Below are 115,343 nucleotides of genomic sequence, written 5' to 3' on the forward strand. Positions count from 1 at the left end.
GGGTAAAGCGCACCACACCACCATGCTCTGTAATCAGACGAGTTTCAGCCAGTACGCCATCGAGTTCGATGCGATCGCCATTTTTAACGACAGGCTCAGCCCCAGGAGGAAGGTTATAGACTTCTCCGCCCAGCACCCAGATTCTACCGCGTTCACCTCTAGCGATGTAGTTGGTGTTGCCTTGGCGATCTTTTTTCTCTTCAATCGTTAGTTCTGAGAAGAAGACCTCACCAGCAAGGTCGGTATTGAGGGCTTTTGTGGCTTTTTCTGTAGTCTTACGAGAAGTACGACCTGCTGCCGCTACTTCGGCGAGAAGTTGATTTTGGGTGACCTTTTGCCCATCTTTGACTAACAGCGTAGAGCCCTGTGTGATTGCGAAAGATTCTTTTTTGCCATCGGTGTACTCAACAGTAAACTCACCATTAGATTCCACAATGAATGCATCTTCGCCGTGACGCGTGCGCATGGGTCTAGCTTTAAGCTTTTTGTGCCATTTCACACTACCGTCAAAGGGGGCGCGTTGTTGCTGCGCAATTTCGCCTGTAAATACACCACCCGTATGGAAGGTACGCATGGTTAACTGCGTACCAGGCTCACCAATGGACTGTGCCGCGATGATTCCCACAGCTTCACCAATGTCAACTACCTTGGCATGGGCTAGACTCCAACCGTAGCAGGTTTGGCAAACAGAACGGGTAGATTCGCAAGTCAGCGTAGAGCGCACGAGCACTTCTTCAACGCCAGCTTTCGCAACAGCTTTGGATAGTTCGTCAGAGATGGATTGATTGCGTTCTACAATTACCTCTCCCGTCTTGGGATCGATAATATCTTCAGCAGATACGCGCCCAAATAGTCGATCTTCTAGTTTGATTAGGGTGCGATCGCCGTCTTTCATCGCCCGCAAACTAATCCCGCGTGTTGTGCCGCAGTCAACTTCACGAATAATCACATCCTGAGATACGTCCACAAGACGACGGGTGAGATATCCCGAATCGGCTGTACGTAGAGCAGTATCAACAAGTCCTTTACGCGCACCGTAAGACGAAATAATATACTCAGTAACCGTTAAGCCTTCGCGAAAATTTGTCTTAATCGGTAAGTCAATAATTTCCCCTTGAGGATTAGCCATCAGACCGCGCATTCCCACTAACTGACGGACTTGGGAGATATTTCCTCTAGCTCCAGAGAACGCCATCATGTAGACAGAGTTGAGTGGATTATTATTACGGAAGTTCTGAACCACTGCATCTTTGAGCGTTTCATTGGTCTGATTCCAAGTATCAATCACTTTTTGGAATCGTTCAACTTCCGTGATCTCACCACGGGTATAGCGATCCTCAGTTAACTCAATTTCTTCTTCTGCCTCAGCCAACAGTTCTTTTTTGGTAGGAGGAATTTGTAAGTCATCAACACTGATAGAAATGCCTGCTTGGGTAGCATATCGAAATCCCAAGGTTTTGAGCTCGTCAGCCAGATTGGCCGCACTAGAAGTCCCATAGTGGGTAAACGCCCAAGCAATTAACTTTTTTAACTGTCCTTTGTCAACTTGGCGATTGATGAATCTCCGAGGTTTCGTGGCTTCTGCGTTGTTAACGGTTTGATCTGCCATAGTTCTTAGCTGTTCGTTATCAATGGTGTTTATCAATAGTTGACAGTTCTGAATGAAACCTAGAACCTAGAACTACTAGCTCTTGGGTTCTAAATTTCAATTTCTGGAACTGATCTCGTTCGACCTTCTAGACTTTTTAGCTGACAAGCGAGTTATAGATAGCTTGGTTAAAAATGACACGACCTGGCGTGGTTTTGATGTATTGGTAGATGACATTGCCATCGGCATCTTCTCTGACCCTTCGAGAGTTATAGAGCTTGAGCTTAAAGCCAAACTCATCGGTAGTCTCTTCGTTGATTTCTTCATTCTCGCCTTCGCCCTCAAGCACTCCATCAAAGCGTACCCATATGGGCGAATGCAGGGTAAGCTCATGCTCTCCATAGGCCATGACAACATCGTTGAAACTAGCAAAGAAACGTTTTTCGTCCGCTTGCTGCTTGGCATCGACCGTGAGGTAATAACATCCCAAAACCATGTCTTGACTAGGTGCGACGATCGGACGCCCCGTTGCAGGGGAGAGAATGTTGTTTGATGCCAACATCAAGAGCCGCGCTTCCGCCTGTGCTTCTAAAGACAAAGGCACATGCACTGCCATTTGGTCACCGTCAAAGTCAGCGTTAAACGCAGGACATACCAGTGGATGTAATTGGATTGCCCGTCCATCGACTAAAATCGGCTCAAATGCTTGAATCCCCAATCGGTGCAACGTCGGTGCGCGGTTCAGCATCACAGGGTGATCTCGAATGACATCTTGCAAAACATCCCAAATGGCTGGGTCGTTACGCTGGATTAGCTTTTTCGCAGCTTTAATGTTATTTACCAAACCAGCGCGGATCAGGCGATTGATCACAAAGGGTTGGAATAACTCGATCGCCATTTCCTTGGGCAAGCCACATTGGTGGATCTTGAGATTAGGTCCAACCACAATTACCGAACGACCTGAGTAGTCAACCCGTTTACCCAAAAGGTTCTGACGGAAACGCCCCTGTTTGCCCTCAATAATGTCAGATAGCGATTTAAGCGGACGATTATTTGCCCCGACAACCGTGCGACCGCGCCGACCGTTGTCGATTAAGGCATCGACAGCTTCCTGCAACATCCGCTTTTCATTACGGACAATAATTTCAGGGGCAAGAATTTCTTGCAGACGTGCCAGGCGATTGTTGCGGTTGATAACGCGACGATATAAGTCATTCAGGTCACTGGTAGCAAAGCGACCGCCATCTAGTTGTACCATCGGGCGCAGATCGGGTGGAATCACAGGAATGACTTCTAACACCATCCAATCAGGTTTAGAGCCAGTTGCCACAAAGTTATCAACCACGCGCAAACGCTTGATTAACTTGGCACGCTTTTGACCTTTAGAGGTGTCAATTTCTCGGCGCAGATATTCTGCTTGTTTTTCTAGGTTAATTTTTGCCAATAACTGTTGAACGGCTTCGGCACCAATCCCTACTTCTACGCCTTCAATGGGTGGATCTTCAGCGTAGATCTGATCTTCTAGACTTAACCACTGATCTTCAGTAAGTAGCTGTTTGTAGGAAAGATCGTAGGCCGATGCGATCGCTTGACCGACTTCGATAACATCGCCCCTCGAAACGATCGCCTTATGCTTGGGGTGCAGATCGTAGGTCTTGTCCGATCCATCGGTGACACGAATGCGAATCTTGTCGCTTAATACTTCCGTAACTTCACCATCGACTTCCGACTCAATTCCAGGATTTAACACCACATAGGCATTGAAATAGACGATCTGCTCTACATCCCGTAGAGGCATATCTAAAAGCGTCGCCATGTAGCTGGGAATCCCCTTGAGGTACCAGACATGGGTAACTGGAGCAGCTAGTTTGATATAGCCCATACGATGACGGCGCACGCGCGACTCGGTCACCTCAACACCGCAGCGTTCGCAAACAATGCCACGATGGCGTACGCGTTTGTACTTGCCACAGTGACATTCCCAATCTTTGGCAGGACCAAAGATCCGTTCGCAGAATAACCCATCCATTTCAGGCTTGAGCGTACGGTAGTTGATTGTTTCGGGTTTGGTTACCTCACCAACCACCTGCATATTTGGTAGAGTACGTTCTCCCCATTTACGAACACGCTCGGGTGATGCCAAACCAATTTTGACATAATCAAACCGTTGTTCCACTTTCGCCATAAGTAAAACGTCCTTTATAAATAAATCAAAAGATCAGTAGTCAGTTGCTAGAAATTGATTGAAAGGGCAATTTTATGAATTGCCCGCGATCGCGCAGCAGCGATCGCCCTTAAACTGAAGCCTTTTCAAGCCCTAGAGTTTAAGACTTGTCTTTAAAAGTTCATTTAAAGCACAGAATCTCAAACCCCAGATTTGAAGCTATTCTTCATCCTCATCGAACTCATCATCTCGGTAGATCGACTCATAGGTTGGACGACTAGGGGTACGACGAGCACTCACATCCACCATTAGATCTACCTCGGTGTCTTGGTTGTTGCCATCATCAGACAACTTGTGTACAGAGACATCTAGACAGAGAGATTGCAATTCCCGCACCAGAACTTTAAAGGACTCAGGCGTGCCGGGGCGAGGAATAGACTGTCCCTTGACGATCGCATTGAGGGATTCGTTCCGTCCAGTCATATCGTCAGACTTGACTGTGAGCAACTCTTGCAGCGTATAGGCAGCACCAAACGCTTCCAATGCCCAGACTTCCATCTCTCCAAATCGCTGACCACCCTGTTGCGCTTTACCACCGAGGGGTTGCTGCGTTACCAACGAGTAGGGACCCGTAGAACGAGCGTGGATCTTGTCATCGACAAGGTGAACCAGTTTGAGCATGTATGCCTTGCCCACCGTGATCGGTTGATCGAAAGGTTCGCCCGTGCGTCCATCAAAGACTTGCAGTTTGCCAGGATGCTCGGGATCGAACAGCCATTCTTCACCCGTGGCATTTTGTGCTTCCTTCAGCTTTTCATGCACAGTGACGCGGGATGCCTCTTCACCATACATTTCATCAAAAGGAACCACCTTAAATCTGACATCTAGGTTTTCCCCCGCCCAAGCCAGCAAGCATTCAAACACTTGACCGACGTTCATCCGAGAAGGCACACCTAGAGGGTTGAGTACGATATCAATCGGCGTACCATCAGGGAGGAAAGGCATATCCTCTTTAGGCAAAATGCGGGAAATAATCCCCTTGTTACCATGGCGACCAGCCATTTTGTCCCCTACTTGAATCTTACGTTTTTGGGCAACGTAGACGCGGACAACCATATTTGCCCCTGGTGGCAACTCATCGCCTTGTTCGCGGGTAAAGACGCGGACGTCTACCACACGACCTTTTTCACCATTGGGCACGCGCAGAGAATTATCCCGAACATCTCTGGCTTTTTCACCAAAAATCGCGCGCAGAAGTTTCTCTTCAGGGGGCTGATCGGATTCACCCTTGGGCGTTACCTTACCCACGAGAATGTCTCCTGACGATACCCATGCCCCAATCCGAATAATGCCCTGTTCGTCTAACTGGCGTAGCGAATCTTCGCCGACGTTAGGAATTTCACGGGTAATTTCTTCGGGACCTAGTTTGGTCTGACGGGCTTCAATCTCATATTTTTCAATGTGAATTGAAGTGTAAACATCGTCGTAAACCAGACGCTCGTTGATTAAAATCGCATCCTCGTAGTTGTAGCCTTCCCAAGGCATGTAGGCAACCAGAATATTCTGACCTAGTGCCAACTCGCCGCCTTCGGTGGCGGAGCCATCTGCCATGACTTGCCCTGTAACCACGCGATCGCCGACAAACATAATCGGGCGTTGGTTTAAACAGGTATCTTGGTTTGACCGCTGATATTTTTGCAAATAATAGCGAATCTCATGCCCATCATCAGAGCGAACCCGAATCTCATCGGCAGAAACATAGCTCACTTCGCCATCGCTGCGAGACACGATCACCATCCCTGAGTCTCTCGCTGCTTGAGACTCTAAGCCCGTGCCCACTAAAGGACGTTCGGGTCTGAGTAAAGGGACAGCCTGACGTTGCATGTTTGAGCCCATCAGAGCGCGGTTAGCATCATCGTGCTCCAAGAAAGGAATCAGCGATGTGGCAACAGAAATAATCTGCACGGGCGAAACGGCTACGTAGTCAACTTCGTGGGGTGTCGCTGTACCGAACTCTTGGCGATAACGCACGGGTACAAGATCGCTGGTGATTTTCCCAGATTCATCGTTGGGAATGTCCCCAGGAGCCACGCGAAACTCATCTTCCTCATCCGCAGTCATGTACACAGGCGCTAAATCTCGGCGCACTCGTCCATCTTCAACAGGATAGTAAGGAGTTTCAATAAAGCCATAGGGGTTGACACGCGCGTGGGTAGCCAACGAACCAATCAGTCCAGCATTAGGACCTTCAGGCGTTTCAATCGGGCAGATGCGACCGTAGTGACTAGGGTGAATGTCACGTACGGCAAAGCCTGCGCGTTCGCGGGTCAGACCACCAGGACCAAGGGCACTAAGACGGCGTTTGTGGGTTAGCTCTGCCAAAGGATTGGTTTGATCCATAAACTGAGACAGTTGGCTGGAACCAAAAAATTCTTTGATGGCAGCAACGAGGGGCTTAGGGTTAACCAAGGAAGCTGGTGTTAAGGCATCAACATCAGAAACAGTCATGCGTTCGCGAATGATCCGTTCTAGACGATTAAGACCCACACGCACTTGGTTTTGCAACAGTTCGCCTACAGATCTAACGCGACGATTGCCCAAGTGGTCAATATCATCGGTTTGACCGACATCAAACTTGAGGTTGATCAAGTAGTTGATCGCGGTCAAAATGTCTTTTTCGGTTAATACCCTTGTGGTGTCAGGGGTGTTGAGACGAAGCTTTTTGTTTAACTTATAACGACCTACGCGCCCTAAATCGTAACGCTTAGGATCGAAAAAGCGTGATTTCAGAAGTTCGCGGCCGCCTGATTCAGTCGGTGGTTCGCCAGGACGCAACTTGCGGTAAAGCTCTTTTAGGGCTTCATCTTCGTCAAATTGACCTTCTTTATCGATGGTTTTTTGGAAATACTCTCGATGAGTCAGGGAATCCAAAATTTCAGCATCAGTAAGCCCGATCGCTTTGAGCAAGACCTGCGCCGATAATTTGCGGGTTTTATCAATGCGTACCCACACCAGATCGTTTTTATCTGTCTCAAATTTTAGCCAAGCACCACGGTTGGGGATAAGGCTAGCGTTGTAAGTCCGACGACCGTTCTTGTCAATTTCTTCTTTGTAGTAAACCCCGGGGCTACGCACAATTTGGTTGACGATTACACGCTCGGCACCGTTGATGATAAATGTGCCGCGATCGGTCATCAATGGTAGATCGCCAATGAAAACTTCTTGTTCTTTAATTTCACCTGTTTCTTTATTGATGAGGCGCGTTGGCACATACATTTGCACGGCGTAAGTCGCATCACGGCGCTTCGCTTCATCAACATCGTATTTGGGTCGTTTGAGCTTGTAGTCCTTAGCGACAAAATGTAATTCCATTTTGCCTGTATAGTCGGTGATGGGAGAGAAGCTATCGAGCTCTTCAATCAGTCCTTCTTCTAGAAACCATCGGAAACTCTCCCGCTGAATTTCTACAAGATCTGGTAGAGCAAAAGCAGGAGTTATAAGTGTTGGCTTGTTCATGCACTAATGACTGCAGTTTAGTGAGCGTAGAATGTGTCTCGCCTGATCAAGGCATAAGCATTTTAAGATAACCTATCAAACAGTGTTTGTCAATACATTTTCTTAATAGAAAAAGACATATTGAACTTTTTGTGTCTACAAGTCAGTAAAGCCTATACTTAATGGGGCTAAATAATATAAATTTAAGTCTTAGTTGGGGCTGTGGCTCAGTTGGATAGAGCAAGCGCCTCCTAAGCGCTAGGTCGGCGGTTCAAATCCGCCCAGTCCCGTTGTTTTTCTCAATAATTCCTTTACTATTGAACATAGTAGTTTTTAGTTGAGTCACACTGAATAAGTACAACCATGCCACTGATTACAAGCAATAAAATTGTCAAAGACATCGAGAAAGCTGGTGCTTTAGCTATGTATGTGCCACCCGAAGGTGGCTATGAGGGGCGTTACCAACGCAAACTCCGAAGCTCAGGGTATGACGTCCTGTTTATTACCGCACGCGGTCTAGGGGATGTATCTAGTTACTTAACTGGAGTGCATGGCATTAGACCCTCTCACTTGGGCAAGACTCAGATTAGAACCTACTTTATTCCACCTCAGATTCAGTATCGTCTAGCAAGCCTACCCGAAAAATCAAAAGGCTTGGTCGTCTGGCTAACCGAGGGTAAGTATTTATCTCGGCAAGAACTTGAGGTGATCAGCCAAATCCCAGCTAAAGACTCAAGGGTCAAGATTGTGATTGAGGTTGCTAGTGGACGCGAAGTTACTTGGCAACCGCTGACGCAAGCGATCGCTGCCTAAAAGCATTTAGCTGTTAGTTATACTTCAGATCCCCGACTTTTTCTAAAAAGTCGGGGATCTGAAGTATTTGGGACTATTCTAAGCAATCCGTGAGTTGCCGTAGCAATTCGTCGCGATCGAGATTGCGCCCAATTAGAACTAACTGGTTGTTTAAAGGCTTAGCGCGATCGTCAGTTTTCAGTTCGTAACGCTTGCCGCTCAGTTGAAAAATATAGCGATTGTCGATGCCAGCAAAATTGAGAACGCCCTTGGCACGAAACACATCAACAGGCAGGTGTTTGTCTAGGAAATCTTGAAATTTATCTAAGCTTAGGGGGCGATCGCTTTGAAATGAGATCGAAACAAAACCATCATTGGCTAGGTGCTCGGAGTGATGGTGGTCGTGGCGATCGTGACCGCAGTCGTGGGAATGCTCGTGATGATCGTGATCATGATCGTGAGCGTGATGGTCGTGATGGTCGTGCTCCTGTTCTTTTGGGTTAAGCCCAGACTGATCGACTTGGATATCTAAAATTAAAGGCAGGGGGACAACACCATGTTGAGACTCGATCACTCTCGCCTTATTTTTGGTTTTAGCAATATAGCCCTCTAATTCCACGATCTTTTCTGGAGTCGCCAGATCGGTCTTGTTGAGAATAATAATATCGCCATACATCAACTGGCTGAAAGCAGCTTCGCTATTGAAATGCTCGGGTGTAAATGCCTCAGCATCAATCACAGTCAAAATTGAATCGAGACGGGTGAGGTGCTTTAACTCTGTGCCTAAAAACGTCAGCGCGATCGGCAAAGGATCGGCAACCCCTGTGGTTTCTACAATCATGTAATCGATGCGATCGCTTTTTTCTAAAACGTCATAGACCGCCTCGACCAAACCATCATTAATCGTGCAGCAAATACAGCCGTTACTGAGTTCCATCATGTTTTCATCGATAGAAATGAGCAACTGGCTATCAATGTTAATATCGCCAAATTCATTCACCAAAACTGCAACTTTTAAGTCCTGTTGATTTTGCAGAATATGGTTGAGTAGGGTGGTCTTTCCGCTTCCCAAAAAACCCGTAATAATGGTAACAGGCATCCCTTGCTTGGGGATGTCAATGGTTTGTGTGTCTTGTACCGAAACAACTTGAGAATCAGTGGTTGGCATTGTGACTACTTTTTCCTTCCGTAATTGTGTAGAGCTATTCACTATTCTATTGGCAATCGATCTGGGATTTTGCGATCGATAAGCTTAAGAGAAATAATGCATCGATGCCCCAATTGAAACTGCCTTGTATAATTAATCACATCCCCCTCCGAGTAAAAATTTTCAACCTAGTCGTTTAGCCAGCATCAAGAAAGTATGCTCACAAAGTCCTGTAGCCTCAAAGAAGTTGTAGAAACGTTAGAATCTGTATCCTTCACAAACCCAGAAACCGACCTAGAAAATCAAAAAGAATCCCCCTCTTTAAGTGCAGCTCTAGAAAAACTGGCAGAATTTGCCCAGGCTCATCATTTAGTCGCCTTGGAGCAATTCGCCCTTAACGAACTACGGGGGTACACGGACAGCCAACAAAGCAGTTCAGCATCGTACCCTAGCTATCGCGTGGTTGCCCTAGATTATTTTGATACGGGCGGTCAGGCTATGCCTAGCTTAAGCGCGCAGTACGGCAGTTATCCCTTACTGAATGGGTTACATAAATTGGAGCTACACCTCAAAAATGGTTTGGCTTTAAACTTACCTTCACCCGTTTTAAACTTTTTGTCTCAGGCAGCCAATCGTGAAGTACGCGGCGGTCATGTTGCCCCCTCAAGACTACAAACCCTACTTGAAAGCATTCGTTATGAAGCGATCGGCAAACTCAAACATGTGGATAGCTCGCTCCTCTAAACTTTAAGACGGTGAAATTTGAGGCATGTAAATCGCTTTAATTTCGGGAATCAAGCAAGAAACCCAATAGTTTGTAACTTTTACAACAGTTTTTTGTTAACTTTTGGTTGCGATCGCTCCTCCAGTCTCAGTGTAAAATTAGGTTGAATTTGCCTAAGCATCAACCCAAAAGTTTTTATGCTATCGACAGAATTGATTAAACCTCAACCGAGTTTTTCCCTAGGATGCGTGCTGGTTGTGGAAGATGAAGCGGTAATTCGGGATACGATCGCGCTAGCATTGCGCGATGAAGGCTATGAAGTATTACTGGCAGAAGATGGTCATACCGCCCTCAGTACTGCCCGCAAAACCGAAAATCTCGACCTGATCGTTCTGGATGTGATGCTGCCCTACGTCAATGGGCTGGATCTCTGTCGGATGATCCGCCATGAGGGCAATGGTATTCCTGTGTTAATGCTCAGTGCCAAAGGTAGCGAGTCCGATCGCATCGTAGGTTTAGAAGTTGGCGCTGACGACTACTTGAGCAAACCCTTTGGCATGCGCGAATTGGTGGCGCGTTGTCGCGCTTTAATGCGTCGCAGTCGTAACGATTTTCAATCTACAGGCACAACCCTAAAGTTTGGAGACATCACCATGCACCCCCAAGAGTGCCGTGTCATGGTACGAGGAGATGAAGTGAACCTTTCACCCAAAGAATTTCGGATTTTAGAATTATTTATGAGTCACCCTCGCCGCGTTTGGTCGCGAGAACAGCTACTAGAGAAAATCTGGGGGGCTGACTTTGTCGGTGATAGCAAAACGGTCGATGTGCATATTCGTTGGTTGCGCGAAAAGCTAGAAACCGATCCTAGCGATCCAAAACACTTGGTAACCGTAAGAGGTTTTGGGTACCGTCTGGGATAAGCAGGCTTGGAATTGTCAGATTCGGTAAGCAGGTATAACGCCCGTTGGTCTCTACTGTCCTAGAATGGTGGTTAGGATTACCTAAACACCTTCTTTGGTAATGGCTAATTGCTAACAGCCACCTGCTAAATCGCTGAGGAATATCCTATGGAATTGCTTTGGGTCTTATTAGGGATGGGGATCGCATTCAGCCTATTAAGTATTTATTGGGCGATCTTAAATTTTCGACTCAAAAAGCAACTCAAACGGCAAAGTCCCCATCAAGAGGGTAATTTTCAAACGGATGGTCTACCTAGATTAGCCTTACCTGTCTCAGCCCTGAGCGCCAATTTTAGTCAGGCTTCACAGACTGATAGTGACGAACGATTGCAAAGCCTGAGCCAGCTAGAACAAAAGGTCAGCGATTGGCAACAAGTCATGCAAGTTGCCCCGATTGGATATATTCAAGTTGATGAAGAAAACCGACTTTACTGGTCTAATGCTCAAGCTTTAAAGCTTTTGGGAATTCCGATCTACGATGAAAAGATAACAAGACAGCAGTTTCTTTTACAGTTGGTACGATCTTACGATCTCGATCAGTTGATCGAGCAGACGCGATCGCAGCAACAGCCCATGCAAAAAGCTTGGGTATTTCATCAGGTGATACCCGATCCGTTACATCCCGTGCAACAGCAAGGTCGTCCCCTCTGTGGCTATAGCATTCCTCTCGAAGATGGCAAAGTAGGAATTTTTATTGAAGATCGCTTAGAGAAAGTAACTCTCACACAACAACGCGATCGCTGGGCATCGGATGTCGCCCACGAGCTTAAAACACCCCTGACATCGATTCGCCTAATTGCCGAAACCCTTCAACCTCGTGTTGAATCGACAGTGCGCACTTGGATAGATCGCTTGATCGACGAAGTCATGCGGCTGACCAATTTGGTCGAAGATTTGCTCGATCTAGGACAGCTAGACACCAGTTTGACTCCTAAGCTATTGCTTAAGCCCGTCGATTTGCCTCAATTGATCCATGCAGCTTGGAGGGGTCTGGAACCCCTAGCGATGCGAAAACAAGTGAGCCTGACCTACAGTGGGCTAGAGAATTTAACCATTCAAGCTGATGAGTCGCGCCTATATCGTTTGTTTCTCAACTTGCTAGACAACAGCATTAAACATAGTCCCGAGCTGCAAACTGTGCTTGTACAAGTGAATATCGTCAAGCCTATAAATCCGTTACCCATCATTCAGGATCCTGCAATGAAGAATCTGGAGACGAACGATCTAGAAAACCAGGCTGGGGGGATTCAGGAACAACCCCAGTTTGAACGGGTCGAAATCGATGTGATTGACGCAGGATCGGGATTTCCAGAGGAAGCCATTCCCCATGTATTTGAGCGGTTTTATCGCATTGATCAATCGCGATCGCGATCGGTGGTCACAGATCGAGGGGGTAGTGGCTTAGGACTCGCGATCGCCCATCAAATTGTGCAGCTCCACCAAGGTACAATTCATGTGAGCAATCATCCCGAAACAGGTGGTGCTTGGATCAAGGTAGCGCTTCCCCTACCGACTGCTGCTGCAATATCATGGCAGCCTTCTAGTGGTTTGTAAGTTCTGAAGTAGTTGGGCGAACAAATATGAGTGCTGAACAAATTCTCAAAGGTTACGCATCAGGCAAGCGAGACTTTGCAGGGACAAACCTTGCAGGTATAAACCTATTTAATGCTGACTTAATCGGAATCAACTTGAGTAAAGCCGATCTCAGACGTTCCAATCTGGTCTTTGCCTATCTCAATAAAGCCACTTTAAATAGCGCCAACCTGAGTTCGGCAAAGCTAGGGGGAGCTACGCTCAACCAGGCTGTAATGATGAATATTAATCTCAGCGAAGCCGATCTTCAGGGTGCCTTGTTACAGCGCGTCAATCTATTTGGCGCAAACATGCTTTGGGCAAATTTAATGGATGCCAACCTCAGCGAAGCCGACCTACGAAGCGTGAATTTAAAAGGTGCCAACTTGCGAGGGGCAATCTTACGCGCTGCCTTAGTGCGTGAAGAGCGTGGCTATCCTAATACCAGTATGCAGGGAGCCAATCTGCGTAAGGCCGATCTTCGAGGCGCAAATCTCAGCGGTACCGATCTGAGCGGAGCCGATCTCACAGATGCCGATCTCAGCGAAGCCACCCTCAGCCGCGTAGACTTACGCGGCGCAAATCTCAGTGGAGCGTTAATGGTTGACACCATTCTTGCTGAAGCAAACGTCAGTGGTGCAAATCTATCTGGCGTTAATATGAAACGAGCTAACTTAACCAGAGCCGACCTCAGTCAGGCCAATTTGCAAGCAGTGCTTTTAGATGGTGCCATGCTCTCTAAAGCAAACCTAGCCGCAGCCGATCTCAGCGATGCCAGTTTAGTGCAAGCAATTCTGACAGGATGCGATCTCAGTCGTGCTAATTTAAGTGGGGCAAGGCTAATTCAAGCCAGTTTGGTAGATGCCTATCTTGTCCGTTCTAATCTTGATGGTGCAGATTTGACCGATGCCGTACTCGAACGCGCCGAATTAAGTGGTGCCAGCATGATTGGAGTAAACCTGCACGGTACAACGATGCCAGATGGTAAAGTTAACCATTAAATTAAGTAAACACAAGCAATTTAAAAAAGCTTATGCTTATTGCATAGTGGGCAAAACCTTGGGAATCGATCGGGAGACTTTATGGAAGATTTGAATCTTCTAGATGAAATTGTTGCAGACATAGAGCAAAGTGAAAATCTCCTTCGCATTAAGCGATTGATTTTATTTACTAGTAGTGATTTTTGGTCAAATGACGCTGAGGAAATTAAGCATCTAGATTTACGTCAGCTGATTCAAACTTTGCTCGTCAATGTGCCTAATCTAGACGATCTCAAACATAAGCTCAACAATCAGGTAAAACGTCTAACCAAGCAAACAGACTATCTCCTTGCTGCGGACACAATTATTGACACGATTGGACTACTGTATTCTTTTCTACCCAAAAAGTCTGGCGCAGCCGAGCCAATAACGCAAGGTAGAACGTATGCCCAAGTAACTCCTGAGACTGCTTCTGATTCTTCGGGGTTTAGCAATCAACAAGCTTATCAACAAGTATATGCCCCACCCACCAAACAAAAGCTCACCTATATTCCCAACCCGTTTGAGCTAAGACTAGAAGTATCGAGAAATATCAGTCCTCTCCATGCCAAAATCGTGCTTTTTTCGGCACTGAACTATCGATTTAGCCCCTTAGAAAAAGACTGGTCACCGCTCAGCACCTACGACCTTAACGATCTACTTGACACGATCTTTCACACCTGTGAAACGGTAGAAGATTTAGAATCCAAGCTATACGCAACAGCAAAGACCCTAGATCAAGCCGAAGACGGACGTAGAGCCGCAGGTGTGATCGTCCAAGCCCTCAAACCTCTTTATGAGTGGGAAGGGTAATGCACTCTATATTTCGCATCAAAAGTCTTATCCAAAATTCACATTAAATACTCAAAAAACTAGATTTTGTTAACAAAGAGCTATTTCAACTGTTCGGCTTCGGCGAGGATGGGGTTGAGTCCGAACCATGTGCCAAGTTCGTCGAGATATTCAAACACAAAGAGACTACGGAGGAGGGTTTGATAGCCTTCTTCACCAACGACGGCTTTTTGGGCTTTAACTTGCTGTAAGAGTTCCCATTCATTGGCGGTGATGGCACGCACGAGGGAGTCGCGCTGGGTGGCGATCGCTTCTTCGAGGGTGTCGCGATCGATCGGTGGGTCTTGTTTTTGCAGGCAGCCGTAGAGAAGCACGAGCAGGTTACGGACGTGACCGCCGCTGACGGTGCAAAGCCGATCGCTAGTTTCAGCATTGTCAAATACTCGATCGAGATATTGGGCGCGTTCCTCAGAGGGTAGATCGGGAAAAGCACGGGCGAGAACCATGTCGCGTAAGAGGTAGATGCCTTCTGCATGGAGTTGATTGTCGCGATTTTTGACGCGCACCATTGGCAGGACTTTGGGTGCGCCGCCGAAGCGATCGCTTAAGGGTGCGATCGAGTTAGAGAAGTTGAGGACGAGGGGGGTGGTATAGACGATGTGGCAATGGAATTGACGGAGTTTTTCGCCGCGCGTGACGAAGATATATTCGGCTTGGTTGCGTTCTTTGGTGTTTTCGAGGCGATCGAGGCTATCAACGATCGCAACTATGCCTTTTTGTCCGCGTTCTTGGAGGGCTTTGTTGGCGGGTTCGAGAAGCTCTTTGTTGATGAGTTCGAGGAGGTTATCGGTTTGGGGTTCGAGGTGTTGGCGCAGTCGGGCGCGTGCGTCGGGATTACCTTTGAGTTTGGCGCTAAATTTGCCGATGCCGAGGAGGTCGGCGGTGACTTCGCCTGTGGTGCTGGCGGAGACTTTGCCGACGAGGGGAATTGTACTTTCGCCTGAGACACTGACATCGCTTTGGAGGACACTCCAAGTTTTTTGCAGCAGTCCTTGAAAGCCTTTGGGATCGAGTTTGATTTTGGCGGCGGCGAGGCTTTTGCTGACTTGTCGGGCGACGGTGAGCAGGATGTCGGATATATCTACGTCGGTCATAACCAGATCTTCGCTAGAGTCGAGATAGACGACGTGAAAGCCTTCGCGTTCGAGGTCGTATTGCAGCTTACGCAATTCGGTGGATTTGCCGCAGCCGATATGTCCTGTAAAGAGTTGATAGCTGCGATCGTCGCTACGGGTAATGGTGCGATAGAGTTCGTCGATGAGGCTGACGGTTTTGCGTTTGCCGCTTCTGGCGGCAGTGAAGTCGATGTAGTAGCTGCGGTCTGTTTCGTTGGAGACGATGAGGGTTTTGCTGGGGTTGCAAGCCTTAAAAAATTTGACGGGATCGAGTGTCATAGGTTTGTGGATTGGTAAGCAAAAGCAATCTATAAAATGTCTAGATCCCCGACTTTTTGGGTGACTAGCAAAATCGATCTGTGGTTGCAAAGAAAAAGTCGGGGATCTTAATCTCTCTTACCGATAAAAATGGAGGAGAGAAGGGTTAGGTTTCCATTTTTTAGGAAGTTGAAGGAAGTCTTGGGTGGGGGGATGCCTTCACAGGCGGTTTTGGCACGTTGGCGGAGTTTGCGATCCTCTTCGAGGATGTTGGGATCGTTGCTGAGGGAGGCGAAATCATGTAAATGGTTACACATAGCGGCGAGGGAATGCTCTAGATTGAGATCCCACAACTTCACAGTACCATCCTTATTTCCTGTAAGGATGCTCTTGCCATCAGGGGCAAAGGCGACGCTATTGATTATGGAATTCTCATTTTGGAGAGTTGCTAGCAATCGTCCGTCGAGGTTCCACAACTTTAGCGTATCACCCCCCCCTATCAGTACGCTCTTACCATCAGGTGCAAAAGCAACACTAGTAATCTTCTCTTCATGCCCCCTAAAAGTGTTTATTAACCGCCCGTCGAGGCTCCATAACTTTACTGTTATCCCCTCCAGCACCATTACGCACTTACCATCAGGGGCAAAGACCACGCCAGTGATATCATCTTTTTTACCCAAAGTGAAAGTGTGCAGTAGTTGCCCATTGAGACTCCACAACTTCGCTGTGTTATTCCCGTCGACCACTAGGATACTTTTGTTGTTAGGGGCAAGGACGACATCTCCACGGAAAGTTTGAAATGGTTCCCTGTCGAGGTTCCACTTCCACAATGTAACCCTGCCATCATTACTCCAAATCAGCACCCACTGTCTATCGGAGGTAATGGCGACGCTAGTGACGTAAGCCCCCACATCGAAAGGACGCAGCATTTGCCCCTCAGGACTCCACAACTTTGCCGTAGTATTATTTCTATAGCCTATGAGAATGCTAATTTCATCAGGGGCAAAGGCGATGCTAGAGACATAACCCTCATTTTCCTCATTTTTGAAAGTATGTAGCAATTGTCCGTTGAGACTAAGAATACCGTAGTTAGTGATGATGTACTTGCCATAGATAAAGCCTTGGAAGGAACGCATCAGTCGTTTGTTGAGGCTCCAAAGAGTCGCTGTGGGATATCTGCTGCCGATAGAGATAAGGATACTCTTGCCATCAAGGGCAAAGACTGCGTCATTGATATAATCCTCGTGTTGCAGGGTTTGTAGTAGGTACCCGTCAAGGCTCCACAACTTTATTCTTCTCCCACTCCCCGTCATTATGCTCTTGCCATCAGGGGCAAAGGCGACGCTATTGACAAAATCCTCATGTTGGAAGGTTTGCAGCAGGTGTCCGTCGAGGCTCCATAACTTTGCCGTTTTACCCCCCCCTGTCATTATGCTCTTGCCATCAGGGGCAAAGGCGACGCTAGCGACGGAATTCTCACTATTCACAGAATCCTCACTATTCACAGAATCATTATGTGGGAAGGTTTGTAGCAATCGTCCATCAAGGCTCCACAACTTCGCCTTTCCCTCACTTCCTGGTATGCTACTAATGTCCCTTGTTATACTACTCCCCGTTATTACACTCTTGCCATCGGGGGCAAAGGCGACGCTATCGACGAAATTCCCTACCTTGAAGGTTTGCAGCAGGTGTCCGTCGAGGTTCCACAACTTTGCCGTTTTACCACCCCCCATCAGCACGCTTTTGCCATCGGGGGCAAAGGCAACTCTTGTGATGGAGTCCTCTACCTTGTCATTTACCTTGAAGGTTTGCAGCAATCGTCCGTCGAGGCTCAACAATTTCACTCTTCCATTGGCATTGACGGTGAGGACACTCTTCCCATTGGGAACAAAAGCCATGCTTCTACCGTTAGAAAGATCTCCAAAACGGTTTTTCTCTGTAAGTGTGTTCGTGATTCGATACACAGCAGATAGTAACTCCAAATAGTTGTCTTGACGCAAATCAACGAGGTTGTTCCTCCATGCTTTGGCAGTCTCTAGGATCGCAACGTTATCTTCAAGGTTAAATATGTTTGTGTCCATTAACTCTTTCCAATAGAGGCTGTCAGCAACTGCCCGCGTGTTAATAGCATCTAACCTATTTGTCTCAGCTAGGTTTTTTGCCTGTGCTTCTGCTCGACGCGCAATTTCTGCCTTCTGCTCCGCAATCTGTCGTTGTGTTAACTCATTTTTTTTCGCCTGTTCCGCCTCCTTACGCCGCTCCTCCTCCTTTTCCCTTGCTGTTTTTTCTGAGTCCCTCGCCTTATTCGCTGCTAGTTTTTGATCGTTAGCAATTCCTTCCTGAGCCTTAGCAAGTTTCGTCTGTTTCTCAGCCTCATCTTTCTGTTGTTTAGCAATTTCTGTCTGTTTATCTGCCTTTTCTTTTTCCTGCTTAGCAATACTTTCTTGATGTCTCGATTCCAACGCAAAACTAACCGCCACTAAACTTAACCCAGCCAGTACCAAGGTAGCAACCAAACTCCCTTGCAACAACCACTTATTCCGCTTCTGCAAACTTGCTTCTGCTTCCTTCCGTTTATGTCGTTCCTCCTCCAACTGCTGCGTCAACTTCACCCCAAACTGCTGACGAATCGGCGGCACAAGATAATCATGAATCAACTGATAACAAACTTCTGGATTAGAAGGAATCTCAAACGCCAACCCCGCCCCAATCGGCACACTCAACACAAAATCCAAATCACCACGCACCGCCAATTCCCTTTCTTCAGGCGACAGCGAAGGAGTCAACAACCGCACATCCCTCTGCAACTCCGTCCTAGTCTTCGCAGGACGCTTCTCTGGCTCCTCCGTCAACGCAAACAATACCCGTTGTGCCAACTCCTCATTCTCCTGCCCACAATCCCGCACCACCTGCATCAACCACCCCTCCACCAGCGCCCGTTTCGGATTTTTCCCCAATCCCTCATACGCCGCTAAAGTTGTAATCTTCGCATCCCCATGCAACATCTGCGCCCCCACCACCTGCAACTCAATCGGACGAACCTCCCCCAACTCCGCCGCCAGATCCGTCACCAACCGATCCACCAGCGCCTCCTCCAACCGATAGGGCGATCGCTCCGTCAACTCCTTGATTACCGCCTTTGCCCTCTCCTTCGAGAAATTACCAAGGTAATAGCGCACATTCTTATTGAGAATGTCATTATTAATCAGTTCAAGATTGGCAAGGCGATCGCACTCCAGCAAATAGTGAATGTAATCTTCCCGCAACGACAAAATCACCCATACATAAGGCACAGCCAGACATTCGCGCAAAAAATCATATAACTTACGGCGATCGGGTACTTCCGTATGCTTAAAAAAGAACTCCTCAAACTGATCGAAGATGAGAACAGTAATTAGATTTTGGCGATCGCGATCGTGCAGTTCATCAAGCAGCCTATCTGTAAGTCCATTTTCTGGATCTAGCCCCCTAAATCCCCCAGTATTTGGGGACTTTGAATGTTCTAAATTATCTGATTCCCCCCAATTCTTCTGGGGGGCTAGGGGGGCTAAATCCAACTTACTCGCTAATTCCCCTTGCCAATCTTCATAATGCTCGATAACCACAGGCTTAATCGATCGCGACTGATGCATAATTTTCCGCAAGGCTGGCACTAACCCCGACTGCAACAGCGAACTCTTACCTACCCCTGATGGCCCATGCACCACCGTTAACCGACAATCGCTCCGCTTAACCCGATCCACCAATGCCTCAATGTCCGCCTGTCGTCCCGAAGCCGCAATCTCCTCCGTCGCATCCTCACCGATCGCCCCCACCCGACGCTGCGGTTGTAACCTTCCCGCCCCAATAAATGCCCGAAAACCATAACTCGTTTCCACCGACTCGCGATAGCATTTCACCGTAAACGCATCGCGATAATTTCCCACCACCGTATAAGCCTGATGCAACGCTTGTAAAATCCGAATATGCAAATCGGGATCGACCTCTGGCAATACCAAAGCTTTCGCCCGTTCTAAGGTTGCGATCGCCTCCTTGGCACGATCCATACCCATTAGCGATCTTCCCAAGGAAAACAAATTAAAACCTTGGCGCTCCTGTCCCTGTAAAGCTTTCTCCGCTTCATTCTTTGCAACTTGCCAATCTTGACGAGCGATCGCCTCCTCGGCGCGTAACCCCGCCACCCAGTCAGGAAGAATTGCCAACTCATTCGCAAAATTTGCTAATGCTTGCCATCTAATTTGAGACCCAGTTTGAGATTGAGTTGCATTCCCAGTTTCAGACAAGGCTAGGGCTAACAAAATCTCGCCTAAAGCCAAGGCTACCGATGCTTGTTTACCCTCAGGCTCCTGCCAAGCCATCTGTAACTGCTCGCGGGCGCGATCGCAATTCACCAAAAAATTGACTCGCTCCTGTTTGCCCCGCAGTTGCCACCACAACCCCAACCGATAACGCGCCGCAGCCGCCAAACTCCCCGTACTCACCTGTGCCAGACAATTCTCAAAATGCTCCCGTGCTACCTCACTACTCCCCGCCTCAATCCCAAACGCCAATGCAACCCTTGCCGCTAACTCAGGCGATCGGTTTTCCTCAAGGCGCTGCCATTCCTGCCATGCCCACTGCAACTCTTGCCCAATGCCGCGTTTGCCCTCCCGCGCAAAAGCCCATGCCAAAACATCCGCAGTCTCGCGCTCCAGCATCGCTTGCAACTCAGAATGCTCCAGCGCAAAGTCAAAGGACGGTGCAGCCCAACTTGCTAGATCGGGCGATCGCCTACGCAGTTGCGCCTCCACATCATCCGTTACCCATAGCACCAAGGGAAATTTGAAACGCCTCCGAAATTCCTCTCTCGCATTATTCGCCAGCGCCAAAATATCATTCAAGTGCGGCGAAGCTTCTAACCCTGTGACACTAATTACCTGCGTCCCCTCACCCACCTCATCCAAAATATCTACAAGATTCACCACCCCATCCGCATCCGTGACATGGCGCTCGTAAAGCCCATCACCCAATTGCGCTTTCAAATCTGCCACAAGGCGATCGCGCACCTCGGTCGAATTGCACCGTGCCAGTAACAGCACAAACTCACCCTCTGACAAAGCGATCGATCGTAATAGCTGTTTCAGAGTAGCCCGTCTATCTGTACTCATCTCTATTCACATCAGCAGCTTTAAAATTAAGACTTGTGAGTGATTTTCCTAGAATCAAAAAACTCAGAAGATGCTCAAAGTATAAATGCTATTTCTCAATATTTCGATAGTCGATCGTTTAGAAATATTTCTTAAAAATGTTTCCCTTCTATTTCAAATCTTGCTGCACTAATCTCTTCCGATGAGTGGCAATATTCACACAAAAAAGCTGCTCTCTGCCTTACTAGCAGCTTTACTGAACCTGAAATTGCCATACAACCTTACGATTCGCTAATAATTTTGGCATTCAGCAAGGTAAAAATACGATCTAGCTCCAAAATTCCCGCTAGCTCTGCTTTCTCATCTTCATTTAAACCATTCTCCTTAAGATGCTCATTTAGATCGTCTAGCCGATTTTGTAATGTCTCAGAGAACTTAAACAAAAAGCGATCGCGCACCTTTGCCATAACGATCCCTGTCGATACCCATGAAGAAGGCTTCACCATCATTTGAGCAATCATTTGCTTAACGTGAATTCGGGATAAGGTATTGAGAACGAAACATAGGGTGTACAAGCGTTCAGGGCGAGCACGGGGGCATCGCCCCTACCACAATTCGTAGGGGCATCGGATGGTGCGTGCCTGCCCTGATTTGCTGGATAAATGGTATTTTTGGGGGAGAATTTGGCATTTACGGCATCAATAGCTCAGATAAAGGGTTTCAGCTTTTCTTATCTCGAACTGAGGTTTGCTTAGCTCACTTTTTCTTATATCGTTCTTATCGACAATACAGATGTCACAGAAGCGCGGCTACTGTGACATCGACCCTCAGAAATGCTAGCAAGATTAGCTATTCACAACCGATCGCTGTTTGCCAACTGCTAGATTTGCCAAGATGCGATCGCTGATTTGTCCGCTGGTGAGACCGAGTTCGGCAAAAGACTGCTCGGGCGAGGCATGATCGACCAGAATATCTGGGACGCCGATCCGCTGTACGGGCACGACAACACCACAATCCATTAAAGCTTCCATCACGGCGCTACCAAAACCACCCATGATGCAGCCTTCTTCGAGGGTGACGACTTTACCAATGCGTTTGGCAAGAGGGGCGATCAGTTCGATATCCAGAGGTTTGACAAATCTGGCATTGACTACTGTTGCTTGTACGCCATGCTCCATGAGCAATTCCGCCGCTTGCATCGCTGGGTAAACCATCGAGCCATAGGCAACCATCAGCACATCGTCGCCTTGGCGCAGCACTTCGCCTTTACCAATGGGTAAAGCTTCCCAACCTTCTGACTTGAGGGGTACACCATAGCCATTACCGCGTGGATAACGCATGGCGATCGCGCCGTTATGTTGAATGCCCGTCACAATCATCTGCTGCATTTCGGCTTCATCTTTAGGAGCCATCAACACAATATTGGGAATGCAACGCAGATAGGCAATGTCATACATGCCTTGATGGGTGGGGCCATCTGCGCCCACAATCCCAGCCCGATCTAAACAGAAAAACACAGGCAAGCTTTGAATACAAACATCATGGACGATTTGGTCGTAGCCGCGCTGTAAGAAGGTGGAATAAATCGCAGCAACGGGGCGCATTCCTTCGCAGGCTAACCCAGCAGCGACAGCGATCGCATGTTGTTCCGCAATCCCAACATCGACAAATTGATGGGGCAATTCAGCTTGAAACTTGTCTAATCCAGTCCCAGTGGACATCGCCGCCGTAATCGCTACAATCCGTTTGTCTTGCTTAGCAAGTTTAATCAGCGTATCTGCAAAGACCTTAGAATAGCTAGGAGGCTTGGGTTTACTAGCTGTAGTCGAAGTCTTGGCTTTACCCGTTGACAGGTCAAAGGAGTTTTGGGCATGATAGCCAACGCGATCGGCTTCTGCGTAGCTATAACCCTTGCCCTTGGTGGTTGCAACGTGAACCATAACAGGACCAACGAGTGTATGCGCCATTTTGAAAGTGTCAATCAGGTCGCGCAAATTATGCCCATCGATGGGACCAATGTAAGTAAAACCAAGTTCTTCAAATACTGCGCCAACCTTGTTTTGCACCATTGTGACAATCTTGAGATTGTCTTTGATGCGCTCAATCTCTGGACCGATCTGTTCGCCCACAAAAGGAATATTCCGAATTTGATCCTCGAGATTATTCGTAATAAATTTCATCGGTGGGCTGAGACGCATCTTATTGAGATAGCGAGGAATTGCGCCCACATTCTGAGAAATTGACATTTCGTTGTCATTTAGCACCACCAGCAGGTTTGTTTTTGGTAAATGGCCTGCATGATTAATTGCTTCAAGAGCCATTCCACCTGTGAGTGCGCCATCACCAATGATGGCAACGCACTTATGGTTTTCACCTTTGGCATCCCGCGCTAATGCCATACCGAGGGCAGCAGAAATACTGGTAGAGGCATGACCTGCACCAAAGTGGTCAAATTTGCTTTCGCTGCGTTTGAGATAGCCAGCAACTCCATGTTGTTGGCGCAATGTATGAAAGCGGCTATAACGACCTGTGATCAATTTGTGAGGATAGGCTTGATGTCCCACATCCCAGATGACTTTGTCGCGATCGAGGTCTAGGGTTTGATATAAGCCTAAGGTGAGTTCTACCACTCCTAAACCAGGTCCTAGGTGTCCGCCTGTGGCAGCGATCGTTTCTAAATGTTTTTGGCGGATCTCTTGAGCAATGGTTTCCAGTTGTGAAATAGAAAGACCGTGCAACTGGTTGGGATGGACAATTTCACTCAGACGCATAGCGACTCATTTTTAACGTTGATATTAAATCTAGTCTACCTGAATCCTGTTAATGCCATGTTCATCACGATTTTTAACAAGCTGCATTTATGCCGATTGTTCCAAGACTCCAGAAGCCATAGCTGCTACTGTGGCGATTGCACTGATTTATTTGGCTCAAGGCTGATTAAACTGGCACGAGATCGGGGTGACAGGTTATGCTGGGTATCCAGACTCTAGTTTTTAATAAGAAGTAACCTCGTCTATGTTTTGGGCTGATAAGATTGCGGCAGATGCGCAGGGTGATTTGATTGTAGTCAATGACTCTAAAACGCCCTCTGGCAGGGTACATGTAGGGTCTTTGCGGGGCGTAGTGATCCATGATGCGATCTACCGCGCGCTCAAACATGCGGGGAAGCCTGTCAAATTTTTATACGGCGTCGATGACTATGATGCGCTCGACACTGTTCCTAAGTATCTAGACCAAGACAAATTTGCCCCCTATCTCGGCTACCCTCTGTGTAACACCCCCTCACCTGACGATAGGGCTAGTGACTACGCCAAATATTTCATGGGTGAATTTCTAGAGGTATTTGACTATCTGGGGGTAAAGCCAGAGATTTATTATTTACGCGATTTGTATCGCACGGGCAAGCTCGATCGCTACATCGATCTATTCTTAAACAACGCGCATTTGGTCAGAGAAGCCTACAAAGAAGTTAGTAAAGCCGATCGCCCTGACAACTGGTATCCCTTTCATCCGATTTGCGAGAACTGCGGCAAGATCGCCACAACTGTGACGACGGCTTATCAAGACGGTAAGGTTTTCTACACCTGCGAACCCAATGCCACCAACTATGTGAATGGCTGCGGTCATTCGGGCTGGGTGTCTCCCTTTGGCGGCAATGGCAAACTGCCTTGGAAAGTAGAATGGGTGGCGAAGTGGGATGCAATCGGGGTGAGCATCGAAATGGCAGGGAAGGATCACTCCCAAAAAGGCGGATCGAGAGATGTTGCCAATTCTATCTGCCGTAAAGTTCTGAATAAGCAGCCACCGTTCCATTCCCCCTATGAGTTTATCTTGGTGAATGGCACAAAGATGAGTTCGTCGAAAGGGGTTGGCTCCAGTGCCAAAGAAATTGCGGAACTGATGCCACCCGAACTATTACGGTTCTTGATGTTGCGCACGCAACCCCGAAGTGTGATTAATTTCTCACCGAACTACGAAACGATTACACGCCTGTTTCGAGATTACGATACATTGATTGGCAAGTATAAAGCTTATGCTGAATCTACGGTTCCCGAACAGGAAATTACCGAAGATTTAATTCCATTGCTGTATGCGCAGCTCAATGAAAAGTTGAGTGAAAAGTCAGGTACGGATGGGGAAAACACCAAGATTCCAACCTATGAGGCGATCGATATCAGTACCTTGATTTCGCTCCTACAGGTTCCTCACCTCGATATCGAAGTGGAAGTAGAAAAGCGTAGCCCCAAGACTCTCAGTGAATACGACTGGCAGATTGTCAGACAAAGAATTTCTGTCGCGAAGAAGTGGTTACAGGATTATGCCGATGAAGAAGAGAAATTGGTGCTCTATTTAGATCGAGTGCCTGACAAAGCAAAGAATTTAGATTCCGAGCAACTTACCTATCTGGCGCAGTTGATCGCCAACTTAGAAGCAGAAACCAATTGGGATGGTGAAGAACTACAAACGACCCTATTTCGGACTGCAAAGGAATTAGAGATTTCCCAAAAAGTCGCCTTTGCGTCAGTTTATTTTACATTTTTAGGGAAAGAAAGAGGTCCAAAAGCAGGAAGTTTGTTGTCTTATTTAGATAAATCTTTTGTGATTGCCAGATTACAAGAGGTGTTAAAACTGAATGAGATTGCTACGGTGGGATAATTTACATGGCAACCATTCTGAGGGATTGGAGCTATCGCTATCAGTGGCTTTATGACACGGTATCTGCACTTGCAGCTTTGAGTGTAGGCGGCGAAGGAAGGTTCCGTCAGTTGTTTCTGCGCGATTTAACGATCGATCCCACAGCGAAGGTATTGGATCTCTGTTGTGGCAGCGGTCAGGCAACAGAGGTATTAGTCAAACACTTTCAAGATGTGACTGGGTTGGATGCTTCTCCCTTTGCGATCGCGCGATCGCGTCGGAATGTCCCAACTGCCAATTATGTCGAAGCCTTTGCTGAAGCGATGCCCTTTGGCGATCGACAGTTCGATTTGGTGCTGACTAGTACAGCCATGCATGAAATGGAACCTCAGCAATTACGGCAGATTATCCAAGAAGTATTTCGAGTACTCAAGCCTGATGGTCGCTTTATAATTGTTGACTTCCACAAACCCACCAATCCTCTGTACTGGTTGCCAGTATCGACTTTTCTCTGGCTGTTTGAAACGGAAACCGCATGGCAATTATTAGACACAGACTTAAACTCAATATTGGGCGAAGTTGGATTCATCATAGAATCTCAACGCCTCTATGCGGGGGGTAGTCTGCAAGTTTTGCAAGCTAAGAGTGGGGCTAAAGCCTAAACTTGGACAAATAACTAACTGCTAGTCCTGTGTTAGTTCCTACGAAGCGATGCCTTACAGGATAAGTACCACACAAAATCTTGATATGAGTCTTAAGGATTTACAATCGATTCCCACCAACTGAGCAAAGGGTGGTTTTTGTTAGGCAAATATCTACCTTTGATCCGAATTGCACTCAAGGCTGTTTTCAGTTTTGTCACATCAAGTTTTGCATCCTCCGACCAGTGTTTAACTATCTCTAAAGTAGATAGAATCTGACAATGGGGGGCTTCTTTTTGAAAAAATGAGATCGCTTTCTTATCATCCGTTGCAACTGCCCATCCTCGATGAAATGCGATCGCAAAAGTAGCAGATTCGCCATCATCCCCAAGCTCAAAAACATAGTTTACAAAGGTTTCTTCCTCTAATTCAGATTCAAAGTCCACAACGAATAGAAGACCTTGCTGAATTGCTTGTTCTAATTGGATTGCTCCTTCATTATCGACATTTTCAAGCTTTTGAAGAGTTTTTAATTCCTGTGTCCTCACAACTTCGGAAACAACAACCTGAGCAGGGATAGATTTCAAAATTGCCAGAAAATCGCCAGAAGCACTAAAGTTGAGAATACAGCAGGCATCAAGAATGACATGGGAATGTTTTATCTGCATAGTTAAGTTTCCAATCCCTTTAAGCCAAACGCAGATCTAAACGAGCAACTTCCTCAATGATTCCACTTGAATGTTCGCGCAACACTTCGGCAATGCGGCGGGCTTCTAGGCGATCGACATCAAGGAGTTTAGCAAAGCGCCCTTCAGTAATTAGTCCCTGATCCAGTGCTTCGATCGCTAGATGCTGATAGTGAATGGGAGCCATATCTGTTCGCTGTACGATTGCTTCTAACCCCATTTCTTGTTGCACTTTTCTCACTTTTAGCCCGCGATCGCGCAAGCGATCCCAAGTTCCTACTGGTAGTAATTTCATATCCTCTAGGCGATAAATGAGCGCCTGCACAGACACGCCGTAGTAATGAGCTAAGGTAAATAGATTGGTGGGGGTGAATTTGCCATGAGAACGATGCATATCGTTAAATTGCTTTAATAAGCTACTCGTTGGCATCAGAAAATATTTGGGGAAAGCTTCTGCTAAACGTTCGCTTTCAGGATATCTCTGGTATTGACCGTCAAAGTCAAATACTGGATTTCTGCGATGGGCAAGAAAGTGAAGATATTCATGGGCTAACGACCAGCGGCGGCGTTCTTCAGGATGACCGGCGTTAATTGCCATGTAACCACCAAGTTTCTCATCGTAACTATATACTCCAGAATATTTGGATGGCATTTTGAGATAGAAGATACGAAGACCGACACTTTGTTCTAAAACATCTCTTAGATTTGTAATCGGGGCATCACCAAGTCCTAAACGTTGGCGTTCGGCGATTGCAATGCTCTCGGCGGCTGCCTCAATTGGCATATTGGATACTTCGTACTCGTGAGGATAGTTCCGAGGAAGCGGAGCATCCACAATCTCTTCAAGCTCTAGGTAATTTCGACATAACTCTTCTAAATGCGAAACACTTGGAGCGATCTGTAACTCTTCGTCTTCGTTACGCTTATAGGCAGCACGAAACTGTTCCTTAAAAGGTTGTATGGCAGGGCGTTGTTGCACAAAGTCACTGACAGATCGTCCATAGGCACGGGCGAGTTTGATCAGCTCGTGGGGCTTGAGCCGGCGCTCTCCTTTTTCGATCGCAACAATGGTTGTCCGTGCAGCATCAAGGATCTCGGCTGCCTCGGCTTGAGTCACGCCACATTTTTTGCGAGCTTGCTGAAGGAGTTCCCCCAACTTGCTTAAGTCAATGTCATCTAATATATTGCCAGCCATTGCATTTCTCTCTATGAACTTTCTTAAGCGATCGACCAGTTTTGACCTGAGAGTTCTATGTCGATTGCAAGTCGGATCCCTTAATCATCTGGCATGTCTTATTAATCTAGATCCAAAATTTGACATTGTCAATATTTAAGCTCGCCTTTTATACGTAAATGTCAGGTTTTGTGAGTGAATTTAAAATTGCAACTTCCAAGCTCTCAGCGCGATCGAATTTGATTATTGTAAAGATGTGTATTAGACAGATTTGTATGGCTATGATGCAAGGGGGCGATCGCGCGTTGTGAAAGTCTCAATTTTGTACTTTGATTAGCTGCCAGTTACGAATATTACCCAGAGATTGTTCGCGTTGAGTAATTGGCACATCGGGAGAAATCCAAGCATAACTTGCTGGCGGAAGTTCAGCCACTGTCTTGATATTCTTACCTAGATGAGGCGTGTAGAAGCTCAAAAGCACCCAAGTTTTATGGATTTCACCATCAGTAACATTTTGCGTGACGAAGTTAATCGGCTGAGTTTGTAAAATCGAAGCGATCGCAGGTTGTTGCAAATAAGACTTCAGATCTTGGCTATAGTTTCCCCATAGTCCCGCCAGCCCCGCTGTAGCAAAGGTAAGCCAGGGCGTAATTAAAAAAACTGCCAACAAGATCGATAACCCTTGCGATCGAAATGGAATGAAAGATTCATGCTTTAAGTGCTTTTGATATTCATTTTTGTATTGATGCCAAAGGAATGGTAAGGTCAACCAGCCGATTCCTAAAACGGGAACAATGACTAAATGTTTGCGAACGTCATCAGAAACTGCGATCGCACCCAAAGCGATCGCGGCAAAAGCGACCAGCAAAATTGCTGCCAATCCTCCAAACAGATAGCTAATAACTTGCGGTGCGCGTGCTTGCGGTCTATGGGCTAGCCAGTCTAGTGCAACCGCAGCTAACAAACCAATAAACGGATAAAGCTGAATTGAATAGTAGGCTGTACGAGTTGAGAAATTGGTTAAAAAAACAAACAGGAGAACAGGATAGAAAATGAGGATTGAGATGGAAGTTCTCTGTTGCCATCGTTCTTCTCTGGTTAATCCGCGATCGAATTCTTCTTGATAGTTTCTTACTTCAAGTTCAGGTGAACCTTCAGCTTGATTTAAAGATTTACCTTTAACATCCCCTCTTAACTGAGACCAAAGAATCCCCGCACCCAAAATAGCAAAAAATGTCCAAGGGAAAGAATTGAGGGGAATATTCCAGAAATAATAGAGAATTCCGCCATCGCTGTGATATTGCTTAGCACCAAGAGCGAAAAGCTTGCCAAACATCTCCTGAAAGGGAGCCATGCCATAGTGTTGATAGGTTAGCCCAACCCAGACTGCTGGAGGGATTAAACCGAGAATCACTCCTAAATAGAGAAAGGGATTGGTCAGATGATGATGACGGCGATGTTGCCAAATCAAATAGGGAAATAATGCGGCGATCGGTAGGAAAATCATGATGCTTTTAATCATGAACCCAAGACCAAAAGTACTTCCTGCTAGTACTCTCCACTGCCAACGAGTTTTAGGTTGTGCTTCCGCTTTCAGCAACGCCCAAATTCCCAAGAGTTCAAGAAAGACAAGTGGTACATCTTGGGTTGCCATGCGTGCGTACTGTATCCAAAGCGAACAGAGACTAAGAATGGCAGCCCCCAACCATGCCACGCGTCGGTTGAGTAAGAGAGCGCCAATCTCATAGGTGAGAAGAGTCGCAATCACACAGGCAATTAAATTGGGTAAGCGGGCAACCCCATCGGTCATGCCAAATAGACTGTAACAAGCCGCGATCGCCCAATGAATGCCAATCGTGCGATCGTAGACAGGCTCTCCCCACCATTTGGGTGTAAGCCAGTCACCTGTTTCAAACATCCAGCGCGATTGGGTAGCATACCAGCCCTCATCATGAGCCATCAGGCTCTGTTGACCGTTTGTCGCAACCAACAACAGCCCAATCCATAGAGTCAAGGTGATGTGAGGTAGCCAAGCCTTTAGATGGGGATACTTTTGCTCAAGTATAGGGATTAAATTCATTGCAGGATTTGAGATCTGGGGCTCTTTCAATCAACAGGATAACGCGATCGCGCCTGTCTAAACAGACCTAACCCACTCAAGGTCAATCTCAGGAAGCTAACGCGATCGCACTAAGAAAGCAGGTAACTCTACTAGAGATCTACCAACAACTGCTAAAGGTTTCTCCTGTGAGAGGTGGTGCGTTTCTGGTCGTTGCGATGTCTCATCAGTGCCATGCGCAACTTTGGAATTCTGTTTACCTTCTAAGAGTCGTTCGATCGCGGCACTCAGTTGCAGGGCATGATGTTGATGTCTCACCGACTGTTCTTTCCAATGTTGCACGGCAGCTTCGTACTCAGAGGCTTGACCCGCTTGTTTGAGAACCTGTTCTTGCAGTTCTCTGACCTGTTGCTCTAGCTCTTGGGCGCGCGAGGCAGCGATCGCCTGTTCCGACTCGTTACTATGCAAGGACTGTTGTAAGAGCGCTTGTATGCCCACATGTCTGACCAGTTGCGATTCCAGTTCTTCTTTTTGTCTTTGGGTTTCGCTGAGTTGGATATGCAAGCTTTGCAGATTTTTGGTGCATTCGGACAAACTCACACGAGTTGTCTCTAGAACCTCTTGCAGATTTTGTTCTCTTGCAGTCAAGCGATCGACCTCTAGCTGCAATTGTTCGATTTTCTCGACTGCTCCAGAATTTGCTTGTGAAGCTGCAAGCTGCACTGCATGCTCTGCTTGCGAGATCCTTGCCAGCATTTCTTGTTGTTGCTGAGAATTTTGCTCGAGTTGAGTCGCGAGACTAGTTTGTAAGGTTTGGGCAGTAGACTCAGCCTGCTCTAGCTGTGATGTGAGAATACCCATGGCATGTGTATGTCTCGATTGGGTTTGCTGAATCTCGGCTTCGAGTTGCTGAATGTATTCCTGCTTAAAAGCATCTTGCGATTCCATATGGGAGACATTCTGCCGCAAGTCTGCGATCTCTTGTTTTAATGCTTCTAGCTCAATCTCTAGCAACTCAGCTTTGAAATTGACTTCAGATTCTGAGTCTGATTGCGAATTTAATGGTAGATCGAGCGTTAATTCCGCCGTAACGTCAATTAGTAAGTCATCAACTGGCAAATCATTAACTGGCGCGATCGCCACAGATTCTATGGGAATTTCGCTTACAGTTCTTTTTGCAACTGCTTTTACAGGTTCTTTTACGGTTTCCAGTTGAGTATTCGGTGTTGCTCGATCTTGTGCAATCGCAGTCTCCACTTCCACTTCAGTCGATGGTGGCGTTTGGGGATCTGGAGCGTTGTTTCGCACGATCTTTTTACGGGGCGCTGCCGATGCCGTACTAGAAAAAAGACTCCTCGCTAGGTTTGATTCAGCCACTGAGTACCTCACAATTAACTAATTCTTGAATTCTTTTTGCCGCAATTTCTCCTGGTTTGTATTCGATCACGGTTAACCCTCGATCGAATGCCGTCCGAATATCAGCGCTATCAGGAATCGTGACAGGGCAGAGTACATCAGCAAAGATTTGTTGTGCTTGGCTATAGAGTTCGCCTGTATGAGAACTTGCCCAAATTCCACCAGGTAAATAGCGATCGTCCAGCATATTGATAATGACTCTAACTTTACGATTGCCGATAAAGTCTTCAGCTTCTTTGATAAAGCGCACTGTCGTTTCTGTACACTGAAAATCTGTACGATTCAGTCGAGTCGGAATAAATACTGTATCAGCAGGAACGAGAGCATTTGCAGTGAGTTCGTTTAAGTCTCCTGGACTATCGATAAAAATATAGTCATATTGATCGATGACGCGATCGATCTCGCGCTTTAAAACTCCCTCTTTGCCCATTTGCATTCCAGAGAGCTGTGCTACGGCTTCAGCCATCGAAACATGGGAAGGTACAATATCTAAGCCCTTGGGGGACTCAAAAATAATCTCTTCGATATGTTTGTCTGGTCGTTTTTTTAAAAATGCCAATACAGTATCAGACTCATTTAACATGCTCGTTTCTCCCAGAAACAATGTACTGGAAGTAGTTTGAGATGTCATATCAATCACCAGCACTTTCGCGCCAGTTTGAGCCATTTGATGGGCTGTATTTGCACATAACGTTGACTTGCCCGTGCCACCTTTGTTATTGGTAAAAGCTAAAACTCTGGTCATCAAAGTTCCTGAGACTAGTCAAGCAATTTGTACAGCACAGGTTAGCAGAATTCTTTCAATTTGGCAGCATTTTACTGAGATTTTTAGACCAATAAATCCAAGGGAAAGCAGGAGTTAACAAAAGAGCAGCGATCGAGTAACTAGAAATTGACATTAATTACAATATTTCCCCAAAACTTAATAGACTTCGTAAGTGATAATTTACGATCGCTCTAAACATCTCTAAATATTCAGTTGCTTTTGGGGCTACTCGGATGAAACATTAACAATTAGCTTTCAACAAAAAACTAAAAATATGCTTACAGCCGAACCTAATAATTGCATCAAACTCTTACAAACATTTTCGCTACGACCAATCAAATCAAAAAAGGATTTAATTGCAGTTCAAAAACTAGCTAATTTTTTTAAGCTCTTACCTTCAGTATTTTTTGAGAAATAGAGCGATCGCACTCCTCAAAGAACGCCCCTCTGCCGTGATTACCGCAGAAGTTACAGAAAAAATTAGCCTAAAAGAACGTCAGTTCTGGATAAGAAAACCTGAAACGCTATACATCCCAAGGATCCTCCCTAGCCCCCCTTGAAAAAAGGGGGGAGAATTCACTTGTCCCCCTTTTTCAAGGGGGATGCCCGATAGGGCAGGGGGATCAAACCTCTCGGTTCCAGCAAGTCGGCTTGATTTGTTCCGAAATCCTTAACCCGAACTCAGGTTAAATACTGATTTCTGGGAATAGGCGAAATGCTCGAACTTAGTCAAATAAGCGTAAATATTCATCAAAAACATACATCTTGCCTCTTTTTCCCCCTGTTACTTCATTGAGGATTGCAAATTTTTCTAAATCAGCAATTAACTTGTAAGCAGAGGATGGTGATAAGGAAGTTAATTCCACAACTTCAGAAGCATCGATCACGGGTCTTTGATATAGATAATTCAATACTTTTTGAGCGTTGGCACTGCGGCTGCGTAAAGTCTGAATTTTTTGATCGACTTGCTTTTGTAACTTTAAAATATTGTCAAAAGTCGTAACGCTATTTTTAGCTGTTTCGATCGCACCGACCAAAAAGAACTTGAACCATTGCGATAAATCATTGTGTTCTCTAACGCGCATCAAATTATCGTAGTAAAGCGATCGGTTACGTTCAAAAAAATCTGACAAGTACAATATCGGTTTTTTGAGAATACCTTGGCTAACTAAGTACAGGGTAATCATTAATCTACCGACTCGACCATTTCCATCTAAAAATGGGTGAATTGTCTCAAATTGATAATGGACTAAGGCGATTTTTAGCAATTCAGGAAAATATTGCTCTTGGTTATGGACAAAGAGTTCCAGATCGCCCATTAACTCGTCTATGGAGGTATGTACTGGCGGCACAAATCTAGCATCGTCAATGCTGGCTCCGCCGATCCAGTTTTGGCTTTTTCTAAATTCCCCTGGTTGTTTGTGTTTGCCTCTAACGCCCTGTAGCAATATTTGATGGGTTTCTCGGATTAGTCGTGATGAGAAGGGCAAGTCATGCAATTTGGCGATCGCTTGATTCATTGCTTGTACATAGTTTTGGACTTCTTCCCAGTCGTTTCTCTTGTCGAGGGGTACATCTTCAATATTGAGCAGGGCTTCTTCGATGTTGGTTTGTGTGCCTTCGATTTTGCTAGACTGGGTGGCTTCTTTGAGGACGTGCATACTAATAAACAAGTCAACATTTGGGATGTACTCAGAGTACATATCCAGCCTGCCGATTTCTCGATTAGCTTGCTCTAGTAGCTTCTGGATTTCCATGTTTTCCAGTGTCCAGAGCCGATTAATCGGGTTGGGCTGAAAGCTTTTGTAATAGCCTTGTTGTACGTATGTGCCAGCTTTAAAATTTTTCACGAGCTCAAAAAACTAAAATAGCTACGGTGCTTATTTTAGATTTTAGCAAAAAACTAAAATAGTATCTTTCCTTATTCTAGATTTTACTAAATTTTGACATCCTCACCCTTGTAGTCAATTTCGCAATTTCCTAAGATATCATGTATGCACATCATCACGAGATCGCGCTGAATACGAAGAAAAGTATGTATCCATCACCGATCTAAGCGGCGTTGGGTTACTCAAGGCACTAATCCATGAATTTGACCTTCAACAAAAAGACCTAGTTCCAATTTTCAAAACAGAATCCATTGTGTCAGCAATCCTCAACAGAAAGCGTAAATTCACAGTAGAACATATCGAAAAACTAGCTAACTTTTTTAACCTCTCCCCTTCAGTATTTTTCAAGGGATAATCATAGATTGCCATGAATAGAACCTCTGAACAAGCCTTTGAACATGCGATCGCCGATGTTCCATTAGCATCTGGATTTCAGCGACATTTCTCACAGGAATTTGACCGCGAAAATGCAATTTCCCCTAACGAGGCAATCGTGTTTATCCAATTCATTAGCTTCACCTAGTTGGAAGCTAATGAATTTTCGATCGCAGGAATTTTTAGCTAGATTTTTCTAGGGCTAGGTCAATCAAGCGATCGCATAGGTCAGCAAAAGGAATGCCTGAATATTCCCACAGTTTCGGGTACATACTGAGGGCGGTGAATCCGGGAAGCGTGTTGATTTCGTTGATCAGTACTGTGGCAGTTGATTCGACATAGAAAAAGTCAACTCTGGCCAGTCCAGAGCCTGCCAGCGTTTGAAATGCCTTAACAGACATCGCTTGCACTGCCTCGATAACTTCGGGAGGCAAATTTGCAGGAATAATTAGCTCTGCCATGCCTGCGGTGTATTTGGTTTCGTAGTCGTAAAAATCACTTTTGTAGGTAATTTCACCGACAATCGAAGCTTGGGGTTGGTCGTTGCCTAAAACCGCACACTCGATTTCCCTAGCCGTCACACCCTGCTCGACGATGATGCGAGCGTCGTACCCGATCGCACTGGCGATCGCAACTTCTAACTGAGCGCGTTCGCGCACTTTAGAGATCCCCACCGACGAACCCAGATTGGAAGGCTTTACAAAACAGGGATAGCCCAGCTCGGTCTCAATATATTCGCCCCAAGATTCTGGCTCCTGTTGCCACTGCCAGCGACTTAAAGCCACATATTTCACCTGCGCCAAACCTGCTTGCGCGAATAAAGACTTCATCAAAATCTTATCCATGCCCACAGCGGAGGCAAGTACGCCATTGCCGACATAGGGCTTTTGCATCAGTTGCAGTAAACCTTGTACTGTGCCATCTTCACCATTGGGCCCATGCAATACGGGGAACCAGACATCGATCTGATTGGCTTCAATGGGTAATTGCCATTGGATGGCTTGGGAATTTGAGCTTGCAGAGGGTTCCACTTGGGTTTGTTGAAGTACGGCTTGGGAATTGGTCGGATTGCACCACAAGCCATCTTTTTGAATGTAAAACGGCTGCAAGTCATAGAGAGAGTTTTGACTGAGTGCAGAGGCGATCGCTTTGGCTGAGGTAATTGACACTTCGTGTTCACCCGATTGCCCGCCAAACAGCAGTCCTACCCGTAATTTTTTAGATTCCATGGGATGTGATTGAGAATTTCTACAGCACTGTAACCGATTGAGGCAGCAAAACCTCAGCAGGACTGTTTCGATCGCTAATGGGATCGCTAAACACTTTATTGCAGAGTACCAAGGTCGTACTGGCGTTTAGCTCAAACCCGATGTGCTGATAAAAGCTTTGCTGATGGGTTGTCATCAAATAAACCCGTTCGACATTACAGACTTTGGGGTGAGCGAGAACCGTTTGCACGAGTTTGCGCCCTAAGCCCGTACCGCGATAGTCTGGATGAATTACGACATCCCAGATCGTGGCGCGATAGACAACATCGCTGGTGGCTCTGGCATGACCGATCAGGCGATCGTTATCCCAAACGGTTACAACGGGATCAGAGTTCGCGATCGCCACCGCAAGGCTATCCAAATTGCGCTCGTTTGCCCAGAATGCCCCTATTTTAAATAATGCTAATAACTGGTTCAGATCGACTTGATCGGCGCGATCGCAAAACCGAATATGACGATTGTCCATATTCATGCAGCTCTTAAGTTTTATTCAATCTTTACACAGCTAAAAACTAATATAGCAGGAGGCATCATGCCCCCTGCTGTAATTGCGATTTCTCCCACAAGATCTGACGATGAGAGACTTACTTCTCGGTTACAGGTTGCCAAGGCTCAGGCAAATAGACCTTTTGCGCTAGACCCAAGGTCTTTAAAAGGCTAATTGCAGCCCAAGTGACATCGACTTCCCACCAATGCAAACCAGCGCGAGCAGATTTAGGATAAGCGTGATGGTTGTTGTGCCAGCCTTCGCCATAGGTAAGTAATGCTGCCCACCAAAGATTGACTGATTTATCGTTGCTGTCGTCAAAGTTACGATAGCCCCATTTATGGCAAGCAGAGTTAATCAACCAAGTACTGTGAGAAACCAAGATCACCCGTACAAATATGCCGTAAAGTACAAAACCGATTCCCTGACCTATGGTAGAACCGATAAAGTAAAGCAGAATACCTAGAGGGATCTGTAAAGATAGAAAGTACTTATCTAAAAACTGGTAGTAGCGATCGCTAGCCAAGTCTGGAGCAAAGTTGCGATAATTTTTTAGGTCAAAATGCTCTGGTTTGGAATACAAAATCCAAGCCATGTGACTCCACCACAACCCCTTTGTCGCCGAATATGGATCTTTGTCATTATCTTCGGTAAAACCATGGTGTTGGCGATGACCGCCCACCCAAAAAATTGGGCCGCCCTGCATAGCCATAGCCCCGATTGTGGCGAAAACATACTCAAGCCACTTGGGGACGTAAAAACTGCGATGGCTTAACATGCGGTGATAGCCAAGACAGATACCAATGCTGCCAAATAGCCAATGGAGAAAAATGGTTAAAACTAAGGTTTGCCAAGAGAAATAGCCGATCCCTAGCAAAGCGATCGCGTGGATGACAATATAGAAAATCGTGGTCGTCCAATTCAGTTGAAGTGGCTGTGAGGAGGTCGTTGATGTCATGGAATCTCAGGGAGAAATTGGTAAGATGCAAGTAGTACTTGCACCTATATAGATTAACCTGTTTATAGGAAAGAATGCAAGTAGTACTTGCAAAAAAAATTTAACATGACCGCATCTCGTATTCCTACTCGCCAACGTATCGTCAACACTGCATTACAGCTTTTTGCGCGTCAAGGGATTACCGAAACAACAACAAGACAAATTGCCGACCAAGCCGAGATTAATGAGGTAACGCTATTTCGCCATTTTGGCAATAAACATGGTCTTTTACTCGCTGTACTGCAGGAATGTTTGCAACAATATCTACTGCTGACTCAGGTTGGGGAATCAATCATCATCACAGAGATGTCAAACCAAGGTGATTTAAGTAGATTTTTACGCTACTACATGCAAAATTCCCTACGCTTGCTTGAGAGTGTACCAGAACTACTGCGATCGCTGGTGGGAGAAGCAGGACAATATCCTAGCGAAAGTCGTCAAGCGCTAGCACAGGGGATCGCACAGATCAATCAGTCGATCGCCACTGTCCTCGAAGATGTGATGGCACAAACCCAAACCCACTATCCCTTGGCTCCAATCAAATTAGCGAATCTCGTTAATACCTGCATCTTGGGCTATGCCGTGATTATGCTTACCAGCGATATTGAGTCGATCTGGTCGAGTTCTGAGGACTTTATCAACACGCTCGTGGAAATGATCGTTAAGGATACCGAGACAATCCAACCGGTGATCGATATTCCTACTGAGATAGTACGCAACATTATGCTGCTGGCAAAGCGTCAAGGGCTTAGAGAATACGCGATCGCTTATCTCCTATTTGGGGCAGGTCTATCGGCAACAGAGTTGGTTCAACTCAGACGCGATGATTACCTCACCGCATCCTCCAATCGAGTCTTGAGAATTGGGACTTTGGGGCAACGCTTAGTCCCAATCAATCAAAATATTTTGGGGCAGCGCTACGGTTCGGGATCGAATAACCCACTCACGGCATATCTTAAAAATCGCAAAGATCAACATCCAGCCATGTTTTTAGATGCCGATCATCAGCCTTTGAGCTTGACTCAGCTCGAGCAGATTTGGCGCGGTTGGGCAGAACTACATCGCAACCCCGACGGTAGCCCAGTATTGCTAGAGCAGGCCCGTCAAACATGGGGCTTGGATATGTTGGTTCGTGGTATGGATGTTGATAATTTCTGCATTATTAGCGGGTTGAGTCCCCATGAGATCCAGCCCTACTTACAGCGCGTCAAAGAAAAAGCTGCCATTCATCAAGCAATTACTTTAGATAGTTAGGGTAAAAGGGTTATCGGTTATCGGTAAAAGGTTAGCTGCATTTATTGGAATTAACCTTTGAACTGAAAACTGACAACTTATCTACCCCTACTTGGTTTTGCCGTAAAAAATTCCCTTGTAAGAATTTTCGAATAATGAAAATGCCATGCTATTCTGAGCTATCCCTTGAACCAATATGTAAAATCAACTGTTTGAATTTTCCTTTAAGCTAGATAAATTCGGCATTTCTATGAAATATCGTAATTAATTCTAAAAATATGCTTGAAAATTCTTACAACCCAGCTTAGGTTTAGGTATTGTATATTTCTGTATCTAAGAATTTTATTGATACAGATATATCCAAAGGTTCTAAAAGATAAATACGCCGAGACATTCAAACAACTTCAGAATCTAAATCATTTAAAGATATCGATCTTTTGAGATTAGGTTTAAGTATTATAAAAAAATTGTAGCTAAATTACAGTTTTAGGGTATAATGCGGGCGTTTAGTGTAGATTTGAGTATTCTTGAAAACTTTCGGTCGGCAAAACAGATTAGTGTTGTAGTAGGAAGTAGAAGGTGAGGATTCCCCTAGACTATTATCGTATTCTGGGCTTGACATCGCAGGCTACGTTTGAGCAGATTCAACAGACTCATCGTGATCGCGTTCTTTCTATGCCACGTCGAGAATATTCTGACGCCGCGATCGCCTCTAGAAAGCGAATCATTGATAGTGCTTACGCTTTACTGTCAGATCCAGCTCGACGGCGTGACTATGATGCTAGCGTTGCCTTAGAGTTGGAAGAACAAGCTGCCGATCCCGATCGAAAAACAGAACGCAGCGACTCTGTATCCACTGAACTCGAAATAGAGGATCAAGATTTACCTGGGCTCCTCCTCCTGCTTCACGAGCTAGGTGAGTACGAACAGGTTTTAACCATCGCTCAGCCATACTACGATCCCGACGCGATCTCTTTTCAATCAGTACGCGTATCGCGCGATCCCGACGTTACGCTGACTGTAGCCCTCTCTTATTTAGAAGTGGGCAGAGAAAATTGGAAGCAGGGACAGTATGAAAGTGCTGCTCAATCTTTAGAGTCTGGGCAAGAACTCTTACTCAGAGAAGGTCTATTTTTGAGCGTGCGGAGTGAAATTCAAGCCGATTTGTTTAGGCTCCGCCCCTATCGCATTCTAGAACTGTTAGCTGCGTCTGATAGTAAAGTTGCCGAGCATCGTCAAGGCATGTTGCTGCTCCAAGAAATGCTAGAAGCCCGCAGAGGCATTGATGGCACGGGCAACGACTCCTCTGGGTTGGGAATTGATGATTTTCTCCGCTTCATTCAACAGCTACGTGGCTACATGACTGCTTCCGAGCAGCAAACCCTATTCGAAGATGAAGCCCGTCGTCCTTCTTCGGTAGCAAGCTACCTCGCCGTCTATGCTTTGATTGCACGCGGGTTTTCGCAACGCCAGCCTGCATTGATTCGACGCGCCAAGGGGCTATTGGTTAAGCTCAGCGTCAAACAGGATATTTATTTAGAGCAAGCAGTTTGTGCTTTGCTACTGGGACAAACCGAAGAGGCAAGTAATGCCCTTGAAAAAAGCGGTGAGCGCGAGCAGATTGCATTTATTCGGCGTAACTCAGAGGACTCTCCAGACCTACTGCCGGGGCTTTGTTTATACAGTGAGAGATGGCTACAAGAAGAGGTCTATCCTCATTTTCGCGATCTGATCAATCAAGTTGTTTCCTTAAAAGATTATTTTGCTGACGATCAGGTGCAGTCCTATTTAGAGGAGTTGCCTAGCACCAACGGGCTTGGTAATTCAGATTGGACCATGCCCACTTTTTCTAGCCGCATCACAACCACAGCAGATACTCCTTCCTCTGAACATGCCGAGGGAAATGAGTATTCCTTGCCATTAGATGGGCGCACTGCCTCTAGAGTTGGTTCTAGAGATGACTCTCGTTTTGAGACTCAGCCTGAGCGCAGACCAGAGCCCAAGGTTCCAGCCTACACAGCCGAGCGAACAAGCCGTTTAGGTCGGACTTCTCTATTGGATCGACCCGCCGATCTCGATCGCAAGGCAAATGTACATAGTAATACGCGTACCCTACCTCCCTTACCCAAACATAAGGAAAGTTCTCGAGAGAATGCCAAGCAAGGCTTGAGAGAGCGTGCCAGAGAAACTAAAAAGCCCTCTGCAACCTCACGTTCCAGAAAAGTTAAGCCTCAAAGGTTTATCTTATTGCTTTTGATTGTCTTTGGCGTTATGGGTGGGTTGATCGGACTATCCGTTTGGGCATGGAAATCTCTCACTAGCCCACCGAAAGCAGAGTCAGTGGTGAGTATGGAGCGTTCCTTAGCCCCCCTGCTGACATCAGCCAAATCAGAGGGTTTAACGGTGACAGCAAAGCCAGGCCCTATGGATAAAGATATTGCCGTAAAACTGATCGAGTCATGGCAGTCAATCAAATCTAAGGCATTGGGAAATGCTTACGATACAGAGGCTTTAACTAGCATTCTAACTGAACCTGTTTTAGCTGACTGGAAGTCTCGGGCAAAGGAATTGAAATCAAGCAACTCTTATTTGCAATATATCTCTAAGCCAGCAGAGGTTGTGAAAGTCACTCCCGATGGCGACGATCGCGCTAGGGTAACAGCAAAAGTTTCTGAGACGCGCAACTACTTCAACAATGGCAACCTCGATGCCAGTGCCTCTAAGTCTGATACGAGCTACTTGGTAGAATATGATTTTGTGCGTAAAGATGATAAGTGGCTGATTCGAGATATGCTCGTTTCTGAGTAAATCTGGCACAGCATGAAATTTAGTGAATTACTAGCAAAGTTAGGTATCGATCTAACCGAGGTTGGAGCGGATTTTAGCAACGGCGATCCCAAAATTTCTGGCGTAGCAACCCTTGCGGATGCTACAGCTAGCGATCTGGGCTTTCTAGAAAATAATCTCTTTTTTCGACAGGTAGCCGAAACAAACGCTGCTGCTTTAATTATTGGTGACGAGCCAGAGGCGATCGCGTTGGTGAAATCTCGTTCTATTCCCCATGTCGCAGTGCGTCAGCCCCGTTTGTTGTTTGCAAAGGCGATCGCCTTATTTCACCCCCCTTACCTCCCAGATCCCAGCATTCACCCCAGTGCAACGATCGCACCTGATGTCCAATTAGGTGAATCTGTCTATATTGGAGCCCATGTTGTAATCGGTGCGGGTTGTCAGATTGGATCGCATGTCTATATCTATCCGAATGTCACTATTTATGAAGGTGTGAGCATTGGCGATCGCACAGTACTCCATGCCAATTGTGTAATTCATGCTCGTAGCGTCATCGGCGATCGCTGCACGATCCATAGTGGGGCAGCAATCGGCTCTGAAGGCTTTGGGTTTGTACCCAGTTCTGATGGCACTTGGACAAAAATGCTACAAGTGGGGCGCACCATCCTAGAAGATGATGTAGAGGTTGGCTGTAATGCTGCGATCGATCGCGGTGCTCTAGGTGATACCCACATAGGGCGAGGCACTAAGATTGACAACCTCGTTCAAATTGGTCATGGTTGCAAGACCGCTGAGAACTGTTTGATGGCGGGTCAAGTGGGACTGGCAGGGGGTGTAGAACTAGGTAAAAATGTGATTTTGGCGGGACAGGTTGGCATTACCAACCATATTAAAGTTGGCGATCGGGCTGTGGCGGCAGCGCAGTCGGGGATCGCCCACGATGTAGAAGCTGGCACTCAAGTCATGGGTTACCCAGCGATCCCCGCAAAAACATTTTTTAAGGCTACAGCTGTGTTTCGTCGCTTGCCCGAACTCAATAAAATGGTTAGAGAGTTACAAAAGCAGCTAGATAATTTGGTAGGTAAGTAATTGCCGCATATAGCCATCCTCAATGCGTTGTAATTAATTTGTAGCGCAGGCAAGATGCCTGCAAGGGCTAAAAGCTCGTACTGCATTTACAAGCAATTAAGGAGCGCTATAAGTAATAATTACTAACTGTTATGGACGCTGTTTGATTCATTTATTTCATTTACAAATCACGCAATTTATTTAAGACAAAATGGCAACAGATACACAGACTCCAGAAGAATTATTTCAACAAGGACTAGAGCGATATAAGGCAGGCGAAGAGGCAGGAGTCCTCATTCCTATATTTCAAAAAGTCTGCGATCGCCAACCGAAGGTCGCTAGTAGTTGGATTTGCCTATCATGGCTTTACTTGCTCGATCGAAAGGCAGCCCTTGCTTACAAAACAGCGCTCAAAGCGGTTAAGCTCAGCCCTGAAGATCCCCAAGCTAGGATTAATCTTGCGATCGCAATGCTAGAGACATCTCAAAAAGGCGTGCGAGAACATATTGAGGCAGCGCAAAATTGGATGATGATTTTAAAAGAGATGAAAGAGGAAATTGTTGAGAATTTTGAAGAAGGTAAGCGGCGTAGACCTGACTGGAAAGAGCTTGAACGGGTAGAAAATTGGGTGTTTGAAAACAATACTTAAAATTGATCCCCGAATTGTCAAACTATCCTTAACGCAAGCTTACATATCTTTACTCACAAGCCTGTCTCATGAGTTAAAACTTAACGCAGCCCAGCGATCCCCAGTGCTAGACTAGCTCCATAAAATAAATTTAATAACTAGTTTTCAATGGAGTTTTAATCATGATCGACAACGTAAGAGTTAGACCCGACACCCGTAATCACAAAGGCTTTTTCGTTTTAGAATCTTCTTATAAATTGATGGATATCGATCAAAATGGTTGGGCGCTGATTTGCCTTGACGATCATATGTGTCATTACGTAGATCCTGACGATCTAAAAATGCCAAGAGGCTGGAAAAAAATGCAGAGTGAAAAGGCGGTAAGTGCCTAACTTAATAAGGTATGTTTATCTGCTTTTCATCGGATTTCTTTGGTTCAATTCGTCACTTAAAAATATGGTTTGGCATTTGAGTTTAGTCGTGCCAAACCATATTTTTTTGCTCTCAACCTATCGCTTTAAGTTCTAAACTGCGCCATAGATACCACAAAGCGATCGAGCAATAGGGTTTCCAATTTTGAGCAAGAGCTTCTATTTGATTTTTATTGGGTAGCTCGTCCAATCCATCCACTTTTTTGATGCCCATGCGAATGCCTAAATCATCAACAGGCATGACATTTAAGCGATACATCCGAAAGATTAATAGCATCTGTACCGTCCCATTCCCTTGACCTCCGTCAGAATTTTGACGATCGCTTCATCATCCATTTTCTCTAGTTCCACGAGATTCGGTAACCCATCGATTACTTTTTGCGATAAATCCTTGAGGTATCCAATCTTTGCTCGCGAAATTCCCACTGCTCGTAAAGCATCATTTTCAGTATTCAGAATATCTGTAGCATATGCCTCTCTCCACCTATTTACCTCGATCGGCGTCCTACTTAACCTATGCAACCAGAGAAAAACTAGATTAGAATATTGGCGTAGTTACCGTCCTCGATACCCCTGCTATGGCTCGAAGCTCTAAAGCCTCTACTCCTACTTCTACTACTTCTAAGAACAACCTTGGACTTTCAGATCTTCGTATTCGCCTAAATTTCTGGGAGAAGGAGAACGAAAAACTAATCAAGCAAATCGAGACAAACCGAACCAAATTGAATAATCTGAACAACAGCATTAAAGAGGTTGGGATTCAGATAGCACAGCGGAGCGCTCCTTTGCGGCAAAAAATCTTAGAACTGGATAGCCAAATTCATGGCCTATTCAACGAGATTTTCACTGGCAGAAAATTGGGTAAGAAGTCACGTCAAGACATTGAAACAGTGTACTTTCATCTTCAGGCAGATGGGGTCATAAGCCCTAAACACGCTCCTATACATACAGGTTATACAAATGCCGAGCCTGATGATAAAACGGATTGGAGGGATCGTGAAGAGCGATACGATCGCCAAATTGAACCAGATGTTCCTCAGCCAGACCGAGACGAGCTAAAAAAGATCCGCCAGCTCTTTTTACGTTTAGCGGACTGTTTTCATCCTGATAAAGTGATGGATGAAGCTGAGAAAGAATATCGTACAGAGGTAATGAAGGAAATCAATCTAGCCTATCAAAATGGAGATTTGGCAAGGCTTTTGGCAATTGAAAAGCAGCAAGAGATAGGTGAAGTGATTAACCGTGATAGCTCTGACGATCTGACGCGACAATGTGTCAGAGTAGAAGCAGATCATGCTTTTCTCAAAAAGCAACTTGACAATTTAAAGCTTCAACTGAAACTGACTAAAAATACACAGCAAGGAGAAATAACTGCTGTTTTTAAAAAAATCGCAAAATATGGTGGCGATCCGATTGGGGAAGCCTTGAGTGAAATGGAGGCTCAAATTGAAGTCATCGCACAACTGCACCAGTTTATCGTCGATTTTCGCGATCGCCGTATGACGATCAAAGAGTTTTTGAGAGGTCCCACGGCATTTTTGCCACAACAGGAGATGGATCTGTCCGAAGAGGAAATGCTGTTTGAATTTTTGTCGCGATATTAGCGATCGGAGATGATATGACATTCGTTCCCAGAACGAACGATCGCTTGGGATAGATGCCCGTCCCCCCATGAACTACAAACCATCCAAGCATAGAGCTAGAAATTTTTTGAGCGACGAAACTCGCTTACGACTTGTTTGGGATCTTTCTTTTCGCCATCGACTAGATAGTTCAATCTTTGCATATCCTGTTCCGTGATTTTTCCTGCCAACGTATGGAAGACACGATCGAGTTCGGGATACTTGGCGATCGCTTCTGCACGCGTTACGATTGCGGCTTCGTAGGGAGGGAAGTATTGCTTGTCATCTTTTAAGATGACTAAATCTAAGGTAGGAATCACGCCATCCGTAGAATTCCCTGCAACTAAATCCACTTGTTTCTCGGCGATCGCGCGATAGAGCAGCCCTAAATCCATCGATTTTGGAGCTTCGGCAAAGGTTAAGCCATAGGTTTTCGCTAGTCCTGGTAGACCGTCAGCGCGATCGATAAATTCATAGCCAAACCCCGCGCGCCATTTTGGCGTATACTTCCCAACTTGAGAGAGGGTGGTGATATTGAACTGCCGCGCATCCTGACCGCGAATGATAATGGCGAAAGTATTGTTAAATCCCAAGGGTTCCGACCATTTCAACTGAAATTGTCGAGCATATTGCTGTTTGACGGTTTCGGAGACTTGGCGAGGATTGGTAATCGGTGGCAGTTTGAGAATTGCCGTAAAAGCCGTACCCGTGTATTCAGGATAGATATCAATTTCCCCTGCAATTATGCCTTGATGGCAGATAAACGTACCACCCAAATTTAAGCGTCGCTCTACCTTGATATCTGTCTTGGCTTCTATTTCTTGGGCAACCAATTCGCCTAAAATCACCTGTTCTGTAAAATTCTTAGAGGCAACAACGACTCGTTTCTCTTTATTCGCACCACAGCCAATCAGACTTACCGAGAGAAGTAAGCCTAAAAACGCATAAGACAGAATTTTTTTCATGGTTAGCTGACGACCTTCAGTTTTTTCTCAATCCATCCTATGCCCAAATCGGCAAGTAATGCCATCAAAGCTGAAGGCACAGCTCCCGCTAGGATTAGAGGATTATCTACCGTGGCAAGTCCGCGAAAGATAAATTGCCCCAAGCCCCCTGCGCCAAATCCGCCCGCGATCGCAGCGACACCCACGCAAATCACGATCGCTACCCGCACCCCCGTTAGAATCGTACTCATCGCCAGAGGCAACTCCACCTGCGTCAATAACTGCCACTGGGTCATACCCATGCCTTCGCCCACTTCTAAAATCGATTTGTCGATCGCTGAAATCCCCACATAGGTGTTTTGCATTATCGGTAGCAGGGCATAAAGCACGAGGGCAATAATCACCGATCGCACCCCAATCCCCAAAGGAATCAGGAAGCCCAAGAGCGCTAATCCCGGAATTGTTTGAATGATATTCGCCGTTCCGATCGCGATCGCTTTAAATTTTGGATGCCTCACGGTCAGGATGCCCAAGGGAATACCGATTAGAATGGCAATGCCACAAGCGATCGCCACGAGCATGAAGTGTTCCCAACTTCGCTGGGCAATTTCTGCACCGTATCTTGAGAAGAATTCACTCAGATTCATAGTTCTCCATATTCAACGAGTCTCGCAGTAAGCGCACGGATTCCATAAATGCACGAACTTCTGGAACCTGCGATCGCATTAAGTCGGCTTTTGTCGCGATCGCTAAGAGTTTGCCTGCGTCCATAAACCCAATGCGATCGCCTAGCAAAAAGGCTTCTTGAATGTCATGGGTAACAAAAATGACGGTTTTTCCCAATTGTTTCTGGAGTTGTTTGAATTCTCTCTGGATCTCTAGGCGCGTAATTAAATCTAAGGCTCCAAAGGGTTCGTCCATCAGCAGCACGGGCGGATCGGCGGCTAAGGCTCTGGCAACGCCAACCCTTTGTCTCTGTCCACCTGAGAGTTCGTGGGGATAGCGGTTCGCAAACTGTTCAGCATTCAATCCCACCAATGCTAGGAGTTCGCACACGCGGTTGGCAATCTGCTGACTCTGCCAGCCTAAAAGCTTGGGAACCAAACCAATATTCGCCTCTACAGTAAAATGAGGAAAAAGTCCCGTCTCTTGGATGGCATAACCCGTCTGTCGCCGCAGTTGAATCGGATTCCATTCATTTGTAGAGATACCATCTACCAGCACCTTCCCTTGAGAGGGCAGCAGTAACCGATTAATCAGTTTTAAGGTGGTCGTTTTGCCACAGCCACTCTCTCCCAAAAGCGTAACGATTTCTCCCTGTTCCACTTCAAAACTAAGATCGGAAACCAAATCGCGGCGATCGAGTTGATAGGATACGTTGCGGAATTCGATGGCTTTTGGCATGATTTAGCGATCGTCGGTAGTTTGAGTATCATACAATTTGGCGAGCCTACTGGCGGCTTGTTGATAGCGAGACACTAATTCTGGTGGGTTTCTGACTTGAACGCTATCCATAAATCGATTGAGCCACCGACAAAATTCGTTGAGCGATCGCGGTGGTAGGTTAATGGCGTAATCAAGATAATCTTTGCCCTTTTTGCCGATTTTTTGAAAGGGATGGCGATTTTCTCCTTCTTGAATGAAGGCGATCGCAGGCTCAAAGAAACGAACTTCAATTCGCATATATTTAAGCATTCCTTGTTTCTCTAAAGCTTGTTCTTCGCGATCGCCTAGATATAAGCCCCAACCCTTGTGCAGTAGATCGTGAGCGATTTTAAGACTGTGTTTTTGTAGTTCGATATCTCTTGGCGTACCGATGGGTTGTACGTAGTCTCTAAAGCGATCGATGCGTTCGATTTCTATATGCCGATCTTCTATATATTCGTACAACAAGTACCACGCAATATCGTGGTAGAGCAGTTGTAAAGGAATGACCTGTATATAGCTAATGTTTCCTGCGTAGGGATCGGCATGACGATAGAGTTCGATCGCTTGCCCGTTGTAAATTGCAGTTTCGATCGCATCGAGGCAGCTAAATAAATTATGCCGATTGGTTGGCTTGGCAAGCATTTCATCGGGGTTTGTATAAATTATGGCGCGGTCGATCTGCGATCGAACGGGATAGAGCAAGTCTTGAGCCGTTGTCTCTTGCAGTCCTCTGAGTTTGTTTTCGAGATCGCGATAGATGCGAATGGCTTGCGGCGATCGCTGGTAAGTTGCCATAGAGGCGAGGGCATTCATAGCGACTTGAAGTTCGGGAATGGTCATGGCTCCTGTGCCCAGAAAGTAGCCCCAGCGGTAAATATGCTGGCTGAGAATGCCGTATTTTCGCAGTGTCACGAGGTCTTTGCGGAGGGTGGGAATGGCGTAGTCAGTCAGGGGAATTTGGTATTGCTGGGCAACTTCGCAGACTTTTTGACGCACAGCTTCGAGGGCTTGGTGATGAGTGCCTGTTTTTTTACCGAGGCGATCGGGACAGCCAACACCAGGATGATGGACAAATGTTGCAATCAATAGCAGCAACCGCTCAAAGGCACTAAGATCGCTATAGGGATGGAGTTGGCTGGGTTTAGGCATAGACTAAATTTTAGTGAGAAAATGCCAATATTTAAACAGGGTAGCATTTGTGTGTCTCTATGCTTGCTATATATAGATCTTAGGTAAATTCTAAAAATATTGAGAATTTCATGTACTTTACAGGTTTTCCCTGCTACATTGCTAAAACAAGTATGTTTTAAGGGGCGTGTCTGCTATGCCTGAAAAGTTGCTTACAAATCGTGAAGGATCTGATGCGAGTTCAACCGCATGTATTTACACTGCGATTAGCTTTGCGCCTGTGCAAGGCTTTATCGAAAAATCTCGCAAGTTACGAGATCTCTATGGTGCTTCGCAAATTCTCTCGTACTTAAGTTGGAAGATCGTCTGTGCTGCTAATAGTAAAAATTGTGAAGTGATTTCACCTGCGATTGCTGAGGATGATTGCACTAACGTGGCAAGTGTTGACATTGTACAAGGAATGCCAAATCGGATTTTGATTAAAGGCGATTTTTCCTGTAATGATGCGCAAAAGGCTTTGATGGTGGGCTGGAAAGAAATTATTGAGGCTTGTCGTAAATGGCTTGGCGATAATTTGGGAATAGATGATTCTAATTCTAGCTGGGCAAATTCTTGGACAAGATGGAAGATTCACGCTTGGGAAGTATTTTGGGGAGGTGGTGACAGTATCGAGTCAGCCATGCGAGATTTGGAAACTCGTAAGTTACGGCGTGGCTGGACTGTCCCAAATTGGAATGGAGAAAGTTCTAGTTTGTCTGGGCATGATGCGATCGCTTATCCAAACATGGATCGGCAGATTACTCCTGATAACAAACGTAATGAAGGGCTTGAGAAGAAAGAGATTGATAATTTTTATGTAAAACTTGCCAATGCTCTAGAAAACAGTAAAAACGAAGATGAGCCTAAATTTCTTGACCCATCAGAAAAGTTGAGTATTCCTGAATTGATTAAGCGCTTGGTGACTCATCATCAAGTAGTTAAAGATCTTCCTAAATTTCCTCGTACCAAGCGATTTAGCGAACTACTTCGCAAAGAAGATGATGACGAGAAAGCCAAACGTGGTTATTGGACTGGTTGGTTTATGGGTGATGGTGATAAAGTTGGCGATCATCTGAAGTCCTTAACTGAAGCCCAAGATGTTAGCAATTTTAGTCAAGCATTGCGAACTTGGGGTAAGCAGTTTCAAGATGGTTTCCATCGTGAGCGCTTAGGACGTGTAGTCTACGCAGGTGGTGACGATTTTTTGGGTGTTATGTATGGTATTAGAAATGGGACAGAAGAAGAAAAACAAAGAAAAGGAACTGAAGCGATTGATTGGTTGATCGCGATGCATCAAGATTGGCAATCTAGCAATCTAGAAATTAATCTCAGTGTTGGCTTTGTGTGGGCGGGGCATAGTGTACCCCAGCGTGATGTGTTGCAGCATTGTCGCGAAGCTGAAAAATTGGCTAAGAGTTTAGGGCGCGATCGCGTGACGATTCGGGTTTTGTTTAACAATGGGCAGTTTGTGCAGTGGACTACGCCTTGGGAGTATTTGAAATGGTTGAAGGACTATCGCGATCGCAATGACAATACTGGCAAAGATGCAAATTGGAGTCATGTGTATACCGATCTGGCACAACTCAAAGCTCGTCACGCGATTCCGCCTGCAACTGCTGAAACAGCTAATGATGCGATCGCGCTTAATTTATTTGGGTTGTATTTCGGTGAAGACAATCGGGAAATTCTCTCTCAACAACGCGGACAAATCACTGGGTCTGAAGATCCCAAATCGATGATCGAATGGATTGACGGCATGATTAAAGTGGGGTGGCAGTTATGTTCAAATTCCTAATAGTGATTCGTCCGTTGGGTTTGCTCTATGGCAGTGCTGGCGCATTTCTGTCTCCTGAAAACTTAGTTGGACGCTCTGGCGCAAAATTTCCACCTGATGCGGGAACGCTTTCGGGCTTGATTTTGGCAACGAACCAAGAGCAGAAGTTTACCGAGCATCAAGAGCTAAAAACTAATCTGGCTGTAGCTGGAGCATTCTGGGCGGAGTCAGATAATCCTGAAAACTTCTTTGTGCCAATTCCGCGATCGCGCATTGTGGGTGAGAAGAATAAGGACTTTGATGAATGGGTGCTAATCAATAACAAATGGGAGCGTCAACATCCCGATCTCGATCCTGAATATCAATGGCAGAGTATCAACTCTTGGCACAAGCAAACCCCACAGCTAAAACGTCCTGAGAAAGGCAAGTTGAATGATGTTGCCAAAACTCCTTGGGAATTTATGCCGATTTTACATCCCTATCTCAAGGATGATGAGAAACATGTGCGCGATCGCGATGGACTATTTTTAGAGAATGCGGTGCAGATGCGTGAAGATAGCTGTTTGGTGTATCTCTCGACGCATAAATTGCCTGATGGATGGTATCGCTTTGGTGGTGAAAATCACATTGTGGAAATCACCAGTCAGGCAATTACAGAGCATAGTTCGATCTGCAAGTTACTGAAGCAAAAAATTGGGCGGAGTTTTGCGCTGATTACGCCTGCGGTGTGGGGAAGCAATAATCTATCAACTCGCTATCCTAACGATGTTCGCTTTAGTAACAAGCGTCCTGAGATGCTGACCGATCGCCCTGAGCCTTGGCGTTATCGCGTGGGTAAGGGTGATGCTCAAAACAAACGCGCCAGTAAGCTGAGCATTGGTCGCTATGCTGTGCCTGTGGGAACGGTTTATGTGGTCAAACATCCCCTCGATCTCACTTGGTGGGAATTCCCGCCTGAGTGGTTTGCGTCAGGTGAGGGGCTACCGTTGCGGCAGTTTGGTTGTGGGTTGTGTTTACCTGTAGAAATCAAAATCGAGCCTAAAGTTGAGCCTAAAGTTGACCAAAAAAATTAAACAAAAAGGAGAGGATTAATGTACAAAAAAGCCTATGGAATTATTGAAACCCTTGCGCCTTTGCATGTTGGCGCTGCCGCAGGTGAGGAGTCTGGTAATCTCAATTTGATTTTTCGCGATCAATTTACGCAGACGGGGATTATTGCGGGGAGTTCGATTCGTGGACGCTTTCGGGCGGATATGCGCGAGACGGAAAAGGGTTTAGAGAATACATGGTACGGGCATGAATCTGTGGATGGCAGACCTGATGGCGGGACTACGGAAGCGATCGTTAAATTTGAATATGCGTCGCTGGTTTGGTTGCCTGTTTTTTGTCCCGGACAGCCTGTAGTTTGGATTAGTTGCCCAAGATTGCTTAAGCGTTACAAACTAATTACTGGTTGCGAAGCGCCTATTCCTAAGCCTTACACGGCGGCGAAAACTCTGCGGGGGCGTCAAATTAGCGATCGCGGTACTGCTAAGCAAATCCTATTTTTCAACCTTGGATTTATGGAAATCGAGCAGCAAATCGAATCCGAGGCAATGCAGAAATGGGTTCCTCAAGGTGTAGATCTGGCGGTTGAGAGTTTGGTGGTGGTTGCAGATAATGATATTGCGATGTTACATGACATGGCTTTGTATCGCCAGAGTCGCATCAAGATGATGGACGACATGAAAAAGGTAGATGGAGGAGCCTTTTTTAACGTTGAGGCTTTGCCAGAGGGCAGCGTTTTAATATTTCCGATCGCTTTAAAAGAGAAAGGTTGGAAACCTTTTGGTAACAATGCTTCGCAAGATATGTATTTCGGTGGGTTGGAATCGGTTGGCTTTGGTCGTTGTAATGTCACACTTGCAGGAGCGTATCAGTAATGGCTTGGAAAACCTATGATTTGGATCGCATTGCTCAGAAGCTAGTTCTAAATGCGAAAGAACGCGATAAGGATTCTTTGGGGCAAGCCTTTAAGATGCGTGTAGCTGTGGCTTATGGTTTGGAGCGTTTCTGGGGTGAGCATTTGCGCTTGCAAGGTACTCCTAAGGGGACTTACTGGAAAGAGACATGGGAGCAACTTGTGGCAGTGATGGCAAAAGCAGGTGTGAAAATTCCTAACGATCCTGTAAAAGCCGAAGATGCTAAGGCTGTCCGAGCGATGGCAGAAAGGCTGTGGAAAGAGGTAGACATCCAAGATCAACGGGTGGCGATGGCTGTGCTAACGCAACTTTGCGACTGTTTGGTTTGGTGGACTCAGCGCTATAAGAAAAAATAGTTTTTAGGGACTAGAAAAAATGTCAAATATTCCCGATGCATATGAAAAAGTGCCGATGATGTTTCAGGCGCAAACGAATGGGCGATGTCAATTGCAGCGCCTTGATACAGAGCGTAAAGCAGATCCGAAAAAAAATAAACCTAGAGAACCTCAAGATGCGGAAATTTGGGCTGAAGAATGGACAAGTGAAACTTATCCTGTTGCGCCAATATTTGAGAAGCCAGTCAAAACGCAAGAATATACGATTAGCTGGCGATTTGTGACAAATTCAGGTCAGGATGATGGCGTGATTCGTCCTGTCATTGGTGCGTCTGGCTATCCCTTTTACCCCGGTTCGAGTATGAAGGGAGCTTTTCGTCAGGCTTGCAAGCGCTTATTTAGCGATCGCCTTGGTAAATATTGTGGACAGGAAATCTCTAAAGGAGACTTCTCTCCAGGGATTTTGCGCTTTCATGGTGGTTATCCTATAGACGATAGTTGGACTGATGGGTTAGTTGATTTGGTACATCCACAGCAGCCACGTCAAGTGATGGATAGTAGTAGAACTAGTGCTTTTATCCAGATTTCACTGTATCAACCCACAATTCAGTTTGGGATTTCGGCTTCAGAGGAACTTGATGAATCTGAGTGGGAGGAGATCTGGCAAATTTGGGAAGCGGCGTTGGGGCGTGGGATTGGCTGTCGGGTCTCCGCAGGCTACGGTCATCGCGATCAATTAAAGGGTGAGTTGTTGTATCCGCCGCATCTGTTGAAAGGACAAGGGATGGCATCAAAGCGCTTAGATGAATCTGGCGAGTTTCGCCCCAATATTTTTCGGGCGGCAATTCGCGGTCATGCCTTGCGGATTTTTGGCGGTTTGACAGATGCAGAGAAAGCAAAAATAGAAGTTGAGAGACTTTTTGGTGGAGTCTCAGGTGGGGGGACTTGGGGCTTGCTGGCTATGAACTTTGTTACTAAGCAAATAGATGAAAAAATATTTGGGAATGGACAATGGGAAGTACCGAGTTATGAGGTCGAAGGCGAGCTTGGTTGGTTGTTATCACAAGAAATCTCAGAAGTGCATAAGATTGCTTTAAAAAATTTGATTCTGCACTTAAACCAATTTGCAATGATTTTTGGTGGGTTTGGTAAATCATGGCGTAGAGCCGATCACCGATTGTTTTATGAGGAATATTACGAAGATAACAATTATAGAAAGCCACTAATTGGATGTCATTGGCAATGGAAAAAGCTTTATGGACGCGATGTTCAAGTCTATAATCTAAAACAGATTTCCACGTTTTTGAACAAGTTGCAAGAGGCAGCTAGGGTTTGGTTAGGTTTGCAAGACGTGAATCTTGGGGAAAGTTACGCGGGAGGTTGGCGTGAGGCATGGCACGCGGACAAGGTGCAAGTTTGGGGAAGGATTGCAGGCGATCGCGATAGTTCAGAAGCAATTCATTGGCTGCATAAGCCCTATCAGAATAGAGATACTACGGCGCATATTCCAGAATTATTAATTAAAGGTTCATCTGTCACTGGTAAGATGGGGCAGATTGGACGATTGTGGCATCGGATGTATCCTTTGAAAAAGTTAGTTCCCGATCCAAAAGATTCCACGAAAAAGATCGTAAGACATACCGAACAATATATTGAACTATTGACAATTTTCCCTGATAAATATGACAAATGCTTAGATTTTCTTGATTTCTTGGCTGAAGATGGACGATTTCAACAACTATGGGGAAAGCCTTGGGAAATAGAATAGGGTTGTGCATACACTCTCATAGCGTAAAACTATAAAACTATGGCTTACAGTGATTTTACGGTTGAACAGATTATAGATAAGTTCTCTCTCCATTTTGTTGAGCAGGACTTATTTTCATCTCAAGAAAGTGTAATTCAGATTAGTAGTTGGTTATTGGAAACCCTTGCGAAAGGTAAAAAGTTTGCGCTCACAACTAGTAGCGAAAAGGCAAAATCTGAGTTTATTATTGCGCCAATTTTGTTAGAGGTGGAGGCGCATTTTTCGACACAGTTGGCTATTTATTCGGGCAAAAACCTTGATAGCGATCGCGATGAGGGACTGGTAGGAGAATGTGATTTTATTCTTGGTAAGGGTTCGACGGCAACTTTTATTAGCACGCCAATTATGGCGATCGTAGAAGCGAAGCGCGATAACTTAGAGAATGGGCTAGGACAATGTGCGGCTCAAATGTATGGGGCTATTCGCTATAACCAAAAGCATGGTGAGACCTTGGATAAGGTTTATGGATGTGTGACGACGGGCAATTTATGGCAGTTTTTGAAATTAGAAAATAAGTTGCTGACTCTTGATAGTAATGTTTTCTATCTCAATGAACTCGATCGGATTTTGAGCTGTTTTAGTAGGATCATCACTGAGTTTCTGTAGTCTCTTTTGTAAATCTTGGAGCTTAAGCAGGATGTCTGTAGTTTGGATTGTGACGACGGGTAATAGTGATGTCAAACTGACAGATAATACTGGCTCGACACATTTGCTGGATAAAAAAGGTGAGCAGTTATATTACTGTGGATTTTCTCTAACACCAGAAAGCAATAGTGATTTATTTACTTTACAAGCGAGAGTAATGGGAATTGTCTATGGTGATGCAATTGAGACTCATTGGGAGCGTTTGACTTTTCCTTTGTTGGATGGATTTTGTCAGGAATTTAAGACTGAGAAAAGGAATAAGCCCGATCGCATTATTGTTTTGCTAACCGATCAGGAGGCGATTTTTGATGCTTACAGTCGTGGTGATGCTGCTTGTCCTTATTGGCAGGATACATATACGCTTCAGCCGATTTTGAAACATTATTTTACGCAAGCATTTGGTGAAAAATTTGCCGATGAGAAGATTGAATTTTCGGTATTGAAGCCGCAGCAAGGGGCGGATGGGTTAGATGATTGGGATGCGACATTGACGCTAGTAAAGGCGGAGTTGGCGAGGTGGGAAGAAAATAAGTGGATTTCTAAGAGCGATCGCGTGATTGTGAGTCATCAGGCAGGAACTCCTGCAATTTCTTCGGCAGTGCAGTTAACTTGTTTGATTCGCTTTGGTAAAAAGGTGGAGTTTCTGGTTAGTAGTGAGTTAGATCCAGATAAGACAAAGTTTTTAAAGGGTTCATCCTATTTTGAGACCTTGCAATTTAAGAAATTAGAGGATTTGCTGGCAAGGGATGATTATGCTGGGGTGGCTAGTGTTGTGGACAGCCTGAATTTAGAAGATTCGGCGCTAAAGGTGAAGTTGGATCATTTGCTCGAACTGGCGAAGTTGTGGAATGCGGCTAAGTTTGATGAGTTTGCTAACAAGATGGGATTGGTAACATCTAGTCGAGTTAGGGAATGGTGGTGGAAGGGCTATGAGATGGCTTATCTGGCTGTGGTGAGGATGAAAAATGGCGATCCGACTGAGGCGCTTTTTCATAGTGTGAGAGCGATCGAGGGGTTGATTTGTGAATGGGCGATCGCAACTCATGCTTCTAATATTCACTACAGTTTCGTTAAACTGGATCGTAATGGCGATCCTGTACTTAATCCAAGAGGTAGTAAAGTTCAAGAATATGATTCTAGGCGTTATCGTGGTGATAAGGAAGGTTCGCCAATTGCAAAGCATACGATTGATTCTAGATTTGAAAATGCTCTGAGGTATCAAAATCAGAAAGAAGATTTAAGCCGTGATAAGCTTGGCTTGTATGGGCGAGTTTTATACACGCTATTTGAATCTACTTTTGAACCGAATTCACGGTTAACAGGTCATCCAATTTCGATTGTTTGGGAACAGTTAGCAGATGAACGCAACGAGTTATTTCATCGGTTAAGGGGAATGACTCCCCAAGAGGTTTATGAGGCTTGGGGTAAAGGGAATCAAGAGGAATGGACAAAGGTTTTACTTGCTTGTTTAAATTTAGTCGCTGGTCAGTCTTTTGTATCCTTAAAATCTGCTAGTTTAATGTCACAGGTGCATAAGGATTTGGAGGAGGTGATTAAGGCGATCGCTTCTTATTAGCTGATGAGTTATTGTCAGTTTTGGCTATCAAAATGAGTCTCCTACTAGCTAGGGGAAGCGATCTATTGGAAACGTTCCAAGTATGAACTCAACGCTTGATCCCATTTGGATCTCCTACATGATAGGGGACGCGATCTATTGGAAACATCGCTAGTAGAAGTTTGCAGAGTGCGAGTGCGGGTGTATCATCTCCTACTCGCTAGGGGACGCGATCGATTGGAAACAAAGCGCGTCAATAGAACGATAGCTACCTTCAGTAAGTGATCTCTCCTACTCGCTAGGGGACGCGATCGATTGGAAACATGAAAACACCCAAACAACACGAGCTGCTTTCTTTTCTCTCCTACTCGCTAGGGGACGCGATCGATTGGAAACCTTGATGTACTTGTTTTCATCTCTGTAGCCATTCAGTCTCTCCTACTCGCTAGGGGACGCGATCGATTGGAAACACAGAAATATCCACAGGCTTGCACATCAGCATGATTTGAACTCTCCTACTCGCTAGGGGACGCGATCGATTGGAAACCCATCCACTCATTAGCAGCTATCTCATCCTCAAAATACTCTCCTACTCGCTAGGGGACGCGATCGATTGGAAACACTCCTATCGTAATTAAATTGTATAGTCTGTAGCCAGCTCTCCTACTCGCTAGGGGACGCGATCGATTGGAAACGAACGAGGGTCATCTTTCACGGTAACTTGGATGGTGTCTCTCCTACTCGCTAGGGGACGCGATCGATTGGAAACTTCTAAATACATAATCCATATTTGTTTATTTCCCCAATCTCCTACTCGCTAGGGGACGCGATCGATTGGAAACAGAGCAAAACTATTTCAGAAGTAAAGCTGCTTCTTTTCTCCTACTCGCTAGGGGACGCGATCGATTGGAAACTCTAGCTCTAGTAAAAACAATTCCCCTAATAGCTCAGGTCTCCTACTCGCTAGGGGACGCGATCGATTGGAAACTCAATATATGAATTGCGACTGGCTTTATTTTGATCAAGTCTCCTACTCGCTAGGGGACGCGATCGATTGGAAACTCTGCTTGGATTTTTTGGCGGCTATCATCGTTTTTGTCTCCTACTCGCTAGGGGACGCGATCGATTGGAAACTTGCGCCAATTTTCAAAGCGCCGTAAAAAGCAATAATTCTCCTACTCGCTAGGGGACGCGATCGATTGGAAACAAAATCCTTGCCGCTAGTTCGTCGCGATTAATCATGGTTCTATTCTCCTACTCGCTAGGGGACGCGATCGATTGGAAACCAGACTTATACTTGTAGTCCACCCAGACCTTGAAGGCATCTCCTACTCGCTAGGGGACGCGATCGATTGGAAACAGTGATGAAAAGCTTGTAGTAGCCATGACAACCATTGTTTCTCCTACTCGCTAGGGGACGCGATCGATTGGAAACGCCCCCGCGCCTTGGGCGACCTGCTTTAAGCATCTCCTACTCGCTAGGGGACGCGATCAATTGGAAACAAGAAGACCATGAAAGCAGGAGTAATGCATGTATATCTCCTACTCGCTAGGGGACGCGATCAATTGGAAACATAAGTGCAGTAGTATATTTAGCTTAGTAGATTGTGTTTCTCCTACACGCTAGGGGACGCGATCAATTGGAAACATACGACCGTCACGACCCGCTGCAAGGCAGTCGTTACAATCTCCTACTCGCTAGGGGACGCGATCAATTGGAAACAGCGACGGGATTCCCCATTCCTTCCCTACTGCCTTTGTCTCCTACTCGCTAGGGGACGCGATCAATTGGAAACATCTTTTTAGCCGATCTGATAGCGTGAATCTCTTTCAGCTCCTACTCGCTAGGGGACGTGATCGATTGGAAACTAATAGTTACCGTCCAGTTTGCCTTCGTTGGTAATCTTCTCCTACTCGCTAGGGGAAGTGATCGATTGGAAATGTGAGGTGATCGGGGCAATTGATAACCGTATCTTGAGATCTCCTATTTGTTAGGGGACGCGATCGATTGGAAACTTACCAAGAGGTATATAGGGAGTATTTCCAATATAAACCTCCTACTCGCTAGGGGACGCGATCGACTGGAAACAGTGAGTTAGCTTGATTCATTAGCCCTACAATGTTATTTCTCCTACTTGCTAGGGGACGCGATCAATTGGAAACATACAAATTGCGGTCACATCCGCAGGCATATCGAGATCTCCTACTCGCTAGGGGACGCGATCGATTGGAAACCTATAAAACGCTAATATTCCATCGCGATAGCTCTCATCTCCTACTCGCTAGGGGACGCGATCGATTGGAAACCGTGCTACGTTGGAGATACCCTTGAGTGTTGCGCACTCCTCCTACTCGCTAGGGGACGCGATCGATTGGAAACTACTCTACTAGGTTGTCACCTTTTGAGTCTTTTCCTTTCTCCTACCCGCTAGGGGACGTGATCGAATGGAAACACAAATACTGATCCGCAGGCTTCACGAACTGAAACAAGTCTCCTACCCGCTAGGGGACGCGATCGAATGGAAACACAAACGTTACATCGTTTTTTGCCTCTTTAGCTGTAAGTATCTCCTACCCGCTAGGGGACGCGATCGATTGGAAACCACATTTGCGCCTTGCCGTGATACTCCTCAAACTCTTGAAGCTTCTCCTACTCGCTAGGGGACGCGATAAATTGGAAACGCCAAGGGGAACCCTTGATTGTCTGGCTTTCATTAATCTCCTACTCGCTAGGGGACGCGATAAATTAGAAACTTATTGACTTTGGCAAATCCCCAAAACCATGCATAAATCTCCTACACGCTGGGGGACGCGATAAATTGGAAATTTCCTATCACCATCAAAATCCATTGTGCAAGCCGATGCCTCCTACTCGCTAGGGGACGTGATCGATTGGAAACAAAACATTAGGAGCGTCAGGAGGTTTTCCATTATTTTCTCCTACACGCTAGGGGACGCGATCAATTGGAAACTTGATATGCTCTAACTGCCACTCAAGATTATTCTTCTCTCCTACACGCTGGGGGACGTGATAAATTGGAAACTCGATGAGCCGTTCTACAATTTTTTTAGTGGATTCTTTCCTATTCTCCTACACGCTAGGGGACGCGATAAAATGGAAATGTGGAACACTCCTCAATTTTGAAGAGCATATCCTCAAGTCTCCTATACGCTATGAGACGCGATCAATTGGAAACAACATGATTGCCATAAACTGAGGCGATAACACTTGGGTATCTCCTACATGCTAGGGGATGCGATAGATTGGAAACTTTCCTGAATACTTCGCGAAGTATCCTGCACATCCTTTACGATCGCCTACACGCTAGGGGACGCGATGGATTGGAAACTCGTAGATTGTGATATGGGTGATCTGTTTAAGTGGCTCTCCTACCCGCTAGGGGACGCGATCGATTGGAAACCTAGTTCTGGAATAGGAGAGGGCATATTGAGGACGCACCTCCTACCCGCTAGGGGACGCGATCGATTGGAAACGTTTAGGCATAGTTCAAACTGAGGCTCTAACCAGTTTTTTTTCTCCTACTCGCTAGGGGACGCGATCAATTGGAAACACAGCCATCCCTGTAAGTACAGCTTTGGCATCATTTGATTCTCCTACTCGCTAGGGGACGCGATAAATTGGAAACTGAGTACCTTCAGTGAATATAACAGGCATGTTTTTGTTCTCCTACTCGGTAGGAGATATGATCGACTGGAAACTTCTAGCGCTTTGCTACCATCTCTACAATCCTCCAAGTCTCCTACCCGCTAGGGGACGTGATCGATTGGAAACCGATGAACAGTACCAAAGTTTGAGAATGTGTCATCGATCTCTCCTACACGCTAGGGGACGCGATCGATTAGAAACGTAAAGTATTCAATACACTGGTCTCCTTTGCTAGTATCTCCTACACGCTAGGGTACGCGATCGATTGGAAACCACCATTGAGCAGACAACCCTTTGCCGTTGAGTAATGTCTCCTACTCGCTGGGGGACGCGATTGATTGGAAACGTAGTGATTAGATACTCTGCGATATCGCAGTCAGGTGTCTCCTACTCGCTAGGGGACGCGATCGATTGGAAACCTGTAGTAATCGACACAAGGTAAGTCTAGCTCAAAATCTCCTACTCGCTAGGGGGCGCGATCGATTGGAAACGTGTATTCGTCCGTGAAGCGCATGTACTCCATGGGGTTCCCCATTCGTTAGGGAAAAACTCCTAAAAAAAGGGAGTAGGTCAACTTGCAACCTGCTCCCTACTCACTAAAAAAGGATTATTTGAGAGATTCTTGTTTTTAGAGCTGCGATCGCAAAACTGAGACAGTTAAAAAAAATAAGTCAGATTATTTGAAGAGGATGTTGGTAAACTTTAATTAGAGACTCAATCTGCTTAAAATCATGAAATTAGAAAAGCCCGCGATCGCGAAGTGCAAAACTGGCTAAAATTGGTAGCTTTTTCGATCCGTAAGCGTGACATCAAAGTCAATTAATGGGAGAAAAACCATGCAACAACTCACACATAAATTTGACGTCGAGCAATATCAACTGATGGGAAAGGCTGGTATTTTCCATCCTGAAGCCCGTCTTGAATTAATTGAAGGGGAGATTGTGATTATGACACCCATCGGATTGAGACATGCAGTCACAATTAACCGTCTAGCTCGTTTTTTTAACAATGCTGTCCAATCAGAAGGCGTTATTAGTATTCAAAACCCAATCCGTTTGCCAGATTATTCAGAGCCACAACCAGACATTACGATTTTGCTGCCTCGCGATGATTTTTATGCTGGTAAATTCCCTCAAGCCGAAGATACTTTGTTACTCATTGAGGTGGCTGATTCCAGCTTGAAATACGATCGAACTACCAAGCTTTCTCTCTATGCTGAATATAGTATTCCAGAGTACTGGATTGCCAACCTAGAGAGCGATATCCTAGAGATCTACCGCCAACCACAAAATAAGTCATATCTCCAACAGACATTAATTGACTCTTCTGTTATTTCCTTCTCGCCGATCGCTTTTCCTAAAATAACCATGACTCTAAAAGATATTTATGGACAAAGACACGAATCTTGATATATCAGAAGGGGATAGTTTATGAGCGTCACAATTCCAATCAGATCGATAGACTTACGACAAGGCAGCGCGATCGCAATCCACTCCCTTAGTTGGAATGACTGTGAGGATATCTTGAATGAGTTAGGTGAAGATCGCTCTACTCGGATTGCATACCACAACGGCACTTTAGAGATTATGTCCCCCTTAGCAAGACACGAACGTCCCCATCGCATCACAGGAGATATTGTTAAGGTGCTTTTGGACATGCGGAGCCAAGATTGGGAAGATTTTGGCTCAACTACCTTTTATCGAAAAGGAATAGCTGGCGTTGAACCCGACACTTGTTTCTATGTGGCTAATTCGGCTTTGGTGAGAGATTGTCAAGAGCGAGTTGATGTGGATATCTATCCACCGCCCGATCTGGCGATTGAGTCAGATGTCACTTCTAAAACATTGTTGTCCGCGTATGAGGCGATCGCCGTGCCTGAAATCTGGATTTATCGCGATCGCAGTTTGAAGATATTTGTCCTAGCAGATGGGCATTATCAGGAATCTGAGCAAAGCTTGCTATTTCCCGACTTGTCAATTAAGACGCTAATTCCGCAACTTGTAGATCGGGCAATCGCGATCGGAACAAGTGGGATGCTGAGAGAATTTCGTCAACATCTTACGAGCAGGTAAAATCATGACATTTACTGAGGTTAAAGAGCAAATTTTAGAAGTGTCAGATAGTAAGCAAAAGCTAACGTTAGCAGAGTTTTTACGTTTATCAGTGTTAGATGAAAGCTTTGAATTAGTAGACGGAAAGGCTACGGAATTATTGGATTTATTCTCAGCCTAGTTACCTAAGCTATAATTTGCTGATACCGAGCTAGATAAGTTCATAACCTATGCTAACCCAAGAAAAGTCAAGAGATCTTAAGAGCATTACTCAGTCAATAGATGCCCTAAATCTAACTGAGCAGTTGTGGCTTTTAGAACACATAGCACACCAAATTCGGATTAGAAACGAACTAACAGCAATGGCTCAAGATCCACAAATTCAAGCTGAACTTACTCAGATTCAGCAAGAGTTTGCCGCTACAGATTTTGATGGTCTTTATGTGCTTTCAAATAAGATCGCTTGATTCTTCACGCTTTCCAGATCGGCCATCAGGAATGTTGTCTCCAGTCAAAATGGAAGAAATAGAAACAACAGTTAAATATTGTTTGGGGTTATAAGGCTAGACGGCTAGACGGTAGATAAGATCTCTAAGAATCAGACAAAGACAAAATTGTCATTGGCAAGAAATTTGATGAGCCATTGACAGAAACTCAGGATTTTATTTCAGGAATTAAGCCGTTCCCTGTTCGTTGAACTCTTCGCTGAGATCTTCAGAACTAGGTTCGATGTCTGGTTCGGGCTTGCGCTCTGGTTCCCTTTCTTTTTCCCGTTCCTTTTCTCTTTCGCGTTCTTTTTCTCGATCGCGTTCGTCTTCATCTTCCTCAGTGCGCTCGATCAGAGAGACCATCACCCTTTGGCTGTCCTCTAAGACCTCTAGCAAAATATCATCGATTTCTAAGCGATCGCCAGCGATCGGTGGGCGTTGCATTTCTTCTAAAAATAGTCCAGCCAGCGTCGCAACTTCATCTCGCGGCAATTGCACGTTGAGTTCGTTATTCACCGTAGAAATACTGGCGCGAATTTTGAAAATACCTTGATGTTCGGCAATTCGATGAAATTCTTTTTCTTCTTCGGCATCGTATTCATCCCGAATTTCTCCCACAATTTCTTCTAGGACATCCTCTAAGGTGACTAGTCCCGCCGTACCGCCAAATTCATCCTTGACAATCACCATATGCAGCCGATCTTTCTGCATATCCCGCAAGATATCTGAAGCTGGTTGATCTTCAGAGACATAACGCACAGAACGCACTAACTCTCGCACAGTAGGAGGTTGCTCCATGATTTGCGGAATCGGACGAATTAAATCTTTTACACACAGGATACCAATGATATTGTCTAAGTCTTCTTCACAGACAGGTAAGCGGGTATGAGCATTCTCAGAGACGATTTGATAAGCTTCCTCTAGGGAAGTAGAGTCTTTGATGTATTGAATTTGCACCCTCGGAACCATGATTGCCCTAGCGGGAATATGGCTGAGTTCGACTGCCCCATAAATAATGCGTCGTTCCTGTTCGCCAACCGAACCGTCTGTGCGAGCGGCATCCACCATTGCCTTAATTTCTTCAATGCCCGTCACTTCATCACTCTCACCCGTTGGCGAACCAAATACAAACAAAATGAGGCTGGCGATCGCACTGGTGAGGCTGACGAGGGGCGAGATCGATCTACCCAAAAAATTAATCGGACGCACCAAGGTCATCGCAACCTCTTCGGCATGGTGCATGGCAAAACGTTTGGGTACGAGTTCGCCCAAAATCAAGCTAAGTAAAGCGATCGCCGTGGTGACGCTAATAAAAGCAATGGGATAGGCAAAACTAGTGCCAATTAAGGGCGTTAGGAGTGTCGCGAAGGGCTGGGAAAAATGTGTAGATGCGATCGCTGCCGTAAAAAAACTGGTAAAGGTGGCAGCAACTCGAATTGTAGAGAGAAATCTCGTGCTGTCCGTCGTAATTCTTTGGATCATGCGCGCGCGTCTGCTTCCACGCTCAACCAAAGCTCTAATCCGCACATCACTCACAGAAATTAGAGCGGTTTCTGCTGCCGCAAGCAAGGCACTAGCTACAATCAAACAAGAAATAACGATCAGCTCAGGGGCAATATCCATACAGTGCGTTAGCGGTTTACCTGATGACCAGCAATATCAACCAAGCGTGGGTACGCATCCCATAGGGAATCATGACTCCTCATTAACTTTAAAAATAACTACAATAAGATAGATTATGGCTGGCTAGATGGATGCTTTCACTAAAGCAGGTTTATTAAAAGTCTCTACATGAGATTCAGAAATATTTACTGTTTAGCCATCTAGTTTAGGATGAATTGACCTTAGATTCAATTACAAAATCTATTCACGCAGACTTGAGCCAAGAGGTGAACTGGAAAAAGTAATGGTTAAAAGCACCCCAAAAACCTCTAGAATTCGCCCGTAACATAGAAATTATTCATGGTTTAGGGTTGGTCGGGGATCTTGCCCACGCCTTAAGCGATGAACGCACTGCACTTTGATTGAAAAGAATCGCGATCGTTTAAAGTCCCCCTTTGGAAATTGTCGTTCTAGTCACTTTTTGTTACTAAAAACATGAATTTGAAGATTTTAAGGATTGCCGCTAGACTATCTAGCCAGAGATATCGGGTTAAACCCATCGCTATGCTTACCAAAATGCCAAGAAAGTTTCTACCTGTCGTGTTAGCCGTCTCGCTTTCCCTTGGTGCTTGCGGACAGGGCAGTGAGCCTCCTAGAGGAGATGGGGCTGCCAGCGTCAAAATCGAAAGTGTTGTCTCTGGAACGGTCACCGATAGCTCGGACTATGTGGCAAGTTTGCAGTCTCGCAAGTCAGTCACGCTACAACCAAGAGTTGACGGTCAGATTTTAGCAATTTATGTCAAGCCAGGCGATCGCGTCGAAGCAGGCACACCGCTTTTACAGATCGATCCCGCCAAGCAGCAAGCAACAGTCACCAGTTTTAATGCCTCGGTGTTATCGTCACAGGCAGATGTAGAGAATGCTAGAGCTACGCTAATTAACCTGCAAGCGGAACGTGCTTCTAAAGAATCCGAGCTAGCGTTTACCCAAAAAGAATTTCAGCGGTACACAGATCTAACCAAAGAAGGGGCAACCGCCCAGCAAAAATTGGACGACACTGCCAACAAACTCAGAACAGCTCAAGCTGATATCTTGGCGATCGATGCGCGGATTCGCGCTCAAACGGCAAGTATTTCTAGCGCTGAGACCAGAGTGGCAAAATCGGAAGCAGATATGGTACAGCAAGAAGTACAGCTTCAGTACTATACGATCGCTGCCCCCTTTGCTGGTGTGGTGGGCGATATTCCCGTCAAGGTGGGCGATTATGTCAGCAATGCCACCCAACTGACCCAAGTTACAGAAAATCGCGCCCTAGAAGTCCAGATCTCAGTCCCCGTGGAAAAAGCCCCTCAACTACGCATTGGCTTACCTGTGGAGTTACGGGATGGTCAAGACCAAAAAATCTCGGAAGGGACAGTTTCATTTATTTCCCCGAATATCAGCGCCCAAACCCAGTCGATCTTGGTAAAGGCAAATTTTGATAACAGCAAAAATACCCTCCGTGCGGATCAGTTTGTGCGGGCAAGGGTGATTTGGTCAACCAAGCCAGGGATCTTAGTCCCCACCAGTGCGATCGCGCGGGTAGGCGGTCAAGATTTTATCTTTGTGGCAGAGACCAAAACCCAAGAGGGCAAACCACCCCAGCTCGTGGCCAGCCAAAAAGCGGTGAAACTCGGTAAGATTGTAGGCAATAACCAAGAAGTTTTAGAAGGGTTAAAGCCCAACGCGCAAATTGTAGTCGCAGGAATTTTAACGCTGCGCGATGGCGTCCCGATCGTGCCTGCCCCACCTGAAACCCCTCAGCCGAAAAAATAGCCTAACCTTTATTTTTTTATCGTTAGTTATTCGATAGTTCCAGACAATCAAATAATTTTTCGATTAGACACCCAGCACATTTATCCAGCGCATCGATCTAGTTTATTCATCTGGATTTTTTCATCGAAGCCAAAACCCTACCTCCAAACTCTCCAGATCCAGATTTAATCCCTAAACTCCCTAGCTCCTCCCATCAAACATCTAAGCGCCCATGATCCTATCTATTGCTGACTTTTTTATCAGGCGACCTGTGTTTGCGACAGTTTGCTCGATCGTCGTCACCCTGATTGGTGCTGCCTGTATTTTTATCCTGCCGATCGCGCAATATCCTGAAATTGTGCCCCCGCAGGTGAATGTCGTTGCTAACTACACTGGGGCAGATGCCCAGACCGTAGAGGCGACGGTCACCTCCATCTTAGAGCGCGAGTTAAACGGCATCGAATCCGCCAAATACATTACCTCTAGCAGTTCTAACGACGGTACGAGCAACATCAGCGTCACCTTCGATTTGGGAAGAAATCAAGATCTTGCCGCCGTAGACGTACAAAATCGCGTGTTTCGGTGTTGTCGCAACTGCCTTCCGAAGTCCAACAGACTGGGATCAGGGTGAGAAAACAAAGTACGGGCTTTTTGCTGGCGATCGGGATTTATTCCGACAGGGATGAGAATGGCAAGCTCAAATATGACAACGTTTATCTCAGCAACTATACCGATCTCTACATTACGGACGTGATCAAACGTGCCAAAGGGGTGAGTAACGTCACGATCTTTGGCGAACGCAAATATGCCATGCGGTTGTGGCTCGACCCCAATCGCCTCGCGGCTCGCAAACTCACTGCCCAAGATGTAGCAACCGCTTTACAGCAACAAAACCTACAGGTGGGGGCGGGACAGATCGGACAACAACCCGCACCCAAGGATCAGGAATATCAGCTCTCGATCTCCGCCAAGGGTCGGCTTAAAGAAGCCAGTGAATTTGCCGATATTGTAGTCAAGACGGCCGATGATGGTTCGCTGATCAGGGTGCGAGACATTGGTCGGGTAGAGCTAGGGGCAGAAAACTACGGCACAGTACTAAGATTTAACGGAATTCAGGGTGTGGGTGTAGGGGTGAGCCAGTTGCCCGATGCCAATGCTTTGGATGTGGCTCATGCCGTCAAAAAAGAAATGGAGGCTCTAGAAGAAAGCTTTCCACCAGGACTGCATTACAAGGTTGCCTTTGACACCACTCGATTTGTAGAAGCTGGGGCAGAGGAAGTAATTTTCTCTCTGTTTTTGTCGATCGGTTTGGTGGTCGTGATTATCTTTTTGTTTTTGCAAAACTGGCAAGCCACACTGGTTCCCGCTTTGGCAATTCCTGTAGCTCTGATCGGTACGTTTATCTTTGTCAAACTGCTGAACTTTAACATCAATACCCTCACCCTGTTTGGCATGACCTTGGCGACAGGTTTGGTGGTAGACGATGCGATCGTGGTAGTTGAAGATATCAACAAGCGCATTCAAGAAGAGGGGATGAACCCGATTGAAGCCGCGATCGCCTCGATGGACGAATTGCTCAGTGCTGTAATCGCCAGTTCGTTGGTGCTAATCGCCGTATTTGTGCCCGTAGCCTTCTTTCCCGGAACGACGGGGCAGCTTTACAAGCAGTTTGCCTTGACGATCGCCTTCTCGATTACCGTTTCAACCTTTAATGCGATTACCTTTACGCCGATGCTCTCGGCGCAACTGTTACGACAGGGACAAGTCCCCAATAACTGGTTTTTTAATGGCATTAACTGGGCGATCGACAATACCAGAGCCAATTATAGCAAGGCGGTCGGAAAAGTAACCCACTTAAAAGGCGTTGTACTGGTTCTGTTTGCTGCTGGTTTATTCCTCACCTATGGGGTCTATAAAATTATTCCCACAGGCTTTTTGCCCGAAGAAGACCAAGGCTATTTCATTACGATCGTGCAGGCTCCCGATGGGGTTTCGCTCAACTACACCGAAAAAATCCTAGAGAAAGTCGAAGCGATCGTCAAAGAAGAATCCAACATCGAGGGAATCTTTGCGATCGGTGGATTTGGGTTTAGTGGGAATACGCCCAATGCTGGCATCGTGTTTACCACGCTCAAACCTTGGAGCGATCGCAAGAGCGCCGATCAGTCCGTCGCAGGGATTATCACGCGGCTCAGACCCAAGTTTGGCGGAATTAAGGAAGGCTTTGTAATTCCATTCCCACCGCCTGCGATTCAAGGGATTGGTAGTACAGGTGGCTTTCAGTATGAATTACAGGATAAAAACAACCAAGACTTTAGGGTATTGGAACAAGCCATGGGGCAGTTGCTAGGTCGAGCCAGTACCTATCCCGATCCGAAGTCACCGCCCAAGATTGTCGGGATTCGTCCCAGCTTTAATGGCAACACACCCCAACTGAGCGTGGAGGTCGATCGCGAAAAGGCGAATTCCCTCCAAATCTCACCGCAGGATATCTTTAGCACCCTGCAAGCCTTTTTGGGCTCAAGGTATGTGAATGACTTCAATGCCTTTGGTCGCAGCTATCGGGTTTACATCCAAGCCGACCAACAGTTCCGCTCTAACCCTGAGGATATTACGAAGCTATACGTGCGATCGCGCACGGGGCAAATGATTTCCATGGGAAATCTGGTTAAGGTCACACCGATCATTGCGCCTTCGATTATCAACCACTACAACCTCTTCCGTTCGATTGAAATCACAGGCAACCCCGCACCAGGAGTTAGCTCTGGCGAAGCGATCGACATTATGGAAAAGATCTCAAAGGAACTACCGCGCAGCTTTAGCCATGAATGGTCGGGACTTTCGCTCGAAGAGCGCAACTCGGGTTCCGCTGCCTTTGTGATTTTCGGCTTGGGGATTGTAATCGTGTTTCTGGTGATGGCAGCCCAATATGAGAACTATCTCGATCCGCTGATTATCATGCTCACCGTGCCCTTGGCAATTTTAGGCGCACTCTTGGCGACGAAACTGCGCGGCTTCTCCAATGATGTCTATACCCAAATCGGATTTGTGATGCTGATCGGTATGGCAAGTAAGAACGCCATTCTAATTGTGGAATTTGCCAACCAACTGCGCGAAAAAGGGCAAAGCATCACCAAGGCAGTAGTAGCAGCCAGTGCTGCCCGTTTGCGACCGATCTCGATGACGGCTTTGGCGACAATTATTGGGGCTTTTCCCCTCGCGATCGCTACAGGGGCAGGGGCGGCTTCGCGCCAGTCTCTGGGTACTGTGATCATCGGCGGCATGATTGTAGCGACAGTCTTGAGTCTGTTTGTCGTGCCCGTGCTATATATCACGATCAAAACCATTGAAGATCGTGTCAGACGGGGCTTGTACAAACCCAAACCCGCTCTGGCTGGGGTGGGTGCTGATGGCAATTCAGATATTAGTTCGGATGCTGGCTCGGATAGCAGTTCGAACGGAGAAGTGCATCCCGAATCCCATGCGAATGGCGATCGCCCTATTCATAGCGCCCCCGTAAGTCCAAGCCAAAAGGACACTTCCGAGCTTGACAACCACCATGGCGATTTGCATGGAACGCCCAAGCAAGAGGGAGAGGGGCAGGAACCTTCAGCCAAAGAATGAGCAATCCTAAGAGCAGCTCATTTAGAGCTGCTCTTAGGAGAAGCAGGTAAAATGGAAAATCCGCAAGGAATTCAAATCCCGAGCTGTTACAAATTCTCTGGCAAATTCTCTGGAAATTGGTAATAGACAGGCGAAACGTTTTATGATTGCAACTGGTTCATTGTTGGCTTGTGTTTCGTCTGCAAGTTGGTTAAGCTGACTGCTGGTTGCTAACCACTCATTGCATAATAATTATGGAAGAATCTTTTATTCGACAGCTCGTTTGGTTAGATTTTCGCCTTGCGCTCCTTTTTGTCGTTTTTGTGCCCCTTGTCCTTTTAATCTGGGCATTTAAAGCCAAATCTGAGGCAATCAAGCGATCTCTGATTATCTACTGGCGCGTAGCAAGCTTATTGGCAATTACGGTTTACATGATGATTGGCAGTTTGCCGATTAGTTTTCTCGCGGGCTTGGCAGCACGTATCTTAATTCCAATATCCCTATGGTTTTGGGAAGATCTCAACGAAGATATTACGACCACACGAAGTCGCTTAAAACCACTCTATAAAGCTTGGCGTTGGGCAGTTACAACCTACTGCGCGATCGGTGCTGGTATCAGTCTGGTGTTCTCTAACTGTGCCTTTTCGCATTTTGAGAATCAAAGTAGCATCTGCAAGATTTGGTATGAGCCACCTCTAGGGTACAAAGCGATCGTTCATGGTGGGGTTTCTGCTGAAAACTTAGCCTTTTTTGGCATTGTTGGTTTAATTGTCTATGGTCTTTACCTTGCCGTCTTTTTGGTATTTAGCCTACCCAAACAGGGTCGTATTGCCTTTCGAGAATAGAAAGGAGCGAGAATATCAAGAATATTGGTGTAAGCAGCCACCTCAAAAATTTAATATCATTGAGAATCGTAACGCCACGTCAAGATTTACAGCTTTGATTTATTGGAGCATCAAAGCATTTACAGAAGTCACCAGGTGGTGACTGTGAATCGATTTGGAAACCTTTGATCAATCTTAAGGTCTGCGATCGCACCGAGATTAATGTATCCAAAGTTACAAAACACCAAGAATATGATCCCTACTATAGTTTTCTTGGTAGATTAAAACCCCCACTAAAAAGTCTTTAAGGATATAGCATGGCTAAGACTCCCCAAGATGTCTTGAGAATGATCGAAGAACAAGACATCAAGATCATTGACCTCAAGTTTATTGATATGCCAGGTATCTGGCAACACTGCTCTTTTCATCGCAGTTTGATCGATGAGAGCTCTTTCACAGAAGGCGTTGCTTTTGATGGCTCTAGCATTCGCGGTTGGAAAGCAATCAACGCATCCGATATGGCAATGGTTCCCGATCCAGAGACAGCTTGGATCGATCCATTTATGGAAGTGCCAACGCTCAGCATGATTTGTAGCATTATTGAGCCTCGTACCAACGAGCCTTACGATCGCTGCCCTCGCGTAATTGCCAAAAAAGCGGTGGACTTCCTTGGTAGCACTGGACTAGGCGATACGGCTTTCTTTGGGCCAGAACCTGAGTTCTTTATGTTTGATAGTGTCGAATACGATCAAACCATGAACTCCAGCTATTACAAGGTTGACTCATCCGAAGGGCTTTGGAATACTGGACGTTCTGAAGCAGGTGGCAATTTAGGCTACAAAATTCGTAACAAGCAAGGCTATTTTCCCGTCCCACCTCTTGACTCTTTCCAAGATATCCGTACCGAAATGCTGCTGACCATGGCAGACTGCGGCGTACCAATTGAAAAGCACCACCACGAAGTTGCAACAGGCGGTCAAGCTGAGCTAGGCATCAAGTTTGGCGAACTGATCCAAGCTGCAGACTATGTGATGACCTACAAGTATGTGGTCAAGAATGTCGCCAGACGCTATGGCAAGACCGTTACCTTCATGCCTAAGCCTATTTTTGGTGACAACGGTACGGGTATGCACACGCACCAATCGATTTGGAAGGGTGGTCAGCCCATGTTTGCGGGCGACAAGTATGCTGGCTTGAGCCAAATGGCATTGCACTACATTGGTGGCTTGCTCAAACATGCACCTGCTCTACTCGCAATCACCAACCCCACAACCAACTCTTACAAACGTCTCGTACCAGGGTTTGAAGCTCCTGTAAACCTTGCCTATTCTCAAGGGAATCGTTCTGCTTCTATCCGTATTCCCTTGTCTGGTACAAATCCTAAAGCTAAGCGTTTAGAGTTCCGTTGCCCTGACCCCACTTGTAACCCCTATCTAGCCTTTGCAGCAATGTTGATGGCTGGCATTGATGGGATCAAGAATCAAATCGATCCTGGCGAACCTCTTGATGTGGACATCTACGAACTATCTCCTGAAGAATTAGCGAAAGTTCCTTCTGCGCCTGGTTCTTTGATGGAGTCCCTAGAAAATCTCAAGAACGACCATGCTTTCTTGTTGGCTGGCGGTGTATTCACCGAAGACTTCATCAATACTTGGATTACCTACAAGTTGAACAATGAAGCGATTCCTATGAACATTCGTCCTCACCCTTACGAATTTAGCCTGTACTACGATTGCTAAAGTCGTAGGTTTTATTTGTATTTTATCTAGCCGTCTTTTCAAGGCGGCTTTTGTTTATTGAAATTATGTTATTCTCAAGAAGCTATCGTTATTGATAATGCCCTATGTCTCCCGATCAGACTGCTTACTCTCCAGAAGCACTAAAGGCGGAACTCAACGCTAAAGGGTGGCGTATGACTCCGCAACGAGAAGTGATTTTGAGCACTTTTCAAAATTTGCCAGAGGGCGAGCATTTAAGTGCTGAAGATCTTTTTTATCGTCTGCAAAACCAGGGAGAAAATATCAGCCTATCAACCATCTATAGAACCGTGAAGCTGATGGCACGCATGGGAATTTTGCGGGAGCTTGAGCTAACAGAAGACCACAAGCACTACGAGATCAATCAGCCGCGTCCTCATCACCATCACCATTTAGTCTGTGTCAAAACCAATCGTGTCATAGAGTTCAAAAACGATCAGATCTTAACCATCAGTCAGAAAGTTGCGGACAAGTATGGTTTTAAGGTTTTAGATTGCCAGCTCACAATTATTGGCGTAAGTCCAGAAGGACAGCGATCGATTTTTTAAAAAGATTTGTAATGTTTGCCCACTGATGCTGCCGAACATCACGATCGCTATCTCTACAATCCGCAAGTATGACCGAGTTGATTTTTGCCGATACTTTCTATTGGGCGGCATGACTCAGCCCTCGTGATGACGAGTGAGAACGCCTAGAGGAGTTGGATCGCAGGACAATGAAGTTCAATAGGGAGTTCCATCCTTATGTAAGAATTGCCATTTGCCGCCATTATCCAATATGGCCTGTAAATCATCGTCGGGGTAGGTTCCAGCATCGCCAGTCGTGCGATCGCCTACTTCAAGATAAAGAACGTCTTCATTTGTTCGGTTTACGAGTTGATGTCCGTTGCCAGTGCCAGCCTTGAAACCAGCACACATTCCCGCAGAAAGTTGTGTCTCACCTTCGTCCGTTATCAGGATTGGGTTCCCCGCCAAGATGTACACAAATTCATCTTGCTTGGAGTGGGCATGGCGGAGGGCAGAACATGCACCTGGAATCAGGCGCGTCAGATTTACACCGAAGTTCGACAAACCAAAGATGTCCCCAAGTTGACGTTTTTCTCTGCCAGCCATGCGCGATGCGAAGGGCTCTGGATAGTTAGAGGGCTTGGTTCGCGGTGCAGCATCCAAGGCAACGATCGCAATGGGGAAGTCTAGATTGGGCATAGTAACTCTAGGTTCTGGCATATCCAGATAATTTTAAGTTGAAACATGCCGCGATCGCTGAAACGCTGTCTGTGCTCCTTAAAATCCCCCCAGTCATCTTAAAGGCAACAGAACTATCGTGCGTTTCAAGTGCGATCGCTCGATCTAAACCCATCTTCAGAATCTATTCCACGACTCCCAAGAGAGCTTGTGATTTCGCTTGAAGTAGACGAGGAATGTTGAAACCAGTGGAATAAACGTGAGAACGTTCTTGGGCAACCACAGAGTAAGCACTGCGTACTTCTGAAGCTACAGCTACCGTTTTCATGTCATAGGTTTGCGTTGCTAACTTAGGATATAAACCGATACCAATAATTGGTAGCAACAGGCAAGCTGTGATAAACACTTCACGAGGGCTGACATCCTTGACATAAGCTCCCAAAGAACTGCCTAAAGGAATCGCAGCATTACTATTACCAAAGAAGACTTGACGTAGCATCGACAGTAAATAAATCGGTGTGAGAATCAATCCCACCGCTGTCAGGCCGATCGTCACAACCTTAAAGCTAGAAGAGTAAGCATCGCTGGTCGCAATTCCCAAGAATACTTGTAACTCGCTCACAAATCCGCTCATACCAGGCAAAGCCAATGAAGCCATTGCGCCAATGGTAAATAGGGCAAAAGCCTTAGGCATGACTTTCGCGATGCCGCCCATCTCGTCCATCATCAGGGTGTGGGTGCGATCGTAGGTGACACCTGCTAAGAAGAACAAACAAGCTGCGATGAAACCGTGGGACAACATTTGTAGAACCGCGCCGCTGATCCCCACATCGGTAAAAGAGGCAAGACCCAGTAAAACAAAGCCCATGTGGGAGATCGAAGAGTACGCTAAGCGTCGCTTCATATTGGTTTGGGCAAAGGCGGAAAAAGCCCCGTAGACAATATTTACAACTCCAAGCACCGCTAAAACTGGAGCAAAGTAAACATGAGCGTTAGGCAACATCTCAATATTCATGCGAATCAGCGCATATCCCCCCATCTTGAGCAAAACGCCTGCCAAAATCATCGATACAGGTGCAGAAGCTTCGCCGTGAGCATCAGGTAGCCAAGTATGAAGCGGGAAAATTGGCAGTTTGACTCCGAACGCAATCAGAAAACCAGCATAGGCAAACAATTCAAATACGAGGGGGTAATGCTTCATCCCCAACTCTGCCATATCGAACGTAACGCGATCGCCGTAAAAAGCCATCCCCAAGCCCGCGATCAAAATGAAAATCGAACCTGCTGCCGTGTAAAGAATAAACTTGGTTGCTGCGTATAAACGCTTTGCGCCCCCCCAAATCGAAATCAGCAAGTAAACGGGAACGAGTTCGAGTTCCCACATGAAGAAGAACAAGAGCATGTCCTGCGCTACAAACACGCCGATCTGAGCGCTGTACATTGCTAGCATCAACGCATAAAACAATCGAGGCTTTTGGGTGACGTTCCAAGCTGCCAAGGTGGAAAGCGTTGTGACTAAACCTGTGAGTAAAACCAACGGCATCGATAAGCCGTCTACCGCGAGAGACCAGTTCAAACCGATCTGAGGAATCCAAGCATAGGACTCGGTTAGCTGAAATGAAGAAGTCTGTAAATCATAGTTGTTCCAGAAAGCGTAGACCATTAATACCAAATCTACTAAACCTACGCCCAGTGCGTACCAACGAACGGTCTTGCCATCTTTGTCTGGAATTACGGGTATGGCTAGAGAAGCCACAAGTGGCAGCAGTACGATCGTGGTGAGCCAGGGAAATTGTGAAGTAATCATGAGTGAGAATAAATACTTACTTGCCTTGTATGTATCTTATTAAATATTTGTAAATTTTACTTAACTCTTTAGAGATAAAAGTTTACAAATCAACAAATGATGACTATCGATTCAAATCTATATCTGGCAAGGATTTCAATGATTATTATTGTGTTTGATTGATAATTTATCATCGATTGAATCTTAATCATTGATTACACTCGATGATAGAAAATCAGTCATTAGAAATTACGTTTCTTAAATATGAATTTGGTTAGTGTTTTTATTTTTTCGCCACGGGCACAAGGACAAATCTCAGCCTTAATAACGTGAATTCGGAATAAGGAATTTGAGACGAAATATAGGGCATACAAACGTTCTGGGCGAGCACACACCATCCATCACCCCTACACCAATTGTAGGGGCTGCGCCCCTGTGCCTGCCCCGATTTATTGGATGAATAGGATTTATTTGTGAGAATTTAGCATTTATAGATTCAATAGCCTTAGATAAAAGGTTTTGGATTTTCTTATCCCGAACTGGGGTTTAATACGTTAGTTTTGCTCTGCCATAGTTTTTGTTGTTCGGCGCGGCGGGATGCATTCCTACTTTGGGAATTACTCTAGCAGCCTGTCTAGATTCTGTAAGACTGCTAGGAAGTTAGGAGATTAAGGTGGATTTAAGAGGTTCGAGCCGCGATCGCATCGCCAAGAATTTTAAATAAATTGCTCTTGGTTTGGGCGTGAGCTTCCTGTTCCCGTTGGAGAGCTTCTAGGGTGTCTTGATAGAGAAGCTTCCATCGTTCGCTTTCACTCTTATACTTTCGCAACTGATTTACAAGGTCTTGAGCAGAAATTGTTTTCGTAACCATAAAACATCCTCACAGATTTATAGATCGCTAGCCATCGATCCCGACCCCAAATTATTGATTTGGGATCGTTGGAAACAAATCATAATGCCTTTAGCCAATTTCGGATCAATTCATTGACGCGATCGGGAATTTCGTCATGGGGACAATGTCCCGCCGCTACATAATGCTCTGCGAGTGTAGGATAATGCTCTTTAAACTTGGCTCCCCGCACCCTTGTATTCATCCAAGGATCGCCTTCTCCCCAAATATTGAGTAAAGGGCAGGACATTACCGACAACAGCTCATCGACTTTTTTACCCTGTGGCGTACTAAAAACCGAGGCAAATACTTGCGCTGCACCGCGATCGCAGGAAGGACGATAGATCTCTTCGACCAATTGGTCAGTTACAGCAGATGTATCGACATAGACCTTGAGTAGGGTCTGACGAATGCGCGATCGCCGTCTGACTAACTGAAACAACAAATTATTTGCCCAAGGCTGCTTGAGAACCGATTGGGCGACTTTACCTACGGCTTTTTGCAAGGGATTAATCTTTTTCGCGCCCAGTGGATTGGTATCGGTAAAAGGCCCCGCACTATTGAGCAAGATGATGCCTGCCACGGACTGCGGATAATCGGCTGCCACGCATAAAGCAGCGTAGCCCCCCAAAGAGTTCCCAGCAATGACCGTAGGGCGACCAATTTGTTGCTCGATAAACTCATGCAACTGATCGCGCCAGAGATCGCCGCTATATTGCCAGTTAGGTTTTTGCGATCGGCCAAAGCCCAACATATCGATCGCCCACACTTCAAAATCGCGGCTGAGTTCGGCAATATTTTTACGCCAGTGATCGGTTGATGCGCCAAACCCATGCACGAGCAACAAAGGCGGCTTTTGCGAGTTTTGTCCTGCTTGGGTGTAATAGATGTTTTGGTCGCGCCAAAGCCAATAGTCTCCAGCGATCGGCATAGTAGAGATTGCAGTCATGAAGTCGCTCAAATGGGTTTTCTTTACATATCTTAACTACTATCCTAACTTACAGAATATCAACCAGAATATCGACTAAATCAAACTAGACTAGTACAAAGCTCCACAACTAAAAATTCTATAGACTTAGACTTAATGACTGCGCCGTTACTCACTACTACTCAGGTCAATCGCGCTGCCCTCACACCGATGATGCAGCATTACATTGAAACCAAAGATCAGTATCCCCACGCCTTAGTGCTCTATCGGCTAGGTGACTTTTACGAAGCTTTTTTTGAAGATGCCCAACTCATTTCTCGCGAATTAGAACTCGTCCTCACAGGTAGAGAAGGGGGAAAGGAAATCGGGCGCATTCCCATGGCTGGCATTCCCCATCATGCCCTCGATCGCTATGCCGCTCAATTAGTCGAGAAAGGATTTTCGATTGCGATCTGCGATCAAATGGAATCTGCCGCTGTGGCGCAGGGATTGGTGCGGCGGGAAGTGACAAGGGTGATCACGCCCGGGACTGTGATTGAAGAGGGGATGCTGCCCGCGAAGCGCAATAATTTTTTGGTGGCAGTGGTGAATGCCGCAGAAAATTGGGGGCTTGCCTATGCCGATATTTCCACGGGCGAATTCCAGACGACCCAGTTACGCAGTACGGAACAGTTGGTGCAGGAACTCCTGCGCCTGCAACCCGCAGAGGTGCTCTTACCGATGGATAGTCCTAATTTGCAAGGATTAAAAGAGTTCTTTAAAGCCAAAAATCAGCCCGAGCATCATCCTACCCAAGATGCGATCGCCGAAAAACGCGAACCCATAGAACTCCCCCCCGCCTACACAAAACTCCCCGACTCCCTTTGTTACACGCAGCGATCGCAAACACCTTTTTCCCTCACAGAAGCCAAACAGCGATTACTGGAAACCTTTCGCGTGCGATCGCTGGAGGGATTTGGCTGTAATGCCCTACCCTTGGCGATTCGCGCTTCGGGTGGACTGCTGGAATATCTATCCGCGACCCAAAAAAATCTCCAGACCCCGTTACAGAATCTTTCTACCTATACGGTGAGCGACTATCTCTTGCTCGATCACCAAACCCGCAGGAATCTAGAAATTACTCAAACGGTTCGAGATAGCACCCTCTATGGCTCTCTGCTCTGGGCATTGGATAAAACCACCACGGCAATGGGGAGCCGCGCCCTACGCCGCTGGTTGTTGCAGCCTTTAAAGGATATTCAAGCCATTGGCGATCGCGCCGATACGGTCGCAGAACTCTCTAGAAATCACAGCCTGCGTAAGAGCCTACGCCACGTTCTCAACCAGATTTATGACATCGAACGGCTATGCAGTCGCGTTGGGGCTGGTACTGCCAATGCCAGAGATTTAATTGCTCTAGCCCAGTCCCTCGGAAAACTCAGAGATGTTTCTGAGGTAGTCCTCGATGCTTGCTCTCCCTATCTGATTGGCTTGCAACAGGTACCGTTGGATTTGGAACAACTCGGCGATCGCTTGGTGAAAACTCTGGTGGAACAGCCTCCGATTTACCTCACGGAAGGAGATCTGATTCGAGCAGGTGTAGATTCGCAACTGGATGAATTGCGCCAACAGGCGAAGGCGGATCTCGATTGGCTGGCAAATTTAGAGAAACTAGAAAGAGAACGCACGGGCATCAGTACGCTCAAACTCGGCTATAACAAGGCATTTGGCTACTACATCAGCATCTCAAAGGGCAAAAGCGATCAAGCTCCCAAGGACTACAAACGCAAGCAAACTCTCACGAATGAGGAACGCTATGTCACGCCAGAGTTAGAAGAAAGAGAAGCTCGAATCGCAAAAGCCAAGGAAGCATTGAATCTTTTAGAGTACGAACTGTTTATCGAATTGCGAACGGAAGTTGCCAAACATATCGAACCGATGCGCGCGATCGCTCAGGCTTTAGCGGCAGCCGATGCGCTCTGTAGTTTTGCTGAGGTGGCAGTTACCTACAATTACTGTCGCCCCGTTCTAGCTGAGAATCGTTCGGTTCAAATCAAAAATGGTCGCCATCCCGTTGTAGAGCAGTCCTTACCCGCAGGATTCTTTGTGCCAAATTCCGTGAATTTGGGTTATCCATTATCCGCAAACCCTGAAGAATTGGAAGAATCCCTCACAGATAGCAAACACCCCGATCTGATCGTGCTGACGGGGCCGAATATGAGTGGAAAAAGTATCTTTTTGCGACAAGTGGGCTTGATTCAACTGATGGCTCAGGTGGGAAGTTTTGTACCTGCGGATGTGGCGAATTTGGGCTTATGCGATCGCATCTTTACCCGAGTGGGTGCAGTAGATGACTTGGCAACAGGGCAATCAACCTTCATGGTAGAGATGAATGAAACGGCAAACATTCTCAATCATGCCAAGGAAACTTCTCTGGTGTTGCTAGATGAGATTGGTCGAGGAACTTCTACATTTGATGGCATGGCGATCGCTTGGTCAGTGGCGGAATACCTCGCCACAGCGCTAAAGGCACGCGCCATCTTTGCGACGCACTACCACGAGTTAAATGAGTTGGCGAGTTTGCTCCCCAATGTGGCGAATTTCCAAGTTACAGTAAAGGAATTGGAAGACGAAATCATCTTTTTGCATCAAGTTCAACCCGGTGGAGCCGATCGCTCCTATGGTATCGAGGTGGGTCGATTGGCGGGCTTGCCACCTGCGGTGATCGGTCGAGCCAAACAACTCCTTGCCTACATCGATCGCAACAGCCGCATTGCCACGGGTTTGAGAAATGCTGGTAATCCTTCACCTGAGAAAGCTTCGGCTAAGAGCAAAACCAAACAAAATAAGGCGCAACTGAGTATCTTCGACCGCGATGTTTAGGGGTAGCGATGTAATAAGTATTTTAGATGGCTTTCCTAGGAAGGAATACCTTTTCTGTTTGGATTCGTGAACCATTTTTTGATTTCTCCACAAAAAAGCCACACGTCATCATCGGACGGTTTCAAGTAATTTGCTAATTCTGGGTCTTCTCCCATTTTCCCAAAGATATCAATTAGCCAATTTGAGCCATGTCCAGAAGCACCTAGAGAAGAAAGCCATGACTCTAATTCACCCTTGCGAACAACAAACAGACCGTATTCAGCAAGTTTCTCAAACAGATTATTTGCTGCCTCTTTATCACTACCTGAAAGAATATCTATGCCTCCTTTTTTCATATCTAGTCCAGTATCCTTGATTTTTTGATTAACTGCACTGCGTAATCCACCAAGTGACTGATGTTCAAGCTCAGGAATAAAGCCCCCTTTAAGAAATTTTGTCCACTCTTGACCACCATCTTTCAAAATGTCTACATCAACAATGCCCACTGCTGGAATTCCAAGTTCCCTTAAAGGCTTAATTATAATGTGGACAGTTTGCTTATTTTGTGCGTTAAGAAATAAGCAGTTGGGAATTCCTAATTCTGGTTTGTGACTTAGCAAACGCTCGTTAATTTCTTGGTAAAAAGCGCGATCTGAATCAGATTCTGTCACAACTACAAATTCATAGAACAACCCTCCGAGTACGCCTGTTGAGCGTAATAAAGGATTTCGCATTAAGCGAAGTATGTCTTTATTAGACAAAATTCTAGCCGTAGCGACTTCGCCACGATATGTCAGTCTAACAATATTGACGGGTACACGTGACTGTATACATCCCATTACAAAGTTAGGGCTATGAGTTGATACAAAGAGTCTTTTCTCTGAACCTGCACTAGAAGAAGCAATCTCTTTCCCCAGTTTAAAGGACAGAGAAGGATGTAAAAATGCTTCAGGCTCATCAATTAGAATAATTGCTGGATCGCCAGCAATTATTTCTGTAATAATCCCAGTAAAAGCTTTTACTCCATCACTAGCCTGCTCAACAGGAAATGCTTGTGCATGAAATTTTACTGCTTCATCATCAATTCCCCTTTCTTCCCTTGGTGTTGCAGGTGGGCGCGAAGCAAGGCGAAGTCTAAGATGCCCAATATTTGTTGGATCAATTACAAAATATGTACCAAAAGCATCGTGAAGAATTCGTCTAACTTCTTCTCTCTTTACATCATCAAGAAATAATACTTGGAAGCTAGCTTGATGTGGCTGTTGAAGATCACCAGCGGTTTGCTGTCCTATCAAATTGATTCGGCTTCTACCATCTAAAATTATCGTATTAGATGCGAGATACCACTGACAAAATTGTTGAGGTCGGCTATTTGTACTCAGAAATGTGTTTATAAGATCATGCCTAGGAATGTGATTACGTGTCCCTCTTTTTCCAATAATTATGTGATCTGGCAGAAGTGCTTCATTATGATTTGGCTGAAGAGTCACCTTTTTAATCTTCTCTTCGGCTATGTCGGTTGTAAATTCATCAAATTCAATGCTTTCTACTATTACGTTTGCTGTATTCCGCTGTCCTGTAGAGCAATAGCGATGAATTTCAGTTAGAGCTTTACTTTTCCCTGAATTGTTGGGGCCGACGAATACAGTTACAGGTGTTGTAGCTATTTCTTCAGGTGTTGAACCTATACCTCTTCCAAATTTTAATTTGATAGTCTTTATCATTCTTTAGGATGTATGCGACACATTTATAGGAAGAAAAATTACATTAAAGTGATTATACTGAAAATTCCTGAATAAAAAGTGGCAATTTGCCAAGACTTGTAAGAAATAAAGTCTCGATTTGCAGGTAGGCGTGTTAACGGAGCTGCAATTACAAAATGAACCTCTAGATAGCACCTCAAACTAGGAATAGCTGGTAAACTCCAATTCGGTACCAATAATTTTTGTCCATCCAATACATCTGATTGGTGATACCGCACTAACTCCTACTGCAATCCAAGAGTATGTTTCAACGCTTGATCGATCTCAATTGCGGGTAATGAGCCAATCGAACGCTGAATAGCAGAGAGCGTAACCGTTGCCAAGTTATCGAGCATGACCACTGAATCAGTCAATAGCCCCGATTGCTGCCCTTCGATGGAACTTAAAAGCACAGTAACTCGACTGGGATGTCCTGCTCTCATCATCTGACTAGTAATCATCGCAACAATAATTTGAGGTAAGCCTGTCAGCAAGTTATCTGCTTGAACGATCAAAGCTGGTCTTGTTTTGGCAGTGGTCAAGTTAGAGTTTGGAAAAAGAACCAAAACAACATCATTTCGTCTAATGGTTAGCTTTGGCTGCGTCATAATCGTCGTAGATACTCATTTCTGGGCTATCCCAATCCTCTGCAAAGGTTGCTAAATTTGCTCGCAAGACTTGAGCTTGATCCCTGTCAATGTCATGAGAAGCGAGGTCGATCTCGTTCGAGCTAACAAAAGCCACAATAACCCGCGTTTCTTCATGAATGTTAGGAGGTTGTTCGACAAATTCTACCCGACCATTCCGATAAATTCCTTCAACAGTAGTTAGCATTTTCTTTTCTGCATCCTGTATCTACAACATTATAAAGGCAAGCAAGTCTCCCATAGGCAGGAATACGCCCTCACGATTTCCGGCTACAGCAGTTAAACGCTTTACTCACAGACCTAATTGTCGCCTCGCCTCAAACAAGCCTAAAGCTGCGCTTACCGATAAATTTAAACTGCGTACCTTGGGGTGTTCCATAGGAATACAGACATTTTCGCATTGGACGATGAGGTCTTTGGGTAAACCCTTCGATTCGCTGCCAAATAGCAACCAGTCCCCCGCCTGAAATTGAAAATCTCGAAAACTGCGATCGCTGTAAACACTAAAACAAACCAACCGTCCCGTAGCCACCTGTTTGAGCGCCTCCAAATTGGGGTGAACCTGCAAATTGACATACTCCCAATAATCTAGGCCTGCCCGTTTGAGTTGGCGATCGCTAATCTCAAAGCCCAGGGGTTCGACCAAATGCAAAGGCGTGTTCGTAGCAGCACATGTCCGCGCAATATTGCCCGTATTCGGTGGAATTTCTGGATAAACTAACACGACCTGTAGCATAGAGACTTTTGTTTTCTGAATTTTTGTGCGGATGGTTACATTTTGACTAGCACTAGTCTAATCTTAGATTTAGGATAGTAATTGTCGAAATTGCCAATTTGCCAACAGTGAGGTTATGTCAGTAAGGAAAAGTAATCTAAAGACTGAATCAACCCTTCAGGGTCGATTTGCTCAAGCTGTAAAAAACGATCTGATTGCAGGTTTACTTGTGATCATTCCCCTTGCTACCACAATTTGGCTGACATTTACGATTGCTTCATGGAGCATTGACCTGCTGACGCGCATTCCCAAGCAACTCAATCCCTTGATGGGAATGCATCCCCTGCTGCTAAATTTAGTCAACCTCTTAGTGGGCTTAGCCGTGCCACTCGCAAGTTTGTTGCTGGTGGGGCTGATGGCACGTAATTTTGTCGGTCAATGGTTACTCAAAGTGAGTGAATCGCTTTTGCAGTCTATTCCCTTGGCTGGGGCAGTTTATAAGACGCTCAAACAACTCTTGCAAACCCTTTTACAGGATTCTAATGAAAAGTTTCGTCGGGTTGTGCTAGTGGAGTACCCTCGGCGGGGCATCTGGCGCATTGCCTTTGTCACAGGTGAAATCGGTGGCGAAATCGAGGCAGACTTAGAGCAGTCGATGCTCAGTATCTTTTTGCCCACCACCCCCAATCCTACAAACGGTTGGTATGCGATCGTGCCTGAAATGGATGTAGTGAACCTATCGATGTCCGTAGAAGATGCATTTAAGCTGATTATTTCTGCGGGTATCGTTTTACCCGAGCAACTGATTCCCACCGCAACAAAAGTCCCTTTAAACGAACTCGAACTGCCACAGCATGAGGTACAATTACGCGCCGATCAGTAACGAATTCTTGGGTCAACCCAAGCATTCAAAATGTCAACGAGAATGCTGATAATCACCACAATGAGAGCGAAAAACACGACGACACCCTGAACGACGGGATAGTCTCTTGCCACGATCGCTTCAAACAGTCGATTGGCTAAGCCTGGCCATGAGAATGTGACTTCGGTTAAGACAGCTCCACCTAACAGAGCCGCAAACGTTAAACCCAAAATCGTGATTACAGGAATCAGGGCGTTTTTCAGCGCATGGTTAAACAGGATGGAACTAGAAGTAATTCCTCTGGCTTTTGCCGCCTCCACATAGTCAGACTGGAGGGTTTGCTTAAGATTTACCCGCACAATTCGCTCAAAGATGCCACTGATCACAATGCCCAAACTGAGGACTGGCAAAGCCAAATATTGCAGGCTGGTAAAAAATAGCTGGCTATCTCCAGCAAATAGAGCATCTAGTGTGTAAAGCCCCGTAATCTGGGTGGGGGGATTGAGCGTAGCAGGAAAGCGCGTCCCAATCGGCAGCCATCCCAATTGCACGGAGAAAACCAATTGCAGCAGCATCCCGATCCAAAAGAGCGGTAAAGAGTAGGTAATGATGCCAAATAGTCGTCCACCCACATCCCATGCTGTGTTGGGGCGGAGGGCAGCAACAACACCAACTGTAATGCCTACGGCTAGAGCGATCGCCATACTATAGATTGCCAACTCAGCCGTCGCGGGAAAGAAGCTTTTAATAATTTGCCAAACCGTCTGTCCCTTGGAACTCAGCGAGGTACCTAAATGGAGATGAAATAGGTCATTCATGTAATGAAAATATTGCTCAGCCCAAGAGCCAGATAGCCCTAGCTGCGTTCTCAAGGCAATCTTTACCTCTGCGGGTGCGCGCGTTCCTAAAACCGCATCCACAGGATCGCCGGGGGTAGCGCGCATCAACACAAAGACCAACGAGGCGATTACCCATAGCATCAAAGGAGCTAGGAGCAATCGCGCCGTAATGTAATAAAGAAGGGCTTTAAGGCGGTTGGACATGATGGTTAGGGTTAGCAGTTTTAAGTTGTCAGTCGTCGGTTTTCGGTCGTCAGTTTTCAGTGTCAATTCCAAAAACACTCATAACCATTTACCGATCGCCAATTCCCCAAAATACCGATAACCATTTTACCTTCCCATTCCTACATACTTAAACCCTGCGGTTTCCAGCGATGCGCGATCGAGGAAATTACGGGCATCAATGATCACAGGATTTGCCATCAACTTCACCATTTTGGCGTAATCGAGCGATTTAAACTGCTTCCAGTCGGTAACGAGGATGAGGGCATCGCAACCATCAGCAAGACGCTCGGCATCGGTTTCCACAATCACATTGGAGAAACCATCTCTCATGCCTGATTGCGACACGATCGGATCGTAGGCTTTGACCTTTGCTCCCAAACGGCTCAATTGATCGATTAAGGTAATCGAGGGAGCATCCCGCATATCATCGGTGTCAGGTTTAAACGTCAACCCCAGTAAGCCAATGGTTTTACCCTTGAGAATTTTCAGGACTTGTTGGAGTTTTTCGACTACAAGCACCCGTTGCTGTTGGTTAACTTTGACGCAGGCGTTCAGGAGTTCTGTGTTGTACCCATAGTCATCTGCTGTATGAATCAAAGCCGAGACATCTTTGCCAAAGCAAGAACCACCCCAACCGATCCCCGCTTGGAGAAATTTCTGACCGATGCGGGAATCCAAACCAATACCACGACCGACTTCGACCACATCTGCCCCTACGCGATCGCAGACATTAGCAACTTCATTGATAAAGCTAATTTTGACGGCAAGAAAGGCATTCGCCGCATATTTGATCATCTCTGCCGAGTTGATATCCGTAACCACTACGGGCACAGGGGGCAGGGTCTTATCTTCGGCAAACTCGCGGTTGATGATATTGGTGTAAAGCTCTTGCATCAGTTTGAGGGCGCGATCGCTACTGCTACCCAACACGATGCGATCGGGATTGAACGTGTCAAACACCGCTACCCCTTCGCGTAAAAATTCAGGATTGCTAACGACATCAAACTCAGCTTTGCTGGAACCACCCTGCGCTGCCATGCCATCCATGACGATCATGCGCACCCAATCCCCAGAACCAATCGGCACGGTTGATTTGTTCACAATCACCCGATAGCCATCGTGGAGATGTTCGCCAATGCTGCGGGCAACTGCCTCAACATAGCGGGTATCGCTCTGCCCATCTGGCAATGCAGGCGTACCCACCGCAATAAATAAAATTTCGCCATGGGCAACGCCAGCGGCAATGTCTGTGGTAAACGTAATTTTGCCATTCGCGATCGCCGACTGCATGACTTCTGGTAAACCAGGCTCGTGAATCGGAGATTGCCCCGAACTCATCAGCTTCACTTTTGCTTCATTGTTGTCTACACAAATGACATCATGCCCAATATAGGCAAGACAGGCTCCTGTAACTAAGCCCACATATCCAGTCCCGATTACACAAACACGCATAGTAATTACTTGGTTTACGTTAAATAATTAGTCGTTAGGATTAGCTAAGAACTAGCTCGTTTTCTGTTTAAGTTCGTCGCGAAAATAAGCGATCGCCTTGGTAAGCCCCTCATCTAGCCCTACCTTTGGCTCCCAATTGAGATATTGACGCGCTTTTGTAATATCAGGTTGACGACGGCGTGGGTCATCCTGTGGCAAGGGCTTAAAGATGATTTCCGCACCAGGATTAACCATATGCTGAATTGTTTTTGCTAACTGTAAAATTGTGTACTCACTAGGATTCCCCAAATTTACAGGACCGATATAGTTGCCATTCATTAAACGGATAATTCCTTCTACCAGATCGGACACATAGCAGAAACTTCGGGTTTGCGAACCATCCCCATAAACCGTGAGGGGGATGCCTTGGAGAGATTGCACGATAAAATTGCTGACCACACGCCCATCATTTTCTAGCATGCGCTCGCCATAGGTGTTAAAGATCCGAACGACTCGAATATCGACACCATTCTGACGATGGTAATCAAAGGCTAGGGTTTCAGAAATCCGCTTGCCTTCGTCATAACAACTGCGAATGCCCGTACAGTTGACATTCCCCCAATACTCTTCAGATTGAGGATGCACTTCAGGATCGCCATACACCTCAGAGGTAGAAGCTAGCAAAAATCTTGCGTTTACCCGCTTTGCTAAACCCAACATATTCATGGTTCCCAATACGTTGGTCTTTACCGTTTTGATGGCGTTGGACTGGTAATGTACGGGAGAAGCAGGGCAAGCCAAATGATAAATTCGATCGACTTCTAAACGAATGGGTTCGGTAATGTCATGGCGAATTAACTCAAAGGCAGGATGACCGACCCACTTCAGCACGTTAGCTTTACGACCTGTATAAAAATTGTCAAGGCATAGCACCTCATGTCCAGCTTCCATCAGGCGATCGATGAGGTGGGAGCCAATAAAGCCTGCACCACCAGTAACTAAAATTCGCATAAGGGCTATCGTTTAAATAAGTTATTAACTAGAGCATAGGGTGTAAAGATGTCGCTGAGAAACTTCCTCATTACCTAAACAAATTGTTAATCAGCGCAAAAGGTGTCACGATATCACCGAGAAACTTAGTAACTGATTGTAAGATCCCAGCACCAAAAGATGGGCGTACCACAATCACATCGCGATCGCGCAGCCCAGGGTTTGATTCTTCATTAAGGGGCAAGTTTAAATCAGCGGTCAAGTCTCTACGCGTCACTGTACCATCAGGATTTAGGTGATATAGCTCCACTGCGCGCCAATCCCCATTGTTGGTGATTCCCCCCGCAGCAGTAATCGCTTCAGTAAATCTTGCGTTGGGTCTCAGTTGCAATAGACCAGGACGCACTAACTCACCAACCATTTGCACGTTGATTGTAGTGGGTGAGAAAGTAGCCTTAGCTATGAGTCCGTACTCAGTCGGGTTAAGCTTTGCTAACTTAGGTACTGTGATTGCGTCTCCATCTACGAGTTGAATATCCTGGGTGGTATCAGCTTTGGTAATCAACTCTAAAAGATTGACCGTAAAAACCGATCGACTACCTTTACTATCTAAGCGAGATACTTGAATATTCCGAATATCAGCAATTTCTGTAATTCCACCTGCCGCTTGTAAGGCTCGACTAATCGTGGTCGGTCCTCCTGTTCCTGCTAGTCCTGCTTGCCCAGTGGCTCCAGTTAATCCTGTTGGTGTAACGCCATTCCGCGAATAGGTTAGCGTTTGTGCCCCGACTCGATTGACTTCTCCTGCCAAAACAACTTGGATCGAAAATGTATCTGGAGAGAAGGAAGAGTTGGCTACGGGTCGTGGTTGGTTCGTCGCTACATCTGAAATTCTGGGTACGAGGATAGAATCCCCATCTAAAATTCTAATATCTTGGCTAACATCCCCTTTTTGCAGCAGATCTAACAGGTTGATTTTGAGGATCCGCCGTCTCCCGCCCCCCTCAGAGCGAGACACCTGGATACTACTGATGTCGGCTCTTGATGTCACACCATTGGCGGCATTGAGCGCTCTAGTCAAGGTTGCAGCCTGCACACCTGTTGCTGTGTATACCAATTGCAAGGTCCCCGGGCGATTTACCTCTCCGACCAATGCAATGTTCACGGGACGAGGGGCAGCTAAGGAAAGGTTGACAATATTGCGGACTAAATAGGGAGCAAGTTTAGCCCGTAATACATTGGTTGCTTCAACAATCGACAAGCCTTCAACTTTGACTGCACCAATTAAAGAAAGATTGATCGTGCCATCTGGGGCGATCGCCTGCGTCCCACTCAGCTCTGGTACGTTAAAGATGTCTATCTTAAGGCTATCGCCTGCACCCAAAATGTAGCTTTCAAGCTCTATAGGACTGGTAACATTCAGACTAGGGACAAACCCAGAAGAGTCTAGTAAATTTGAGGGTGTAGCAGGCAAGGGAGGAACTGGAGTCGTAGAAGGCTGAGGCTGAGGTAGTTCCTGGGGAGAGGGTTGAGGTAATGCCTGAGCGGAGGGTTGGTTTGTCGGCTTAAGGGATGGCGTTATCGTTGATTGGGCTGAGACAGAAGAAGCAGTTGCTAACACGAATACCACAGGTATTGTCTTAGACAATTGCCATAAATTAAGCCGTAGGTTCATAATATACTCCTGACCACTTAGACTGATACGAAATCACAAATATAGTGAGTACGCGATCGCTAACAAACAATATGTACCCCAATAGATCTTGCCACAGGTATGATTTCGATCGCGGCAAAAACTGTGAGTGATTCTAGCAGGGAAAGCGCTCACTTCACCAGTCTTTTAAGCACTATAATTCTGGTTGGTTAGGTCGTTAAGGCATCGGTATATATTCAAGAAAGAATCATTGCTGGAACATACAGGATTTTAAAAAGCGTTCGATCGCTTTTTAAGGCAGTGTATCATCCTGATTGATTCAACTTGAAGATGCACGACGATCGCAGGTTGAAGTATTTAAAAAGTTAAAGCGTTAAAAGTGAGAGGAGTAGAGCATGATGGTTAGATCGATATCCAAAGTTATCCTTAGTGTATTCGCAGCAACTTCGACGATCGTTGGGATCGTTGCTTTACCTGTTGAATTTGCTCGAACTCAAAATGTTGTTTCTCCGATCGCTTCTCAACCTCAGGATACTCCTGCGAAAGTCAAAGAAGAAAAAGGCATCAGTATTCTATTTGTAAATCGTACGGGTTCCACTTTAACGTCGTTACAAGTATCCCCTGCCAAAGCACGCATATGGAACTTCAATATTCTCGACAAAGATTTACCAGACGGACAAGAGAGAAGCATCAAGGTATCTGAAGGACGAAGTGAATGCCGTCGCAATATCAGAGCAACATTTAGCAATGGCAGCACAATCGAAGACTTTGATGTTGATATCTGCAAAAACGATATCTATACATTTACTGTGGTAGGACTTTGGTAATTCGTTACCCGTTAAGAAATCATGAATATCAAACCCAAAATTATTTTTCTTGATGCTGTGGGCACTTTGTTTGGTGTGCGGGACAGTGTCGGTGATGCCTATGCCGCGATCGCTTTAGAATTTGGGGTTGAGGTTGTCGCTAGAGAAATTAACAGAGCCTTTATCCAAAGTTTTATGGCGGCTCCAAGAATGGCATTTCCAGAGGTGGCAGCATCAGAAATTCCCGAATGTGAATATCAGTGGTGGAAAGCGATCGCCGTGCAAACTTTTACCAAAACGAACTCTATTCAAAAGTTTCAGGATTTTGAGCAGTTTTTCCAAAGATTGTACGCTTATTTTGCTGGTGCCGATCCTTGGTTTGTTTATCAGGATGTCATCCCTACACTGACGAACTGGCAGCAACAGAGCATTGAGTTGGGTGTGATCTCTAACTTTGATAGTCGGATCTATCCCGTGCTCAAAGCCCTCGATCTGGAACGTTTTTTCACCTCGTTTACAATTTCTACAGAAGTCGGTGCAGCCAAGCCCGATGTTCAGATCTTTCAACAGGGTCTCGCAAAATACGAACTTTCCAAGAATGATTCAAAAAATAACCATCAAATTTGGCATATTGGCGATAGTTTTATAGAGGATTATCAAGGCGCGATCGCCGCAGGTCTAAATGGTTTTTGGCTAGATCGCGATCGCTCAAATGCCCATACCGTTCCAGAAGGGAAATCTATATTTAGCTTAAGAGATTTAGGACTAGAAAAGTAGAGGATGCAGATTTTGCTAGCGATCGAGCCAGCAAATCGCAATAATTTGCACTCAGGCACGCGAGCCAGTCAGGCACATACTCAAGGTGGACTAAGAGTTTGCGCCCCTACTCGATCGTTTTACTTGACTACTCAAAAAATTAGGCTTTATGCATGGTTGACGAGATGCTCCAACGTATCACTAAGCAAGGTGATAGGCAGTGATACGAGTGCATCACTAGCTTCATTTTGGATCTCAATTCGTTGTAATCCCTTGGCAGCCAAAAACTCCCAATCTGCCGCTTTCAAGTCACTCAAAATAGAGATATGTGGTTCCGTTTCTACTGAGGTATTGCTCTCCATCAGCCATTCCATAACCACCTCCGCTAAGATCTCATCTACCTTCTCTAATTCCATTCCTTTTGCATAGAGAAATAAGCTAATTTTACCCGCATGAGGCGAGCCCAAAACTCGTGCAACTAATCTTCGCATCTCTTCATAAATCAGTTCATTGGACTTCGACCAATCAACAAAGGCAATGAGATTTTGCGATCGCAAAACGAACTGAGATGGGGGTGAAGTCAATGCTGTTCCATCTTTAATCTTTCTTAGATAGCCGTTAATATTCCAAGTTACATTTTGTCCAAAGAAATCACAATACTTGCGATCGATGACATACTCCGATAAATGGGCGCTCAAAAACTCTCTTAGCGCCAAACATGGTCCACCTCGATAGGCAGAATCTGCGCCTAAGTCAGAAATAATTCCATCCTCAACCACAATATATTCCCCCTTTTGTAAATAAGGATGAAAGAAGTTCAGGACAGCTAAAGTCGTTTCATAAAAGTGAGCACCATCTTCGACGACAAGCAACGGACGGGGAAGAGATTGCATAAACTCATGGGTCAACAGGCTTTCTAAATGATTCTGGTCGCACCCTAAAAAAGTCACATGAGGGTGGGCAACATCTGTAACTTGATTAATATCAATTGAGTAGATATGTGCGTCAATGCCATAGGTTTCCAACAGATCTGCAAACCACACAGCACTTCCACCTGAGCAAGAGCCAATCTCAATAATTGTTTTGGGTTTCACCTCCCACAGCAAAAGTGGATAGAGCGTAAAATCAAAGGGATTCTTCTGCATAGGAATACCTCTATAGGCATACTTAAAGCAGGCACTTTGCACAGTATTTAAAATACTGCTAGGCAAAGCTGTGTGCCAATATGCAGAATCTTCATTATTTTGCGAAGGTTTATGGAAACTTACACCCGTATAATCAATTTGCCTTAGATCGAAGTGGGCATTTCTAAGTCTTTCAAAGTCGTGTAATGCTACCCTACAGCCTTCCCAATGCCCATAATCATCGACCTGAATCATGCCATTAGGAATCACCAAATCATACAGATTGTTGAAAATATCCATAGTAGATTCATACCAGTCCCCATCAGCATGAAGCAATGCGATTCCAACAATTTTCTGGACGTAAATCGGTAAAGTATCTGCAAATAGACCCTGAACAGGCTCAATAATTTCTGTTACATTTAGCTGCTTAGCAATTCTACTGAGATTTTCTACAATGGGAGCGCTAAGCGTTCCTACTCCATCAGGTGTGTCGTTGGCAGGTATCCCATTATGCCGATCCAAGTCAGTTGGTTCAGGCATCCCCGCAAATGTGTCAAACGCATAGAGTTTGCGCGATCTGCGACTGTAGCGATTAATTACCGCTGCCATTAATGTGGATGCACCGCCTTTAAAAACACCACATTCCACAAAATCACCTTCAATATCTTCAAGGCAAATTCGCTTTGTCTCAGCATATAGAGAGTATAGACGTGCCTCACTGAGTAAGGTAAAAGGACGAACTTGCGATCGCAGTTCCCGAAATTCTGCCAAATCAGGATTTTCAAGCCCACTGATATTGTAGTGCTGCAAATGGATAGGAATTTCCCACGCTACATCTGGATCGGGTGTATGCATCACGGGTTCCACATTCCCTCGCCATGCAACACCCATAATTTGCATGGTTTGGTAGATCGTTGTATTCCAGCCCCGTTCCCTAAAATACTCTAAACCCTGAGAAACATCAGGAGAAGCAAGATCGTGAAACAAAATCATGGCATTGTCTTCTGCCAAAGTTTCGCAAATTCTTGCATCTTTTAGGGGGTAGGGTGCATCATGATTCCCATCGATGAAAATCAGAGACCATTTGCGTTGATATTCAGCAGCTAGCTCTTCTACTTTCTGAGGGCTATATCCGCTCATTAAGTTCACTCGATCAATAACCTTGGCAGTGGTTAGCGAAGACTGCACGCTGTTAAAAAAATCGGGACGACCTAAGAGCGGATCGATTACATCTAGTTGGACGCCTGCTAAGGCAAGATGACAAGCTGACCACCCCAACCAGCATCCAATCTCCAGTGCCAACTTTCCCCGAAATTGCAAAGCGTTGTTATATAGAATATGCGCTTCATCGCGACTTAAAAAACCAATTGTTGGCTGACGTCGATCGACGTACCAATGGTGTGGTACTTCTCGGCGCAAGTACTGCCAATCGCAGTTATTTGTATCACCAGAAATCATATTTGGAAAACATGAATCTGGATACACAATCTCTAAATTAGGCGAGATATAGTCCTTTTTGTTACCTAAAGCAGCATCAATAATAGCCATGGTTTCCTCCAGCATTCGTTTTTCAGTAAACATCTTTTCTGCTCTTTGCTTAGCGGCATTCCCTAACTCTTGTCTCTTAGTAAGATCGCTAGCTAAGCGAGAAATCTCTATTCCCAATTCAGCGGCTGTGCGATCTGGATGGATATTAGGGTCAGCTATGAGAATGCCAGACTGTCCCATTTCTTCGGGAATACCAGAAACTGCTGTTGCAATTACAGGTAGTCCTTTTGCCATTGCTTCCATAATGGATAATGGCATTCCTTCGGATTTGGATGGAAGCACGAAGATATCAGCTATATTCAGCCACTCTGATATATTAGGAACATTCCCTAAAAATATAATATGGTCAGAAATTTGTAGGCTTACAATTTCCTCTCTAAGACATCTTTCAAGTTTGGGATCGAAAATACTAGACCCAGCCCAGACAAAGTAGAGATGCTTCTCATCAAGCGTATTTATTATTTGTTTAATAGATTCCAGTAAATATTGATATCCTTTTCTCTTTTCAATCCTAGCTGACGTAAAGCAAACTATTGATTGTGGTGGAATCTTTAATTCTTCTCTCAGTTTATCTCTTATAGACCGATCTACAGCATCAAAGTATTCTTTCGGTCTTCCATAGTACACGACTTTTCCCTTTGTGTGAGGAAGCCCATAGAAGTTATGCAGTAATGCAAGGTTATGTGCTGAGACAGCAACGATCTCTTTGGCTTTTGTAAATTGATTGGATACGATGCCTAAAATCTCTCGATCCATATTTTGGGTTAAGTTAATCTCTTCAACAAGACCTTCAACCAAAATAAAAGGGATATTTTCATCGATCGCAATATTTTTGATTGTGAGATTAGAAAATGGACCAGAATCACTACAAATGATTAAATCTATCTTCGGTGCATTCGTAATGAATTTATAATGTTTGTCTGAATCGTCAAACCTAAGCCAAACATGATTAATTCTTATTTCTTCTTGTAATTGAACAAGTCGAGCGTCAATTAAATCCCCATAAAAACTGCTTAGCTGCAGGCAAGTAACTTGAAAACCATTCTCTTGTAAATAACAAAGTAAGGCATGATTATATTGACCGACTCCCCCTACTCCTAAATCTGAAGTTGATAAGAGGATATGCTTTGCTGGGAGCTTTTGTTTGTGCTTTGATTGAATAATTCCAGTGTCGGATTTCTGGACATCAGATTTTTGGATAAATATGTCTAATATGGCTTCCTCAAATATATCTGCCATGTTTCTCCATGAGAATTTTTCGGCTTGCTTCATTCCTTGAGAAATCAATCTATTCCGAATTTGAGTTTCCATTACTTTCAATAAAAGACAGGTAAACTCTGTCGTGTTGTCAGGATCGACATACAAAGCAGCATTGCCGACTACTTCAGGATTTGAAGCATGATAAGAAGTAATCACAGGACATCCACAAGCGATCGCTTCTAGAAGAGGCAGACCAAATCCTTTATCATGAGAAGGCAAAATGAAAGCAATCGCTCCTGAGTAGGCGATCGCCAATTCTCTATCTTCAAGAAATAGCTCGTGTAGGGTAGTATCTATAAGCAGTTGCCGAAATTCGGCAGGGCATCCTTGTCTATTCCCAACCCAAACAATGTCAAACTCTTGACGATTTGATAAGTGTGAGAATGCTTGAAAGAAAGTATTGTATCGTTTGCAGGGAAAATTCTCACCAACAAGCAGATAGTAAGGCTTGGTGATTTGATGCTTGACTTGAAATTGTCCAATCTGGTCTGATGTAGCAGGTTTGAAGAGAGTTTCTACGCCACAATGAGCCACAGTTATCGTTTCTGGCAAAATATGCGGGAAAACGCGAATTAAATCCCGAGCAGTATAATTTGACATCGCAACATAGGCATAGGCTTGGTGAATTGCACGATATTTCTCTTTCCTAACTACCTCATCAAGATCTGATTGAAACGTCTCTGAAATCGTATTGTGTATAAAAGATAAGGAAAGTGTAGAAATTGGTGTGGTGCAGTCAGTAGAAATAAAAAGATCGATGCCTTCCGTATCACATACTTGCTGCAACATTAGGCGATCTGCTTCGATGTTGTTGATATCATAGAGAGGAATTACAGAATACTGTAAGGATGGAACTTCTGGTACTGTGCCACCACGATTTAAAATCAACAAATTTTGAGCAAAGTCTGTTTTTGCCCACGCCATCAGGAGAGAATGCCATATTCGACTGACTTCGCCTACCTCTGATACTTGAAAGATCGCGCCATCAATCGCTATTCTAGGAGGACTTGGCATCATAAAGATTTGACTCAGATAGGTAAATCGGTAACGTGAGGTAGCAAAAGGAGGTGAAAGTGGTCAAAATCAATCCAATGTAGATTGTATGTCCACTCAAACATCCCTACATGCATAATCTCAAATATTTTTTGATGCCCCACCTAAAAATTTTCTCGTATGCAATTGTTTTTGTTGGTAATTTTTCCTGTCTAGAGACTTGTCTTTTTCATAGTGCATATCCAATCCCGTTGGATGTAGGATCCCTAGTAACTCGTTATAGCACACTTGCTTATCTAGTAACGCTGTCAGAAAAACGCAATCATCACAAGCTTAATATTTCATGCTCACTTTTACCAAACCCTTTCCCATAGTTCTCAATATAAGCGAAATCAAAATTTCGCTTAAACTCAAATCTGTTAGTGTCTTTATTTTTTCGTCACAAAAAACTTGATTTTTTAAAGCCTTACAGCAAAAGCATTGCAACATTGCATTTTTCAAGTGGCGAAAACTTCGTGACACTAACCAAATCTCAACTCGTTTTCAAAACGTAAAATTACCATGCCAAACAATCGACCAACTATCGCTATTGACGGTCTTATCTTTCAAGCGTCTCTCGTTGGAGGTGTTAGTCGAGTATGGAGATCGCTGTTAACAGAATGGGCAAAAACAGATTTTGCTCCACATATATTGGTTTTGAGTCGCGGTGGCACAGCACCAGAAATTTCATCCCTACGCTACTGCACGATTCCTCCTTACGACTATGCCGATACGGAGCGCGATCGCCTCATGCTCCAGCAAGTATGTGACGCAGAAAATGTGGATATTTTCGTTTCCACTTACTACACTACTCCTATTTCTACACCCTCAATCTGTCTTGTCTATGACATGATTCCTGAAGTCTTTCAAGTCGATCTGAGTCAACCAGTTTGGCAAGAAAAGCACCGAGCAATTCGTCAAGCTTTTGCGCATGCTGCGATCTCACAAAGTACAGCCAATGACCTTGCTAGATTTTTCCCTCATATAGCAATGGAAGAGATCGCTGTAGCTTATTGTGGTGTTGAGCCAACATTTGCACTTGCAAAGTTAGAACAAATCCAGCAATTTCGAGATCGATATCAACTGCGAAAACCATACTATTTAATTGTAGGCGCTAATCGAATTTATAAGCGCTATCGTTTGTTTTTTGAAGCATTTTCACAACTTCCCAATCGTCAAGAGTTTGATATTGTTTGGGTAGGCAATGACACACCCTTATCCGCTGAATTTCTAGAACTCTCAATCGGTAGTGAGGTACATTTACTTCCACTCAAAGATGAGGAACTTGCGATCGCTTATTCAAGTGCGATTGCCCTAGCATTCCCTTCGCTCTATGAGGGATTTGGCTTACCCTTGCTAGAAGCGATTTCCTGTGGCTGTCCAGTCATTACCTGTGAAAATTCTTCTATCCCTGAAGTCGTCAATGATACAGCTTTGTATATTGAAGTGGGGAATCCCCATAGTTTTGTGACGGCGCTGACTCAAGTCCAAAATCCACGGGTTCGCAATGCGATCGTGGTAAAGGGACTCGAACGCTCGCAACAGTTTTCATGGGAAAAGATGGCGAATAAACTAAAGGTTTGGATTCTCGAAATAGGCAAACTGCTTAAAGAGCAAACATCTCTAGATAATCTCGAATGCGAAGGGGATCATTTCATTATTTTTCCTGATTGGACTCAATCCACTTTGGAAAATACCTATGCAGCGTTGGAAAGTGTTTTGCGAGATGTTCTCAGTCATGAGAATTTTGTAACATTGCTTGTGTATGCTGTACCAAATTCTGCCGAAAAGGCTGATGAAATCATTGGCGAAGTTGTGATGAATTTGCTGCTAGAGGCAGAAATTGACCTCAAAGAAGAACCTAATATCTCGATTGTCAGCGATTTGAGTCAAGGAAAATTTTCGCAGACTTACACTTATGTTCCTTTGGAAAATGAAGATCGAGCCGCTGTTGCCCAGTTTAGATCCACGGACACTTAAAAGAATTCTACGTGAAAACAATTTTTATTACTTTAGTTTTGACTGTATTGGTTGCTTCATGTACTTCAGTAAGCGATCGCCTAATTGGTAAGTGGAAGACAAAGAGTGGAGCCACAATGGAGTTTGTTAAAGACGGTACATTAATAATTCGCAATGGAGATTACACAAATTCTGCTGAGTGGAAACTGCTTGATGAAAAGCGATTGCTAATAGTTGACTCAAAACAGGATATAAGGGGCGAAGTTTCTTTTCAGATCGAAGGTAAGCAATTAATCGTTACCAATCCTGACGGCAAATAAGTTAGTCAGATTGCCTCGTCCCTAAGGTTTAGCATCATCTGTCCGTAAGAATAGACTCTTAGGAGTTGTTTGAAACTCCCAAAAGCCATACTGTTACTGTCTCCATAGTCAATCGGAGCGACACGATTTGAACGTGCGACCCCCACTACCCCAAAGTGGTGCGCTACCAAGCTGCGCTACGCCCCGAAACCTGCAAAAAATTGCTGGCTTATTATACTAGCAAGAAATTGTGCCATCTTGAAAGATCTTTAGCAAAAAATTTAGAGCGGCATAAATTCTAGGGTTGATTTCACCGTTGCTCGGCTGTAAAGGCTGCAGGTACGGCAGAAACAAGTTAATTAAAATTTGTTCGCAACTTGGATGCGTCCCTGACGTGCCGCTGCTGCCAGTCGATCGTAATCTCGCTCGGTTTGGTCGGCATAGGTATGGGCAAACTTTGCGATCGCCTCGTCAAACTCTTCACTTTTACCCATATAGCCCGCCAAGATCGCCGCATCGCCAGATTTGGCATGGGCTAACGCTAGCGCCCAACCACAGATATCACAGTAAGCAGGAAGATTGGTAACTTTAAATTTCGTGGGATCGAACTCGACGCCACCTTTCATATCCCGCAATTGGCGGACGTAGTATTGAAAGCCATCCTGCTCGCCCCAGCCCAAGAAAATATCGGGTGCGCCCTGAATTAGCCGCTGTCCGTCTACAACCCTTTGTCCTTGGTTAGCAGGGACTGGAGTCGGTGAATTGCCAGCATAGGAAGCTAGCACGGAAGGTTGGGCTTCTTTGACTTGGAGAAATAGCGGATCTTCCGTATCCCTGCCTTGCATGTAGATCACCCAGCAGCGCGTACCAACACTACCGACACCGACAACCTTACGGGCGACATCGAGAATGCGGTAACGCGAGAGCAGAAACCGTCGATCTGCCCCCATAGAAGCGAGATAATCTTGCAGTAAAAGTTCGAGAGCTTCGGAAATCGGTCTCCCAGAACTAGTGGTCTGCGCTCGCACGATCAGGGGATGGGTTTCGACAATGCGTTGCTGGTTGTCGATCAGGTCGGTCATCTTATCGAGCACTTGAAGGTGGGTGCGATGCCGAGCTTTAGCCGCGATCGTCACGGCTCTTTTGCGAGATTCGGGGGGAAGTACCTTGAGCAAGTCATCTTCTCTAATATTTGCGTACCAGAGTTCTAAATAACCGAAGTGGGCATATTCGCGCATGCGGTTGCGATAGGACTGTACGACTGTCTGTGCTGCCTCTTCACACAAAGCGCGATCGCCTCCGAGAAAGCGTCCTGCCACGACGGCACTGGCTGTCAATCGCTTGAGATCCCATTCCCAAGCTCCTATATGAGTTTCATCAAAATCGTTGATGCCAAACACGAGATTGCGCTCCGCAGAAGCGAAAACGCCAAAATTGGCAACGTGCATGTCGCCGCAAGCCTGAACTTGCACGCCTATCGTTGGTGCATGTGCAATATCGCCGATCATTACCGCAGCCGATCCGCGTAGGAAGGCAAAGGGTGAAGTTAACATGCGGGCATAGCGCACAGGTACGAGTTCGGGCAATCGCGTTTGGGCTTGGGCTTCTAGAATCGCGATCGGATCTTGGCGATCGCTTGCAATATTCAATTCGCCATGGGCGCGGCGAGATACTTGTCGGCGTAGGGCTTTACCTGTTGCCAATCGTTCAGCTACTGAAGGGCATGTCGCCATGAAATGGTTAAGATGATTAGTTTCCAACTTAGTTTCCAGAGTTTTTATATTACTTATCGTCCGTAAAATCGAATAATCGTTTGATTTAAAGAATTTTCTGTATTGCCCAAAATTGTAATCCCTTTCAATCAGCGATGATTGCCGCGCAAATCAATCCAATTTGTTCCCCCTTACCGAATCCTCGATCTTACTGGCAACCGATCGGTTTCATTGTTCCCATATTGCACAATCAGAAATATTGCATGGCATTGGAAAAATAGAACGACTGGTAGAGGTAGTGCCTCTGTGCCTACCCCCTATTTTCGGGCAAACACAGGGGCACGGAGGTCGATCGCGGGGGGACTGCCCCGACAATTTATTTCCCTACTGTCTTCTTAATCGCTTCCATTTCCGCATTTGCGCCAGAGGCAACCTCTTGGGTGATATCACTCATTGCCTGAATGATGCGAGCGACACAACCCGTCCAACCTGTTTGGTGACTGGCTCCAATCCCTGCACCATTGTCGCCATGGAAGTATTCGTAGAACAGGATTAAATCTTTCCAGTGGGGGTCGTTTTGGAACTTTTCCGATGCGCCATAGGTGGGACGATGACCGTTTTTGTTGCGCAGGAAGATGCTCGTCAGTCGTTCGCCCAGTTCCTGAGCGACTTCGTACAGGGTCATGTACTGACCCGAGCCAGTTGGGCATTCGATCTTAAACAAGTCACCGTAAAAGGAATAGAGGCGCAGGAGTGCGGAAAAGAGCAATAAATTAACGGGCATCCAGATGGGGCCGCGCCAATTGGAATTACCGCCAAACATACCCGTGTTGGAATCGCCCGGCAGGTAATCCACGCGAAATTCTTGACCGTTGTGATAGAACACAAACGGATGTTCGCTATGGTAGCGGGAAAGAGATCGGATACCGTGGGGGCTAAAGAATTCGCTTTCGTCCAACATTCTCGCGAGAACGCGGCGCAATTTTTGCTCGTTGAAGATCGATAGCATATACCGACCTGCAGCACTGGGCTGGTCGGGCATGTGCATATTCGCGGTGAGTTCGGGGCGACGGCGCAAGAATGCCTGTGCGCGTTTGAGGAAGTTTGGTAATTTCGCAATGTCACTTGCTTCAAAAACGGAGACAGCGGCGAGGGGCAAGAGTCCCACGAGCGATCGCACCTTTAAACGCATCGCCTGACCGTCGGGCAATCGCAAGACATCGTAAAAGAACCCATCCGCTTCATCCCACATCTCATCTTTGAGCTCTCCCATGCGATCCATTGACCCAGCGATCAAAATCGTGTGCTCGAAAAACTTGCTGGCAAATTCTTCGTAGAGAGGAATGTGAACCGCCAGTTCGACGGCAATCCGCAGCATTTGCTGGCTAAAAAATACCATCCAAGCCGTACCGTCTGCTTGTTCTAGGTGTCCACCTGTGGGTAGGGGCGAACTGCGATCGAACACGCCAATGTTATCCAGTCCTAAAAAGCCTCCCTCAAAGACGTTATTACCTTCGCGATCCTTGCGGTTGACCCACCAGGTAAAGTTGACCAGCAGTTTAGCAAAGGCATACCTGAGAAAGTCCAGATCTCCCTTGCCATCATTCCGTGCCTTGTCGGCTAAATAGGTTTGCATGGTGGCATAGGCATGGACGGGCGGATTCACATCCCCAAAGTTCCATTCATAGGCGGGGATTTGACCGTTAGGGTGCAGGTAGTCATTGCGCAGCATCAAATCCAACTGGACTTTCGCGAAATCCGAGTCCACAATCGACAAGGGCAGCATATGGAATGCCAAATCCCAAGCGGCAAACCAAGGGTATTCCCACTTGTCTGGCATGGAGATAATGTCATCGTTGTACATGTGAGCCCAATCGCCGTTACGCATTTTCTTGCGCTGGGTGGAGTCAACATTATGTTCGTCCAGCCACTTATCGACATCATAGTAGAAATATTGCTTTGTCCACAGCATTCCCGCCAGAGCCTGACGCATGACATTGGTGCGATCGCGGTCGGCTTGGACTTTGACTGGCGTAATCGCGGCATAGAAAGCATCGGCTTCTTGCAAGCGCGTTTGAACAATGCGATCGAAGTCGCCAAAGGGAGCGCTCTTTTGGGCGGGTGCGGTGCGAGAGAGTCGCAGGCGAACGACTTGCGTTTCTCCTACCCCTACGCTCAATGGATAGTGAGGAGCAGCTTTCGTTCCCATCTGAGCGGGATTGACAGCATCTTTCTCTCCATGAATGAGATAATTGTTAATCCCATCTTTGACATAGGGACTGGCATTGGGCGTGGCAAAGAGACGGGCGTTGTTGGTTTCATTCTCTGTAAATAGCAGCGGAACGTTGCCTTCAGTGTAGAGATAGTAGTCCTGAATCCATTCCTGAAATGTAGCATCGGTGTGATGGGCGTGGATGACGTTATCCCCTGCGTTCCCTACCTTTTGCAGGATGGGCTTAGAACTGCCATCAGCCCAAGACCAAGTATTTCGGAACCAGAGCGTTGGCAATAGGTGCAGCGTAGCGGCTTCGGATCCGCGATTGGCAACGCTAATTTTAATCAGGATGTCTTCAGAATCGGCTTTGGCGTATTCGAGAAAGACATCGAAATAACGGTCTTCGTTAAAAATGCCCGTGTCGAGCAGTTCGTATTCCAATTCGTCTCGACTGCGCTGTCGGTTGGTTTTAACCAAATCCTCGTAAGGATAAGCCGCCTGCGGATACTTGTACAGATATTTCATGTAGGAATGCGTGGGCGTGCTATCGAGATAGAAGTAGTACTCCTTCACATCTTCACCGTGGTTGCCCTCGCTGTTGTTAAGCCCAAACAATCTTTCCTTGAGAATGGGATCTTTCCCATTCCATAGTGCTAAGGCAAAACAGAGAACTTGGTGGTCGTCGGAAATGCCTCCCAATCCATCTTCTCCCCAGCGATAGGCACGCGATCGTGCTTGGTCGTGGGAAAAATAATTCCAAGCATCGCCGTTATCGCTGTAGTCTTCGCGCACAGTGCCCCATTGACGTTCGCTCAAATAGGGTCCCCACTTTTTCCAAGGAATGTTGCGTTGTGTCTCTTGCAGTCTGCTTTGTTCGGCTGTCATAAATTGTTCTTGGGTTGGTTCAAGATAATTAAAGATTTAGCTGGCAAGTGGAAACTTAAGGCATCCTATGAAAGTAACAGCTTGATGGCATTACCCCCATGAATATGAATATTATCTAGCTTTTTTGATCGAAATGAGACAAGATAATAAAATTACTGAGATACTTGCCTGTAGTTTGTCCGAAATCAAATTATCTCTATTATTCAGATTAGTAGATACAAGTTAGATGCAAATTAAAAGTAGTCAGCCTCTAAACAAAAATTTCGATTCCTACCTCAGTAATTCCTCTCGGAATGCTTACCGCCGCTGGTCTCTTGATGCGCTTGAATTCCGACTGGGGATAATATTCTGAATCCCGTAACGATTCATGAATCTCACGCGATCGCGCTTTCCAGATTGAGATATTACCTTCAATGATGTTTACAAATGAGGAGATCAACCCATGCGATTTCGATACCCCGCTCTATTTGGGTCTTTAGTGCTAGCGATCGTCGCACTAATCGCACTCATAGGCTTTGCCCAGAGTCCAGCACCCATGAACGCACAAACGCTTCAACCTAGCAGCATTCTGTTTGAGAACGTTCGTATTTTTAACGGCATCTCTGACCGACTTTCCGAACCGTCCAGTGTTTTGGTGGTTGGCAACAAAATCAAAACAATTTCCCAAAATTCCATTACCCCACCATCAGACACGAAAAGGATTAATGGCGATGGTCGCGTGCTAATGCCTGGACTGATCGATAACCATACGCACCTGTTTATGGCGGCTACCAGCAAAGAAGACCTCCTCTCTCCCAACACCACACCCGAAACCATATTTAAGACTGCACAAACCGCAGCAAAAGACATGCTGCTGCGAGGCTTTACCAGTGCTCGCGATATGGCAGGTCCCGTGTTCGAGTTAAAGAAGTTAGTTGATAAGGGTGCGATCGTCGGCCCACGCATCTACCCTTCGGGTGCGATGATCTCGCAGACGAGCGGACATGGTGACTTCCGATCGCTCAAGGAACTACCCAGATCGGCTACTACACCGCTCAGTCGCGGTGAAGTGTATGGCGTAGGTACAATCGCAGACGGTGTGGATGAGGTTCTGCGTCGAACTCGCGAGCAATTGATGCAGGGGGCGACTCAGATTAAACTGGCGGCAGGTGGCGGTGTATCATCGGACTACGATCCCCTAGATGTCAGCCAGTATACGGAATCAGAATTTCGCGCCGCTGTCGAAGCCGCAGCAAACTGGAACACCTACGTGACAGTTCATGCTTACACGCCGATCGCCATCCAGACAGCGATCCGTGCTGGGGTCAAGTGTATCGAACACGGTCAATTGATGGACGACGCAACCGCAAAGATCATGGCTGAAAAAGGAATCTGGCTGAGTATGCAACCGTTTCTCGACGACGAGGATGCGATTCCGTCTGCCGAAGGATCGCCCAATCGCATCAAACAATTGCAAGTGACCAATGGTACTGACACTGCCTATAAATTGGCGAAGAAATACAATCTCAAGACTGCTTGGGGTACAGACACCCTATTTGATGCTAAGTTAGCCACTCGGCAAGGCGCACAACTTGCGAAACTAGTTCGTTGGTACACGCCCGCTGAAATTCTGAAGATGGCAACCAGCACAAATGCCGAATTACTTGCCTTATCTGGTCCCCGCAATCCCTATCCGGGTAAATTGGGCGTCGTCGAAGAAGGTGCGCTTGCCGACCTACTGCTGGTGAACGGAGATCCGCTGACAAACATCAAACTGATCGAAGATCCAGCCAAAAACTTTGTCGCGATTGTGAAGGACGGAAAGATTTACAAGAACGCGCTCTCATAGCTTGTTAAGGAGTTCCAAAACCGAACCTTTCAAGTTCTTAACGTGACATCTTAAATGCTTGCTTAATTGGCAGCATTAGCAAAAGCGATCGCATCCTTGAGAAGCGATCGCTTTTATTCAAAACCATCCAACGATTTCATTCCAATTAATCGATAATTATGAAAGAGAACTTCATAAAAATTCAACATCTTCGCATCTTGATACCTACATTTCTTGCTTATATAGCAGCACTTGTGATTCCGATCCAAACCTTTGCCCAAGTTCCAACAGAATCCACTATTTTTTCTTAGGAGAAAATGGACACTTCGCAGATGATTTCTACAGCTAGATTAGGCAACTCAATTACGATATGCGGTAATAGAATCAATTTGAAGCTGAAAATTGCCTGCCTTAAAGTGAGGATTTAGCCCACCATCATACTCAAATTTACTTAGCATAAGCTGAATGGCGTGAATCTGTGATGAATTTAAATGGGCATCGGGTACTACCTTAGCGCGAAACACAGGAATCATGTTGGTAAAAGGTATACGAATCTTCATCCATTTGTCCGCATCGGTATCAAACGAAAAACTGTAACCAATGCCATCCCATCGAGATTCGCTTCTAACTAAAAATTTGTAGCGCAATCCATCTCCTTTGATGTTTAATTCAATCCCATCGTAACCAGCTAGATTCATTGGAGGATCGAAATTTCGAGTCCGCACGGAAGCAAACCCGCCAGAGTTTGCGGATGAGACGTTCCCAGAGAATATAGCCTTGCCATCACTGATTTTGATATCACTTTGACTCACCCCACCCATCACGACGTCATCCACTGCTCCCCAGATATTTTGCAAATCTTGGGCAGAATGGCGAAAGTCAAAAAGAGTCAAGTTGAGCGAATTTTCTGTGAGGCGATCGCCGTTCATAATTTTTTGGGTGTCAAGTTTGGGATTGGTTTTGCTACCTAACAGTTGTTGAAACCAGTCTAAATTACTCAATAGAGGTACAACGCCGAAATAGGCGAGAGTTTTGACGAACCTACCAAAATCCCATGATTTAGAGTCTTTTTCTGTTGTCATTTAAGTTTGTCATGTAGTTAGGATCGTAGATTGCTTCCTCCCTTAAAAGCCCAACATTTGCAAAAGTCCTTTGCCCGTTATGACTTCTAGAATCAGTACTGCTGTTAGACCAAACATGGCAAGGCGTCCATTAATCATTTCTGCGTACTCAGTCATACCAAAGCGCTCTTCTTCTTGATCGACATACATTTTTGGTTCGATCGCCCAATTGTTCATCAAACCTCTTTCATCTTTTGTGAACGCCGTGCGAGTTTTAGGTTCGTCAGTCATAAAGTGGTATTTATATAAGAAACTTAATAATTTTAAATTTTAACGTTGAATGACTAAAACTTTATGAAAAGAGTAATTATTGGTGTGATGGGACCAGGGAGAAGTGCAACCGAGAGTGACATCAGTACAGCCTATGAGCTAGGTCGGTTTATTGCCAAAGAATCTTGGATCGCTTTGAGCGGAGGCATGGGCTATGGGGTTATGGATGCGGTTAGCTGTGGTGCTAAAGCCGAGGGAGGTCTAACCATTGGAATTATTCCTAACAAAGACTTTGAGTCTGTCTCTGCTGCGATCGATATCCCGATCATGACCGATATGGGCAGCGCTCGCAATAATATTAATGTCTTGTCTAGTCATCTTGTGATTGCCATTGGCATGAGTTCGGGAACTGCCTCTGAAGTTGCCCTCGCACTCAAAGCTCACAGAAAGGTGATTTTGCTGAATGTTGACCAAGCCAGTACTGCTTTTTTTCAAAGCTTGTCCCCCACAGATGTTGTTTCAGCCCACAGTGTTCTAGATGCGATCGCGATCGCCAAACAACTATTGCAAGAACAAAAGCAAACTATTTTGCTAGAAATCAATCCCCTCGAAGATCCAACAACTGACAACTGACAACCAACTCACTGATCGTTTTTCACAGATAACTTTTCTAAAACAGGCATTTCTAAGACGGGTAGCTCGATCAACTCGCTCTCTACCTCTTTTAAATTAATTGGCATTAATACAGGCTTAGGCTCCTCAATCCAGCAACTTGCCACAGGTAACGTCTCTTCCAAGTCATCCAATGGACGAGGAATAATCATCAAGGTGTGAAATTCCCCAATGCGTTCTGCCTCATACATACCCGCTTCGATCGCGATCGCCACATCCGCCACCGCACCCCGTACGATCGCCGTACAAAGACCAGCCCCGACTGTTTCGTAAGCAGCTAAATAGACCTCTGCGGACTTGAGCATGGCATCGGCTGCACCCACCATCGCTGGAAAACCTCTTGTTTCTAACAAACCGATTGCTTGGTTACTGAGGCGGCTATAGCCCCCACTGGCATATTGACTCAAACGGCTACCAATGGGCAAAACCATATCGAGATTTGCCAAAGGTCTAGGAATTACCGAAGTCGATACCAATTGCCCAAATTGTTCTGCCATTTCAGCCCCTGCCTGCACCGCTAGGCGCACATCAGCCAGCCGACCTCGCACGATCGCCGTACAGTAGCCACCACCAATTTTTTCGTACCCTACAAAAGTTACTGTTGCTGACTTGAGCATCATGTCCGCTGTACCGACGATCGCAGGAAAGCTTATCGTTGACACCAAGCCAAGCGCACTTTCTCTTAAATCGATCGCTTGACTCGAACGATTGGGAGCCTTACGCGGCTGACCTTGTCCCATTTATGCCTCCCATCTATGCATCTCCCTAAATACTCATACCCATTTCAATTAAGTTTGCAGCAGAGCGAGATTTTAGTCCCGCATTTCGCGCAGGTTTTTGAAAATGGTATCACCAAGAAATATGGAAAGCTTTACGCCATGCCCACAACACCTAATTTAAACGCATATGTTTAAATGCAAAGACATACCGCTCTAAATCTGTAACTTTTTAGTTCGCTGCCTTAATGATGCTTACCTTGTTACAGGTATCTTAACAGCTATAGATAATCAAGTGGTTCTATCAGGGAAAGATATAGACAAGAGCGGTCAGACTCAAACTCTAGTGTATTATTTAAGATTTTTAAATTAGCTCTGCTAAAGTGGTTTCCACTACAGACGTAAAGTCAATTCGTTGAGAATAATACAAGCATTCAAGTTAAAAACTTCATGTTTGGTAACATTAGATAAAGTGAGAACATTTATTCATAACGCCTCTGAACCAAGCATGATTCCTCAAGACGAAAAAACGAGGGAGTACATTTTAGTTGTTGACGATACATCCCACAATCTTCGTCTGCTTTCGAGTATGTTGACCCGAAGGGGCTATGAGGTAAGAGGCGTCATTGATGGGCAAATGGCATTAATGGGCATCCATGCAGAGTTACCCGACTTGATTTTATTGGATATCAACATGCCAAAAATGGACGGCTTTCAAGTGTGCGAACAACTCAAAGCCGATCCTAAAACCTGCGATATTCCCGTCATTTTTATTAGTGCGCGTGATGAAGTGCTTGATAAAGTGCAGGCTTTTTCAGTCGGGGGCGTAGACTATGTAACCAAGCCGTTTCAGTTGGCAGAGGTGTTGGCACGGGTAGAAAATCAACTAACCTTACGTCGCCTGCAAAAAAAGCTCCAACAACAAAACGATCAGCTCAGACAAGAAATTCAAAGTCGATTGTCGGCTGAGGCGGCGCTCCAAAAAGCCAATGAAGAGTTGCAGAATCTAGCAAACTTAGATGGGTTGACCCAGTTAGCCAATCGCAGACGCTTTGATGAATACCTCAACCTAGAATGGAGTCGTCTCGCCCGCGAACAACTGCCCTTGTCTTTAGTCATGTGTGACATCGACTTTTTTAAGAATTTCAACGATACCTACGGGCATTTAGCTGGGGATGATTGCCTGCGAAAAGTTGCTCACATTTTAAAACAATCGGTGCGTCGTCCTGCTGACATGGCGGCTCGTTATGGTGGTGAAGAGTTTGCCATTTTGCTACCTAATACAGAAATTGAAGGCGCGGCAAATGTAGCAGAGCAAATTCGCGCAAATGTCAAAGATCTAAAGATCGGACATGAAGACTCAGATGTAAGTGAATATGTCACGATCAGTGTGGGTGTAGCCAGCCTAATTCCGCTTGTAGAATCCTTATCAACGGTGCTAATTACGGCAGCAGATTACGCGCTCTATCGTGCCAAAGAATTAGGTCGCGATCGCATGTATAAGATCGGTTAGCCTAAATTAAGGGGTAGAAATTTTATGACCTTGTAATAAATTTACGATCCTAAACCTTTGGTATTGCAGGGATTCAAAAAGCTAACGGCTAATAGCTAACAGCAAATTAACAAAGTCTAAATTTCGTCTTTGCCGCGATCGACCCACACAATGGTTCTGGGCTCCACACCATTGCCTTTTAAAATTGCGTTTACGGCATTGCCGTCCGAACCGAGACTCCATTTCTGCATAAACTCCTCATAGGACATGGTTGCCTCTTTGCCATTGGTATCGGTGTAGTAGATCAAGTGTTGCGCGCGATCGAAACCCGTAAGCGCTACCCAATGTAGGTAGGGGGCTGTACCAAACAGGGGCACTTTAAAGCTGCCAACTCTAATCAAGCCAATGACAGGTTTACCTGTTTCTAGCAGGCTGAGTAGGGTAGCAAGTTCGACCTTTCTTGCCAGTTTTACCTTATCGCCTTCCCATCGTTGCATCACCTTTTGCAAGACCTTGGGCGTTGTGCCTGTACGAATATTCACCCAACTGTTATCGAGCGGATTTTTAATTTGTTCGGGTAGGATAAAGTTTTTTTCGGTGGCAGATCGAACCATGTCGTAATCCACATCATGTCCGTAAAATTTCAGAACTCTTGCTGCCGAGTTAGGCCCGCAACTCCAACTATCATTTTGACTGCCAGTATCGGGGAGGGTTAGACTGAGTTTTTCGCTATGTTTGAGGCGATCGCTTTCTTGCTGTGCCATGGCGGTATAGGCGTCTATCAGGGGGCTCAGTGTGGTTTCAGCGATCTCTGTGGTCTTGGCAGCATTTTTACTTAAAGCATTAGAGGGTGAGGAGTTAGCACTTGAATTTGCAGTGGAAGAGTTTGCTAGGAACCCTGTGAAGGCAGCCGCAAATGCTGAGGCAATGCCCAAACTAATGCCAAAAAAGATCTTTGATAACTTCATGCCTGCTTTAATATCCTCTGGTTTCCCTTAGCTGCTTAAATTAAAGAATGGATCTCACCCTATTTTTACAGCAATTTGCCAATGGTCTGTCAATTGGCAGTGTTTATGCCATCTTTGCCCTTGGTTATACCCTAGTATTCTCGATTTTAGGGATTATCAATTTTGCCCATGGTGCCATTTTTACCCTCGGAGCCTATTTTACCTATAGTCTCTGTGGGGGCGCATTTAGCTCTAATGGACTGTTAGGCGGCGTTGCTTTACCCCAAGTCTTACATATGCCCTTTGCCCTTGCCCTGTTTGTCGGCAGCATTCTGGCAGGTTTGGTGGGGGTTTTGGTCGAGCGACTTGCCTTTCGTCCGCTCCGAACCAGACAAGCCGATCCTTTGTTAACGCTCGTATCTAGCTTGGGCGTAGCTGTCGTCATTGTGAATCTAATTCAGTATCTTGTCGGCGCTGAAATCTACACATTTCCATCCAATATTTACGGAAATTTGCCTGCGGCGGTTAATTTTGGCTCTGTAGCAAAGCCCGTGATGGTTCGCACGGTGCAGATTGTGATTTTCGGCGTATCTATCGTGATTCTGGCGGCATTAACCTACGCGATCAATTTCACCAAAATGGGTAAAGCCTTAAAAGCAGTAGCAGAAGATGCGACGACAGCCAGTTTGCTGGGGATTAATACCGATTTTTTTATTTTGTTAACGTTTTTTCTTTCAGGCTTTTTGGGTGGTGTCGCAGGTACGTTAATCGGCTCTAGTGTGAGTATTGCTGGGCCATATTTTGGCATTGCCTTTGGTTTAAAAGGACTTGCCGTGATTGTTTTTGGGGGGTTGGGTAATATTCCAGGAGCGGTACTCGGTGGTGTAATCATTGGCTTGGTCGAGGCGTTTGTGCCATCAGACTTTTCCGCTTACAAAGATGCGGTCGCTTTTGCAATTTTATTTATCATGCTGCTAGTTAGACCGCAGGGCTTATTAGGGCGCACATTCGCTCAAAAAGTTTAAAGTAATATCGCCAATGTTAAAAAGCCACAATAGCGAAAATCACTAAAAAAGACATTGCTCTACTCGTACCGTTATTAACTAACGCTGAAGCGATCGCCCGCACAAGTTGAGAAACCGAACGATCGCGATCGCTTTCTCAACTTGCGATCTGTGCGAAGCGATCGCACTAGGAAATCTTATGTCTGATTCATTTCTCAAATTTTGGTCTGGATGGCGATTTTTGCCGCTTTGGATTGTTGCGACCAGCCTTGGTTTTGCGATCGGGGGGCCTGTAAGTTCTATGGTGCCTGAATATGTTAGCGGCGATATGGGAAATATTCTAGGCTATGGAGTTATGAGTTTGGCGATCGCCTTGCCGCAGTGGTTAATTCTCCGAGGCAGAATCCGTCGTGCTTATTGGTGGTTGCTCGTCACGCCCCTCGGCGGTCTGGTGGGAGGTCCAGTCAGTATTAGCATCGCTTGGAATCTCAGTATTACCTTTGGCGATGCCGTGGATCTATTCACGATCTTTGCGGTTTTGCGTGGCACAACCACAGGACTCGCGCAGTGGATTTTTTTGAGAACGCAAATCCCCCAAGCGGGTTGGTGGGTAATCGCTACCTCGTTTGCTTGGTATGTAAGTCTCACAATTGGCTTCAATCTTGCGAGGAAGGTAATATTTATCACGCCTAGCACCATCCTTGGGATTTGCTACGGCACGATTTCGGGGATTGTGATGTTCGTCCTTTTGCGAAAGATGAAGTTCGATCTAGATCAATCCATCACGAGTTCTGCTAAACCTAAATAGGTAACGACTTCGGGGGTTACATTAAACCGACAGGGCAAAACTTTGACTCCAGACGCGATCGCATCTCTAAGCAGTCTTCCATATTCAGGGTCAGCAGCATCGCCACTTTTAAACTGGTCGCAATCGCCACGATTGATAAAATAGACAATCGCAGCAAGGGAATCCCCATTCACCACGGACATGAGTTCTCTTAGGTGTTTTTGCCCCCTCGTCGTTACCGTATCTGGGAATAGGGCGATGTTGCGATCGCACCAAGTTGTATTTTTGATTTCCACATAGGTTCTTTGCTTTTGGGAATCAGTTTGAGCGTTTAAGAGCGGCTCGCGATCGAGTAAGTAGTCGATACGACTCTTTTCTTCGCCATAGACAACTTCTGGTTGAAAGGAGTCATAGGGCTCTAGCTCAGGTAGCAAGCGGTTTTCTAGCATATAGCCGATCGCTTTATTGGGAAGGCTCGTATTAATTCCCGCCCAAACCCCATCGATGTGAATCATTTCCCAACTGTAGGCGAGCTTGCGCTTAGGACTGGGATTGTAAGACACAGCCACCTGTGCGCCGATCGTACACACGCCTGTCATCGGGCCAGTATTGGCACAATGGGCGACGATCGTCGCTCCAGTGTCTAGCTCGATATCGGCAAAGAAGCGTTTGTATCGCTTGACAAGCCTACCGAGCAGCAGATCGGGATAGGTGTGAACGGTGGGATGATTTGGCATAGGTAGGTTTAGCAGCGATCGAGATTTTACTCCAAATTGAGATAGCGATCGCGGATTTTGCGATATTGTCATTGCAAAGCATCGGACTGAACGTGCAGTTCTGCACCAATATCAAAGTTCTCACTACTCCTCAAGAGAAGGTTCCGTTGATGAATTTGCTGTCCCGAAGTGTGTATTCGCATAGTCAATCAAATGGGGACGTAGAACATTTGTGGTTGTGACTCCAAAAATTCCGCCGCCCAGACCACCACCGATCGCACCGCCAATTGCGGCACTGACTACTGAGTTGCCCACATTAAATAACTTTGTGCACACAGCGACAAGAAGACCTAACGAAACTAGGCTTGCCCATATCTGCCAATGTTTGAAAGCATATTTTTTGTAACAAAACTGCCATGCTTGCTTTTTCTGCTCTGGCGTTAGGCTTGCAAGCTCAGGGATTTGATTGATGGACCAATAAAATTGCATAAGTTTTCCTATGTTTATATTTTGCGCTTGGAGTACAGGTTCTCATTAAAAACATACAACCATAGCAAGAGAAGCCTATTTTGGTTTCAGAATTTGCAACGATTTTATAGGGCTATAGCCCATTGCCAATCAAGATAATAACCGATCCCAATTTCTCTTAAATTTGCGACAGATCGGATTTTGTGTCCCGCGCAGAGCGCGGTCTTTTCAAAAAATGATGCGTTGTATCTTTTTTTAAAAATGGTATGACAAGTAAGAGGGATGGCTAAACAGAAATCATTCTTCAGGAATGGAGTCAGAACATTAACAAATCTCTTGTAAAAATCAGGGTGATTCAGTTAACCTATCTGGAGTCTCAGATCCAAATAATTAAGCCAAATTGTAAGGTAGTAAGAAAATATGCAGAAGCTAAGCGATCTGCTCAAGCAAGCAGGGTATACCTCTCAAAATCCCGAACTAGATACCTCGATCGTTCAGCGGCTAACTACTGACTCTAGAGATTGTCGGGCGGGGGATTTATTTATTGGGATGCCAGGGACTCAGGTAGATGGCAGTAAGTTTGCCGCACAGGCTCTGGCAAATGGGGCGATCGCAGCAGTAATCTCAGATAGCGCTGAATTGCCTGCCGACCCTTCAAGCCTAATTGTGGTTGAGGATGTCGTGGTTGCCTGTGCCAAATTGGCTGAGGCATTTTATGGCTATCCTGCTCAAACCATGCAATTGGTGGGCGTGACAGGGACAAATGGAAAAACCACCACTACGCACCTAATTGAATTTCTTCTGTCCGCCCAATTTCCCACGGCTTTATTTGGCACGCTTTATGCCAGATGGCAAGGTCATGTCAAGGTTTCGGCGCACACCACACCCTTTGCGATCGACCTGCAATCTCTGCTCAAACAGGCGGCTGACGGCGGTTGCCAAGTAGCGGTCATGGAGATTAGCTCCCACGCCCTTGCCCAGAAACGCGCCTTGGGCTGTCCCTTTGAAGTCGCCGTGTTTACCAATCTTACCCAAGATCACCTCGACTATCACCGCGATCTAGAGGACTATTTTGTCACCAAAGCCCTGCTATTTCAGGCTGACTACCTAAAAGGTAGAGCCATAATCAACCTTGACGATGCCTTTGGCGAGAGACTGGTGGGAATGGTGCAGTCTTCACCTGTATGGACCTATAGCCTCACCAATCCGCAAGCTGACTTTTACACAGAAAACCTTACCTATGGGGCGAATGGGGTTACGGGGACATTGCATACCCCACTGGGGGCGATCGCTTTAAAATCATCGCTAGTCGGTAGCTTTAATGTGGCGAATGCGATCGCCGCGATCGCCACCGCAGTACATCTGGGCGTTAGCCTCGAAGCGATCGCGCTCCAATTGCCCGAGTTTCAAAGTGTACCTGGGCGGGTCGAACGGGTACAGGTGAGCGATCGGCAAGACGTTACGGTGGTGGTGGACTATGCCCATACCCCCGATAGCCTAGAAAATCTGCTCAAGGCAATGCGTCCGTTTACGCAACGAGAACTGATCTGCATGTTTGGTTGTGGCGGCGATCGCGACCGCACTAAACGTCCTCTGATGGGAGGTATTGCCGCAAGGTTAGCCGACCGCATTTATGTCACCTCTGATAACCCACGCACTGAAGATCCCAAGAGAATACTGGCTGACATTATGGTGGGGGTTAATGCCGCGATCGCCGAGAAATCGGACGCTAACGCAGTGGTTATCGAGGGGGATCGGCGCAAATGCATTCAAATGGCGATCGCGCAGGCTCAATCGGGCGATACAATTTTGCTCGCAGGTAAAGGACATGAAGATTATCAGATTCTCGGTAAAGAGAAAATCCATTTTGACGACCGAGAGGAAGCCCAAGCAGCACTTCAAATGCGGTTGAGTTCGCAGTAGCAGCATTCTCATTTGTCGCCCATGCATCAAACTATTTGGGTAAAAATGGTATATTCAACCTAGTTTGGTGCATGGGAACCGACGCTGATTGATGCGACTCGCATCCCATGCTTTAGTGGTAGGAAAGTTGTTTGATGCGGCAGGATGCGCCCCGAAGGGAATCGCCAACAAGTAGCAAGCCAAAACTTCTGGTTATCGACGATGAACCCGATAACTTAGATCTGCTTTATCGCACGTTTTACCGAGAATACAAGGTTTTACGCGCTCAAAGTGGCCTTGAGGCGATCGCCTTGCTAGAGCGGGAAGGCGAAGTGGCTGTAATCATCTCCGATCAGCGCATGCCTGTGATGAGTGGAACCGAGTTCCTCAGTCAAATGGCAATCCAGTATCCCGACACGATGCGGATTATCCTGACAGCCTATACGGACATCGAAGATCTGGTAGAGGCAATTAACTCCAGTCGCGTTTTTAAATATGTTACTAAGCCTTGGGAAGAAGACGACCTTAAAAACGTCGTCAAGCAAGCGCTAGAGACCCATTATCTGTTGAAAAATCGTACAGGCGAACTGCGCCGCAGCCTACGACAAGAGACCCTTCTGAATGCGATCGCCTATTCCATCAATGGTTCCTCCAATTATCGGGATATTTTGGAATCGGTGGTGGAAATTATCGGTCGCAATTTCGAGGTGACTTGCTGCATTGTCTCACCTTTCCAAGATGATAAAATCACAGAAAATTCCTTCTTATATCTCTCTGAAGCTTATCTCATATCG

General features: G+C 45.8%; 91 protein-coding genes, 2 tRNA genes and 3 pseudogenes (2 of these 96 cut by a window edge). 48 read left to right on the forward strand and 48 right to left on the reverse strand.

Annotated elements, in window-relative coordinates; translation table 11 throughout:
• From ACP2WE_RS09540 to rpoB, 3 genes are all read right to left on the reverse strand, one after another.
• Positions 1-1,609 carry the start of a DNA-directed RNA polymerase subunit beta' gene (locus ACP2WE_RS09540; RefSeq protein ID WP_425215325.1) on the reverse strand. 2,405 nt of this gene lie to the left of the window's left edge, so 1,609 of the gene's 4,014 nt are visible here — the first part of the coding sequence; it begins with the start codon at positions 1,607-1,609; its stop codon lies beyond the left edge, outside the window.
• A gap of 136 nt (positions 1,610-1,745) precedes the next feature.
• The gene (gene rpoC1 / locus ACP2WE_RS09545; RefSeq protein ID WP_425215326.1) at positions 1,746-3,773 is read right to left on the reverse strand and encodes a DNA-directed RNA polymerase subunit gamma; all 2,028 of its coding nucleotides are present in this window, start codon (positions 3,771-3,773) and stop codon (positions 1,746-1,748) included.
• A 198-nt stretch (positions 3,774-3,971) separates the two neighbouring features.
• Positions 3,972-7,268 carry a DNA-directed RNA polymerase subunit beta gene (gene rpoB, locus ACP2WE_RS09550; RefSeq protein ID WP_425215327.1) on the reverse strand — a complete coding sequence of 1,099 codons (3,297 nt, stop codon included), beginning with the start codon at positions 7,266-7,268 and terminating at the stop codon, positions 3,972-3,974.
• Between the two features lie 195 nt (positions 7,269-7,463).
• Between rpoB and ACP2WE_RS09555 the strand changes: the two genes are divergently transcribed.
• Together ACP2WE_RS09555 and ACP2WE_RS09560 are read left to right on the forward strand one after the other, a co-directional pair.
• Positions 7,464-7,537 (forward strand) — tRNA-Arg (locus ACP2WE_RS09555).
• Between the two features lie 73 nt (positions 7,538-7,610).
• Complete coding sequence (locus tag ACP2WE_RS09560) at positions 7,611-8,060, forward strand: NAD(P)H-quinone oxidoreductase subunit N (RefSeq protein WP_425215328.1); 450 nt, start codon at positions 7,611-7,613, stop codon at positions 8,058-8,060.
• A gap of 73 nt (positions 8,061-8,133) precedes the next feature.
• On the opposite strand, the gene ACP2WE_RS09565 is transcribed toward ACP2WE_RS09560, so the two are convergent.
• A complete protein-coding gene (locus tag ACP2WE_RS09565) occupies positions 8,134-9,207 on the reverse strand; it encodes a CobW family GTP-binding protein (RefSeq protein ID WP_425215329.1) in 1,074 nt (357 codons plus the stop codon).
• A gap of 195 nt (positions 9,208-9,402) precedes the next feature.
• Here ACP2WE_RS09565 and ACP2WE_RS09570 point away from each other — a divergent pair, with 195 nt between their 5' ends.
• The 5 genes from ACP2WE_RS09570 (at position 9,403) to ACP2WE_RS09590 (ending at position 14,276) form a co-directional block, all read left to right on the forward strand.
• Positions 9,403-9,930, forward strand: coding sequence for a hypothetical protein (locus tag ACP2WE_RS09570; protein WP_425215330.1), 528 nt, complete (start codon positions 9,403-9,405; stop codon positions 9,928-9,930).
• Positions 9,931-10,107: 177 nt separating this feature from the next.
• Positions 10,108-10,833: a winged helix-turn-helix domain-containing protein gene (locus tag ACP2WE_RS09575; protein ID WP_425215331.1), complete on the forward strand. Its 726-nt coding sequence runs from the start codon at positions 10,108-10,110 to the stop codon at positions 10,831-10,833.
• A 147-nt stretch (positions 10,834-10,980) separates the two neighbouring features.
• Complete coding sequence (locus tag ACP2WE_RS09580) at positions 10,981-12,426, forward strand: sensor histidine kinase (protein ID WP_425215332.1); 1,446 nt, start codon at positions 10,981-10,983, stop codon at positions 12,424-12,426.
• A 26-nt stretch (positions 12,427-12,452) separates the two neighbouring features.
• A complete protein-coding gene (locus ACP2WE_RS09585) occupies positions 12,453-13,445 on the forward strand; it encodes a pentapeptide repeat-containing protein (protein ID WP_425215333.1) in 993 nt (330 codons plus the stop codon).
• 81 nt (positions 13,446-13,526) lie between these two features.
• Positions 13,527-14,276, forward strand: a complete 750-nt coding sequence (locus ACP2WE_RS09590) for a hypothetical protein (protein ID WP_425215334.1) — start codon at positions 13,527-13,529, stop codon at positions 14,274-14,276.
• 80 nt (positions 14,277-14,356) lie between these two features.
• Here ACP2WE_RS09590 and ACP2WE_RS09595 read toward each other — a convergent pair whose 3' ends face one another.
• The 5 genes and pseudogenes from ACP2WE_RS09595 to dxs form a co-directional block, all read right to left on the reverse strand.
• Entirely contained in the window at positions 14,357-15,709 is a 1,353-nt protein-coding gene (locus ACP2WE_RS09595) for an ATP-binding protein (RefSeq protein WP_425215335.1), read from the reverse strand.
• A 107-nt stretch (positions 15,710-15,816) separates the two neighbouring features.
• The gene (locus tag ACP2WE_RS09600) at positions 15,817-20,835 is read right to left on the reverse strand and encodes an nSTAND1 domain-containing NTPase (protein WP_425215336.1); all 5,019 of its coding nucleotides are present in this window, start codon (positions 20,833-20,835) and stop codon (positions 15,817-15,819) included.
• A 146-nt stretch (positions 20,836-20,981) separates the two neighbouring features.
• A pseudogene (locus tag ACP2WE_RS09605) lies at positions 20,982-21,089 on the reverse strand (HNH endonuclease); the annotation flags it as partial.
• A gap of 6 nt (positions 21,090-21,095) precedes the next feature.
• A complete protein-coding gene (locus tag ACP2WE_RS09610; protein ID WP_425215337.1) occupies positions 21,096-21,335 on the reverse strand; it encodes a hypothetical protein in 240 nt (79 codons plus the stop codon).
• Positions 21,336-21,659: 324 nt separating this feature from the next.
• Positions 21,660-23,585: a 1-deoxy-D-xylulose-5-phosphate synthase gene (gene dxs, locus ACP2WE_RS09615; RefSeq protein WP_425215338.1), complete on the reverse strand. Its 1,926-nt coding sequence runs from the start codon at positions 23,583-23,585 to the stop codon at positions 21,660-21,662.
• Positions 23,586-23,829: 244 nt separating this feature from the next.
• Here dxs and lysS point away from each other — a divergent pair, with 244 nt between their 5' ends.
• Positions 23,830-25,470, forward strand: a complete 1,641-nt coding sequence (lysS, locus tag ACP2WE_RS09620; RefSeq protein ID WP_425215339.1) for a lysine--tRNA ligase — start codon at positions 23,830-23,832, stop codon at positions 25,468-25,470.
• A gap of 5 nt (positions 25,471-25,475) precedes the next feature.
• Positions 25,476-26,111, forward strand: coding sequence for a class I SAM-dependent methyltransferase (locus ACP2WE_RS09625; protein WP_425215340.1), 636 nt, complete (start codon positions 25,476-25,478; stop codon positions 26,109-26,111).
• A 92-nt stretch (positions 26,112-26,203) separates the two neighbouring features.
• Here ACP2WE_RS09625 and ACP2WE_RS09630 read toward each other — a convergent pair whose 3' ends face one another.
• The 6 genes from ACP2WE_RS09630 to ACP2WE_RS09655 all read right to left on the reverse strand — a co-directional run bounded on the left by ACP2WE_RS09630 (position 26,204) and on the right by ACP2WE_RS09655 (position 34,041).
• The gene (locus tag ACP2WE_RS09630; RefSeq protein WP_425215341.1) at positions 26,204-26,758 is read right to left on the reverse strand and encodes a hypothetical protein; all 555 of its coding nucleotides are present in this window, start codon (positions 26,756-26,758) and stop codon (positions 26,204-26,206) included.
• Between the two features lie 19 nt (positions 26,759-26,777).
• Entirely contained in the window at positions 26,778-27,971 is a 1,194-nt protein-coding gene (locus ACP2WE_RS09635) for an ImmA/IrrE family metallo-endopeptidase (protein WP_425215342.1), read from the reverse strand.
• A 295-nt stretch (positions 27,972-28,266) separates the two neighbouring features.
• Positions 28,267-30,030, reverse strand: a complete 1,764-nt coding sequence (locus tag ACP2WE_RS09640; RefSeq protein WP_425215343.1) for an ArnT family glycosyltransferase — start codon at positions 30,028-30,030, stop codon at positions 28,267-28,269.
• Positions 30,031-30,126: 96 nt separating this feature from the next.
• Positions 30,127-31,386, reverse strand: a complete 1,260-nt coding sequence (locus ACP2WE_RS09645) for a coiled-coil domain-containing protein (RefSeq protein ID WP_425215344.1) — start codon at positions 31,384-31,386, stop codon at positions 30,127-30,129.
• Complete coding sequence (locus ACP2WE_RS09650) at positions 31,379-32,170, reverse strand: ParA family protein (protein ID WP_425215345.1); 792 nt, start codon at positions 32,168-32,170, stop codon at positions 31,379-31,381. Before ACP2WE_RS09650 ends, ACP2WE_RS09645 begins: the two co-directional genes overlap by 8 nt.
• A 746-nt stretch (positions 32,171-32,916) precedes the next feature.
• Entirely contained in the window at positions 32,917-34,041 is a 1,125-nt protein-coding gene (locus ACP2WE_RS09655) for a Fic family protein (protein ID WP_425215346.1), read from the reverse strand.
• A gap of 406 nt (positions 34,042-34,447) precedes the next feature.
• On the opposite strand from ACP2WE_RS09655, the gene ACP2WE_RS09660 reads away from it, so the two are divergent.
• Positions 34,448-34,603, forward strand: coding sequence for a hypothetical protein (locus ACP2WE_RS09660; protein WP_425215347.1), 156 nt, complete (start codon positions 34,448-34,450; stop codon positions 34,601-34,603).
• A 34-nt stretch (positions 34,604-34,637) separates the two neighbouring features.
• Here ACP2WE_RS09660 and ACP2WE_RS09665 read toward each other — a convergent pair whose 3' ends face one another.
• The 3 genes from ACP2WE_RS09665 to ACP2WE_RS09675 form a co-directional block, all read right to left on the reverse strand.
• Positions 34,638-35,684: a D-alanine--D-alanine ligase family protein gene (locus ACP2WE_RS09665; protein ID WP_425215348.1), complete on the reverse strand. Its 1,047-nt coding sequence runs from the start codon at positions 35,682-35,684 to the stop codon at positions 34,638-34,640.
• A 19-nt stretch (positions 35,685-35,703) separates the two neighbouring features.
• A complete protein-coding gene (locus ACP2WE_RS09670) occupies positions 35,704-36,189 on the reverse strand; it encodes a GNAT family N-acetyltransferase (RefSeq protein ID WP_425215440.1) in 486 nt (161 codons plus the stop codon).
• Between the two features lie 118 nt (positions 36,190-36,307).
• Positions 36,308-37,168 carry an acyl-CoA desaturase gene (locus ACP2WE_RS09675; RefSeq protein ID WP_425215349.1) on the reverse strand — a complete coding sequence of 287 codons (861 nt, stop codon included), beginning with the start codon at positions 37,166-37,168 and terminating at the stop codon, positions 36,308-36,310.
• 105 nt (positions 37,169-37,273) lie between these two features.
• Here ACP2WE_RS09675 and ACP2WE_RS09680 point away from each other — a divergent pair, with 105 nt between their 5' ends.
• The 5 genes from ACP2WE_RS09680 (at position 37,274) to ACP2WE_RS09700 (ending at position 43,315) form a co-directional block, all read left to right on the forward strand.
• The gene (locus tag ACP2WE_RS09680) at positions 37,274-38,461 is read left to right on the forward strand and encodes a TetR family transcriptional regulator (protein ID WP_425215350.1); all 1,188 of its coding nucleotides are present in this window, start codon (positions 37,274-37,276) and stop codon (positions 38,459-38,461) included.
• A gap of 558 nt (positions 38,462-39,019) precedes the next feature.
• Positions 39,020-41,248 (forward strand): IMS domain-containing protein, encoded by a 2,229-nt coding sequence (locus ACP2WE_RS09685; protein WP_425215351.1) that lies wholly within the window; start codon positions 39,020-39,022, stop codon positions 41,246-41,248.
• 12 nt (positions 41,249-41,260) lie between these two features.
• On the forward strand, positions 41,261-42,316 hold the full coding sequence (gene lpxD / locus ACP2WE_RS09690) for a UDP-3-O-(3-hydroxymyristoyl)glucosamine N-acyltransferase (RefSeq protein WP_425215352.1): 1,056 nt from the start codon (positions 41,261-41,263) through the stop codon (positions 42,314-42,316).
• 190 nt (positions 42,317-42,506) lie between these two features.
• Positions 42,507-42,944, forward strand: coding sequence for a hypothetical protein (locus tag ACP2WE_RS09695; protein WP_425215353.1), 438 nt, complete (start codon positions 42,507-42,509; stop codon positions 42,942-42,944).
• Positions 42,945-43,105: 161 nt separating this feature from the next.
• A complete protein-coding gene (locus ACP2WE_RS09700; RefSeq protein ID WP_425215354.1) occupies positions 43,106-43,315 on the forward strand; it encodes a hypothetical protein in 210 nt (69 codons plus the stop codon).
• A gap of 112 nt (positions 43,316-43,427) precedes the next feature.
• Here the strand turns inward: ACP2WE_RS09700 and ACP2WE_RS09705 are convergent, their stop codons facing one another.
• Entirely contained in the window at positions 43,428-43,631 is a 204-nt protein-coding gene (locus ACP2WE_RS09705; protein WP_425215355.1) for a DNA glycosylase family protein, read from the reverse strand.
• Positions 43,622-43,780, reverse strand: coding sequence for a hypothetical protein (locus ACP2WE_RS09710; RefSeq protein WP_425215356.1), 159 nt, complete (start codon positions 43,778-43,780; stop codon positions 43,622-43,624). The genes ACP2WE_RS09705 and ACP2WE_RS09710 overlap by 10 nt, the downstream gene beginning before the upstream one ends.
• Before the next feature lie 152 nt (positions 43,781-43,932).
• On the opposite strand from ACP2WE_RS09710, the gene ACP2WE_RS09715 reads away from it, so the two are divergent.
• Positions 43,933-44,958: a molecular chaperone DnaJ gene (locus tag ACP2WE_RS09715; RefSeq protein WP_425215357.1), complete on the forward strand. Its 1,026-nt coding sequence runs from the start codon at positions 43,933-43,935 to the stop codon at positions 44,956-44,958.
• A 95-nt stretch (positions 44,959-45,053) separates the two neighbouring features.
• Here ACP2WE_RS09715 and ACP2WE_RS09720 read toward each other — a convergent pair whose 3' ends face one another.
• Genes ACP2WE_RS09720 through ACP2WE_RS09735 form a run of 4 tightly spaced genes read right to left on the reverse strand, consistent with a single transcriptional unit; the run spans position 45,054 to position 48,497 of the window.
• The gene (locus ACP2WE_RS09720) at positions 45,054-45,941 is read right to left on the reverse strand and encodes a glycine betaine ABC transporter substrate-binding protein (protein ID WP_425215358.1); all 888 of its coding nucleotides are present in this window, start codon (positions 45,939-45,941) and stop codon (positions 45,054-45,056) included.
• Positions 45,942-45,943: 2 nt separating this feature from the next.
• Positions 45,944-46,567 carry an ABC transporter permease gene (locus ACP2WE_RS09725; RefSeq protein WP_425215359.1) on the reverse strand — a complete coding sequence of 208 codons (624 nt, stop codon included), beginning with the start codon at positions 46,565-46,567 and terminating at the stop codon, positions 45,944-45,946.
• Positions 46,554-47,324, reverse strand: a complete 771-nt coding sequence (locus tag ACP2WE_RS09730; RefSeq protein ID WP_425215360.1) for an ABC transporter ATP-binding protein — start codon at positions 47,322-47,324, stop codon at positions 46,554-46,556. Before ACP2WE_RS09730 ends, ACP2WE_RS09725 begins: the two co-directional genes overlap by 14 nt.
• Before the next feature lie 3 nt (positions 47,325-47,327).
• Positions 47,328-48,497, reverse strand: coding sequence for a helix-turn-helix transcriptional regulator (locus ACP2WE_RS09735; protein WP_425215361.1), 1,170 nt, complete (start codon positions 48,495-48,497; stop codon positions 47,328-47,330).
• Between the two features lie 175 nt (positions 48,498-48,672).
• Between ACP2WE_RS09735 and ACP2WE_RS09740 the strand changes: the two genes are divergently transcribed.
• From ACP2WE_RS09740 to ACP2WE_RS09805, 14 genes and pseudogenes are all read left to right on the forward strand, one after another.
• Positions 48,673-50,310 carry a Cas10/Cmr2 second palm domain-containing protein gene (locus ACP2WE_RS09740; protein WP_425215362.1) on the forward strand — a complete coding sequence of 546 codons (1,638 nt, stop codon included), beginning with the start codon at positions 48,673-48,675 and terminating at the stop codon, positions 50,308-50,310.
• Positions 50,295-51,362 (forward strand): CRISPR-associated protein, encoded by a 1,068-nt coding sequence (locus ACP2WE_RS09745; protein WP_425215363.1) that lies wholly within the window; start codon positions 50,295-50,297, stop codon positions 51,360-51,362. Before ACP2WE_RS09740 ends, ACP2WE_RS09745 begins: the two co-directional genes overlap by 16 nt.
• 18 nt (positions 51,363-51,380) lie before the next feature.
• Entirely contained in the window at positions 51,381-52,211 is an 831-nt protein-coding gene (locus ACP2WE_RS09750) for an RAMP superfamily CRISPR-associated protein (RefSeq protein ID WP_425215364.1), read from the forward strand.
• The gene (locus tag ACP2WE_RS09755) at positions 52,211-52,606 is read left to right on the forward strand and encodes a hypothetical protein (protein WP_425215365.1); all 396 of its coding nucleotides are present in this window, start codon (positions 52,211-52,213) and stop codon (positions 52,604-52,606) included. The genes ACP2WE_RS09750 and ACP2WE_RS09755 overlap by 1 nt, the downstream gene beginning before the upstream one ends.
• A 19-nt stretch (positions 52,607-52,625) precedes the next feature.
• Positions 52,626-54,353, forward strand: coding sequence for an RAMP superfamily protein (locus tag ACP2WE_RS09760; protein ID WP_425215366.1), 1,728 nt, complete (start codon positions 52,626-52,628; stop codon positions 54,351-54,353).
• A gap of 39 nt (positions 54,354-54,392) precedes the next feature.
• Complete coding sequence (locus ACP2WE_RS09765; RefSeq protein WP_425215367.1) at positions 54,393-54,998, forward strand: hypothetical protein; 606 nt, start codon at positions 54,393-54,395, stop codon at positions 54,996-54,998.
• A gap of 31 nt (positions 54,999-55,029) precedes the next feature.
• Complete coding sequence (locus ACP2WE_RS09770; protein ID WP_425215368.1) at positions 55,030-56,613, forward strand: hypothetical protein; 1,584 nt, start codon at positions 55,030-55,032, stop codon at positions 56,611-56,613.
• A gap of 1,586 nt (positions 56,614-58,199) precedes the next feature.
• Complete coding sequence (locus tag ACP2WE_RS09775) at positions 58,200-58,367, forward strand: hypothetical protein (protein ID WP_425215369.1); 168 nt, start codon at positions 58,200-58,202, stop codon at positions 58,365-58,367.
• A 670-nt stretch (positions 58,368-59,037) separates the two neighbouring features.
• Complete coding sequence (locus tag ACP2WE_RS09780; protein WP_425215370.1) at positions 59,038-59,253, forward strand: hypothetical protein; 216 nt, start codon at positions 59,038-59,040, stop codon at positions 59,251-59,253.
• A gap of 1,842 nt (positions 59,254-61,095) precedes the next feature.
• Positions 61,096-61,668, forward strand: a complete 573-nt coding sequence (locus ACP2WE_RS09785; RefSeq protein WP_425215371.1) for a Uma2 family endonuclease — start codon at positions 61,096-61,098, stop codon at positions 61,666-61,668.
• A 21-nt stretch (positions 61,669-61,689) separates the two neighbouring features.
• On the forward strand, positions 61,690-62,331 hold the full coding sequence (locus ACP2WE_RS09790) for a Uma2 family endonuclease (RefSeq protein WP_425215372.1): 642 nt from the start codon (positions 61,690-61,692) through the stop codon (positions 62,329-62,331).
• Positions 62,332-62,335: 4 nt separating this feature from the next.
• Positions 62,336-62,491, forward strand: coding sequence for a hypothetical protein (locus ACP2WE_RS09795; RefSeq protein WP_425215373.1), 156 nt, complete (start codon positions 62,336-62,338; stop codon positions 62,489-62,491).
• A gap of 49 nt (positions 62,492-62,540) precedes the next feature.
• The gene (locus ACP2WE_RS09800) at positions 62,541-62,777 is read left to right on the forward strand and encodes a hypothetical protein (RefSeq protein ID WP_425215374.1); all 237 of its coding nucleotides are present in this window, start codon (positions 62,541-62,543) and stop codon (positions 62,775-62,777) included.
• Positions 62,731-62,871: pseudogene (locus ACP2WE_RS09805) on the forward strand (type II toxin-antitoxin system PemK/MazF family toxin); the annotation flags it as partial. The gene ACP2WE_RS09800 and the pseudogene ACP2WE_RS09805, both read left to right, overlap by 47 nt.
• Before the next feature lie 113 nt (positions 62,872-62,984).
• Here ACP2WE_RS09805 and ACP2WE_RS09810 read toward each other — a convergent pair.
• A complete protein-coding gene (locus ACP2WE_RS09810; RefSeq protein ID WP_425215375.1) occupies positions 62,985-64,421 on the reverse strand; it encodes a hemolysin family protein in 1,437 nt (478 codons plus the stop codon).
• Between the two features lie 474 nt (positions 64,422-64,895).
• Between ACP2WE_RS09810 and ACP2WE_RS09815 the strand changes: the two genes are divergently transcribed.
• The 5 genes and pseudogenes from ACP2WE_RS09815 to ACP2WE_RS09835 all read left to right on the forward strand — a co-directional run bounded on the left by ACP2WE_RS09815 (position 64,896) and on the right by ACP2WE_RS09835 (position 72,926).
• The gene (locus tag ACP2WE_RS09815; RefSeq protein WP_425215376.1) at positions 64,896-66,215 is read left to right on the forward strand and encodes an efflux RND transporter periplasmic adaptor subunit; all 1,320 of its coding nucleotides are present in this window, start codon (positions 64,896-64,898) and stop codon (positions 66,213-66,215) included.
• 211 nt (positions 66,216-66,426) lie between these two features.
• A pseudogene (locus tag ACP2WE_RS09820) lies at positions 66,427-69,563 on the forward strand (efflux RND transporter permease subunit); the annotation flags it as partial.
• 488 nt (positions 69,564-70,051) lie between these two features.
• Entirely contained in the window at positions 70,052-70,642 is a 591-nt protein-coding gene (locus tag ACP2WE_RS09825; RefSeq protein WP_425215377.1) for a DUF3177 family protein, read from the forward strand.
• Between the two features lie 296 nt (positions 70,643-70,938).
• Complete coding sequence (glnA, locus tag ACP2WE_RS09830) at positions 70,939-72,360, forward strand: type I glutamate--ammonia ligase (protein WP_425215378.1); 1,422 nt, start codon at positions 70,939-70,941, stop codon at positions 72,358-72,360.
• A gap of 104 nt (positions 72,361-72,464) precedes the next feature.
• Complete coding sequence (locus tag ACP2WE_RS09835; RefSeq protein ID WP_425215379.1) at positions 72,465-72,926, forward strand: ferric uptake regulation protein; 462 nt, start codon at positions 72,465-72,467, stop codon at positions 72,924-72,926.
• Between the two features lie 174 nt (positions 72,927-73,100).
• Here the strand turns inward: ACP2WE_RS09835 and ACP2WE_RS09840 are convergent, their stop codons facing one another.
• The 5 genes from ACP2WE_RS09840 to ACP2WE_RS09860 form a co-directional block, all read right to left on the reverse strand.
• On the reverse strand, positions 73,101-73,583 hold the full coding sequence (locus ACP2WE_RS09840; protein WP_425215380.1) for a cupin domain-containing protein: 483 nt from the start codon (positions 73,581-73,583) through the stop codon (positions 73,101-73,103).
• Positions 73,584-73,590: 7 nt separating this feature from the next.
• Positions 73,591-73,737, reverse strand: coding sequence for a hypothetical protein (locus ACP2WE_RS09845; protein ID WP_425215381.1), 147 nt, complete (start codon positions 73,735-73,737; stop codon positions 73,591-73,593).
• Positions 73,738-73,746: 9 nt separating this feature from the next.
• Positions 73,747-75,369, reverse strand: a complete 1,623-nt coding sequence (locus ACP2WE_RS09850) for an NAD(P)H-quinone oxidoreductase subunit 4 (RefSeq protein ID WP_425215382.1) — start codon at positions 75,367-75,369, stop codon at positions 73,747-73,749.
• 658 nt (positions 75,370-76,027) lie between these two features.
• Positions 76,028-76,219, reverse strand: coding sequence for a hypothetical protein (locus ACP2WE_RS09855; protein ID WP_425215383.1), 192 nt, complete (start codon positions 76,217-76,219; stop codon positions 76,028-76,030).
• A gap of 79 nt (positions 76,220-76,298) precedes the next feature.
• Complete coding sequence (locus tag ACP2WE_RS09860; protein ID WP_425215384.1) at positions 76,299-77,186, reverse strand: alpha/beta fold hydrolase; 888 nt, start codon at positions 77,184-77,186, stop codon at positions 76,299-76,301.
• A 135-nt stretch (positions 77,187-77,321) separates the two neighbouring features.
• Here ACP2WE_RS09860 and mutS point away from each other — a divergent pair, with 135 nt between their 5' ends.
• A complete protein-coding gene (gene mutS / locus ACP2WE_RS09865) occupies positions 77,322-80,027 on the forward strand; it encodes a DNA mismatch repair protein MutS (RefSeq protein ID WP_425215385.1) in 2,706 nt (901 codons plus the stop codon).
• 35 nt (positions 80,028-80,062) lie between these two features.
• On the opposite strand, the gene ACP2WE_RS09870 is transcribed toward mutS, so the two are convergent.
• The 4 genes from ACP2WE_RS09870 to ACP2WE_RS09885 all read right to left on the reverse strand — a co-directional run bounded on the left by ACP2WE_RS09870 (position 80,063) and on the right by ACP2WE_RS09885 (position 83,131).
• Positions 80,063-81,730: an ATP-dependent nuclease gene (locus ACP2WE_RS09870; RefSeq protein WP_425215386.1), complete on the reverse strand. Its 1,668-nt coding sequence runs from the start codon at positions 81,728-81,730 to the stop codon at positions 80,063-80,065.
• A 263-nt stretch (positions 81,731-81,993) separates the two neighbouring features.
• Positions 81,994-82,356, reverse strand: a complete 363-nt coding sequence (locus ACP2WE_RS09875; RefSeq protein WP_425215387.1) for a type II toxin-antitoxin system PemK/MazF family toxin — start codon at positions 82,354-82,356, stop codon at positions 81,994-81,996.
• A complete protein-coding gene (locus tag ACP2WE_RS09880) occupies positions 82,331-82,582 on the reverse strand; it encodes a hypothetical protein (protein ID WP_425215388.1) in 252 nt (83 codons plus the stop codon). The genes ACP2WE_RS09875 and ACP2WE_RS09880 overlap by 26 nt, the downstream gene beginning before the upstream one ends.
• Before the next feature lie 105 nt (positions 82,583-82,687).
• Positions 82,688-83,131, reverse strand: a complete 444-nt coding sequence (locus tag ACP2WE_RS09885; protein WP_330482229.1) for a tRNA (cytidine(34)-2'-O)-methyltransferase — start codon at positions 83,129-83,131, stop codon at positions 82,688-82,690.
• A 115-nt stretch (positions 83,132-83,246) separates the two neighbouring features.
• Between ACP2WE_RS09885 and ACP2WE_RS09890 the strand changes: the two genes are divergently transcribed.
• The gene (locus ACP2WE_RS09890) at positions 83,247-83,993 is read left to right on the forward strand and encodes a DUF502 domain-containing protein (RefSeq protein ID WP_425215389.1); all 747 of its coding nucleotides are present in this window, start codon (positions 83,247-83,249) and stop codon (positions 83,991-83,993) included.
• Here ACP2WE_RS09890 and ACP2WE_RS09895 read toward each other — a convergent pair.
• From ACP2WE_RS09895 to ACP2WE_RS09910, 4 genes are all read right to left on the reverse strand, one after another.
• The gene (locus ACP2WE_RS09895) at positions 83,987-85,015 is read right to left on the reverse strand and encodes an ABC transporter permease (protein ID WP_425215390.1); all 1,029 of its coding nucleotides are present in this window, start codon (positions 85,013-85,015) and stop codon (positions 83,987-83,989) included. The genes ACP2WE_RS09890 and ACP2WE_RS09895 overlap by 7 nt on opposite strands.
• 126 nt (positions 85,016-85,141) lie before the next feature.
• Positions 85,142-86,488 carry a UDP-glucose dehydrogenase family protein gene (locus ACP2WE_RS09900; protein WP_425215391.1) on the reverse strand — a complete coding sequence of 449 codons (1,347 nt, stop codon included), beginning with the start codon at positions 86,486-86,488 and terminating at the stop codon, positions 85,142-85,144.
• Positions 86,489-86,539: 51 nt separating this feature from the next.
• Entirely contained in the window at positions 86,540-87,478 is a 939-nt protein-coding gene (locus tag ACP2WE_RS09905) for a UDP-glucuronic acid decarboxylase family protein (protein WP_425215392.1), read from the reverse strand.
• A gap of 70 nt (positions 87,479-87,548) precedes the next feature.
• Complete coding sequence (locus ACP2WE_RS09910; protein WP_425215393.1) at positions 87,549-89,132, reverse strand: polysaccharide biosynthesis/export family protein; 1,584 nt, start codon at positions 89,130-89,132, stop codon at positions 87,549-87,551.
• A gap of 374 nt (positions 89,133-89,506) precedes the next feature.
• Between ACP2WE_RS09910 and ACP2WE_RS09915 the strand changes: the two genes are divergently transcribed.
• Positions 89,507-89,938 (forward strand): hypothetical protein, encoded by a 432-nt coding sequence (locus ACP2WE_RS09915; RefSeq protein ID WP_425215394.1) that lies wholly within the window; start codon positions 89,507-89,509, stop codon positions 89,936-89,938.
• A gap of 21 nt (positions 89,939-89,959) precedes the next feature.
• On the forward strand, positions 89,960-90,694 hold the full coding sequence (locus ACP2WE_RS09920; RefSeq protein ID WP_425215395.1) for an HAD-IA family hydrolase: 735 nt from the start codon (positions 89,960-89,962) through the stop codon (positions 90,692-90,694).
• A 146-nt stretch (positions 90,695-90,840) separates the two neighbouring features.
• On the opposite strand, the gene ACP2WE_RS09925 is transcribed toward ACP2WE_RS09920, so the two are convergent.
• Complete coding sequence (locus ACP2WE_RS09925; protein WP_425215396.1) at positions 90,841-95,622, reverse strand: CmcI family methyltransferase; 4,782 nt, start codon at positions 95,620-95,622, stop codon at positions 90,841-90,843.
• A 537-nt stretch (positions 95,623-96,159) separates the two neighbouring features.
• Between ACP2WE_RS09925 and ACP2WE_RS09930 the strand changes: the two genes are divergently transcribed.
• Both ACP2WE_RS09930 and ACP2WE_RS09935 read left to right on the forward strand, forming a co-directional pair.
• On the forward strand, positions 96,160-97,617 hold the full coding sequence (locus ACP2WE_RS09930) for a glycosyltransferase family 4 protein (RefSeq protein ID WP_425215397.1): 1,458 nt from the start codon (positions 96,160-96,162) through the stop codon (positions 97,615-97,617).
• 11 nt (positions 97,618-97,628) lie between these two features.
• Positions 97,629-97,916: a hypothetical protein gene (locus tag ACP2WE_RS09935; RefSeq protein ID WP_425215398.1), complete on the forward strand. Its 288-nt coding sequence runs from the start codon at positions 97,629-97,631 to the stop codon at positions 97,914-97,916.
• A 112-nt stretch (positions 97,917-98,028) separates the two neighbouring features.
• Here the strand turns inward: ACP2WE_RS09935 and ACP2WE_RS09940 are convergent.
• The 3 genes from ACP2WE_RS09940 to ACP2WE_RS09950 form a co-directional block, all read right to left on the reverse strand.
• Positions 98,029-98,102 (reverse strand) — tRNA-Pro (locus ACP2WE_RS09940).
• Positions 98,103-98,254: 152 nt separating this feature from the next.
• Positions 98,255-99,628 (reverse strand): DUF2252 domain-containing protein, encoded by a 1,374-nt coding sequence (locus ACP2WE_RS09945; RefSeq protein ID WP_425215399.1) that lies wholly within the window; start codon positions 99,626-99,628, stop codon positions 98,255-98,257.
• A 355-nt stretch (positions 99,629-99,983) separates the two neighbouring features.
• Positions 99,984-102,707, reverse strand: coding sequence for an MGH1-like glycoside hydrolase domain-containing protein (locus ACP2WE_RS09950; protein WP_425215400.1), 2,724 nt, complete (start codon positions 102,705-102,707; stop codon positions 99,984-99,986).
• A gap of 442 nt (positions 102,708-103,149) precedes the next feature.
• Between ACP2WE_RS09950 and ACP2WE_RS09955 the strand changes: the two genes are divergently transcribed.
• On the forward strand, positions 103,150-104,535 hold the full coding sequence (locus tag ACP2WE_RS09955; RefSeq protein ID WP_425215401.1) for a metal-dependent hydrolase family protein: 1,386 nt from the start codon (positions 103,150-103,152) through the stop codon (positions 104,533-104,535).
• Between the two features lie 338 nt (positions 104,536-104,873).
• Here ACP2WE_RS09955 and ACP2WE_RS09960 read toward each other — a convergent pair whose 3' ends face one another.
• Complete coding sequence (locus ACP2WE_RS09960) at positions 104,874-105,596, reverse strand: CIA30 family protein (RefSeq protein ID WP_425215402.1); 723 nt, start codon at positions 105,594-105,596, stop codon at positions 104,874-104,876.
• 42 nt (positions 105,597-105,638) lie between these two features.
• Complete coding sequence (locus tag ACP2WE_RS09965; RefSeq protein WP_425215403.1) at positions 105,639-105,866, reverse strand: CAB/ELIP/HLIP family chlorophyll-binding protein; 228 nt, start codon at positions 105,864-105,866, stop codon at positions 105,639-105,641.
• 63 nt (positions 105,867-105,929) lie between these two features.
• Between ACP2WE_RS09965 and ACP2WE_RS09970 the strand changes: the two genes are divergently transcribed.
• Positions 105,930-106,478, forward strand: a complete 549-nt coding sequence (locus tag ACP2WE_RS09970) for an SLOG cluster 4 domain-containing protein (RefSeq protein WP_425215404.1) — start codon at positions 105,930-105,932, stop codon at positions 106,476-106,478.
• 8 nt (positions 106,479-106,486) lie between these two features.
• On the opposite strand, the gene ccmO is transcribed toward ACP2WE_RS09970, so the two are convergent.
• On the reverse strand, positions 106,487-107,257 hold the full coding sequence (gene ccmO, locus ACP2WE_RS09975; RefSeq protein ID WP_425215405.1) for a beta-carboxysome assembly protein CcmO: 771 nt from the start codon (positions 107,255-107,257) through the stop codon (positions 106,487-106,489).
• Between the two features lie 484 nt (positions 107,258-107,741).
• Here ccmO and ACP2WE_RS09980 point away from each other — a divergent pair, with 484 nt between their 5' ends.
• On the forward strand, positions 107,742-108,746 hold the full coding sequence (locus tag ACP2WE_RS09980; RefSeq protein WP_425215406.1) for a diguanylate cyclase domain-containing protein: 1,005 nt from the start codon (positions 107,742-107,744) through the stop codon (positions 108,744-108,746).
• Between the two features lie 116 nt (positions 108,747-108,862).
• Here the strand turns inward: ACP2WE_RS09980 and ACP2WE_RS09985 are convergent, their stop codons facing one another.
• Positions 108,863-109,693, reverse strand: a complete 831-nt coding sequence (locus ACP2WE_RS09985) for a C39 family peptidase (protein ID WP_425215407.1) — start codon at positions 109,691-109,693, stop codon at positions 108,863-108,865.
• A gap of 47 nt (positions 109,694-109,740) precedes the next feature.
• Between ACP2WE_RS09985 and ACP2WE_RS09990 the strand changes: the two genes are divergently transcribed.
• Together ACP2WE_RS09990 and ACP2WE_RS09995 are read left to right on the forward strand one after the other, a co-directional pair.
• Positions 109,741-110,697 (forward strand): branched-chain amino acid ABC transporter permease, encoded by a 957-nt coding sequence (locus ACP2WE_RS09990; protein WP_425215408.1) that lies wholly within the window; start codon positions 109,741-109,743, stop codon positions 110,695-110,697.
• A 106-nt stretch (positions 110,698-110,803) separates the two neighbouring features.
• Entirely contained in the window at positions 110,804-111,484 is a 681-nt protein-coding gene (locus tag ACP2WE_RS09995; RefSeq protein ID WP_425215409.1) for a hypothetical protein, read from the forward strand.
• Here ACP2WE_RS09995 and sfsA read toward each other — a convergent pair.
• Together sfsA and ACP2WE_RS10005 are read right to left on the reverse strand one after the other, a co-directional pair.
• Positions 111,451-112,200 carry a DNA/RNA nuclease SfsA gene (gene sfsA / locus ACP2WE_RS10000; RefSeq protein ID WP_425215441.1) on the reverse strand — a complete coding sequence of 250 codons (750 nt, stop codon included), beginning with the start codon at positions 112,198-112,200 and terminating at the stop codon, positions 111,451-111,453. The two genes, ACP2WE_RS09995 and sfsA, sit on opposite strands and share 34 nt — an antisense overlap.
• A gap of 123 nt (positions 112,201-112,323) precedes the next feature.
• Positions 112,324-112,668 carry a hypothetical protein gene (locus ACP2WE_RS10005; protein WP_425215410.1) on the reverse strand — a complete coding sequence of 115 codons (345 nt, stop codon included), beginning with the start codon at positions 112,666-112,668 and terminating at the stop codon, positions 112,324-112,326.
• A gap of 399 nt (positions 112,669-113,067) precedes the next feature.
• Between ACP2WE_RS10005 and ACP2WE_RS10010 the strand changes: the two genes are divergently transcribed.
• Positions 113,068-114,570: a UDP-N-acetylmuramoyl-L-alanyl-D-glutamate--2,6-diaminopimelate ligase gene (locus tag ACP2WE_RS10010; RefSeq protein WP_425215411.1), complete on the forward strand. Its 1,503-nt coding sequence runs from the start codon at positions 113,068-113,070 to the stop codon at positions 114,568-114,570.
• Between the two features lie 134 nt (positions 114,571-114,704).
• Positions 114,705-115,343, forward strand: partial view of a response regulator gene (locus ACP2WE_RS10015; protein ID WP_425215442.1) — the beginning only. The gene runs 2,892 nt beyond the window's last position; the window shows 639 of its 3,531 coding nt (coding positions 1-639); it begins with the start codon at positions 114,705-114,707; its stop codon lies beyond the right edge, outside the window.

This window comes from Tumidithrix helvetica PCC 7403, assembly GCF_965232925.1.
Taxonomy (GTDB): Bacteria; Cyanobacteriota; Cyanobacteriia; order Pseudanabaenales; family Pseudanabaenaceae; genus Tumidithrix; species Tumidithrix helvetica.

Excerpts from the sequence above, each read along its gene's own strand:
- ACP2WE_RS09915 (WP_425215394.1), top strand. The coding sequence starts at position 89,507 with ATGATGGTTAGATCGATATCCAAAGTTATCCTTAGTGTATTCGCAGCA.
- ACP2WE_RS09970 (WP_425215404.1), top strand. The coding sequence starts at position 105,930 with ATGAAAAGAGTAATTATTGGTGTGATGGGACCAGGGAGAAGTGCAACC.
- ACP2WE_RS09965 (WP_425215403.1), bottom strand. The coding sequence starts at position 105,866 with ATGACTGACGAACCTAAAACTCGCACGGCGTTCACAAAAGATGAAAGA.
- ACP2WE_RS09945 (WP_425215399.1), bottom strand. The coding sequence starts at position 99,628 with ATGGCGACATGCCCTTCAGTAGCTGAACGATTGGCAACAGGTAAAGCC.
- ACP2WE_RS09580 (WP_425215332.1), top strand. The coding sequence starts at position 10,981 with ATGGAATTGCTTTGGGTCTTATTAGGGATGGGGATCGCATTCAGCCTA.
- ACP2WE_RS09700 (WP_425215354.1), top strand. The coding sequence starts at position 43,106 with ATGATCGACAACGTAAGAGTTAGACCCGACACCCGTAATCACAAAGGC.
- ACP2WE_RS09765 (WP_425215367.1), top strand. The coding sequence starts at position 54,393 with ATGGCTTACAGTGATTTTACGGTTGAACAGATTATAGATAAGTTCTCT.
- ACP2WE_RS09640 (WP_425215343.1), bottom strand. The coding sequence starts at position 30,030 with ATGAATTTAATCCCTATACTTGAGCAAAAGTATCCCCATCTAAAGGCT.
- ACP2WE_RS09610 (WP_425215337.1), bottom strand. The coding sequence starts at position 21,335 with ATGATTGCTCAAATGATGGTGAAGCCTTCTTCATGGGTATCGACAGGG.
- ACP2WE_RS09635 (WP_425215342.1), bottom strand. The coding sequence starts at position 27,971 with ATGGCTGGCAATATATTAGATGACATTGACTTAAGCAAGTTGGGGGAA.
- ACP2WE_RS09855 (WP_425215383.1), bottom strand. The coding sequence starts at position 76,219 with ATGGTTACGAAAACAATTTCTGCTCAAGACCTTGTAAATCAGTTGCGA.
- ACP2WE_RS09980 (WP_425215406.1), top strand. The coding sequence starts at position 107,742 with ATGATTCCTCAAGACGAAAAAACGAGGGAGTACATTTTAGTTGTTGAC.
- lpxD (WP_425215352.1), top strand. The coding sequence starts at position 41,261 with ATGAAATTTAGTGAATTACTAGCAAAGTTAGGTATCGATCTAACCGAG.
- ACP2WE_RS09630 (WP_425215341.1), bottom strand. The coding sequence starts at position 26,758 with ATGCAGATAAAACATTCCCATGTCATTCTTGATGCCTGCTGTATTCTC.
- ACP2WE_RS09675 (WP_425215349.1), bottom strand. The coding sequence starts at position 37,168 with ATGACATCAACGACCTCCTCACAGCCACTTCAACTGAATTGGACGACC.
- ACP2WE_RS09785 (WP_425215371.1), top strand. The coding sequence starts at position 61,096 with ATGCAACAACTCACACATAAATTTGACGTCGAGCAATATCAACTGATG.
- ACP2WE_RS09650 (WP_425215345.1), bottom strand. The coding sequence starts at position 32,170 with ATGACCAGAGTTTTAGCTTTTACCAATAACAAAGGTGGCACGGGCAAG.
- ACP2WE_RS09795 (WP_425215373.1), top strand. The coding sequence starts at position 62,336 with ATGACATTTACTGAGGTTAAAGAGCAAATTTTAGAAGTGTCAGATAGT.
- ACP2WE_RS09840 (WP_425215380.1), bottom strand. The coding sequence starts at position 73,583 with ATGCCCAATCTAGACTTCCCCATTGCGATCGTTGCCTTGGATGCTGCA.
- ACP2WE_RS09825 (WP_425215377.1), top strand. The coding sequence starts at position 70,052 with ATGGAAGAATCTTTTATTCGACAGCTCGTTTGGTTAGATTTTCGCCTT.
- ACP2WE_RS09920 (WP_425215395.1), top strand. The coding sequence starts at position 89,960 with ATGAATATCAAACCCAAAATTATTTTTCTTGATGCTGTGGGCACTTTG.
- ACP2WE_RS09875 (WP_425215387.1), bottom strand. The coding sequence starts at position 82,356 with ATGACGCAGCCAAAGCTAACCATTAGACGAAATGATGTTGTTTTGGTT.
- ACP2WE_RS09670 (WP_425215440.1), bottom strand. The coding sequence starts at position 36,189 with ATGGACAATCGTCATATTCGGTTTTGCGATCGCGCCGATCAAGTCGAT.
- ACP2WE_RS09745 (WP_425215363.1), top strand. The coding sequence starts at position 50,295 with ATGTTCAAATTCCTAATAGTGATTCGTCCGTTGGGTTTGCTCTATGGC.
- ACP2WE_RS09835 (WP_425215379.1), top strand. The coding sequence starts at position 72,465 with ATGTCTCCCGATCAGACTGCTTACTCTCCAGAAGCACTAAAGGCGGAA.
- ACP2WE_RS09860 (WP_425215384.1), bottom strand. The coding sequence starts at position 77,186 with ATGACTGCAATCTCTACTATGCCGATCGCTGGAGACTATTGGCTTTGG.
- ACP2WE_RS09755 (WP_425215365.1), top strand. The coding sequence starts at position 52,211 with ATGGCTTGGAAAACCTATGATTTGGATCGCATTGCTCAGAAGCTAGTT.
- ACP2WE_RS09900 (WP_425215391.1), bottom strand. The coding sequence starts at position 86,488 with ATGCGTGTTTGTGTAATCGGGACTGGATATGTGGGCTTAGTTACAGGA.
- ACP2WE_RS09695 (WP_425215353.1), top strand. The coding sequence starts at position 42,507 with ATGGCAACAGATACACAGACTCCAGAAGAATTATTTCAACAAGGACTA.
- ACP2WE_RS10005 (WP_425215410.1), bottom strand. The coding sequence starts at position 112,668 with ATGCAATTTTATTGGTCCATCAATCAAATCCCTGAGCTTGCAAGCCTA.
- ACP2WE_RS09760 (WP_425215366.1), top strand. The coding sequence starts at position 52,626 with ATGTCAAATATTCCCGATGCATATGAAAAAGTGCCGATGATGTTTCAG.
- ccmO (WP_425215405.1), bottom strand. The coding sequence starts at position 107,257 with ATGGGACAAGGTCAGCCGCGTAAGGCTCCCAATCGTTCGAGTCAAGCG.
- ACP2WE_RS09585 (WP_425215333.1), top strand. The coding sequence starts at position 12,453 with ATGAGTGCTGAACAAATTCTCAAAGGTTACGCATCAGGCAAGCGAGAC.
- ACP2WE_RS09735 (WP_425215361.1), bottom strand. The coding sequence starts at position 48,497 with ATGCCTAAACCCAGCCAACTCCATCCCTATAGCGATCTTAGTGCCTTT.
- ACP2WE_RS09665 (WP_425215348.1), bottom strand. The coding sequence starts at position 35,684 with ATGGAATCTAAAAAATTACGGGTAGGACTGCTGTTTGGCGGGCAATCG.
- ACP2WE_RS09885 (WP_330482229.1), bottom strand. The coding sequence starts at position 83,131 with ATGCTACAGGTCGTGTTAGTTTATCCAGAAATTCCACCGAATACGGGC.
- ACP2WE_RS09560 (WP_425215328.1), top strand. The coding sequence starts at position 7,611 with ATGCCACTGATTACAAGCAATAAAATTGTCAAAGACATCGAGAAAGCT.
- ACP2WE_RS09850 (WP_425215382.1), bottom strand. The coding sequence starts at position 75,369 with ATGATTACTTCACAATTTCCCTGGCTCACCACGATCGTACTGCTGCCA.
- ACP2WE_RS09960 (WP_425215402.1), bottom strand. The coding sequence starts at position 105,596 with ATGACAACAGAAAAAGACTCTAAATCATGGGATTTTGGTAGGTTCGTC.
- ACP2WE_RS09720 (WP_425215358.1), bottom strand. The coding sequence starts at position 45,941 with ATGAAAAAAATTCTGTCTTATGCGTTTTTAGGCTTACTTCTCTCGGTA.
- ACP2WE_RS09750 (WP_425215364.1), top strand. The coding sequence starts at position 51,381 with ATGTACAAAAAAGCCTATGGAATTATTGAAACCCTTGCGCCTTTGCAT.
- ACP2WE_RS09590 (WP_425215334.1), top strand. The coding sequence starts at position 13,527 with ATGGAAGATTTGAATCTTCTAGATGAAATTGTTGCAGACATAGAGCAA.
- ACP2WE_RS09790 (WP_425215372.1), top strand. The coding sequence starts at position 61,690 with ATGAGCGTCACAATTCCAATCAGATCGATAGACTTACGACAAGGCAGC.
- ACP2WE_RS10010 (WP_425215411.1), top strand. The coding sequence starts at position 113,068 with ATGCAGAAGCTAAGCGATCTGCTCAAGCAAGCAGGGTATACCTCTCAA.
- ACP2WE_RS09680 (WP_425215350.1), top strand. The coding sequence starts at position 37,274 with ATGACCGCATCTCGTATTCCTACTCGCCAACGTATCGTCAACACTGCA.
- ACP2WE_RS09930 (WP_425215397.1), top strand. The coding sequence starts at position 96,160 with ATGCCAAACAATCGACCAACTATCGCTATTGACGGTCTTATCTTTCAA.
- ACP2WE_RS09715 (WP_425215357.1), top strand. The coding sequence starts at position 43,933 with ATGGCTCGAAGCTCTAAAGCCTCTACTCCTACTTCTACTACTTCTAAG.
- ACP2WE_RS09880 (WP_425215388.1), bottom strand. The coding sequence starts at position 82,582 with ATGCTAACTACTGTTGAAGGAATTTATCGGAATGGTCGGGTAGAATTT.
- ACP2WE_RS09740 (WP_425215362.1), top strand. The coding sequence starts at position 48,673 with ATGCCTGAAAAGTTGCTTACAAATCGTGAAGGATCTGATGCGAGTTCA.
- glnA (WP_425215378.1), top strand. The coding sequence starts at position 70,939 with ATGGCTAAGACTCCCCAAGATGTCTTGAGAATGATCGAAGAACAAGAC.
- rpoC1 (WP_425215326.1), bottom strand. The coding sequence starts at position 3,773 with ATGGCGAAAGTGGAACAACGGTTTGATTATGTCAAAATTGGTTTGGCA.
- ACP2WE_RS09575 (WP_425215331.1), top strand. The coding sequence starts at position 10,108 with ATGCTATCGACAGAATTGATTAAACCTCAACCGAGTTTTTCCCTAGGA.
- ACP2WE_RS09570 (WP_425215330.1), top strand. The coding sequence starts at position 9,403 with ATGCTCACAAAGTCCTGTAGCCTCAAAGAAGTTGTAGAAACGTTAGAA.
- sfsA (WP_425215441.1), bottom strand. The coding sequence starts at position 112,200 with ATGCCAAATCATCCCACCGTTCACACCTATCCCGATCTGCTGCTCGGT.
- ACP2WE_RS09890 (WP_425215389.1), top strand. The coding sequence starts at position 83,247 with ATGTCAGTAAGGAAAAGTAATCTAAAGACTGAATCAACCCTTCAGGGT.
- ACP2WE_RS09600 (WP_425215336.1), bottom strand. The coding sequence starts at position 20,835 with ATGAGTACAGATAGACGGGCTACTCTGAAACAGCTATTACGATCGATC.
- ACP2WE_RS09905 (WP_425215392.1), bottom strand. The coding sequence starts at position 87,478 with ATGCGAATTTTAGTTACTGGTGGTGCAGGCTTTATTGGCTCCCACCTC.
- ACP2WE_RS09705 (WP_425215355.1), bottom strand. The coding sequence starts at position 43,631 with ATGCTATTAATCTTTCGGATGTATCGCTTAAATGTCATGCCTGTTGAT.
- ACP2WE_RS09725 (WP_425215359.1), bottom strand. The coding sequence starts at position 46,567 with ATGAATCTGAGTGAATTCTTCTCAAGATACGGTGCAGAAATTGCCCAG.
- ACP2WE_RS09845 (WP_425215381.1), bottom strand. The coding sequence starts at position 73,737 with ATGGGTTTAGATCGAGCGATCGCACTTGAAACGCACGATAGTTCTGTT.
- ACP2WE_RS09955 (WP_425215401.1), top strand. The coding sequence starts at position 103,150 with ATGCGATTTCGATACCCCGCTCTATTTGGGTCTTTAGTGCTAGCGATC.
- lysS (WP_425215339.1), top strand. The coding sequence starts at position 23,830 with ATGTTTTGGGCTGATAAGATTGCGGCAGATGCGCAGGGTGATTTGATT.
- ACP2WE_RS09625 (WP_425215340.1), top strand. The coding sequence starts at position 25,476 with ATGGCAACCATTCTGAGGGATTGGAGCTATCGCTATCAGTGGCTTTAT.
- ACP2WE_RS09565 (WP_425215329.1), bottom strand. The coding sequence starts at position 9,207 with ATGCCAACCACTGATTCTCAAGTTGTTTCGGTACAAGACACACAAACC.
- ACP2WE_RS09870 (WP_425215386.1), bottom strand. The coding sequence starts at position 81,730 with ATGATAAAGACTATCAAATTAAAATTTGGAAGAGGTATAGGTTCAACA.
- ACP2WE_RS09925 (WP_425215396.1), bottom strand. The coding sequence starts at position 95,622 with ATGATGCCAAGTCCTCCTAGAATAGCGATTGATGGCGCGATCTTTCAA.
- ACP2WE_RS09810 (WP_425215375.1), bottom strand. The coding sequence starts at position 64,421 with ATGGATATTGCCCCTGAGCTGATCGTTATTTCTTGTTTGATTGTAGCT.
- ACP2WE_RS09780 (WP_425215370.1), top strand. The coding sequence starts at position 59,038 with ATGGAAACACAAATACTGATCCGCAGGCTTCACGAACTGAAACAAGTC.
- ACP2WE_RS09950 (WP_425215400.1), bottom strand. The coding sequence starts at position 102,707 with ATGACAGCCGAACAAAGCAGACTGCAAGAGACACAACGCAACATTCCT.
- ACP2WE_RS09910 (WP_425215393.1), bottom strand. The coding sequence starts at position 89,132 with ATGAACCTACGGCTTAATTTATGGCAATTGTCTAAGACAATACCTGTG.
- dxs (WP_425215338.1), bottom strand. The coding sequence starts at position 23,585 with ATGCGTCTGAGTGAAATTGTCCATCCCAACCAGTTGCACGGTCTTTCT.
- rpoB (WP_425215327.1), bottom strand. The coding sequence starts at position 7,268 with ATGAACAAGCCAACACTTATAACTCCTGCTTTTGCTCTACCAGATCTT.
- ACP2WE_RS09985 (WP_425215407.1), bottom strand. The coding sequence starts at position 109,693 with ATGAAGTTATCAAAGATCTTTTTTGGCATTAGTTTGGGCATTGCCTCA.
- ACP2WE_RS09730 (WP_425215360.1), bottom strand. The coding sequence starts at position 47,324 with ATGCCAAAAGCCATCGAATTCCGCAACGTATCCTATCAACTCGATCGC.
- mutS (WP_425215385.1), top strand. The coding sequence starts at position 77,322 with ATGACTGCGCCGTTACTCACTACTACTCAGGTCAATCGCGCTGCCCTC.
- ACP2WE_RS09660 (WP_425215347.1), top strand. The coding sequence starts at position 34,448 with ATGAATAGAACCTCTGAACAAGCCTTTGAACATGCGATCGCCGATGTT.
- ACP2WE_RS09770 (WP_425215368.1), top strand. The coding sequence starts at position 55,030 with ATGTCTGTAGTTTGGATTGTGACGACGGGTAATAGTGATGTCAAACTG.
- ACP2WE_RS09895 (WP_425215390.1), bottom strand. The coding sequence starts at position 85,015 with ATGTCCAACCGCCTTAAAGCCCTTCTTTATTACATTACGGCGCGATTG.
- ACP2WE_RS09800 (WP_425215374.1), top strand. The coding sequence starts at position 62,541 with ATGCTAACCCAAGAAAAGTCAAGAGATCTTAAGAGCATTACTCAGTCA.
- ACP2WE_RS09815 (WP_425215376.1), top strand. The coding sequence starts at position 64,896 with ATGAATTTGAAGATTTTAAGGATTGCCGCTAGACTATCTAGCCAGAGA.
- ACP2WE_RS09990 (WP_425215408.1), top strand. The coding sequence starts at position 109,741 with ATGGATCTCACCCTATTTTTACAGCAATTTGCCAATGGTCTGTCAATT.
- ACP2WE_RS09595 (WP_425215335.1), bottom strand. The coding sequence starts at position 15,709 with ATGACACTCGATCCCGTCAAATTTTTTAAGGCTTGCAACCCCAGCAAA.